The 114198-nt window shown below is 72.4% G+C and carries 104 protein-coding genes; 70 read left to right on the forward strand and 34 right to left on the reverse strand.

Going from position 1 to position 114198, the window contains the following annotated elements; translation table 11 throughout:
- On the reverse strand, positions 1-1720 hold a 1720-nt coding region (locus ACZ6YG_RS40100), incomplete at its 3' end, for a 2-oxoacid:acceptor oxidoreductase subunit alpha (RefSeq protein WP_466020843.1).
- The gene (locus ACZ6YG_RS40105) at positions 1717-5121 is read right to left on the reverse strand and encodes an indolepyruvate ferredoxin oxidoreductase family protein (protein ID WP_466020844.1); all 3405 of its coding nucleotides are present in this window, start codon (positions 5119-5121) and stop codon (positions 1717-1719) included. The genes ACZ6YG_RS40105 and ACZ6YG_RS40100, both read right to left, overlap by 4 nt.
- Positions 5122-5353: 232 nt before the next feature.
- Between ACZ6YG_RS40105 and ACZ6YG_RS40110 the strand changes: the two genes are divergently transcribed.
- Positions 5354-6118, forward strand: a complete 765-nt coding sequence (locus tag ACZ6YG_RS40110; RefSeq protein ID WP_261808493.1) for an SDR family NAD(P)-dependent oxidoreductase — start codon at positions 5354-5356, stop codon at positions 6116-6118.
- 87 nt (positions 6119-6205) lie between these two features.
- On the opposite strand, the gene ACZ6YG_RS40115 is transcribed toward ACZ6YG_RS40110, so the two are convergent.
- The 6 genes from ACZ6YG_RS40115 to ACZ6YG_RS40140 form a co-directional block, all read right to left on the reverse strand.
- Entirely contained in the window at positions 6206-7426 is a 1221-nt protein-coding gene (locus ACZ6YG_RS40115; RefSeq protein ID WP_466020845.1) for an ABC transporter substrate-binding protein, read from the reverse strand.
- A 31-nt stretch (positions 7427-7457) separates the two neighbouring features.
- Positions 7458-8165, reverse strand: a complete 708-nt coding sequence (locus ACZ6YG_RS40120) for an ABC transporter ATP-binding protein (protein ID WP_219549569.1) — start codon at positions 8163-8165, stop codon at positions 7458-7460.
- A complete protein-coding gene (locus ACZ6YG_RS40125) occupies positions 8146-8916 on the reverse strand; it encodes an ABC transporter ATP-binding protein (protein ID WP_148031123.1) in 771 nt (256 codons plus the stop codon). Before ACZ6YG_RS40125 ends, ACZ6YG_RS40120 begins: the two co-directional genes overlap by 20 nt.
- The gene (locus ACZ6YG_RS40130) at positions 8913-9929 is read right to left on the reverse strand and encodes a branched-chain amino acid ABC transporter permease (RefSeq protein WP_466020846.1); all 1017 of its coding nucleotides are present in this window, start codon (positions 9927-9929) and stop codon (positions 8913-8915) included. Before ACZ6YG_RS40130 ends, ACZ6YG_RS40125 begins: the two co-directional genes overlap by 4 nt.
- Entirely contained in the window at positions 9929-10789 is an 861-nt protein-coding gene (locus ACZ6YG_RS40135) for a branched-chain amino acid ABC transporter permease (RefSeq protein WP_148031125.1), read from the reverse strand. Before ACZ6YG_RS40135 ends, ACZ6YG_RS40130 begins: the two co-directional genes overlap by 1 nt.
- A gap of 249 nt (positions 10790-11038) precedes the next feature.
- Positions 11039-11935 (reverse strand): TrmB family transcriptional regulator, encoded by an 897-nt coding sequence (locus tag ACZ6YG_RS40140; RefSeq protein WP_261808494.1) that lies wholly within the window; start codon positions 11933-11935, stop codon positions 11039-11041.
- Positions 11936-12055: 120 nt separating this feature from the next.
- On the opposite strand from ACZ6YG_RS40140, the gene ACZ6YG_RS40145 reads away from it, so the two are divergent.
- The 4 genes from ACZ6YG_RS40145 (at position 12056) to ACZ6YG_RS40160 (ending at position 16259) form a co-directional block, all read left to right on the forward strand.
- Positions 12056-13417: a metal-dependent hydrolase family protein gene (locus ACZ6YG_RS40145; protein WP_397199294.1), complete on the forward strand. Its 1362-nt coding sequence runs from the start codon at positions 12056-12058 to the stop codon at positions 13415-13417.
- A complete protein-coding gene (locus tag ACZ6YG_RS40150; RefSeq protein ID WP_271280112.1) occupies positions 13410-14441 on the forward strand; it encodes an amidohydrolase family protein in 1032 nt (343 codons plus the stop codon). The genes ACZ6YG_RS40145 and ACZ6YG_RS40150 overlap by 8 nt, the downstream gene beginning before the upstream one ends.
- A 186-nt stretch (positions 14442-14627) precedes the next feature.
- A complete protein-coding gene (locus ACZ6YG_RS40155; RefSeq protein WP_466020847.1) occupies positions 14628-15332 on the forward strand; it encodes an SDR family NAD(P)-dependent oxidoreductase in 705 nt (234 codons plus the stop codon).
- Between the two features lie 231 nt (positions 15333-15563).
- Positions 15564-16259: a ThuA domain-containing protein gene (locus tag ACZ6YG_RS40160; protein WP_466020848.1), complete on the forward strand. Its 696-nt coding sequence runs from the start codon at positions 15564-15566 to the stop codon at positions 16257-16259.
- A gap of 258 nt (positions 16260-16517) precedes the next feature.
- On the opposite strand, the gene ACZ6YG_RS40165 is transcribed toward ACZ6YG_RS40160, so the two are convergent.
- From ACZ6YG_RS40165 to ACZ6YG_RS40180, 4 genes are all read right to left on the reverse strand, one after another.
- Entirely contained in the window at positions 16518-17297 is a 780-nt protein-coding gene (locus ACZ6YG_RS40165; RefSeq protein WP_345483102.1) for an SDR family NAD(P)-dependent oxidoreductase, read from the reverse strand.
- 105 nt (positions 17298-17402) lie between these two features.
- A complete protein-coding gene (locus tag ACZ6YG_RS40170) occupies positions 17403-18143 on the reverse strand; it encodes an SDR family oxidoreductase (RefSeq protein WP_466020849.1) in 741 nt (246 codons plus the stop codon).
- A gap of 87 nt (positions 18144-18230) precedes the next feature.
- Positions 18231-18449, reverse strand: a complete 219-nt coding sequence (locus ACZ6YG_RS40175) for a ferredoxin (RefSeq protein ID WP_148031131.1) — start codon at positions 18447-18449, stop codon at positions 18231-18233.
- On the reverse strand, positions 18446-19666 hold the full coding sequence (locus ACZ6YG_RS40180; protein WP_466020850.1) for a cytochrome P450: 1221 nt from the start codon (positions 19664-19666) through the stop codon (positions 18446-18448). Before ACZ6YG_RS40180 ends, ACZ6YG_RS40175 begins: the two co-directional genes overlap by 4 nt.
- 199 nt (positions 19667-19865) lie before the next feature.
- On the opposite strand from ACZ6YG_RS40180, the gene ACZ6YG_RS40185 reads away from it, so the two are divergent.
- From ACZ6YG_RS40185 to ACZ6YG_RS40195, 3 genes are all read left to right on the forward strand, one after another.
- Positions 19866-21053, forward strand: coding sequence for a cytochrome P450 (locus ACZ6YG_RS40185; RefSeq protein WP_219549588.1), 1188 nt, complete (start codon positions 19866-19868; stop codon positions 21051-21053).
- A gap of 67 nt (positions 21054-21120) precedes the next feature.
- Positions 21121-21510: a nuclear transport factor 2 family protein gene (locus ACZ6YG_RS40190; protein WP_148031134.1), complete on the forward strand. Its 390-nt coding sequence runs from the start codon at positions 21121-21123 to the stop codon at positions 21508-21510.
- A gap of 7 nt (positions 21511-21517) precedes the next feature.
- On the forward strand, positions 21518-21988 hold the full coding sequence (locus ACZ6YG_RS40195) for an Lrp/AsnC family transcriptional regulator (RefSeq protein WP_345483103.1): 471 nt from the start codon (positions 21518-21520) through the stop codon (positions 21986-21988).
- Between the two features lie 44 nt (positions 21989-22032).
- Here the strand turns inward: ACZ6YG_RS40195 and ACZ6YG_RS40200 are convergent, their stop codons facing one another.
- The 4 genes from ACZ6YG_RS40200 to ACZ6YG_RS40215 all read right to left on the reverse strand — a co-directional run bounded on the left by ACZ6YG_RS40200 (position 22033) and on the right by ACZ6YG_RS40215 (position 26284).
- Positions 22033-22854 carry an FAD binding domain-containing protein gene (locus ACZ6YG_RS40200; RefSeq protein ID WP_466020851.1) on the reverse strand — a complete coding sequence of 274 codons (822 nt, stop codon included), beginning with the start codon at positions 22852-22854 and terminating at the stop codon, positions 22033-22035.
- On the reverse strand, positions 22851-23318 hold the full coding sequence (locus ACZ6YG_RS40205) for a (2Fe-2S)-binding protein (protein WP_148031137.1): 468 nt from the start codon (positions 23316-23318) through the stop codon (positions 22851-22853). Before ACZ6YG_RS40205 ends, ACZ6YG_RS40200 begins: the two co-directional genes overlap by 4 nt.
- A complete protein-coding gene (locus ACZ6YG_RS40210; RefSeq protein ID WP_466020852.1) occupies positions 23308-25611 on the reverse strand; it encodes a xanthine dehydrogenase family protein molybdopterin-binding subunit in 2304 nt (767 codons plus the stop codon). The genes ACZ6YG_RS40205 and ACZ6YG_RS40210 overlap by 11 nt, the downstream gene beginning before the upstream one ends.
- A gap of 106 nt (positions 25612-25717) precedes the next feature.
- A complete protein-coding gene (locus ACZ6YG_RS40215; RefSeq protein ID WP_271278194.1) occupies positions 25718-26284 on the reverse strand; it encodes a VOC family protein in 567 nt (188 codons plus the stop codon).
- 35 nt (positions 26285-26319) lie between these two features.
- Between ACZ6YG_RS40215 and ACZ6YG_RS40220 the strand changes: the two genes are divergently transcribed.
- The 5 genes from ACZ6YG_RS40220 (at position 26320) to ACZ6YG_RS40240 (ending at position 30716) form a co-directional block, all read left to right on the forward strand.
- Positions 26320-27066 (forward strand): FadR/GntR family transcriptional regulator, encoded by a 747-nt coding sequence (locus tag ACZ6YG_RS40220; RefSeq protein WP_148031140.1) that lies wholly within the window; start codon positions 26320-26322, stop codon positions 27064-27066.
- A gap of 173 nt (positions 27067-27239) precedes the next feature.
- Positions 27240-27485: a hypothetical protein gene (locus ACZ6YG_RS40225; RefSeq protein WP_148031141.1), complete on the forward strand. Its 246-nt coding sequence runs from the start codon at positions 27240-27242 to the stop codon at positions 27483-27485.
- Positions 27482-29194: a UGSC family (seleno)protein gene (locus ACZ6YG_RS40230; RefSeq protein WP_466020853.1), complete on the forward strand. Its 1713-nt coding sequence runs from the start codon at positions 27482-27484 to the stop codon at positions 29192-29194. The genes ACZ6YG_RS40225 and ACZ6YG_RS40230 overlap by 4 nt, the downstream gene beginning before the upstream one ends.
- The gene (locus ACZ6YG_RS40235; protein ID WP_466020854.1) at positions 29191-29961 is read left to right on the forward strand and encodes an acyl-CoA thioesterase domain-containing protein; all 771 of its coding nucleotides are present in this window, start codon (positions 29191-29193) and stop codon (positions 29959-29961) included. Before ACZ6YG_RS40230 ends, ACZ6YG_RS40235 begins: the two co-directional genes overlap by 4 nt.
- Before the next feature lie 17 nt (positions 29962-29978).
- Complete coding sequence (locus ACZ6YG_RS40240) at positions 29979-30716, forward strand: NIPSNAP family protein (RefSeq protein WP_466020855.1); 738 nt, start codon at positions 29979-29981, stop codon at positions 30714-30716.
- Between the two features lie 82 nt (positions 30717-30798).
- On the opposite strand, the gene ACZ6YG_RS40245 is transcribed toward ACZ6YG_RS40240, so the two are convergent.
- Positions 30799-32916 (reverse strand): acetate--CoA ligase family protein, encoded by a 2118-nt coding sequence (locus ACZ6YG_RS40245; protein ID WP_397199284.1) that lies wholly within the window; start codon positions 32914-32916, stop codon positions 30799-30801.
- Between the two features lie 71 nt (positions 32917-32987).
- On the opposite strand from ACZ6YG_RS40245, the gene ACZ6YG_RS40250 reads away from it, so the two are divergent.
- From ACZ6YG_RS40250 to ACZ6YG_RS40260, 3 genes are read left to right on the forward strand one after another with little or no spacing between them, the layout of a single operon-like run.
- Entirely contained in the window at positions 32988-33821 is an 834-nt protein-coding gene (locus ACZ6YG_RS40250) for an SDR family NAD(P)-dependent oxidoreductase (protein ID WP_271278199.1), read from the forward strand.
- Complete coding sequence (locus tag ACZ6YG_RS40255; protein WP_466020856.1) at positions 33818-35914, forward strand: hydantoinase/oxoprolinase family protein; 2097 nt, start codon at positions 33818-33820, stop codon at positions 35912-35914. Before ACZ6YG_RS40250 ends, ACZ6YG_RS40255 begins: the two co-directional genes overlap by 4 nt.
- Before the next feature lie 24 nt (positions 35915-35938).
- Positions 35939-38113: a hydantoinase B/oxoprolinase family protein gene (locus ACZ6YG_RS40260; protein ID WP_466020857.1), complete on the forward strand. Its 2175-nt coding sequence runs from the start codon at positions 35939-35941 to the stop codon at positions 38111-38113.
- 141 nt (positions 38114-38254) lie between these two features.
- Here ACZ6YG_RS40260 and ACZ6YG_RS40265 read toward each other — a convergent pair whose 3' ends face one another.
- Positions 38255-39481 carry a CaiB/BaiF CoA transferase family protein gene (locus ACZ6YG_RS40265; protein ID WP_466020858.1) on the reverse strand — a complete coding sequence of 409 codons (1227 nt, stop codon included), beginning with the start codon at positions 39479-39481 and terminating at the stop codon, positions 38255-38257.
- 96 nt (positions 39482-39577) lie between these two features.
- On the opposite strand from ACZ6YG_RS40265, the gene ACZ6YG_RS40270 reads away from it, so the two are divergent.
- The 4 genes from ACZ6YG_RS40270 (at position 39578) to ACZ6YG_RS40285 (ending at position 43331) form a co-directional block, all read left to right on the forward strand.
- Positions 39578-40378, forward strand: coding sequence for an ABC transporter ATP-binding protein (locus ACZ6YG_RS40270; RefSeq protein ID WP_148031149.1), 801 nt, complete (start codon positions 39578-39580; stop codon positions 40376-40378).
- Positions 40375-41214 (forward strand): ABC transporter permease, encoded by an 840-nt coding sequence (locus ACZ6YG_RS40275; protein WP_148031150.1) that lies wholly within the window; start codon positions 40375-40377, stop codon positions 41212-41214. Before ACZ6YG_RS40270 ends, ACZ6YG_RS40275 begins: the two co-directional genes overlap by 4 nt.
- A gap of 34 nt (positions 41215-41248) precedes the next feature.
- Positions 41249-42409: an ABC transporter substrate-binding protein gene (locus ACZ6YG_RS40280; protein ID WP_466020859.1), complete on the forward strand. Its 1161-nt coding sequence runs from the start codon at positions 41249-41251 to the stop codon at positions 42407-42409.
- Between the two features lie 106 nt (positions 42410-42515).
- A complete protein-coding gene (locus tag ACZ6YG_RS40285) occupies positions 42516-43331 on the forward strand; it encodes an IclR family transcriptional regulator (RefSeq protein ID WP_466020860.1) in 816 nt (271 codons plus the stop codon).
- Positions 43332-43412: 81 nt separating this feature from the next.
- Here the strand turns inward: ACZ6YG_RS40285 and ACZ6YG_RS40290 are convergent, their stop codons facing one another.
- The gene (locus ACZ6YG_RS40290; protein ID WP_271278204.1) at positions 43413-43970 is read right to left on the reverse strand and encodes a flavin reductase family protein; all 558 of its coding nucleotides are present in this window, start codon (positions 43968-43970) and stop codon (positions 43413-43415) included.
- Between the two features lie 152 nt (positions 43971-44122).
- Here ACZ6YG_RS40290 and ACZ6YG_RS40295 point away from each other — a divergent pair, with 152 nt between their 5' ends.
- From ACZ6YG_RS40295 to ACZ6YG_RS40315, 5 genes are all read left to right on the forward strand, one after another.
- On the forward strand, positions 44123-44731 hold the full coding sequence (locus ACZ6YG_RS40295) for a TetR/AcrR family transcriptional regulator (protein ID WP_364234361.1): 609 nt from the start codon (positions 44123-44125) through the stop codon (positions 44729-44731).
- A gap of 93 nt (positions 44732-44824) precedes the next feature.
- Positions 44825-45781, forward strand: coding sequence for a bifunctional MaoC family dehydratase N-terminal/OB-fold nucleic acid binding domain-containing protein (locus tag ACZ6YG_RS40300; protein WP_466020861.1), 957 nt, complete (start codon positions 44825-44827; stop codon positions 45779-45781).
- The gene (locus ACZ6YG_RS40305; protein ID WP_148031154.1) at positions 45778-46203 is read left to right on the forward strand and encodes a MaoC family dehydratase; all 426 of its coding nucleotides are present in this window, start codon (positions 45778-45780) and stop codon (positions 46201-46203) included. The genes ACZ6YG_RS40300 and ACZ6YG_RS40305 overlap by 4 nt, the downstream gene beginning before the upstream one ends.
- Entirely contained in the window at positions 46200-47375 is a 1176-nt protein-coding gene (locus ACZ6YG_RS40310; protein ID WP_466020862.1) for a lipid-transfer protein, read from the forward strand. Before ACZ6YG_RS40305 ends, ACZ6YG_RS40310 begins: the two co-directional genes overlap by 4 nt.
- Entirely contained in the window at positions 47372-48946 is a 1575-nt protein-coding gene (locus tag ACZ6YG_RS40315) for a FadD3 family acyl-CoA ligase (protein ID WP_466020863.1), read from the forward strand. The genes ACZ6YG_RS40310 and ACZ6YG_RS40315 overlap by 4 nt, the downstream gene beginning before the upstream one ends.
- A gap of 5 nt (positions 48947-48951) precedes the next feature.
- On the opposite strand, the gene ACZ6YG_RS40320 is transcribed toward ACZ6YG_RS40315, so the two are convergent.
- A complete protein-coding gene (locus ACZ6YG_RS40320) occupies positions 48952-49587 on the reverse strand; it encodes a hypothetical protein (protein WP_466020864.1) in 636 nt (211 codons plus the stop codon).
- Positions 49588-49743: 156 nt separating this feature from the next.
- Here ACZ6YG_RS40320 and ACZ6YG_RS40325 point away from each other — a divergent pair, with 156 nt between their 5' ends.
- From ACZ6YG_RS40325 to ACZ6YG_RS40335, 3 genes are read left to right on the forward strand one after another with little or no spacing between them, the layout of a single operon-like run.
- Positions 49744-50931: a thiolase family protein gene (locus ACZ6YG_RS40325; protein WP_466020896.1), complete on the forward strand. Its 1188-nt coding sequence runs from the start codon at positions 49744-49746 to the stop codon at positions 50929-50931.
- Entirely contained in the window at positions 50928-51602 is a 675-nt protein-coding gene (locus ACZ6YG_RS40330; protein WP_466020865.1) for a 3-oxoacid CoA-transferase subunit A, read from the forward strand. Before ACZ6YG_RS40325 ends, ACZ6YG_RS40330 begins: the two co-directional genes overlap by 4 nt.
- On the forward strand, positions 51599-52258 hold the full coding sequence (locus tag ACZ6YG_RS40335) for a 3-oxoacid CoA-transferase subunit B (RefSeq protein ID WP_364234375.1): 660 nt from the start codon (positions 51599-51601) through the stop codon (positions 52256-52258). Before ACZ6YG_RS40330 ends, ACZ6YG_RS40335 begins: the two co-directional genes overlap by 4 nt.
- Before the next feature lie 22 nt (positions 52259-52280).
- On the opposite strand, the gene ACZ6YG_RS40340 is transcribed toward ACZ6YG_RS40335, so the two are convergent.
- A complete protein-coding gene (locus ACZ6YG_RS40340; RefSeq protein WP_466020866.1) occupies positions 52281-53708 on the reverse strand; it encodes a PepSY-associated TM helix domain-containing protein in 1428 nt (475 codons plus the stop codon).
- A 223-nt stretch (positions 53709-53931) separates the two neighbouring features.
- Positions 53932-54528: a hypothetical protein gene (locus ACZ6YG_RS40345; protein ID WP_466020867.1), complete on the reverse strand. Its 597-nt coding sequence runs from the start codon at positions 54526-54528 to the stop codon at positions 53932-53934.
- Between the two features lie 90 nt (positions 54529-54618).
- Here ACZ6YG_RS40345 and ACZ6YG_RS40350 point away from each other — a divergent pair, with 90 nt between their 5' ends.
- Positions 54619-54792 carry a hypothetical protein gene (locus ACZ6YG_RS40350; protein WP_187281127.1) on the forward strand — a complete coding sequence of 58 codons (174 nt, stop codon included), beginning with the start codon at positions 54619-54621 and terminating at the stop codon, positions 54790-54792.
- A gap of 11 nt (positions 54793-54803) precedes the next feature.
- Here the strand turns inward: ACZ6YG_RS40350 and ACZ6YG_RS40355 are convergent, their stop codons facing one another.
- Positions 54804-55955: an alpha-hydroxy acid oxidase gene (locus tag ACZ6YG_RS40355; RefSeq protein ID WP_466020868.1), complete on the reverse strand. Its 1152-nt coding sequence runs from the start codon at positions 55953-55955 to the stop codon at positions 54804-54806.
- Between the two features lie 133 nt (positions 55956-56088).
- Here ACZ6YG_RS40355 and ACZ6YG_RS40360 point away from each other — a divergent pair, with 133 nt between their 5' ends.
- Both ACZ6YG_RS40360 and ACZ6YG_RS40365 read left to right on the forward strand, forming a co-directional pair.
- The gene (locus tag ACZ6YG_RS40360) at positions 56089-56694 is read left to right on the forward strand and encodes an HD domain-containing protein (protein ID WP_219543338.1); all 606 of its coding nucleotides are present in this window, start codon (positions 56089-56091) and stop codon (positions 56692-56694) included.
- 70 nt (positions 56695-56764) lie between these two features.
- The gene (locus ACZ6YG_RS40365) at positions 56765-58270 is read left to right on the forward strand and encodes an AAA family ATPase (RefSeq protein ID WP_466020869.1); all 1506 of its coding nucleotides are present in this window, start codon (positions 56765-56767) and stop codon (positions 58268-58270) included.
- On the opposite strand, the gene ACZ6YG_RS40370 is transcribed toward ACZ6YG_RS40365, so the two are convergent.
- From ACZ6YG_RS40370 to ACZ6YG_RS40380, 3 genes are read right to left on the reverse strand one after another with little or no spacing between them, the layout of a single operon-like run.
- Complete coding sequence (locus tag ACZ6YG_RS40370) at positions 58202-58483, reverse strand: DUF4031 domain-containing protein (RefSeq protein ID WP_148031165.1); 282 nt, start codon at positions 58481-58483, stop codon at positions 58202-58204. The genes ACZ6YG_RS40365 and ACZ6YG_RS40370 overlap by 69 nt on opposite strands.
- Positions 58480-59220 (reverse strand): HAD family hydrolase, encoded by a 741-nt coding sequence (locus tag ACZ6YG_RS40375; protein ID WP_148031166.1) that lies wholly within the window; start codon positions 59218-59220, stop codon positions 58480-58482. Before ACZ6YG_RS40375 ends, ACZ6YG_RS40370 begins: the two co-directional genes overlap by 4 nt.
- 18 nt (positions 59221-59238) lie before the next feature.
- Positions 59239-60411 (reverse strand): cytochrome P450, encoded by a 1173-nt coding sequence (locus tag ACZ6YG_RS40380; RefSeq protein WP_148031167.1) that lies wholly within the window; start codon positions 60409-60411, stop codon positions 59239-59241.
- Positions 60412-60857: 446 nt separating this feature from the next.
- Here ACZ6YG_RS40380 and ACZ6YG_RS40385 point away from each other — a divergent pair, with 446 nt between their 5' ends.
- Positions 60858-62099 (forward strand): hypothetical protein, encoded by a 1242-nt coding sequence (locus tag ACZ6YG_RS40385; RefSeq protein ID WP_148031168.1) that lies wholly within the window; start codon positions 60858-60860, stop codon positions 62097-62099.
- Between the two features lie 10 nt (positions 62100-62109).
- On the opposite strand, the gene pgm is transcribed toward ACZ6YG_RS40385, so the two are convergent.
- Positions 62110-63741 (reverse strand): phosphoglucomutase (alpha-D-glucose-1,6-bisphosphate-dependent), encoded by a 1632-nt coding sequence (pgm, locus tag ACZ6YG_RS40390; RefSeq protein ID WP_466020870.1) that lies wholly within the window; start codon positions 63739-63741, stop codon positions 62110-62112.
- A gap of 98 nt (positions 63742-63839) precedes the next feature.
- On the opposite strand from pgm, the gene ACZ6YG_RS40395 reads away from it, so the two are divergent.
- Genes ACZ6YG_RS40395 through thrS form a run of 3 tightly spaced genes read left to right on the forward strand, consistent with a single transcriptional unit; the run spans position 63840 to position 67410 of the window.
- Positions 63840-64751: an LLM class F420-dependent oxidoreductase gene (locus ACZ6YG_RS40395; RefSeq protein ID WP_148031170.1), complete on the forward strand. Its 912-nt coding sequence runs from the start codon at positions 63840-63842 to the stop codon at positions 64749-64751.
- A 42-nt stretch (positions 64752-64793) separates the two neighbouring features.
- Positions 64794-65402, forward strand: a complete 609-nt coding sequence (locus ACZ6YG_RS40400) for a glycoside hydrolase family 25 protein (protein ID WP_466020871.1) — start codon at positions 64794-64796, stop codon at positions 65400-65402.
- A 43-nt stretch (positions 65403-65445) separates the two neighbouring features.
- Positions 65446-67410, forward strand: coding sequence for a threonine--tRNA ligase (thrS, locus tag ACZ6YG_RS40405; protein WP_466020872.1), 1965 nt, complete (start codon positions 65446-65448; stop codon positions 67408-67410).
- A gap of 812 nt (positions 67411-68222) precedes the next feature.
- Here the strand turns inward: thrS and ACZ6YG_RS40410 are convergent.
- Complete coding sequence (locus tag ACZ6YG_RS40410; RefSeq protein WP_148031173.1) at positions 68223-68945, reverse strand: PIG-L deacetylase family protein; 723 nt, start codon at positions 68943-68945, stop codon at positions 68223-68225.
- A gap of 78 nt (positions 68946-69023) precedes the next feature.
- Between ACZ6YG_RS40410 and ACZ6YG_RS40415 the strand changes: the two genes are divergently transcribed.
- The 4 genes from ACZ6YG_RS40415 to ACZ6YG_RS40430 all read left to right on the forward strand — a co-directional run bounded on the left by ACZ6YG_RS40415 (position 69024) and on the right by ACZ6YG_RS40430 (position 71954).
- Positions 69024-70031, forward strand: a complete 1008-nt coding sequence (locus ACZ6YG_RS40415; RefSeq protein WP_466020873.1) for an RNA polymerase subunit sigma-70 — start codon at positions 69024-69026, stop codon at positions 70029-70031.
- 74 nt (positions 70032-70105) lie between these two features.
- Positions 70106-70519, forward strand: coding sequence for a hypothetical protein (locus ACZ6YG_RS40420; RefSeq protein WP_271278459.1), 414 nt, complete (start codon positions 70106-70108; stop codon positions 70517-70519).
- A 27-nt stretch (positions 70520-70546) separates the two neighbouring features.
- Positions 70547-71356 carry an alpha/beta hydrolase gene (locus ACZ6YG_RS40425; RefSeq protein WP_466020874.1) on the forward strand — a complete coding sequence of 270 codons (810 nt, stop codon included), beginning with the start codon at positions 70547-70549 and terminating at the stop codon, positions 71354-71356.
- A 67-nt stretch (positions 71357-71423) separates the two neighbouring features.
- Positions 71424-71954 carry an HIT family protein gene (locus ACZ6YG_RS40430; RefSeq protein ID WP_308248775.1) on the forward strand — a complete coding sequence of 177 codons (531 nt, stop codon included), beginning with the start codon at positions 71424-71426 and terminating at the stop codon, positions 71952-71954.
- On the opposite strand, the gene ACZ6YG_RS40435 is transcribed toward ACZ6YG_RS40430, so the two are convergent.
- Both ACZ6YG_RS40435 and ACZ6YG_RS40440 read right to left on the reverse strand, forming a co-directional pair.
- On the reverse strand, positions 71951-73519 hold the full coding sequence (locus ACZ6YG_RS40435; protein WP_466020875.1) for a glycoside hydrolase family 10-like protein: 1569 nt from the start codon (positions 73517-73519) through the stop codon (positions 71951-71953). The genes ACZ6YG_RS40430 and ACZ6YG_RS40435 overlap by 4 nt on opposite strands.
- Before the next feature lie 120 nt (positions 73520-73639).
- Complete coding sequence (locus ACZ6YG_RS40440; RefSeq protein ID WP_466020876.1) at positions 73640-75781, reverse strand: elongation factor G-like protein EF-G2; 2142 nt, start codon at positions 75779-75781, stop codon at positions 73640-73642.
- A 166-nt stretch (positions 75782-75947) separates the two neighbouring features.
- On the opposite strand from ACZ6YG_RS40440, the gene pgsA reads away from it, so the two are divergent.
- From pgsA to ACZ6YG_RS40545, 21 genes are all read left to right on the forward strand, one after another.
- Positions 75948-76550 carry a phosphatidylinositol phosphate synthase gene (gene pgsA, locus ACZ6YG_RS40445; RefSeq protein WP_466020877.1) on the forward strand — a complete coding sequence of 201 codons (603 nt, stop codon included), beginning with the start codon at positions 75948-75950 and terminating at the stop codon, positions 76548-76550.
- Complete coding sequence (locus ACZ6YG_RS40450) at positions 76547-77452, forward strand: phosphatidylinositol mannoside acyltransferase (RefSeq protein WP_148031179.1); 906 nt, start codon at positions 76547-76549, stop codon at positions 77450-77452. The genes pgsA and ACZ6YG_RS40450 overlap by 4 nt, the downstream gene beginning before the upstream one ends.
- Positions 77449-78576, forward strand: a complete 1128-nt coding sequence (locus tag ACZ6YG_RS40455) for a glycosyltransferase family 4 protein (protein ID WP_148031180.1) — start codon at positions 77449-77451, stop codon at positions 78574-78576. Before ACZ6YG_RS40450 ends, ACZ6YG_RS40455 begins: the two co-directional genes overlap by 4 nt.
- 8 nt (positions 78577-78584) lie before the next feature.
- Positions 78585-79115: a LemA family protein gene (locus ACZ6YG_RS40460; protein ID WP_222709133.1), complete on the forward strand. Its 531-nt coding sequence runs from the start codon at positions 78585-78587 to the stop codon at positions 79113-79115.
- Positions 79116-79177: 62 nt separating this feature from the next.
- Positions 79178-80194, forward strand: coding sequence for a DUF3048 domain-containing protein (locus ACZ6YG_RS40465; RefSeq protein ID WP_261808499.1), 1017 nt, complete (start codon positions 79178-79180; stop codon positions 80192-80194).
- 112 nt (positions 80195-80306) lie between these two features.
- On the forward strand, positions 80307-81221 hold the full coding sequence (pdxS, locus tag ACZ6YG_RS40470; protein ID WP_148031182.1) for a pyridoxal 5'-phosphate synthase lyase subunit PdxS: 915 nt from the start codon (positions 80307-80309) through the stop codon (positions 81219-81221).
- A gap of 209 nt (positions 81222-81430) precedes the next feature.
- Positions 81431-83098 carry an alkaline phosphatase D family protein gene (locus tag ACZ6YG_RS40475; RefSeq protein ID WP_466020878.1) on the forward strand — a complete coding sequence of 556 codons (1668 nt, stop codon included), beginning with the start codon at positions 81431-81433 and terminating at the stop codon, positions 83096-83098.
- A 119-nt stretch (positions 83099-83217) separates the two neighbouring features.
- Positions 83218-83376: a hypothetical protein gene (locus ACZ6YG_RS40480; RefSeq protein WP_466020879.1), complete on the forward strand. Its 159-nt coding sequence runs from the start codon at positions 83218-83220 to the stop codon at positions 83374-83376.
- A gap of 787 nt (positions 83377-84163) precedes the next feature.
- The gene (locus ACZ6YG_RS40485; RefSeq protein ID WP_466020880.1) at positions 84164-85036 is read left to right on the forward strand and encodes an endonuclease/exonuclease/phosphatase family protein; all 873 of its coding nucleotides are present in this window, start codon (positions 84164-84166) and stop codon (positions 85034-85036) included.
- A gap of 62 nt (positions 85037-85098) precedes the next feature.
- Positions 85099-85677, forward strand: a complete 579-nt coding sequence (gene pdxT, locus ACZ6YG_RS40490; RefSeq protein ID WP_148031185.1) for a pyridoxal 5'-phosphate synthase glutaminase subunit PdxT — start codon at positions 85099-85101, stop codon at positions 85675-85677.
- A gap of 3 nt (positions 85678-85680) precedes the next feature.
- Complete coding sequence (locus ACZ6YG_RS40495) at positions 85681-86433, forward strand: YebC/PmpR family DNA-binding transcriptional regulator (protein ID WP_148031186.1); 753 nt, start codon at positions 85681-85683, stop codon at positions 86431-86433.
- Positions 86434-86639: 206 nt separating this feature from the next.
- Positions 86640-88445, forward strand: a complete 1806-nt coding sequence (locus ACZ6YG_RS40500) for a hypothetical protein (protein ID WP_466020881.1) — start codon at positions 86640-86642, stop codon at positions 88443-88445.
- A gap of 11 nt (positions 88446-88456) precedes the next feature.
- Positions 88457-89623 (forward strand): GNAT family N-acetyltransferase, encoded by a 1167-nt coding sequence (locus ACZ6YG_RS40505; RefSeq protein WP_364234424.1) that lies wholly within the window; start codon positions 88457-88459, stop codon positions 89621-89623.
- Between the two features lie 84 nt (positions 89624-89707).
- Positions 89708-90238, forward strand: a complete 531-nt coding sequence (gene ruvC / locus ACZ6YG_RS40510) for a crossover junction endodeoxyribonuclease RuvC (protein ID WP_148034510.1) — start codon at positions 89708-89710, stop codon at positions 90236-90238.
- Complete coding sequence (gene ruvA / locus ACZ6YG_RS40515) at positions 90235-90855, forward strand: Holliday junction branch migration protein RuvA (protein WP_219543323.1); 621 nt, start codon at positions 90235-90237, stop codon at positions 90853-90855. Before ruvC ends, ruvA begins: the two co-directional genes overlap by 4 nt.
- A gap of 52 nt (positions 90856-90907) precedes the next feature.
- The gene (gene ruvB / locus ACZ6YG_RS40520) at positions 90908-91939 is read left to right on the forward strand and encodes a Holliday junction branch migration DNA helicase RuvB (protein ID WP_271279058.1); all 1032 of its coding nucleotides are present in this window, start codon (positions 90908-90910) and stop codon (positions 91937-91939) included.
- Between the two features lie 219 nt (positions 91940-92158).
- A complete protein-coding gene (yajC, locus tag ACZ6YG_RS40525; RefSeq protein ID WP_246639244.1) occupies positions 92159-92503 on the forward strand; it encodes a preprotein translocase subunit YajC in 345 nt (114 codons plus the stop codon).
- A 34-nt stretch (positions 92504-92537) separates the two neighbouring features.
- The gene (gene secD, locus ACZ6YG_RS40530) at positions 92538-94331 is read left to right on the forward strand and encodes a protein translocase subunit SecD (protein WP_466020882.1); all 1794 of its coding nucleotides are present in this window, start codon (positions 92538-92540) and stop codon (positions 94329-94331) included.
- Between the two features lies 1 nt (position 94332).
- Positions 94333-95319, forward strand: a complete 987-nt coding sequence (gene secF / locus ACZ6YG_RS40535; protein ID WP_466020883.1) for a protein translocase subunit SecF — start codon at positions 94333-94335, stop codon at positions 95317-95319.
- Between the two features lie 141 nt (positions 95320-95460).
- Positions 95461-95979, forward strand: coding sequence for an adenine phosphoribosyltransferase (locus ACZ6YG_RS40540; RefSeq protein ID WP_148031192.1), 519 nt, complete (start codon positions 95461-95463; stop codon positions 95977-95979).
- Between the two features lie 188 nt (positions 95980-96167).
- Positions 96168-98360 carry a RelA/SpoT family protein gene (locus tag ACZ6YG_RS40545; protein WP_148031193.1) on the forward strand — a complete coding sequence of 731 codons (2193 nt, stop codon included), beginning with the start codon at positions 96168-96170 and terminating at the stop codon, positions 98358-98360.
- Positions 98361-98370: 10 nt separating this feature from the next.
- Here ACZ6YG_RS40545 and ACZ6YG_RS40550 read toward each other — a convergent pair whose 3' ends face one another.
- From ACZ6YG_RS40550 to ACZ6YG_RS40560, 3 genes are all read right to left on the reverse strand, one after another.
- Positions 98371-99462 carry a cupin domain-containing protein gene (locus tag ACZ6YG_RS40550; protein ID WP_466020884.1) on the reverse strand — a complete coding sequence of 364 codons (1092 nt, stop codon included), beginning with the start codon at positions 99460-99462 and terminating at the stop codon, positions 98371-98373.
- 93 nt (positions 99463-99555) lie between these two features.
- On the reverse strand, positions 99556-100785 hold the full coding sequence (locus ACZ6YG_RS40555; protein WP_148031194.1) for a DUF349 domain-containing protein: 1230 nt from the start codon (positions 100783-100785) through the stop codon (positions 99556-99558).
- 61 nt (positions 100786-100846) lie between these two features.
- The gene (locus tag ACZ6YG_RS40560; protein ID WP_148031195.1) at positions 100847-101713 is read right to left on the reverse strand and encodes a peptidylprolyl isomerase; all 867 of its coding nucleotides are present in this window, start codon (positions 101711-101713) and stop codon (positions 100847-100849) included.
- Between the two features lie 139 nt (positions 101714-101852).
- Between ACZ6YG_RS40560 and ACZ6YG_RS40565 the strand changes: the two genes are divergently transcribed.
- From ACZ6YG_RS40565 to aspS, 3 genes are read left to right on the forward strand one after another with little or no spacing between them, the layout of a single operon-like run.
- Positions 101853-102536 (forward strand): MBL fold metallo-hydrolase, encoded by a 684-nt coding sequence (locus ACZ6YG_RS40565; protein ID WP_148031196.1) that lies wholly within the window; start codon positions 101853-101855, stop codon positions 102534-102536.
- The gene (hisS, locus tag ACZ6YG_RS40570) at positions 102536-103795 is read left to right on the forward strand and encodes a histidine--tRNA ligase (RefSeq protein ID WP_271279056.1); all 1260 of its coding nucleotides are present in this window, start codon (positions 102536-102538) and stop codon (positions 103793-103795) included. The genes ACZ6YG_RS40565 and hisS overlap by 1 nt, the downstream gene beginning before the upstream one ends.
- Complete coding sequence (gene aspS / locus ACZ6YG_RS40575) at positions 103792-105528, forward strand: aspartate--tRNA ligase (RefSeq protein ID WP_148031198.1); 1737 nt, start codon at positions 103792-103794, stop codon at positions 105526-105528. The genes hisS and aspS overlap by 4 nt, the downstream gene beginning before the upstream one ends.
- Positions 105529-105583: 55 nt before the next feature.
- On the opposite strand, the gene ACZ6YG_RS40580 is transcribed toward aspS, so the two are convergent.
- Positions 105584-106474, reverse strand: a complete 891-nt coding sequence (locus tag ACZ6YG_RS40580) for a peptidylprolyl isomerase (protein ID WP_148031199.1) — start codon at positions 106472-106474, stop codon at positions 105584-105586.
- 166 nt (positions 106475-106640) lie between these two features.
- Between ACZ6YG_RS40580 and ACZ6YG_RS40585 the strand changes: the two genes are divergently transcribed.
- From ACZ6YG_RS40585 to ruvX, 7 genes are all read left to right on the forward strand, one after another.
- Positions 106641-107102 carry a DUF2231 domain-containing protein gene (locus ACZ6YG_RS40585; protein WP_219543316.1) on the forward strand — a complete coding sequence of 154 codons (462 nt, stop codon included), beginning with the start codon at positions 106641-106643 and terminating at the stop codon, positions 107100-107102.
- 10 nt (positions 107103-107112) lie between these two features.
- Positions 107113-108417 (forward strand): replication-associated recombination protein A, encoded by a 1305-nt coding sequence (locus ACZ6YG_RS40590; protein ID WP_148031201.1) that lies wholly within the window; start codon positions 107113-107115, stop codon positions 108415-108417.
- Between the two features lie 76 nt (positions 108418-108493).
- A complete protein-coding gene (locus ACZ6YG_RS40595) occupies positions 108494-109693 on the forward strand; it encodes a hypothetical protein (protein ID WP_466020885.1) in 1200 nt (399 codons plus the stop codon).
- Positions 109694-110146: 453 nt separating this feature from the next.
- A complete protein-coding gene (locus tag ACZ6YG_RS40600; protein WP_219543314.1) occupies positions 110147-110521 on the forward strand; it encodes a DUF948 domain-containing protein in 375 nt (124 codons plus the stop codon).
- Positions 110518-110748 carry a hypothetical protein gene (locus ACZ6YG_RS40605; protein ID WP_148031203.1) on the forward strand — a complete coding sequence of 77 codons (231 nt, stop codon included), beginning with the start codon at positions 110518-110520 and terminating at the stop codon, positions 110746-110748. Before ACZ6YG_RS40600 ends, ACZ6YG_RS40605 begins: the two co-directional genes overlap by 4 nt.
- Before the next feature lie 17 nt (positions 110749-110765).
- Positions 110766-113438 (forward strand): alanine--tRNA ligase, encoded by a 2673-nt coding sequence (gene alaS / locus ACZ6YG_RS40610; protein WP_364234441.1) that lies wholly within the window; start codon positions 110766-110768, stop codon positions 113436-113438.
- A 1-nt stretch (position 113439) separates the two neighbouring features.
- Entirely contained in the window at positions 113440-113910 is a 471-nt protein-coding gene (gene ruvX, locus ACZ6YG_RS40615) for a Holliday junction resolvase RuvX (RefSeq protein WP_466020886.1), read from the forward strand.
- Positions 113911-114198: the final 288 nt, after the last annotated feature.

Here is a 114198-nt window from a genome sequence, read left to right on the forward strand (position 1 = left end):
CCACCTTCCCGCCCGCCGCCCGCACCCGCCGCACCCCAGCGGCGATCGCGCCGTAGGTGGAACCCCACCCGAGCACCAGCACCCGCGCACCACCAGACCTCCCGCCAGACCCGGCGTGAGCGCGGGACTCGCCGGGCCCGCCAGGACCGCCGGGCCCGCCAGGACCGCCAGGACCGCCTGGGACATCGGGGTCGTGGGGGTCGTCGACCTGGAGATCCGGCACGTCGATGCCGGCCACCTTGGCCGCGCGCAACCGCACCATCCGGTCATGATTGTCCGGATCGTAGGAGATGTTCCCGGTGCCATCCGCCTTCTCGATACCACCGATACGGTGCTCCAACCCCGGCGTGCCCGGGATCGCCCACGGCCGGGCCAGAGTCTCCGGATCCCGCTGGAACGGCAAGAACACGCCGTCCTCGCCGTTCGGCTCGGTGGTGAACGGCACGCTGATGTCCGGCAGCGCGGCAACCTCCGGCAGCCGCCACGGCTCCGAACCGTTGGCCAGATACCCATCCGACAACAACATCACCGGCGTCCGATAGGCCACCGCGATGCGGGCGGCTTCCACCGCCGCGTCGAAACAATCCGAAGGCGACATCGGCGCGATCACCGGCACCGGCGACTCGCCGTTGCGGCCGAACAACGCCATCAGCAGGTCGGTCTGCTCGGTCTTGGTCGGCATCCCCGTCGACGGACCCGCCCGCTGCACATCCACCACGATCAACGGCAACTCCGTGGTGACGGCCAGCCCGACCGTCTCGGCCTTCAACGCCACGCCCGGCCCGGACGTCGTGGTCACCCCGAGCGCGCCGCCGAACGCCGCCCCCAGCGCCGCACCGACACCGGCGATCTCGTCCTCGGCCTGGAAGGTGCGGATGCCGAACTGCTTGTGCTTCGACAGCTCGTGCAGGATGTCCGAGGCCGGAGTGATCGGATACGACCCCAGGAACAGGGGCAGCCGGGCCTGGACGGCGGCGGCGATCAATCCGTAGGCCAAAGCTTGGTTGCCGGAGATGTTGCGGTACACGCCCGGCGCCAGCCGGGCCGGCTTCACCTCATAAGAGACCGAGAACGACTCGGTGGTCTCACCGAAGTTCCAGCCAGCCTGGAAGGCGGCGATGTTGGCCTTGGCGATCTCCGGCTTCCGCGCGAACTTGGTCTCCAGGAAGCTGATCGTCTGCTCGGTCGGGCGGTGGTAGAGCCAGGACAGCAGCCCGAGCGCGAACATGTTCTTGGCGCGTTCGGCGTCCTTCTTGCTGATGTCGAAGTCTTCCAGCGCCTTGACCGTCAACGACGTCAAAGGCACGGCGTGCACCCGCCACTCGGCCAGCGACCCGTCCTCCAGCGGGCTGGCCGGATAGCCGACCTTGGCCAGGTTGCGTTTGGTGAACTCGTCGGTGTTGGCGATGATGTCGGCGCCGCGCGGCAGATCCGAAAGGTTGGCCTTGAGCGCGGCGGGGTTCATCGCCACCAGCACGTTGGGGGCGTCGCCGGGGGTGAGGATGTCGTGGTCGGCGAAGTGCAGCTGGAAGCTGGACACGCCGGGCAGGGTGCCGGCCGGGGCGCGGATCTCGGCGGGGAAGTTGGGCAGCGTGGACAGGTCGTTGCCGAACTCGGCGGTGCCCGCGGTGAACCGGTCACCGGTGAGTTGCATGCCGTCACCGGAGTCACCGGCGAACCGGATGATCACCCGATCGAGCTGCCGAACCTGCGTGATCACAGCTCCTGAACTCCGTTCTCGAACCGGGCGAGCAGTCTCGCCAGCTCCTCGTGGTATCTCTCGACGTTGCGCAGCTTCACGTCCTCGTACCCGCGCACCAGGTCAGGCAGCTCCGCCAGCTGGACCGCGAGCGCGAGGTTGTCCGGGGAGAGGCGGCCGGCGAGGCGCTCCACCAGGCCGGCGTACTCCCGCACCAGCTCACGCTCGACCCGGCGCACCCTCGTACGGCCGAACGGGTCGAAGGCGGTCCCGCGCAGGCGGCGCAGGCCGCGCAGGGCCACCAGCGCCGGCCGGAACCACGGGCCCAGCGTGAGCTTCCGCCGCACGCCCATCGCCCGCAGCAGCGGAGGGTGGAGCTTCCACGACGCCTTGGCGCCGGGTCCGAACCGCTCCGCCAGCGCCGACCGGACGTCGTCGCCGAGGCTGAGGCGGGCGACCTCGTACTCGTCCTTGTAGGCCATCAGCTTGAACAGGTGGCGCGCGACCGACTCGGCGAAGGCGGCCGAGCCGGGCACCCGCGACGCCTCCAGGGCGCGCACCCGTTCCACCAGGCGCGTGTAGCGGCGGGCGTAGCCGAGGTCCTGATAGGCCAGCAGCTCCTGGGACCGGAGCCCCACCAGCCGGGCCAGTTCCGACCCCGGAGGCGCCTGCACGATCCCCGTCACGTCCTCCTGCGGAGCGGGCCCGGGCGCGTCCCGCACGGCGGGGTCGCTGACGAACCTGCGGCCGTGCCGGAACGCCCGCAGGTTGACCTCCACCGCGACGCCGTTGAGCCGGACGGCCTCCTCGATCGCCTCGGCCGGCAGCGGGATCGCGCCCTGCTGGAAGGCGACGCCCACCAGCAGCATGTTGGCCGTCTGGTCGTCCCCGAACAGGTCGGAGGCCAGCGCGCGGGCGTCGAGCAGCCGGGCCAGGCCCGGACGGACCCGGTCGAGTATCGGGCCGGTCACCTCGTCCGGCTCGGGAAAACCCACCGCCGGGTCGGCGACCATCCGGCCGGTGGGCACCTCGGAGGTGGACAGCACCGCGACGGTCCGCTCGGGCGAGGCGACCGTCAGGTTCCCGGGGTCGGCGGCGACCAGGAGGTCGCAACCGAGGTAGAGATCGCACTCGCCCTCGGCGAGCCGGTTGGAGGTCAGCCTGCGGTCGCGGGAGAACTTCACGTCCGACACCACCGCCCCGCCCTTCTGCGCGAGCCCCGTCTGGTCGAGCGACCGCGCGTTCCATCCGGCGATCAGCCCGGCGGTGGCGAGGATCTGGGAGACGGTGACGACGCCGGTCCCGCCGATGCCGAGCACCCGGACGCCGAAGGCGTCACCGCCCACCACGGACTCCGGCTCCGGCAGGTCCGCCTCGACCGCGCCGCCCTCGCGGGTCACCGGGGCGGCGGAGACCGTCATGAAGGCGGGGCAGTCGCCGTCCAGGCAACGGGTGTCGAGATTGCACGAGGCCTGGTGGATGCGCGTCTTGCGGCCGTACTCCGTCGGGACCGGCTGCACCGACAGGCAGTTGGACTTGCGGCCGCAGTCGCCGCAGCCCTCGCAGACCCGCTCGTTGATGAAGACCCGCGTCGCCGGTCGCGGGAGCAGGCCCCGCTTGCGCTTGCGGCGGGTCTCGGTCGCGCACTCCTGGTCGTGCAGGAGCACGGTGACGCCCGGGGTGCCGGCCAGGACCCGCTGCGCCTCCTCGACGCGCGACCGGTCCCAGACCTCGACGCCGCGCGGCAGCCGGATCCGGCGGTACCTGCGGCGGTCCTCGGTGGTGACGATGATCTTCGAGACGCCCTCGGCCAGCAGCACGCCGACGATCCGGGCCGCGTCCATCCCGCCGACCGTCCGCTGCCCCCCGGTCATGGCCACGGCGGAGTTGTAGAGCAGCTTGTAGGTGATGTCGACGCCCGCCGCCACCGCCGCCCGGATCGCCAGGGAGCCGGAGTGGTCGAAGGTGCCGTCCCCCAGGTTCTGTACGTAGTGGTCACGTTCGACGAAGGGCGCCATCCCCACCCATTGCAGGCCCTCCCCGCCCATCTGGGAGAGCCCGGTGACGGAGCCGACCTGGGCCTCGTCCATGAGCACCACCATGGCGTGACACCCGATGCCGCCGCCGACCAGGCTGCCTTCGAGCGTCTTGGTGGAGGTGTTGTGCGGGCAGCCCGAGCAGAAGTACGGCGCGCGCCGCAGGAGCGGCAGCGGACGGCGCGGGTCGGGGCGCGGTCCCGGCGTCACCGGGATGCCGTTGGCGAGCAGCCGCCGGCGCAGCCGGGGGACGATCGCGTCCACGTCCAGCTCCCCGTACGCGGGAACCAGCTCGTCGCCGTCCTGGTCACGCTTCCCGGTGACCAGCGGGACGGCCGGGCCGCCGTAGAGGATGTCGCGGACGGCCGTCTCCAGGAAGGACCGCTTCTCCTCGACGACCACGATCTCGGCCAGGCCGTCCGCGAACTCCCTGACGGTCTCCGGCTCCAGCGGGAACGGCATGCCCACCCGGAGCAGCCGGAGCCCGCTCGCGCGCAGGTCCGGCTCGTCGACGCCGAGCCGGCGCAGCGACTCGACCACGTCCAGGAAGGTGCGGCCCGCGGCGATCACGCCGACCCGGTCGCCCGGCGCCGCCCCCACGACGCGGTTCAGGCGGTTGAGCCGGGAGTACTCGACGGCCAGCCGCAGCCGGTTGGTCACCAGGTCGCGTTCGAGCGGCCCCAGCGTGGGCTGCAGCAGCCGCGCGGTGGGCCGGTGGCGCCCGGCGCCCGGCGGGAGCACCGGCTCGGGCCGCTCGTCGTCGAGGAAGACCGTCGAGGAGCCGTCGGCCACGGCGGTGACGATCTTCAGTCCCACCCACAGCCCGGTGGCCCGGGACAGCTCCACGGCGTGCGCTCCCAGGTCCAGCACGTCCTGGGAGTCGGCCGGATACAGGAACGGCATGGCCAGATCGGCCAGCGCCGCTTCCGACGAGCAGGGGACGCTGGAGGACTTGGCGGCCGGGTCGTCGCCCACCAGCACGATCGCGCCGCCGTCCGGGTGGGCGCCCTGGTTCCCGTGCCGCAGGGCGTCCGTGGCCCGGTCCAGCCCGGGGGCCTTGCCGTACCAGATGCCGAGCACGCCGTCGTAACGGGCGCCGTCGAGGGTGTTGGCCAGCTGGCTGCCCTGCACCGCGGTCGCCGCGCTCTCCTCGTTCAACCCTGGCCGGAAGACGACGTCGTTGGCGTCGAGGAGGCGGCGCTGGCGGTGCAGCTCCAGGTCGTAGCCGCCGAGCGGCGAGCCCTCGTAGCCGGAGACGAAGGTGGCGACCCGGCGGCCGCGAGCCAGGTCCCGGCGGTGCTGGTCGATGGGCAGCCGGGCCAGCGCCTGCACGCCGGTCAGCTGGACCCGTCCAGTGGTCGCCTCGTAGCGATCTTCCAGCCGCATCCGGTCCGTCCCCCTTCCATGGGTGGCTGGGCGAGATTCAGCCAGGCGGGCGCGGCGGGCTCAAGAGGGTCTGGGCCACTGGCACAGAAGAGGCCGGTCGGCCGGCGGGCCCACTGGACACTTGGCTAGTCGCTAACCCGTTAACGGCTAAAAAGTCAGCGGATACGGCTTCCTGGAGCGGTGTAGTCGTCGTTAGCATCCCGTCCAAAGACAGTGAGGTCGGGAGGCTTCCGTGGGGCGTTCGCTCGAAGGGATGCCGGTGCTCGTCACCGGGGGCGGTTCTGGGATCGGCGAGGCGGTGGTCCACCGGCTGGTCAAGGCCGGTGCCAAGGTGACACTCGCGGGCCGGCGCGCGGACAGGGTCGAGGCGGTCGCCAGGCAGGCGGGCTCCGGCGCGTGCGGCGTCGTCGCCGACGTCACCGTGGCCGCCGACCGCGAGCGCATGGTCGCACGGGCGGTCGAGCACGGCGGCGGGCTGGAAGCCGTGGTGCACGCCGCGGGCAACATGTACCGAGGCGCGCTCGAAGACCTCGACGAGCAGGCGCTGCACGACGTGTTCGCCTCCAACACGATCGGCCCCATGATGCTGACCGCGCTCGCCCTGCCGCACCTGCGGGAGCGCTCCGGCGCCGTGGTCTTCTTCGGTTCCGTGCACACCCAGCGCGCCTTTCCCGGCGCGTCCCCGTACGCCGCCACGAAGGGCGCGCTGGAGACGCTGACCGGGGTGCTGGCCGCGGAGCTGGGGCCTCAGGGCGTGCGGGTCGGCTGCGTGCGGCCCGGCGGCGTGCTGACCGAGATCAACCAGCGGGCCGGGCTCATGGACGACGCCACCGCCGCCGAGCGTATGCGCTCGCTCGGCCCCGCCCACGCGCTCGGCCGGGCGGGCACCGCGGCCGAGGTCGCCGAGGCCGTCGAGTACCTGATCACGGCCGAGTGGGCGACCGGCGGCGTGCTCACCATCGACGGCGGCCTCGGCCTCGGCGTCACCAACGCCTGACGACACGGACGGGCCTGTGCGCGGCGCGGTCCTGGCCTATACCGGCGAAGGGCGCGTGGTGGGACACCACGCGCCCTTCGGGTCGTGTCAGGACGCGGACTTGCCGGGCTCCAGCCAGTCCTCGCTGACGAGCTTCCACGCGGAGCCGTCCCACTCCGCGACCTTCGCGCCGGTCGTCCCGACGTGCCCGCCGCCGGCGGCCGGGCCGAAGGTGATCGGCGGGTAGATGCCGGACGCGTGCTCCTTGAGCGACTCGGCGGTCTTCTGGAAGCTCGCCCAGCTCAGGTCGTCGCCCATCCGGTTCACGATCTCGAAGAAGATCTTCGTGTTGGCGTACGCCTGCAGGGCGTAGGCGCTGCCGGCCTGGTCCGGGGCGACGGCCTGCTGGGCGGTCCGCCACGCCGCGGCCTCCGGGGCGTCCGACGTCGGCAGCTCGGAGATGAACGTGCCGTAGATGCCCTTCGCCGCGGGCCCCGCCGGTCCCACCGTGCCCGCGCTGCCCGTGGTCACGGTCGAGGAGGTGCCCATGATCGTGGGCTTCCAGCCCAGCTCGCCGACCGCCTTCATGATCAGCGCCGACTGCGTGTTGTCCGTCCCGAGCACGATGGCGTCCGGCTTCGCCTCCCGCACCTTCAGTACGGCGGAGCTCACCTCGGTCGAGTTGGGCTCGGTCGTCTCGTTCGCGACGACCTCGACCCCAATGGCCGCGGCCTCCTCCTTGACCCCGTCCCGGATCGCGTGTCCGAGCTCGTTGTCCTGCCCGATGACGGCGACCTTCTTGACGTCCTTGCCCGCCAGGAAGTCCACGATCACCCTGGCCTGGTCACGCTGGCTGGTGCCGAGCAGGAACACCGAGTCCTGCTCCGGGTCGGGCGGCAGCACCGGCGCGAACAGCGGCATCCCCTTCTGCGCCAGGTAGGGATAGCTGCCCGGGATGTTGGCCGACCCGGCGGGGGAGACGACCGCGTACACCTTCTCCTGGTCGCCCAGGCGGCGGATGTTGGCGACGCTGCGCGCCGCCTCGAACCCGTCGTCGAGCACGACGAGCTTCACCTGACGCCCCAGGACGCCGCCCTTGTCGTTGATCTCCTTGACCGCCGCGTTCAGCCCGGCTTCGAAGCCCTTCCCCGAGGTGGCGGCGCCGCCGGAGAGCGGCAGGGTGGTGCCGATGGTGATGGTGTCGTCCGTGACACCCTGGACCGTCCCTCCCGCGTCCGACGGCGCGGCCGCCTGGGACGAGCAGCCCGCGACGGCGAGCGCGGTCAGCAGGACGGGCAGGGCGGTGAGCGGGAACCGTCGTGGCCTCATGGGACCCTCCAGTCAGAATGGTGCTAGTGGTTCAGCCGAGGTAGGCGCGGACGAGGTTCTCCGAGTCCGCGAGCTCGTGGGCGGGGCCCGAGGTGTGCACGGCTCCGCCGGCGAGCACGTACGCGCGGTCCGCGATGTCGAGCACGGCCGAGTTCTGCTCGACGAGCAGGAACGCGGTGCCCGACTCCGCCCGCAACCGGGCGACCAGCCCGAGCAGCTGGGTGACCAGGATCGGCGCGAGGCCGAAGGACATCTCGTCCACCATCACCAGGCGCGGCCGGCCGAGCAGCGCCCTGGCGACGGCCAGCATCTGCTGCTGGCCGCCGGACAGCGAACCGGCGGGCGCGGCCAGCTTGTCGCGGAGCGCGTCGAACACCTCCAGCAGCCGCTCCTCGTCCTGGGCGACGTCCCGGGCGCCGCGCCCGCGGGCGGTGGCGCCCAGGCGCAGGTTCTGCCGCACGGTGAGGGACGAGAGGATGCCGCGGCCCTCGGGGACGTGGCCGAGGCCGAGCCTGGCCCTGGCCTCCGGCGGCCGCCCGCCGAGCGTGGCGCCGTCGAAGCTCACCGAGCCCGACCAGGTGGGCAGCACGCCGGAGACGGCGCGCAGCGTCGTGGTCTTGCCCGCGCCGTTGACCCCGAGCAGCGCGACGATCTCGCCCTCCGCCACGTCGAGGTCGACCCCGCGCAGCACCGGGACCCGGCCGTAGCCGGAGGTCAGCTCACGAATCGACAGTAGCAACGCCGGCTCCCAGGTAGGCCTTGACGACATCGGGATGGGCGACGACCTCGGCCGGAGTGCCGTCCGCCAGGATGCGCCCGAAGTGCAGCGCCGCGACCCGCGGGCACAGCCGCGAGACGAGCTCCAGGTCGTGCTCGATGATCAGGATCGACAGCTCGTCCCGCTCGCCGATCTCGGCCAGCGGCGCCACCATTCGGTCGACGTCGGCCGCCGACAGTCCGGCGGCGGGCTCGTCCAGCAGCACGATGCGCGGCCGCGGAGCCAGCGCGCGGACGACCTCGACGATCTTCTGGCTGCCCAGCGGCAGGTTGCCGGCGGGCTCACCGGCGCGTGCGGCCAGCCCGAAGGCGTCGAGCAGCTCGCGCGCCCGCTCCCTGGCGGCGCGCGCCCCGCGCGAGACCCCGAGGAAGTCGGCCAGCCCGCCGCCCGGGGGCAGCCCGGCGTCCAGCCCGGCCAGCACGTTCGCCTCGACCGACAGCTCGGCCACCAGCCGGGGAGTCTGGAACGTCCGGCGCACGCCCCTGCGGGCCACGACGGCCGGGCGTCCGGCGCGTACGGGCTCGCCCGCGATCCGCACCGACCCCGCGACCGGCCGCACATAGCCGGTCACCACGTTGAACACCGTCGTCTTGCCCGCGCCGTTCGGGCCGATCAGCCCGGTGAACCCCGGGCCGACGGCGAGGTCGACGCCCTTCAGCACCTCGTTGCCGCCGAAGCGCACGGCGATCCCGGACAGTTCGAGCGCGTTCATCGGGCGGCTCCCGTCAGGTCGGCCTGCCCGGACACGGGCGGCGGTTCGGGCGCAGGCGGGGCCGGGCGCCTGGCCCGCAGCCGGGCGGGCAGCGAGGCCAGCCCGCGCGGCAGGAACGCGATCGCCAGCGCGAGGATCAGCCCGTACACCAGCCGCTGCCAGCTCCCCAGGTCCTGCAGCAGGTCACGCAGCACCACCACGACGACCGCGCCGAGGAACGGCCCGGCGACGTAACCCACGCCGCCGAGGAACGCGACGACCAGGAACTCGATGAGCAGCCCCATGTCGAAGATCTCCGGCGTCAGGTACGACAGGCACTGCGCGTACAGCGCCCCGGCGACGCCCCCGATGAACGCCGACAGCGCGAAGGCCAGCAGCTTCGTCCGCATCGGGCCCACCCCCAGCGACGGCGCGGCGATCTCCGCGTCCCGCACGACCCGCAGGCGCCTGCCGAGCCCGACACGGCCGATGCGCATGACGACGGCGGTGGTGACGGCCGCCACGGCGAGGCACAGGTACCAGCGGCTGCCGTCGACGTCGATCCCGGGCAGCACCACGGCCTGCACGGCGGTGCCGGCGATGCCGCCGGTGACCGGCGTGGCCTCCACGAACACGCGGATCATCAGCTCGGCGAACGCGAGCGTGGCGATCGCCAGGTAGAAGCCGCGCAGCCGGGTGGCCGGCAGCCCGATCAGCACCCCGAACAGCGCGGCGACCAGGCCCGCGGTGACCGCCGCGAGCGGCCAGGCCCAGCCCTGCGCGACCAGGTACGTGGTCGCGTACGCCCCGACGCCGAGGAAACCGGCCTGGGACAGCGCGATCTGCCCCGACCATCCCATGATCAGGACCAGCCCCAGCCCGGCCGTCGCCGTCACCAGGACCAGGCACGCCTGGAACAGCAGGTACGGGTTGACCAGGCCGGGCAGCGCGAGCAGGACGAGCGCCGCCGCCACGGCGCCGGCCACGCCGGCGACCCGCCGGGGCGAGCCGGAGAGCAGCGCGAGCGGTGTCATCAGACCTCCCGGACCTGGTGACGGCCGAACAGCCCCTGCGGCTTGATCGACAGCACCACGACGATGGCCAGCAGCGCGATCGCGGTCTTGCTCGACGTCGAGATGTACGCGCCCGCCAGGTTCTCCGCCACGCCGAGCGCGAGCCCGCCGACGAACGCCCCGGTGATGCTGGAGAACCCGCCGAGCGTCGCCGCGACGAAGCCCTTGATGAGCAGCCCGGAGCCGTTCTGGTCGGTGAGCAGCGAAGCCTGCCCCTGCAGCAGCAGCGCGATCGTGGCGATCGCCCCCGCCAGGGCCCACGAGGTGCGGAACACCGTCGTGACCGAGACGCCGAGCAGCCTCGGCGTCACGCGGTCCTCCGCGATCGCCTGCATCCGCACGCCGAGCGGCGTGCGGAAGAAGAGGATGAGCCCGGCCATCACCGCCAGCCCGGCCGCGATGCTGAGCAGCTGCTCGTACGCCACGACCTGCCCGGCCACGGTGAACGAGCCCGCGAACGGGGAGTCGATCTTGCGGGGTTCGGATCCCCATACGAGCTGGACGACCGCGTTGATCACGACGAAGACCGCGATCGTCATCAGGACCGTGGCGAAATGGTTCTCCGCCAGGATCGGACGGATAGCCGTTCGTTCCACCACTACGGACAGCGCGACGCCGATGAGCAACCCGATCGGTACCGCGAGCCACCATGACAGGTGCGCGCCGTCGATGAGCGCCCAGGTGCAGAAAGCCGGAAACAATCCCAGCTCAGCCATGGCGAAGTTGGGTACGTCGGTCGCCTTCAGCACGAGGACGATGGCCAGTGCCATGAGGGAGTACCAGCTCCCCGCCTGCAAGCCGCTGATGATCTGTTGCCACACGGTTACGCCTCCAGCCGCTAGTCGTCAGGATGCTAACGTCCAATGGGAAGACGCGACAGTCCCGATTTGGCAACGACGCGGCGAGACGGGAGCGACCGGAGCGCGATCAGGCGGCCCGGCCTGCGGGCACGCGAAAACGGCGCCCATCGTCAGATGGACGCCGTCGCGATCCTGATGCGGCCGGATCGGCGGGCGGGGCCGTCCGGCGGATCCGGGGGTTCGTCCGCCGGACGCCCCCGCGTCAGCGGATCAGCGGGACGTGTCGTTCCCGCGTCGCCGGCCGGGGGCGGGCGGGGGCGCGCCGGCGCCCCTTCTGAGCAGCGTGGCGGGGGCGCCGTGGTCGGCGCGCAGCCGCAGCAGCGCCGGATCGGACTTCCAGAAGGTCTCGAAGTCCTCGGCCGCGAACTTCTCCACGATGAGGTGCATGGCGATGTCGTGGCGCACGTACTCGACCGCGACCAGGACCACCGCCGGGTCGTCGGTGTAGACGCCCCAGGCGTCGTCGTTGATCACGCCGCCGATGACCGCCTGCTCGCGGTCGGCCACCACGACCAGCAGCCGGCAGCCCAGGTTCTCAAGCGCCACCTTGGGGCTGGAGAAGCGGTGCTGGGTGGTGTGGCCCACCGGGTCGGGGTCGTCGCCGAAGACGACCGTGGAGACGTCGACGCCGTCGGACTCGGCCCTGCGGGCCAGCGGCTTGAGCGGCTCCAGCTCCGCCGGCCAGCCGGACAGGAACAGGTCTCTGCGCGCCGCCGAGACCACGTCCTCGGCCCGGGTGATCAGCGACGACCGGTCGGTCAGATTGTGGATCAGCCGGACCTGGGTGGGCGAGGCCACCTCGGGCAGCGACTCGCGCAGCGTGCTGATCGACTGGTCGAACTCGCGCCGCATCCGGTCGAGCAGCGACATCGGGGGCAGCGAGATGTAGCCCACGCCCGCGTCGCCGAGCCGCACCTCGTAGGCGGCTCCCCGGCCCACGAGCTTGCCCAGCGTCTCGTAGACCGTGCTGCGCGGCACTCCGGATCGTTTGGCCACCTCGTAGCCGTTGAGCGGGGCGCCGGCCGCCACGAGCGCGACGTAGGCCTTGGCCTCGTAACCGGACATGCCGAGGCGCTGGAGCTCTTCGATCACTCTCTGCTGAGACACGTTGCCATCGTCGCATCACCTCGGGCTCCGGGACGAATTCCGATCACCGCCAGGCCAGTCTGGCCAGGACGCTTCATAGTAGTTAACCTTCTGACGCATAACGAGGTCCGAGGAGAGCCGATGGCCGACAGCATCTTGATCACCGGAGGCGCCGTCATCGACGGCACCGGCGCCGCGCCGCGAGCCGACGAGGCGGTGCTGGTGCGCGGCGACCGGATCGCCGCCCTGGGCGCCGAGGCGCTGGCCCAGGCCGAGTCGGGCGGCGTGGACGAGCGGATCGACGCGAGCGGGCGCACGGTCATGCCCGGCCTGATCGACGCCCACACCCACCTCAGCTTCGGCGAACCGACCGGCAACGACGAGCTGCTCAACCACCGCACGCAGGGCTACAGCTCGATGCTGTCGGCCTACCACGCCCGCAAGGTGCTCCGCGCCGGGGTGACCGGCGTGCTCGACGCCGACTGCCTGTGGTCCATCGGCGTCGAGCTGCGGGACGCCATCGACACCGGCATCGTCGAAGGCCCCCGCATGCGCGCCGGGGGACAGGCCCTGATGACCATGCTCGGCGGCACCGCCGGCCGGATGATCCGCGACGAGGGCACCACCGGCTACGCGACCGTCGTCCACAACCGCGACATGATGGTCAAAGAGGTACGACGCCAGATCAAGTACGGGGTCGACTGGATCAAGATCATGGTCACCGGCCTGATCCCGTCCATGAAGGGCCCCGAGGTCAAGGTCTGGAGCTTCGACGAGCTCCGTACCGTCTGCGACGCCGCGCACGAGCTCAACACCAAGGTCGTCGCCCACTGCCGCAACTCCGAGAGCACCCGCGACGCCGCCAGGGCGGGCGTCGACCTGATCTACCACGCCTCCTACATGGACGACGAGGCGCTCGAAGCCGTCGTCGAGTCCGGCAGCGCGCTGTGCCCGACGTTCACGCTCCTCGGCAACCTCGCCGACTACGGCCAGAAGATCGGCAGCGCGCCCGAGCTGCTCGACGTGTTCCGCGCCGAGATCGAGGTCACCGCCGCGCAGATGGCCAAGGCGCACGCCGCCGGCGTGCCGTTCCTCACCGGCTCGGAGACCGGCTTCGCCGTCACCCCCGTCGGCGAGTGGCACGCCCGCGAGCTGGAGATGTTCGTCCAGTACATGGGCATGACGCCGATGGAGGCGATCGTCGCCGCCACCCGCAACGGCGCCTTCGCGCTGCGCATGGAAGGCGAGGTCGGCACCCTGGAGACCGGCCGGCTCGCCGACGTCCTCATCGTCGACGGCGACCCGCTGAAGGACGTCACGATCCTCCAGGACCGCACCCGGATCGCCGAGGTGATCAAGGGCGGGCGCCGGATCGACCTCACCACCCCGATCCCCGAGCGCCGCATGCGCTCCACCGACCAGGTGAGGTTCCTCGCCTCCTGCCCCCTCACCCGCGGGCTGGCCCTGACCGAGGATCAACTGGAGAAGCTGGCCCGTGTCTGACCACCCCGAGCTTCCTTCCCGGCGTTCCCCGGTGATCGACGTGCACGCGCACGCCGTACTGGAGGTCAGCCTCGGGGCGGCCGGCGCGGCGGGGCCCGAGCTGGGCGTCTCGCCCGACGGCACGCCCTTCTACCGCGTCGGCGGGTACGTGCTGAACGGCGTGCGCTACGCCGGAAGCCCCTTCATGGACGTGGACGTCCGCATCGCCGCCATGGACGAGGCCGGCGTCGACGTGCAGCTGCTGTCGCCCAACCCGCTGACCTACTTCGACCGGCTGGACCCCGGCGCGGCGGTGGCCTACGCGCGCACCCACAACGACGCGCTGGCCGAGACGGTGGGCAAGCACCCGGCGCGCCTGCTCGGCGCCGCCCAGCTGCCGGTGCAGGACGTCCCCGCGTCGATCGCCGAGGCCCGGCGCGCCGTGCGCGAGCTGGGGATGGCGGCCGTGTACATCGGCACCGACCCCGCCGGGCGCACCCTCGACGATCCCGGGCTCGACCCGCTCTACGAGGCGCTCGCCGACCTGGACGTGCCGCTGTTCGTGCACCCGTCGCCGCTCGGCCCGGACGGGCCGCCGCAGGACCCCCGGCTGCGCCGCTTCGACCTCGACCTGCTCTTCGGATTCGCCCGCGACGAGACGCTGGCCGTGGCCGCGCTGGTCTTCGGCGGCGTGCTCGACCGGCACCCCGGCCTGGACGTGTGCGTCTCCCACGGCGGCGGCGCCGCGGCGTTCGTCGCCGGTCGGTTCGCCCGCGCCGTGGAGAAGCGCCCGTGGGCCGGCGCGAAACTGCGGGAGAACGGGTTCGAGCACTACTACCGCCGCCTGTGGTTCGACACCCACGTGCACGACGACCTGTCGCTTCACCTGCTCGCCGAGCACGCGGGGACCGAGCGGCTGGTGTTCGGCACCAACTTCGCCGGCTGGGACTCCGGCGCCCACGAGGGGCCGGGGCTCGACCCCGCGGTCCTGGCCGCCAACGCCGCCAGACTCCTGCGCCGCCCTGACCTGCTGGAGGTCCGATGACGGCGTTCGGCCGTGTGGGAGGTCCGATGACGGCGCCTGGCCGTGAGGGAAGTCTGCTGGAGGTTCGATGACGGTGCTCGGCCGCGTGGGAGGTCCGATGACGCTGCCCGGCCCCAAGGGAAGTCTGCTGGAGGTCCGATGACGGCGCCTGGCCACGTGGGAAGTCCGGCGAGGACCCTCGGCCAAGTGGGAGATTCGGCCAGCGCATTCTGCCGCGTCCTCGTCACCGGTGGCGCCTCCGGCATCGGCCTCGCGTGCGCGCAGCTCCTCGCCGTCCAGGGCTGGGAGGTCGAGGTCGCCGACCTGCGCCCCGGGCCGGGGCGGCACGAGCTCGACGTGGCCGACCGGGAGTCCTGGGAGCGCGTGCTCGACGCGGCCTGGCCGCTCGACGCCCTGGTGAACTGCGCCGGCCACCGCAGCCGCGGCGCGATCACCGAGCTCGACGTCGCCGAGTTCGAACGCATGCTCTCCGTGCACGTCACCGGGACATTCCTGGGCATCCAGGGCTGTGCCCGGCGCTGGCTGGCGGCCGGCGTCGGCGGCGCCGTCGTCACCATCAGCTCGGTGACCGGCACCCACGCCGTCGCCGGACAGCCGCACTACGTGGCCGCCAAGGCCGGGGTCGCCGGGCTGGTCCGCGCGGCGGCGGCCGAGCTGGCCACCGCCGGGATCCGGGTCAACGCCATCGCGCCCGGCGTCATCCGTACCCCCATGACAGCGGACCGGCTCGGCGCACCCGAGCAGGCGGCGTGGCTGATGAACCGCGTCCCGATGGCGCGCGTGGGCGAGCCGGAAGAGATCGCGGCGGCCGTGGCGTTCCTCCTCTCCGGCGGCGCCTCCTACCTCACGGGCGCGGTGATCCCGGTCGACGGCGCCTGGACAGCCACCTGACGACCCCATGCCCTCCACAGCCTCTTCGTGCAGCGTTTCGTACGGCGACGGAGCTTTCGTGTGGCGACGAAGCTTCCGCGCGGAGACAGAGCTTTCGTGCGGCGACGGAGCGCCCGTGCGGCGACGGAGCTTTCGTACGGATAAAGCCTTCGTGCGGATAACCAGCCTGCCCCGGCGGCTGCCGCAGGGGCGTTCAGGCTGATCTGACACCTAACTGCGAAGGGACACCCCATGCGTGCCGTTGTGCTGTCCGGAGGGCTCACTCACGACTTCCCCGCCACCACCGCCTGCCTGGTGGAGCTCCTGTCGGGGCAAGGGATCCGGGCGGAGGTCCATACCGACGTCGACGCCGCCCTGCGGGCCCTGCCCGGTGCAGGGCTGCTGGTGGTGAACGCGCTGCGCTGGACGATGACCGGGCCAGGCACCCCCGACCGCTATCGGGAACTGGCCGGAACGGAGGGCGCGAGCCCGTCCCTGAGCGCCAGGGCCAGGCTGGCGGCCCACCTCGAAGCGGGCGGCGGCGTGCTCGGCATGCACACGGCGAGCATCTGCTTCGACGACTGGCCGGAGTGGGGGCGGGCGCTCGGCGCCGCCTGGGTGTGGGGCCGCTCGCACCACCCGCCCATCGGCCCCGCGGTCGAGGTGCGGCCGGAGGGCGGGCACGAACTGGTCGACGGCCTTGCCCCGTTCACGGTCGTCGACGAGGTCTACGGGAACCTGGAACGGGCGCCCGGGACCGTCCCGCTCCTGACCGCCGCCCAGCCCACCGGCCCGGACACCCACAGCCGCCACCCCCTGCTGTGGGCCCGCGAACACGCCGGCGGCCGCATCGTCTACGACGCCCTCGGCCACCACCCGCCGTCGTACGAGGTCCCCGAACACCGCGAAATCCTCCGCCGCGCCATCCACTGGACCACCCACGGCTGACCCACACACCCCAAACCGCACCCGCACGTGTGAAGACAACCCTCACCGCCGTACCGACCAGCGCGTATGAAACGGCCGGCCGCACGCGAGACGGCCCGTCACACGGGAGACGGCACGCACAGGGAGACGGCACGCACACGCGAGACGCCCCGCACACGCGACGGCTCGCACATGCGAGACGATCCCGCCGGCGCGCGAACAGCCCGTGCACAAGACGGCGGGGGGCGCGTCACGTACGACGTGACGCGCCCCCAGTCGTCAGGCCTCGGCGAAGCCGACGGAGTCCACTGAGGCCGGGCGTGGGAGGGAGGCGAGGGTGCTCTTGATGAGGCCGCCGTCGACGGCGAGGGTCTGGCCGCTGACGTAGGCGGACTTCTCGGAGCCGAGGAAGAGGACGGCGGCGGCGATGTCCTCGGCCGAGCCGAGCCGGGCCAGGGGCACCGCGCCCTCGCGGACGCGCCGGACCTCGGGGTCGGCGTAGATGGCGTCGGACATGCCCGCGTGGATGAGCCCGGGAGCCACGCAGTTGACGCGGATGCCGTGCCTGGCCCACTCCATCGCCATGTGCTCGGTCAGCCGGACGACGCCGGCCTTGCTGGCCGAGTAGGCGCCCGCGTTCGGGGCGGCCGCGATGCCGTTGATCGAGGCCAGGTTGACGATCGCGCCTCCGCCGGCGTCGGCCATCGCCCTGGCGAGCGTCCTGGCGACGATGAAGGTGCCCGTCAGGTTGACCCGCAGCGCGGCCTCCCACTCGGCCACCGGGAGGTCGAGCAGCGGCCCGAACCGGACGATGCCGGCGTTGTTCACCACCAGCTGCGGCGGCTCCGGCAGCAGCGCCGCCGCGGCGCGCACCGATTCCTCGTCGGCGACGTCGACGGCCGTGCCCGCGCACGCGTCGCCGATGTCGCGGGCCGTCTGCTCGACGGCCGGGCCGTCGACGTCCCATGCGGCGACCCGGTAGCCCTCTTTCACCGCGTACTCGGCGATGACGGCTCCGATGCCGTGCGCCGCCCCGGTGACCACGGCCCATTTCGTCATGCTGTTCTCTCCCCTTGTCGGCCTGTCCCAAGCGTCGTCATAAGGTTAACTACGCTAGTGGACGCGGCGGCGTGCCTTGCTCACAACGTTCGACGGGTCACCCGGTCACAGCAGCGCCTGGTAGGCCCCTCCGTCCACGGGCACCGCCGCGCCGGTGAGGTAACCGGCCTGCGCCGAGCACAGGAACGCGACGACCGCGCCGAGGTCGGCCGGCTCGCCCAGCCGTCCCGCCGGCACGTCGCCGACCGGCGGGCTGTCGCCGTACACCTGCGTGACCCGTTCCGTACGGTGCAGGCCGGGTTGCACGGAGTTCACCGTGATCCCGTCCGCGGCCACCTCGCGGGCCAGCGTGCGCAGGAAACCCGTGGCGCCCGCGCGTGCGGTGTTGGACAGCGCGAGGTTCGGGTACGGCTGGCGCACGCCGAGCGAGGTGATCGCGACGATCCGGCCCCAGCCACCCTCCCGCATGAACGGCAGCGCGGCCAGCGACATCCGCACGACGGCGAGCAGGCTGCGTTCCAGCGCTGGTTGGTAAGCGTCCAGCGGGGTCTGCGCGATCGTGCCGGGCGGCGGGCCCGGCCCGTTCACCACCAGGATGTCGAGCCCGCCCATCAGCGCCGCGGCCTCCTCCACGAACGCCGCGGCGCCGTCCGGCCCTGAGACGTCGGCGCGCAGCCACCGCACGCCTGGCCCCAGGCGCTCCGCCGCGGCGCGCGCCCGCTCCTCGTCGGAGCCGCAGATCGTGACCCGCGCCCCCTCCGCGACCAGCGCGGCCGCGCTCGCGTGACCGAGCCCCGCGCTCGCCGCCGCCACGGCCGCGCGCCGGCCCCGGATTCCCAGCTCCACGACTACGGCTCGCGCCGCGCGGCGAACCGCCCGAGCGGCCCGCCCAAGGTGTTCACGGCGCTGACCGTGCCGAACGGGATCAGGCCCTCAGTAGACATCGATCTCCTCGTCCCCGTCGAAGACGCGGATGGCGCCGGAGGGACAGTCGCGGGCGAGGTCGAAGATGTGCTCGTCCGTCAGCCGCGGCCCGCCAGGGACCAGCGCGACGATCTCGTCGTCGTCGAAGCGGAACGACTCCGGCGCCTCCGCGACGCACCTGCCGGAGCTGATGCACACGTCCCGGTCGAGCTCGATCCGGTACGTCACTCGTCGCCTCCGAACAGGACCGGGTAGGAGCCCCAGTAGGGCCGCTGGGTGTTGGCGTCCCGCTGCGGCGGGTTGTCCGGGTCGAGCCGCACCCGCGCCGCGAACATCCGCTGGACCACGCCGGTGACCAGGCCGAAAAGGTGGTCGTCCGGATCCGAGCCGGCCCGTTGCACGACCCCGGCGGCGAGGTCCTGGCCGATGCACACGTGCATCCCCGCGGCGAAGCTCAGCCCGAACGGGGCCACGTTCGGGGGGAACGTGCGGTGCGGGTCGAACGCGGCGGCGTCCGCGCCGAAGACCTCCGGGTCGCGGTTGACCGACTGCAGGTCGATCACCACGGTCGCGCCCTCCGGGATCTCGATGCCGGAACGCAGCGAGACCGGAGCCAGCGCACGCCTCCGGCCGATCGGGCTGGACGGGTTGAGCCGTAGGGTCTCGTGCACGGAGCGCTGGACGAACAGCGGGTCGGCGGCGGCGAGCCCGGCGTCCTCGGGGTGCGCCTCGATCCAGCCCAGGATGTGATCGACCGAGCGGACGAACGCGGTGGCGCTGGTGTGCGCGCCGGCCAGCAGGAAGAACGCGACCTCCCTGCGGATCACCTCGTGCGGCAGGCGCAGCTCCCCGGTGTGGCGCAGCAGCGTGGTCAGCACGTCGCTGGGCACGTCCACGTCCTCGCCGGCCGCCTCCCGCTCCAGCAGGTCGCGGCGGCGGGCGATGGACGGGGCCAGGAACTCCGCGTCCCAGTCTTCGAGGGCCCGCGCGATCACGCGCCGCTGCTCGTCCTTGTCCTTCGTCGAGTGCGCGAGCGTGGCGCCCTCGATGAAGCTCATCATGTACGCGTAGAGCCGGCCGGTCTCCTCGGCGGTGCCCGCGGGGCGGTCGACGCCCGCGGTCAGGGCGGCGAGGTTGAGCATCAGCTCGTGCCCCAGGTGCACCAGGTCGACCCGGCCCTCCGCCTGGTACGGGGCCAGGGTCTGCTCGATCACCCGCGGGAACAGCTCGCGTTCGTAGCGTTCGAACACCTCGCGGCGGAACATCCGGTTCTCCACCCGGCGCCGGGACCGGTGCTCGTCGCCGTGCAGGTTCACCAGCACGTCCGCCATCACGACCTCGCCCTCGTCGTAGAGCGACTGGCGCAGGTCCTTGCTGCGATAGGCGTCCTTGGCGTCCGCGAACGTGGTGAGGACGATCGTTGTCTCTTCGGCGACGGCTGTCATCTGGACTTGCTCCTCCGTTGCGCACGACCGGATCGGGGGGTTGCCGGTCCCTGCTGAGGGTCTCGTGGCGCACCAAGCGGCGTCAAGACCCTAACGACGAATGACAGGGCGGTACGCAGGGTCACATCTTCCGCAGGGCGGTGTCCGCTGGTAGCGTCGTTAGTGTTCTAACCCCGTGTCAATCAGGGAGCGCGTGGCGATGACGACGATCACTCTTGACGGCTACGCCGACGTACGCGAGGCCTTCCGGCTGCGCGACCTCAAGCAGGCGCTCTACGACGAGGGCGGGGTCGTCATGGCCGACTGCCTGCTGGTGCTGCACGGGGAGGACCACCGCGTGCGGCGCAGGGTGGAGAACCGGCTGTTCCGCCGGGGCACGTTCCGGCACTGGGAGCGCGAGTTCCTGCACGACGTCGTACGCGACACGCTGGCGCCGTTCGCCGCCGACGGCCGCGCGGACCTGGTCGAGCTCGGCTACCGCACGATCATGAGCTTGACCGCGCTGGTCGCCGGCATCGACCGGCCCACCGGCTCCGCGGCCGAGGCGGACGCGCTCTACCGGTACGCGAAGAAATTCTCCGAAGGCGCCACCCTGGTGCACACCACCCGGGACCCGGACGTCGTCCGGGCCGAGGTGCGGGCGGCGCTGGACGAGTTCGACGCCACGTTCATGCGGCCGTCGCTGGAGCGCCGCAGGGCGTTGCTTGCCCGGCACGCGGCCGGCGAGCTGGGTGAGCAGGACCTGCCCCGCGATGTGCTCACCGGCCTGCTGCGCCACTGGGACGAGCTCGGCATCGACCAGGAGATCCTGCTCCGCGAATGCGCCTTCTACCTCCAGGCCGGCTCGCACAGCACCGCCGACGCGTTCACGCACTCGGCCGACGAGTTCTTCGCCTGGGTCCGCCGCGACCCGGCCGCCGCCGAGAAGGCCCTCGACGACCCGGCCCTGCTCCAGCGCTGCGTGCACGAGACCCTGCGGCTGCACCCGGCCAGCCCTGTCGCGCAGCGGCGCGCGCTGGCCCCCGCCGTGCTGCGCGGCGGCACCGAGATCCCCGAGGGCGCGTTCGTCGTGCTGGACATCGCGGCGGCCAACCGCGACCCCCGGGTGTTCGAGCGCCCGGACGAGTTCGACCCCCTGCGCGAGGTCCCGGCCGGCGTCCCCCGCTGGGGCCACGCCTTCGGCGGCGGCACCCACGCGTGCATCGGGACCGAACTCGCCGGCGGTGTCCCGGCGGCGGACGACGCCGAGCAGGTTCTCGGCACCGTCACCCTCATGCTGTCGGCCCTGCTCACCGCCGGCGCCCGCCCCGACCCCCACCATCCGCCCAGGCGCGACCCCAACTCCTCCCGCGACCACTTCGCCTCCTATCCAGTGCTGTTCCGATGACATCCACCCACGCGATGACGACCGGCTGTGGGGTGTTGGGCGCTCACGGGAGGGTGGGTGGGGACGGGTGACGGCCGGGTATCGGGTGACGGAGCGGTTTCTGGCGGCGGTGCACGCCAGGGATGCGGACGCGGCGGCCGGATGTTTCGCGGAGGACGGCACGTACGCGAACGTCCCGCATGCGCCCGTGGCCGGGCGGGCCGGCGTAGCGGCGTTGCTCCGGCCGATTCTGGGCCGCGCCGAGCGGGTGCGGTGGGAGCTGGTGACCGCGAGCTACACGGACGAGCGCGCGTGGCTCGAACGGGTCGACCGGTTCTGGATCGACGGCCGGGAGTACAGCGTCGCCTGCAACGGCGTCGCGGAGGTGGATCCCGCCCGCGAGCTGATCACCGGCTTCCGCGACTACACCGATCTGGCCCCCTGGCGGGCCCTGATCGCCCCCGTGCTGGCGGGCTGACAGTCTCGTGGACCTCGACGACCTGGACCTGGCCCTCCTGCGCCTGCTCCTGGAGGAGCCGCGCGCGGGCTACCGCGAGTACGCGCGGGTGCTCGGCGTCGCCAGGGGCACGGTGCAGGCCCGCATCGCGCGGCTGGAGCGGCGCGGGGCGATCACCGGCTACGCCGCGCACGTGTCGCCGGCCGCCCTCGGCTACACGGTCCAGGCGTTCGTGCACCTGCACCTCGCGCAGGGCAGGCTGGACGACGTGACCGAGCGGCTCGGCCAACTCCCGGAAGTGCTGGAGGCACACTCGACCACCGGAGAGGGCGACCTGCTGTGCCGGATCGCCGCCCTGGACAACGGTCACCTGGAGCAGATCGTGCAGGCCCTGCTCGCGCTTCCCGGCGTGGTCCGGACCCGTACCGAGGTAGCCCTGCGCGGTCGCGTCCCGTACCGCGTGCTCCCGCTCCTCCAGCAGGTCAAGCCGACGTCCTGAACGAGCGGGGCCCGGCCGCGAGGTCGCGGCCGGGCCCCGGGCTTCTACAGCGCGGCCAGGGCGCGGGTCACCAGCACCTCGGCGAGGTGGACGCGGTAGGACGCGCTCGCCACCGCGTCGTCCGGCGGCTCGCAGCCCCACGCGGCCAGCCGGGCAGCCTCGGCGGCCGGTTCGCCCGCCGCCAGGGCCTCCTCCACCGCCGTCGCCCGCACCGGCGTCGGCCCCATGCCGATCAGCGCGATCGCCACGCCCCCGCCGGGCCGGGCCTGGGCCGCGACCCCGACCACGGCCCAGTCCAGGGCGCGGCGGCTGAACTTCTCGAACGCGTACGACCGGCCGGGCGCGGCCGGCAGCCGGATCTCGGTGAGCAGCTCGCCCGCCGCCAGCGCGTTACGGCGCCGGCCGGTGAAGAACTCCCGCGCCGGGATCTCCCGCACGCCCGCAGGGCCGCGCGCCACCAGCACCCCGTCCAGCGCGAGCACCGCGCCGGCCAGGTCGGCCGCCGGATCGGCGTGCGCCAGCGAGCCGCCGATCGTGCCCCGGTTGCGCACCTGCGGGTCGCCGATCCGGCGCGCGGCGGCGGCCAGCAGCGGCACCTGCGCGGCCACCACCGGGTCGCGCTCCAGGGTCCGGTGGCTGGTGAGCGCGCCGACCGCGATCCGGTCGCCGTCCGCCCTGACGTACGACAGCTCGCGGAGCCGGCCGATGTCGACCAGGACGCCCGGCTCGGCCCGCCGCAGCTTCATCGCGGGCAGCAGCGAGTGACCGCCCGCCAGCGGCCTGGCGGCGTCGCCGTGCCGGGAGAGCTCGTCGAGCGCCTCCTCGACGGAGCCGGCGCGCACGTAGGAGAAGCCGGCCGGGATCACTTCGCGCCTCCGTTCGCGGCCGCCCACTGGACCGACTCGACGATCATCTGGTAGCCGGTGCACCGGCACATGTTGCCCTTGAGCCCGCCGCGGATCTCCTGCTCCGTCGGGTCGGGGTTCTCGGCGAGCAGCGCGGTGGCCGCCATCACCATGCCCGGCGTGCAGAACCCGCACTGCAGCCCGTGACACTGCCGGAAGCCCTCCTGCACGGGCGACAGCCCGTCCTCACCGGCCAGCCCCTCGACCGTGGTGACCGCGAGGCCGTCGGCCTGCGCCGCCAGGACGGTGCAGGACTTCACGGCCTCGCCGTCGAGCAGGACCGTGCAGGCGCCGCAGCTGGAGGTGTCGCAGCCGACGTGCGTGCCCGTCAGGGACAGCGTGTCGCGCAGGAAGTGGACGAGCAGCAGCCGGGGCTCGATCTCCCGGCTGTGCGCCTGCCCGTTGACGGTGATCTCAACTCGCATCGTGCATGACCTTCCAGACTCGTTCCGGCGTGCAGGGCATCTCCACGTCGCGCACGCCGAGATGGGCCAGCGCGTCCACCACGGCGTTCACCACGGCCTGCGGCGCCGCCGTCGCGCCCGCCTCGCCGAGCCCCTTGGCGCCGAGCGGGTTGAAGCTGGACCTCGTCTCGATGTGGTGGGTCTCGTACGGGGGCAGGTCCAGCGCGCCCGGCACCATGTAGTCCTCCAGGGACGCGGTGAGCGGCCGGCCGCCGGCGTCGAAGGCGACCTTCTCGAACAGCGCCTGCGCGATACCCTGGGCGACCCCGCCGTGGATCTGCCCGCGGGCCGTCATCGGGTTGATGACGGTGCCGCAGTCGTCCACGCAGACATACCGCAGGATCGACACCCGCCCGGTGTCGCGGTCGATCTCCACCACGCACCCGTGCGCCCCGCTCGGGTAGCTGAGGTTCTTCGGCTCGAAGTACGAGGTGTTCTCTAGGCCGAGCGCGGTGCCCTCGGGCAGCAGGTGCGGCTTGAAGGCGCGCTCCGCCACCTCCGCCAGCGTCACCGTCGCGTCGGGCACGCCCTTGACCTGGAACCCGTCGCCGATCCGCACCAGGTCGTCCGCGTCGGCCTCCAGCATGTGGGCCGCGACGCGCCTGGCCTTGTCCGCCACCTCCACCGCGGCCATCCGCACGGCGTTGCCCGCGACCGGCATGCCGCGGCTGCCCATGGTGCCGGTGCCCTCCTGCACGACCGCGGTGTCCCCGTACAGCACGCTGATGGCGTCGAAGGGCACGCCCAGCTGGTCGGCGGCGATCTGGGCCAGCGCGGTCTGGTGGCCCTGCCCGTGCGGGGCGGTGCCGACCAGGACGATCACCGATCCGTCCGGCTGCATCCGGACGTTCGCCGACTCCCAGCCGCCGAGGTAGCCGAACTGCTCGAACAGCGGCGTGGGCCCGAACCCGCCCATCTCCACGAACGTGGACAGCCCGACACCGAGCAGCGGCGCGCGCGGGTCGGCGAGCCGCCGCGCCTGCTCCTCGCGCAACCCGGCGTAGCCGAGCCGGTCCAGCAGCAGGTCCAGCGCGGCCGGGTAGTCGGCCTCGTCGTACACGATCCCCTCGAACGGGGTCTGGTACGGCATCTCGCCCGGCTGGATCAGGTTCGCCTTCCGGACGTCGGCGGGGTCCCTGCCGAGCTCGCGGGCGACCAGGTCGACCACCCGCTCGATCAGGAAGCTCGCCTCGGGCCGTCCCGCCCCCCGGTAGGACGCGGTAGGCGTGGTATTGGTAACGACGCTCCGGTAGCGCGCGGCGATCTTCGGGATCTTGTAACAGCCGCCCAGCATGTACGAGGTGAGCGTGGCGAGACCGATGCCCACCGGGTCGGGCACGCCGCCGATGTTGACCGTGAGCGTCACGTCCAGGGCGAGGATGCGGCCCTCGTCGTCGAAGCCCACCTCGACGTCCTGCAGCTGGTCGCGGCCGTGGTAGGTGTGCACCATGTGCTCGCCGCGGGTCTCGACGTACTTGACCGGCCGGCCGAGCCGGCGCGACAGCTCGGGCGCGAGGAACAGCTCGGGCATGAACGACGACTTCACCCCGAAGGCGCCGCCGACGTCGGGCGCGACCACCCGGACCAGGTGCCTGGCGAGCCCGAACCGCTCGGCGATCTCCGCCCGGACCCGGTGCGGCGCCTGCACCGTGGCCCACACGGTCGGCCCGGCCCCGGTCCAGTCGGCGAGCACCCCGTACGGCTCCATCGGCGCTCCGGCGCAGCGCTGGTTGACCAGGCGGGCGCGCAGCCGGTGCGGGGCGGCCTCCAGATCGGCCGTCACGTCGTCCGGCGTCACCTGCTGTTCCAGGGCGAGGTTGCCGGGCAGCGGGGCGAAGATGGGCACCGCGTCCGGCGCGAGCGCGTCGGCCACCGTGGCCATCACCGGCAGCGGCTCGTACGCCACGCGCACGGCGCGCGCCGCGTCCGCGGCGGCGTACCGGTCGGCGGCGACGACGACGGCCACCGGCTCGCCGACGTAGTGCACCTTGCCGGCGGCCAGGTAGCCGCGTTCCAGGCCGGGCACGGACGGGCGGGGCGGCAGGCCGGCGAAGTCCCGCGCGGTCCAGACGCCGACCACGCCGGGCAGCGAGCGGGCCTCCTCGGCGTCGACGCCGGTGATGAGCGCGTGGGCCTCCGTGCTGTGCACGTAGACCATGTGGAGCAGCCCGGGACGATGGATGTCGTCCACGAACGTGCCGCGCCCGGTGAGCAACGCGGCGTCCTCCTTGCGTGGTACTGCCGAGCCGATCATCGTCACAGGCCACCTCCGTTGGTGCCAGGGGCGCGTCGTTAGACGTATAGCGACTTATATTGTCGCCTACGTCACACCTCCGGCAAGACCTTGGTGCGGCCGATCATCAAGAGGGGTACACGACGTGGTCGCCGAAGGCGGCGCGCACCACGTCCGCCCGGCGCGCGTCCAGGAGTTCCAGGCACCAGGGCACCTGGGCGTCACGCGACTCCGAGTACAGCCAGAACCCCGGATCGACGGGAAGCGGGCCGCTGCCGCGGGCCACCGCGGACACCGGCGCCCCGGCGGGCCCGGGCCGGAGGCGGGCGGCGGGGGAGTAGGTGACGTCGGCGTGATCGGCGAGCGCGGCCACGGCGTGGTCCAGGTCGCGTACCCAGAAGGCCAGGTGGTGGATGCCGGGGCCGCGGGTCTCCAGCCAGGCCGAGGTGCGGGTGCGGCCCTCCAGCGGCTCGACCAGCTCGATCGCCGTGTCCGCCAGGCGGGCCATGGCGATCCTGGAGCGGGACGGGCCCTGCCGCTCGCCGTGCAGCTGGAGGAGTCCGGCCGGCTGGTCGATCTCGGTGACCAGCCAGTCGGAGACGCCCAGCAGCGTGCCCCAGGTGCGGGTGAACTCCGCCACGCTGGGCACGGCGATGCCCACGTGGCACAGTCCGAGCAGGCCGAGATCGGTCATCGGGTCCTCCTGTGCGTGCTGCGTACAATCTGCGGGTGCGAGTTGATCCCGGTGAGCGCCGCCCGAAGCTGTCTCTCGAGGTCGCCAGGCAGATCGTGGAGACGATGCGCGACAGCGGCATGGGCCCGGGCGACCGCTACCTGCCGGAGGCCGAGGCGATGCGGCGGCACGGCGTGGGGCGGGGCACCTACCGGGAGGCGCTCCGGTTCCTGGAACACCAGGGGCTGATCGTGATGCGGCCGGGGCCGAACGGCGGGCCGGAGATCGTGCAGCCCGGCTGGCCCAACCTCGCCTCCACCGTCGCCCTGCTGCTGCAGTTCGCCGGGGCGCCGCTGAGCTCGGTGCTGGACGCCCGGGTGATGATCGAGCCCGGCCTGGCGGAGCTGGCCGCGCGCAACGCCACCGACGAGGAGCTGGCCGCGATGGCGGGCGACCTCGACGCGATCGAGCGCGGGCTCGGCTCCTACCGGGCCTTCTCCGCGGCTTACGAGTCCTACTGGCGCCACCTGGCCGAGAGCTGCCACAACGAGCTGTTCGCCTTCCTCAGCCCGGCCCTGCGGGCGATCGTGAACAGCGCCGGGTTCGTGCCGGACGAGCGCTACCGCGCGCAGGTGCTGGGCCGGCTGCGCACGGTGCACGCGGCGGTGGCGGCGCGTGACGCGCAGGCGGCCCGCGACGCGATGCGCGAGCTGGAGGAGGAGTTCGGCCGGCGGCTGCGCGAGGGCTACCCCCGGCAGATCGCCCAGGTGATCGACTGGTCGGACGTGCGCGAGCCGTCCTGACTTTCCCGCGCGCACCCGCTTGAGGGTTGCCACCGTTTCACTTTATCGTAGCAATGATAGAAAACATAGCTGAGAAAAACTAGGTACCTGAATTCGCCTCAGGTCTCTTGTCGGCCGCTCGCACGGGCTGTAAAACTAGGTACCTGGTTATGGAAGCAAGGGTGGTGATGGCCGTGACGTCGACCGGAGCGCGGCTGGTGGCGGAGTTCGAGCGGATGGTCAGCCGTGACGGCGGCGAGCTCGTGCTGCTGGCGGAGGACGCCGGCACGATCCGGGTCGGCTACCGGCCCGGCAGCGCGGGTCCCGACTGCGCGGACGACGTGTGCGTCCTGCCGCAGCACGAGCTGAGCCAGCTCATGGCGGAGACACTGCGCCGCCGCAGCCCAGGAACGGAGATCGTGGTGGAGGTCCTTACATGAGTGCCCGGCTGAGCATCGTCAACCCGGTGGCCACGCCACGCTCCCACGCCGACGGCGACCGGTTCCCGCCCGCGCCGCGGCCGGAGACGCTCGACGGCGCCACGGTGGCGCTCTACTGGAACGGCAAGCAGAACGGCCTCGACGCGCTGGTCAAGGCCCGCGAGCTGATCGAGGCCGCGTACGAGGACGTCAGGTTCGTCGAGATGACCGGCGCGCTCGGCGGCACGACCCGCTATCTGTCGGAGGAGCAGCTCACGCTCATCGAGGAGAAGGTCGACGCCCTGGTGGGCACCTCCGCCGACTGCGGCAGCTGCACCTCCTGGCTGATCCGCGACCTGTGCGAGGTGGAGCGGCGCGGCGTGCCGGCGATCGGCTACACCGCGGCGATCTTCGACGAGGACGCCCGGTTCAGCGCCAAGACCTTCGGGGTGCCCGAGGCCTGCCCGGTCATCGTGCCCGAGTGCTTCTCCAACAAGGACACCGCCGAGATCCACCGCATGGTCGAGGAGTCGTTCGCCGAGGTGGTCGAGTGCCTGACCAAGCCGCGGCCGGTCTTCGACGTGCTGCCCGAGTTCGCCTCGATGGTCCTGGAGAGCGCCCCCGAGCTGCACTACGGAGGCGGCGACCTGCTGGAGGCGTTCGACGAGATGCAGCGCCGGTTCGTGGCCAACGGCTGGAGCGACGGCATGCCGCTGGTGCCGCCCACCCGGGCCAAGGTCGACGCCATGGTCGCGGCGTCCGGGCTGGACGGCGGCCACGTCGTGGGCGACTTCGCGCCGGGCTTCGGCATCGGCACGGTCGAGAAGATCGCGGCCAACGCGGTCATGGCCGGCTGCCGGCCCGAGACCATGCCGGTGATCATGGCCATGATGGAGTGCGTGCTGGACCCGTCCATCGGGCTGCGCACCTGGGCCATGTCCACCGGCCCGCAGGCGCCCGTGGTGCTGGTGTCCGGCCCGATCGCCGACGAGATCGGCATGAACCGCGGCATGTGCGCCCTCGGCCCCGGCTCCGTCTCCGAGGTCAACGTCGCCATCGGCCGCGCCCTGCGGCTGATCATGATGAACGTCGGCCTGTCCTACCCCGGCATCACCGACATGGACACCATCGGCACGCCGATGAAGTTCTCCGCCTGCGTGGCGGAGAACGAGGAGCGCACCCCGTGGGCGCCGTGGCGGGTGCAGCAGGGCCACTCCCTCGAAGACTCCACGGTCACCGTGAACGTGCCGTACGGGATGACCGAGTTCTTCGACTTCCAGAACTCCGACCCGGAGAAGCTCATCGAGAGCTGGTCCACGCTCACCTCTCACGCGGTCGGCACCCCGTCCGCCGGGGCGTGGCTGATCAAGAAGGACGCGCCGCTGGAGGCCGGCTACCCGTTCCACGGCACGTTCTCCAACCTGCTGCTGATGGCGCCCGACCACGCCGCCGCGTTCGCCGCCGCCGGGTGGACGCCCGCCGACATCAAGGAGGCCATCCACCGGCGCACCAAGCTGCCCTTCCGCCAGCTCATGCTCAACCAGTCGATGCCGGCCTTCGAGACCTCGCACCCCGAGCTGCGCTGGCTGCTCGACGCCCCCGAGACGCCGGTCACCGTCAACCCGTCGGCCGACTGCTTCGAGCTGTTCGTGGTCGGGGCCAAGGCGGGGCGCAGCCAGTTCTGCTTCGGCGGCACCAACTCGGTGACCAAACCCGTGATCAGGCGATGACCTGGCCGCTCGGCGGCCCGCCGTCCGACGTGCCCGTGTCCCGCGAGATCTGCTCCGGGACCGGCGCGCTCTTCGGCGGCTGGGGGCTCGGGCTGCTCGCCGACGCCGCCCAGCGCGCTACCGGGCGGCGGTTGCGCGACCTGTCCGCGGCCTTCCTGCGGCCCGTCGCGCGTGGCGCCCGGCTCTCCGTACGGTGCGACGTGCTCACCGAGGGCCGGGCCCTGTCCCACTGCCGCCTCGACGCCACCGACGGCGACCGACCGGCCCTCACCGGCACCGCCGTCGTCGAGGCGGCCCCCGCCGCTGAGGCGGTGGCGCCGGGCGGCGTCGTCGCTCGCCCTGGGACGGTGACCTCGGGCGGCGTCGCGAGCCCGCCGCGGGTTCCCGGGCCGTTGGAGTGTCCGGAGCGCTCGTACGAGTCGGGGTCAGGCGGCGCGATGATGCTCGACGTCCGGGTGGCCGGTGGGTCGCCCGGGTCGGTGCTGTTGTGGGCGCGGGTGCTCTGCGACGTGCCGGACGAGGTGCGGCTCGCGGTGGTCAGCGACCACGTCCCCTACCTGCTGCGCCGGACCCTGCCGGGACGGCCCCGGGTGACCACCGTCAGCGCGTCGCTCCGGCTGTTCGGCGGTCCCGTCGCCGAGTGGGTCCTGCTCGACGTGAGCCTGGTGGCCCGCGCCGGCCGCACCGCCGCCGGCCGGGTGGCGCTGTGGCAGGACGGCGCCTCCCTGGCCGGGGTCGCCGAGCAGACCATGCGCCTCAGCGCCTGAACCTCCGGAGGGTCCCCGTGAACGACAAGATGTACATCCACGAGTTCATCGACGTCACCGGCCACAACCGCGCCCGCTACATGCACCACATGACCGCCAACTTCAGCCCCATCGCCCAGGAGGAGCGCGACCAGCTCTGCTACGGGGTGTGGGGCGTCGTCGGCTCGACCGCCTGGTGGCCGGGCGTGGTCAACATCTGGGAGGAGGACGGGTGGGACGGCCTGGCGTCGTCGTTCCGGCACGAGCTGGGCCACCCGTCGCTGCAGGACCCGAAGCTGGCCGCCTGGTGGGCGGCCGCCGCCGAGATGCGCTCCGGCGGCGTCGACCGCCTGCTCCTGCCCGCGCCGTGGACGCGCACCATCGAGGAGCTGTGCGCCGACGGGGTGCGCGGCGAGGTGTACGCGCACGAGCGGATCACGGTGCCGCCGGGGGACGCGGCCGACTTTCTGGAACGGGTCCGCGACCAGGCCGTCCCGCACTACGGGCGCTTCGGCTGGGACCTGGCCGGCGCCTGGCGCACCGCGCTCGGCGACGACTCCGAGTGCTTCCTGCTCTGGGCCGTGCCGGACTACGAGCGGTGGGCCGCCTTCGAGGCCGCGAACGACGCCGACCGGGCCGCCGGCGGCTGGAAGACCCGGCTCCGCGACACGGCCCGGTCCTTCCAGCGCATCCTGCTGGTCGACGCCCCGCTGTCCCCCATGCGCATCGGCCGCCAACCGTCCCGCTCCGACCGCACCGAGGACTGGGCAGAGTAACCGGACCAGCCCGCCGCACCGTGCGCGGGGCCGGGCCGGGTGTGGGAGCCCGGCCCGGCCCCGCGTCGTGCGAGGGTTCACATCAGGACGTGATCACCAGGGCGTCGACGGCCACCGCTCCGAGGCCGCTCGGCCGTACCAGCAGGGGGTTGACGTCCAGTTCGCGTATGGAGTCGCCGAGCTCCAGCGCGAGGGTCTGCAGGCGCATGACCGCGTCGGCGACCGCGTCCAGGTCGCCGGCGGGCCGGCCGCGGACGCCGGCGAGCAGCGCCGGCGCGCGGGTCTCGCCGATCATCCGCAGCGCCTCCTCCCGGGAGAACGGCGGCACCCGGAACGACACGTCCCGCACCACCTCGGTGAACACCCCGCCCAGCCCGAACGTGATCGTCGGCCCGAACGGCGCCTGGTGGCTGACCCCCAGGATGAGCTCGGCCACCGCGTCGGTCACCTGCGGCTGGACCACCACCCCCGTCAGCCGCAGCCCCGAGGCCCCGGCCACGATCTCCGCGTACGCGTCCCGTACCCCGTCCGCGTCGCGGAGCCCCACCCGGACCAGCCCGAGGTCGGACTTGTGGGCCAGGCCGTCGGCGAGCGCCTTGAGCACCACGGGATACCCGAAGCGGGCCGCCGCCGCCACCGCCTCGTCCGGCGACGCGGCGACCGCCTCCTCCACCACCGGGATCCCGTACGCGCGCAGCACGTCCTTCGCGGCCACCTCGTCCAGCGTCGAGCCGGGCACGAGCCGTCCACGGACGGCGGCCAAGGCGGCGGACGGCTCGCGCGGCGCGTCCGCGAACGGGCCCCGGTAGCCGCGGTGCAGCGCCCAGAAGTCCGCCATCGCCCGGATGCCGCGGACCGCCGTGCGGAAGGAGTGGAACACCGGGATGCCCGCCTCGCACAGCGCCCGATGGTCGGCGTCCCTGATCGGCGACGTCCAGGCGACCACGATCGGCTTGCCGCCCCGCTCGTGCAGCGCGATCAGGTCGCGGGTGATGGCGTCGCTCATGCCGGGGAACACGCCGGTGATCGGCGCGAGCAGGACGTCGGTGTTGGCGTCCTCGATCAGCGCCTCCAGCACCTTTCGGCCCTCGGGCCGGGCGGTCGCGACGCCGCCCGTGTCGACCGGGTTGCCGAGGTGCAGGTAGCCGGGCAGCAGCTCGCGCAGCCGGGCGATCGTACGCTCCTCCAGCCGGGGCAGCGGCACCCCGGCCAGGCCGCACAGGTCGGCCACGTGCGAGCCGGTGCCGCCTGACATGACGCACAGCGCCACCCGGTCCCCGGCCAGCGGCGGCGTGTGGCAGAACGCGCCGGAGACCTCGATCGCCTCGTCGATGTCGTCCACCCGGATCACCCCGGACTGGCGGAACACGGCGTCGTGCACCGCGTCGGGGCCGGTCAGGTGCCCGGTGTGCGCCTTGGCCATGGCCTGGCCCTGGTCGCTGCGGCCGACCTTGATGCAGACGATGGGCACGCCCGCGCGCACCGCCTCGTCGGCGGCCAGCCGCATGGTGCGGCCGTCGACGAAGCCCTCGACGTACGCGGCGATGGCGCCGACGCCCGGCGTCCTGGCGAAGTGCGCGGCGAAGTCGGCGAACTCCAGGTCCACCTCGTTGCCGACGGTCGCCCAGGCGTGGACGCCGATGCCCAGCTCCTGCCCCTGCACGACGGGCCGTCCCTGGTTGCCCGACTGGGTCACCACGGCGAGCTTGCGGCCGGGCAGGCCTTCGCGCCACGGCTCGATGAGGTTGAGGTTCGTGTTGGGGCCGATGATCCGCATCGGGCCGCGGGCGAGCTCCTCCAGCCGCCGCTGCGCCGCGTGCCCCTCCTCGGTGCCCAGCTCGGCGAAGCCGGCGGCGAACACGTACGCGAACCGCACGCCCTTGGCCAGGCAGTCCTCCAGCACCGGCAGCGGGTCGCGGACGAGCACGATCGCCACGTCGACGTCGCCGGGGACGTCCAGGACGTTGCGGTACGCGGGGACGCCGTCGATGGCGGGCTTGACCGGGTGGACCGGGTGGACGGCGCGGGCCCCCCGCGCGAGCAGTCGTTCCCTGGCCTGGCGCCACTGGGCCCGCTGCGGGCTGCCCTCGGTGTCGGTGGCCCCGATCACCGCGACCGAGCGCGGGGCGAACAGGGGGTCCCAGTCGATGGCCCGCAGGGCGAGCGGGCGGCCGCTGACGTCGAGTGGGGGTGAAGTCATGTGATCAAGCCTAGCTCAAAGAGAGCAATCATGGTTAAGATTGATAAGACAATAATATCAGTGGAGGTGGCATGGACCTCAGCGCGAAGGCGATCCTGGTGGTGGGAGCGGCGCGCCCGCCCGGCATCGGCCGGGCCACGGCGCTACGGCTGGCCAGGGCCGGCGCGCGGCTGGTCCTCGCCGACGCCGTGGACGTGTCCCAAGGAGACGCGGGCACCGGCAGGGTGGCGGCGGCGAAGCTGGCGGAGGTCGCGGCCGAGGTGTCCGAGGCCGCCGGGCGGCCGGTGGCCGCGTTCCCGGTCGACCCCACCGACCCGGCCTCGGTCGAGGAGCTCGTGGCCCGTGCCGTCGGGGAGCTGGGCCGCCTCGACGCCTGCTGCAACCTGGTCGGCGCCACCGGCCCGGCGCTCGGCGACGGTCCTCTCGCGGCCACCGGCCCGGACGCCTGGCAGCGCGGCCTGGACTGGAACCTCACCGCCGCCTGGCTCATCGCCCGCGCCTGCGTGCCCCCGCTCACCGCGGCCGGCGGCGGCGCCATCGTCACCCTCTCCTCGTACGCCGGCCTGACCCCGGTCGCCGACGCCGGCGTGGTCGGCGTGGCCCGCGCCGCGGTCAACCACCTCACCGCGGCGCTCGCCGGCGAGCTCGGCCCGCTCGGCATCCGGGTCAACACGGTCTGCCCGCTCGGCGTCCACCCGGGCGACCCCCGGTTCCCCAACCCCGGCCTGGTCAGGCTCGCCGAACGCGAAGGGCTCCCGCTGGCCGACTGGCTCGCCCGCACCATCCCGCTCGGCCGCGGCCAGTCGGCGGACGAGGTGGCCGCCGCCGTCGAGTTCCTCGTCTCCGACGCCGCCTCGTTCGTCAGCGGAGTGAACCTCCCGGTCGCGGGCGGGGCCGCCGCATGATCCAGACGGAGACGAGCGGCGTCAAGGCGTTCATCGGCGTCGACACCGGCGGCACCTTCACCGACACCGTGGTCACCCTCTCCGACGGCCGCCTGGGCGTCGGCAAGGCGCTCAGCACCCCCGGCCGGGTCGAGCAGGGCGTGCTCGACTCCATCGGGCAGGCCGCCGCCGCGCTCGGCCTCACCCTGTCCGAGCTGCTGTCCCGTACGGTGATCCTCACCCACGGCACCACGGTCGGGCTCAACGCGCTCCTCACCGGCGGCGGCGCCCGCGTCGGCCTGCTCACCACCGCCGGGTTCGAGTCCACGCTGCCCATCGCCAAGGCCAACAAGCTGCACGGCCTGGACGAGCTGGACGTCACCATGCCGGTCCGCTGGCGCAAGCCGGACCAGCTCGTCGCCCGCTCCCGCATCGCCGGCGTCAGCGAGCGCGTCGACGTGTCCGGCGCCGTCGTGCGGCCGCTCGACGAGGAGCAGGCCCGGGCCGCCATCCGGCGCCTCGCCGAGCGCGGCGCCGACTCGGTCGCCGTCTGCCTGCTGTGGTCGCCGGTCAACGACGGGCACGAGCGGCGGCTGGCCGCCCTGGTCGCCGAGGAACTGCCCGGCGTGCACGTCTCCTGCTCCTCCGCCATCGCCCCGGTGGTGGGCGAGTACGAGCGCACGTCCACCGCCGTGCTGGACGCGTACGTGGCCCCGGTCGTCGCCACCTACCTGCGCGCGCTGCAGGAACGGCTGCGCGAGGACGGCTTCGGCGGGGTGCTGATGATCCTGCGCACCGGCGGCGGCGCCGAACCCGTCGAGCACACCCTGCGCGCCCCGGTGAACACCCTGCGCTCCGGCCCCGTCGCCGGGCTCGCCGCCACCGCCGCGCTCGCCGCCGAGCTGGGGCACGCCAACGTCGTCGCCACCGACGTCGGCGGCACCAGCTTCGACGTCGGGCTCGTCATCGGCGGCGCCATGCAGCGGGCGAGCACCCCGATGGTGCACCGGCACGCGCTGGCCATCCCGGTGGTCGAGGTCGAGTCCATCGGCACCGGCGGCGGCAGCCTCGCCTGGCTCGACCGGGGCCTGGGCGCGCTGCGGGTCGGCCCGCGCAGCGCGGGCGCCGACCCCGGACCGGCCTGCTACGGCCGGGGCGGCACCCGTCCGACGCTCACCGACGCCTCCGCCGTCCTCGGCTACCTGAGCAGGCTCGGCGAGTCGATGCCGCTCGACGTGGCGGCCGCCCGCGAGGCGATCCGCGCGCACATCGCCGAGCCGCTCGGCATCGGCGTCGTGGCCGCCGCCGAGGGGATCGTCCGCATCGCCGCCGACCAGATGCGCGACCTGATCCGCCGCACCACGATCCAGCGCGGGCACGACCCGTCCGCGTTCGCGCTGGTCGCCTTCGGCGGCGCGGGACCGCAGTACGCGAGCTGGTACGCCGACGGGCTCGGCGCGACGGACGTGATCATCCCGAACCTGGCCGCCGAGCTGTCCGCGTACGGGGCGGTGTCCAGCGACCTGAGCATCGGCGTCGAGCGCGGCCTCGTCCCCGGGCCCGTCGCCGAGGCCGGCCCGGCCGTCGCGGCCGCGCTGGCGGAGCTGGCCGGCGGCATCGAGGCGGACCTGCCCGGCGCGGTGGACAGCGTCACGGCGGTGTCCGGCCGCGCCCCCGTCCTGCGCCACACCGTGGCCCTGCGCTTCTACCGCCAGCAGCGCCGCATCGAGCTGCCGGTCGCCGTGCCGGTGGACGCCGCCGAGCTGGCGCGGCTGGAGTCGGAGTTCCGCAAGCGGTACGAGGAGATCGTCGGCGCCGGCACCGCCGCCGACGGCACCCCGGTCGAGGCGGTCGGCGTCCGGGTCGAGCTGGTGGCCCCGGTGCCGGTGCCGCCCCCGGTCACGCGGCCGGGCGGCGCGGCCGAGCCGGTGGACGAGCGGGCCGCCTGGTTCGCCGGAGCCGAGCACCGCTGCGCCGTCTACGACTGGCGCCGCCTGAGCGCCGGCTGCGAGATCACCGGGCCCGCCTTCGTCGAGTCCGGCCAGACCACCGTCGTGCTCCCCCCGGGGCGCCGGGCGCGCATGGACGCCGGCGGCCACCTCCACCTGACCTGATCCCCGAGCTGACAAGGAACAGCGATGATCGACGAGATCACGTTCGAGGTGCTCAGGCACCGGCTCGACACGATCAACGACGACGCGGCCGCGGTGCTGGCCCGGCTGTCCGGCTCGCACCTGGCCGCCGAGGCCAGGGACCTCAACACCGCGATCATGGCGCCGGACGGGCGGGTCGTCTGCTGCGGCCGGTACGTGCTCGCCCAGGTCGTCTCGATGCACCTGGTCGTACGGGACATCCTGGAGAACTACGCGGACAACCCCGGCTTCGGCCCCGGCGACCAGTTCGTCACCAACGACCCCTACATCGGCACCCTGCACCAGCCCGACGTGGTCGTGGTCGCGCCCATCTTCGTGGACGGCGAGCTGGTCGGCTGGTGCGGCTCCACCGCCCACCAGGCGGACGTGGGCGGCCCCAACCCGGGCGGCATCACCTACGACGCCCGCTCCATCTTCGACGAGGCCGTGCCCATGCCTCCGGTGCGGATCGTCGAGGCCGGCCGGCTGCGCCGCGACCTCGAACGCGAATATCTCGTACGCTCCCGTACGGCCGAACTGAACCGGCTGGACCTGGTCGGCCAGGTGGCCGCCAACCGGAGCGTCACCGCCGAGGTGGGCCGGCTGTGCGGGCAGTACGGCGCGGACGCGGTGGCGGCCGTCATGGACCGGCTGCTGGAGCGTACCGAGGCGCTGCTGCGCGAGCGGCTGCGCGCGCTGCCGGACGGCCGCTGGCGGCACGTCGCGTACGTCGAGTACCGCCCGCACGGCGGCACCACCGAGGCCGTGTACGCGGTGCGGCTGACCATGACCAAGCGCGGCGACGACCTGGAGCTGGACTTCACCGGAAGCGACCCGCAGGCGCCCGGCACCATCAACGCCGCCTACCCCGCGCTGGCCGGGTTCGCGATCGGCGGCGTGCTCATCTACCTGTGCGGCGGCCTGCCCTGGGTGCCCGGCGGGGTGTGGCCGGTCGTGCGGATCCGCAGCCGCGAGGGCACCGTCGTGCACGCCCGCTGGCCCGCCGGGGTGGCCATGAGCACCGCCGCCACCTGTCAGGCGGTCCGGGTCTCCGTCAACGCGTGCCTCGCCAGGATGCTGGAGGCGTCGCGGGACCTGGCGCACCTGGTGATGGCGAGCTGCCAGGCCGCGGGCGGCGGGGGCGGGACGGTGCACGGGGAGCGCGGCGACGGCACCTCGTACGCCACCATGACGCTCGACGAGATCACCGGCGGCGGCGGCGCCACCTGGTCCGGCGACGGCGCGGACTCCTCCGGCTACACCACCTCGCCCGGCGCGTCGTGCGCGAACGTCGAGGTCAACGAGGCGTACCTGCCGCTGCTGTACGAGCGGCGCGCCGAACTGGCCGACACCGGCGGACCCGGACGGCACCGCGGCGGCGTCGGCACCCTGCACGCGCTGACCCCGCACGGGGACGGGGCCTCGATGACCATGATGTCGTTCGGCCAGGGGTTGCAGCATCCGCTGGCGGCGGGGGTGTGCGGGGGCGAGTACGGCGGGCAGAGCGTCGTGGCCGTCGTGCCCGATCTCGCGGGGCTGGCGGACGAGGGGGAGCGGCGGCTGCCCATGCCGTCGGCGACCGTGCCGATCCGGACGGGCGAGCTGCTGGTCTCCGTCTCCCAGGGCGGCGGCGGGCTGGGCGACCCGCTGGACCGCGACCCGGCCGCCGTGCTGGACGACGTCCTGGACGGCCTGGTGTCGGTACGCGGCGCGCTGCGCGACTACGGCGTCGTCGTCACCGGCGACCCGCGGCGGCCGGACGGGCTGCGCGTCGACGATCCCGCCACGTCCCGGTGCCGCGACGACCGCAGGCACGCCAGGATCGGCCGACCGCCCGCGCCCCCTGCCCCCTCCCGCCAGGGCCGCCCTCTCTCGGCCGTCCTCGACCTCCTCCCACCGGCCGGCGACGGGGAGCACCGGGAACCCAGATCGCCGGATCGTGAGGGTGTCGTGGCGTGCGGGCGGTGCGGCACCGTGCTGGGCGGCGCGGCCGGGAACGTGTACGAGCACCTCGTCGTGTCCGACGCGTCCCCGGCCGAGCGCAGCCCGCTCGGCGCCGTGTACGAGGGCGCTGACCGTTTCGTCCTGCGGCGCCTCTACTGCCCGGCCTGCGCCGTCCAGATCGACGTCCAGGTCTGCCGCACGGGCGACCCGGTCCTGGCGGCCATCGAGGTGCTCTGAGCTCGCCGAGCAAGGGCGTCCAGATCAGGCGGGCTCCGTCACCGCCGGCCACGACGCCCCGACCTCACGGCGCGGTCCGCCGCCCTGAATAGACCCAGGGTGGCGGTTTCGCGGTGCGTCGTCTTCAGGGACCGCTGGAGGTCAGCCCAGAACGCCGGATTCGCGTAGTTCGGCCAGTTCGGATGCCGGGACGCCCAGAGAGGTCAGGATCTCGTCCGTGTGCTGACCCGGGGTGGCGGCGGGGGAGGGGCGGGCGAGTTCCTCGTCCTCCAGGTGGACGGGGAGCGGCAGCAGGTCGGCGCCGTACTCGGCGGCGGGCAGCCACGGGGTACGGGCGGCGAAGTGCGGATCGGCGGGAAGGGTCGCGGGCGAGTTCACCGGCGCGATCGGCACGTCGGCGGTCAGCCCGAGCCGGATCCAGCCGGCCGTGTCACGGGTGCGGAAGATCTCGGTCAGCTCGGCGCGCAGCCGGTGGTCGCCGAGCGCGTGGTCGGCGACCTCTCCGCCAGGGGTGTCGCCGAGCAGGTCGGGCCGCTCGATCGCGTGGCAGAACCGCTCCCAGAACTTCCGCTCCGTCGCCATGATCAGGACGTGCCCGTCGGCGCTCGGGTACACCTGGTAGCGCACGCTGTCACCCATCCCCGCCGTGCCCGGCTCGCGGCGCACCCCGCCGTCGGACGGGTTGCCGGTCACCTCGGTCGCCGGCCGCAGATGCGCCCGGTGCCCCTCGATCGTCAGCCAGTCCACCGACGCGGCCGCCTCGGCCTGGGCGATGTCGATCGCGCACCCCCGCCCGGTGCGCGCCGCCCGCAGCACCGCGGCCAGGATGGCGCTCGCCGCCAGCAGGGGCGCCACCCGGGTCCCGAGCGGCACGTTCAGCTCGGCCGAGGCGAACCCCCGCTCGTCGGTCCCCAGCCGCAGCCCGCCCGCCCAGGCGTCGAACGCCACCCCGTGCGCGGCCAGCCCGGCGTACGGGCCGGTGGTGCCGTACCCGGAGACCGTGCACCACACCAGCGCGGGGTGGCGCTCGCGCAGCTCGGCCGAGCCGAGCCCGCGCCGGGCGAGCACGCCCGGCCGCATGCCCTCGATGACGACGTCGCTCGCCTCGACGAGGCGGGCGGCCAGCCGGGCGCCCTCCGGCCGCTGGATGTCGAGGGCGAGGCTGCGCTTGCCCCGGCCGAGGTGGTGGTGCATGAGGGACACGCCGTTCACGAACGGCCACCCGACCTGGCGGATGTAGTCGCCCCCGCCGGGACGCTCCACCTTCACCACGTCGGCGCCGAGGTCGGCGAGGACGGTGCCGACACCCCCCGCTTCGAGGAGAGCGAACTCCACCACGCGGACACCTTCGAGCAGCCGGACCGCCACGTTGCCTCCTGATCGTTGACTTGTCTCTATTCTCATTACTATCTTGTAAATAATAGCAATGCTAAATCTAATATCCCCTCGCCGACAGGGAGACCCATGGATCACGTTGGCCGGCGCATCGCCGCCCGCGACGTCACCCGCTCCTTCGTCACGACCGGCCGCTCGACCGTGCACGCCCTGGGACCAGTCGACCTGTCGATCGGCGATGACGAGTTCCTCTGCGTGGTGGGGCCGTCAGGTTGCGGCAAGTCGACCCTGCTCAAGATCATCGCGGGCCTGCTGGCGCCGTCCTCGGGAGAGGTCGCGGTCGAGATCTCCGGAGACAACCGCATCCCCATCGCGATGGTCTTCCAGGACTACGGCATCTACCCGTGGAAGACCGTCCGCGCCAACGTCGAGCTCGGGCTCCGGCTCAGCGGCCGGCCTCCCGCCGAACGGCGTGAGACGGTGGACGACTGGCTCGGCCGCCTCGGGCTGACCGACTTCGCCGACGTCTACCCCAGCGCGCTGTCCGGCGGCATGCGCCAGCGCGTCTCCATCGCCCGCGCGCTGGCCATCGACCCCGAGGTCCTGCTCATGGACGAGCCGTTCGCGGCGCTCGACGCCCAGCTCCGCGAGGTGCTGCAGGACGAGCTGCTGGCCATCTGGCAGGCCAGGCGGCGCACGGTCGTGTTCGTCACCCACAGCCTGGAGGAGGCGCTGCTGCTCGGTGACCGGGTGGTCGTGATGAGCGCGCGGCCCGGCCGCGTCATCGCCGACATCGACGTCCCGTTCGAGCGCCCCCGCTCCAGCGCCATCCGCACCGATCCCCTGTTCGCCAAGTTGCGCGGCGAGCTCTGGTCGAGCCTGCACTCCGAGGTCGTCGCCCAGTTCGACGCCGGGAAGGACCCGCGATGAGCACGACGTTGTACCGCCGTCCCGGGGTGGCCGAACTGCATCCCGTACGGACCCGCCGCCGCTGGAACGCGACCAAGGTCGTGCTCGGCGTCTCGGTGCCCGTGGGGTTCGTGGTGCTGTGGCAGCTCAGCGCCGTGCTCGAATGGGTGGACCCGTTCCTCTACCCGCCGCCGAGCCGGTTGATCCCGGGCCTCGTCGCGCTGTGGGAGGACGGCAAGCTGGTCGAGGCCACCGTCACCAGCGTCCGCCGGGTCATACTCGGCTACCTGCTGGGGGCCGCGGGCGGGCTGGTGGTCGGCCTGCTCATGGGCATGTCGCGGGTGTTGCGCGCGGCGCTCGAACCCTTCTCCTGGGCCTGGTACACCGTGCCCAAGCTGGCTCTGCTGCCGATCTTCCTGACCATCTTCGGCTTCGGTGACACCTCGGTCGTGGTCCTGATCGCGGCGACCGTCTACTTCTTCGTCTGGATCTCGGTCATGTCGGCCGTCATGGCGGTGCCCACCGGCTACCGCGAGGCCGCGCTGATGCTGCGCGCCAACCGGTGGGAGATGTTCCGCCACGTGCTGCTCCCCGCCGCGCTCCCGGAGATCTTCGTCGGCCTGCGGATCTCCGCCGGCGTCTCTGTCCTGATGCTCGTCGGCATCGAGTTCGTGATCAGCGACCAGGGTCTCGGCTATCTCATCGAGCAGGGCCGCACCCTGCTGCTGCTGGAGCAGAGCTACGTCGGCATCGTGCTCGTCGCCCTCATCGGCTATCTGTTCGCGCTCCTGGTGAAGGCCATCGGCCGGCTGTTCATCCGGTGGACGTCCGACGACAACGCGATCATCCCGACCTGACCCCCCCTTCCGCATGTTCATCCTGGAGGAACCCATGTCCAGATTCCGCGTCCTGGGCGCCGCGCTGCTGTTACTGTCCGCCGCGGCGTGCGGCGGTGGCGGCGGGGAGCCGTCGGCCGCGCCCGCCACCGACCTCGGCGCGGTCGTGCCCGTCGAGGGCTGCGGGCCGGACTCGTACGTCGACCCCGCCGACCTGAGCCCGGACCGCAAGATCGCCCGGTGCGAGGCGGGCACGCCCGCGGCGCAGCCGCTCAAGGAGCCCGCGACCATCCGCATGACCTCCGCGTCCCGCTCCAGCAGCCTCGCGCCGATCTTCGTCGGGATGGCGCAGGGCGAGTTCGAGAAGGAGAACCTGAAGATCGAGTTCTCCGTCCTGCCGTTCGCCGACGCGATGCCGCAGCTCGCCGCGGGCCGGGTGGACGTCTCGTACGGCGGCACCGAGGCGGGCCTGTTCAACGCGGTCAGCCAGGGGCTGGACATCAAGTGGGTGCTGGGCAACTTCGTGGAGCCGAAGGCGGCCGACCTGTCCCAGCCGCAGACCGGGCTGTGGGCCCGCCGCGACATCTTCTCCGATCCGGCCGATCCGGACCTGAAGGAGCTGAAGGGCAAGACCCTCGGCTCCACCGTGGGCGCCGCCTCCGCGATCGCCTACCCGATGGACAAGGCCCTGCGCGAGCACGGCATCACGCTGGGGGACATGGAGATCAAGCAGCTCCCGGCCGCCGACCTGATGACCGCGCTGTCCAACAAGGCCATCGACACCGCCTGGCTGCTGGACCCGTACTGGCTGACCGCGGCCGACCAGCCGGACAGCTACGTGCTCGTCGGCGGGCAGCCGGCGGGTGAGCCGCTCGGCGGCTTCTATGCGGGCAAGTCGATGATCGAGGAGCGGCCCGAGGTGCTCCAGGCGTTCGTCCGCGCGTACATCCGCACGGTCAACACCTACCTGGACGGCGACTACATCAAGGACGACAAGGTGCTGGACGCCATGGCGGAGGGCACCCAGCAGCCGCGCGACTCGCTGACCCGCACGCCGTCGCTCACCTTCGACTGGGAGATCCGCCAGGGGACCGGCGAGTCGGAGCAGAAGGTGTTCATCGCCTTCAAGACCGTGAAGTACGCGGACGTCATCGCGGAGGACCGGTACGTGGACCGCTCGTTCTACGCGAGGGCGGTGGGCCACAGCGCCTCCTGACCCCACGGGTGTCCCGGGCCCGGCGCGTGACGGCGCCGGGCCTTCCCACGGGTACGTCCCGTTGTTAGGGTCCACGCAAGAATTCATTTCAGATTTGGGAGGTGTGATGACCCCTCTCAACGCGGGCGCGGAGCCGCCGCCGTCCATGGTCGAGCGGATGACGCTCATCATGGACGCGTTCGCCGGCCGCGCCGCCCTGCTCACCCTGGAGGACGTCGCCCGCCGCACCCGGCTGCCGCGCTCCACCGCGCACCGCATCCTCGACCAGCTCGTCAGGCTCGACTGGCTGGAGCACACCTCGTCCGGCTACCGCCTGGGCCGGCGCGCGCTCGGGCTCGGCGGCGACGGCGGCCACGGCCGGATCCGCGAGGCCGCCGCGCCGCTGCTGCACGAGCTCCAGCTGAGCACCGGCCTGGTCGTCCACCTCGCGGTCCTCGACGGCGCCGACGTGCGCTTCCTGGACAAGGCCGGCGGCCCGTTCGCACGGTCGGTGCCGTCCAGGGTCGGCGGCCGGGCGCCCGCCCGCGCCACCGCGCTCGGCCGGGCGATCCTCGCCTGGCTGGAGCCGGAACGGGTGGAGGCGCTCATCGGCGACCCCGGCTCGCTGCACCAGGAGCTGCACCGCGTCCGGCAGCGCCGCGGGCTGGCCTTCGAACGCGGCGACTGCTTCCCCGGCATCACGTCGGTCGCGGCGGCGATCCGCGGGCCCGAGGGCCCGGTCGCGGGCATCTCGCTGGCGGGCGACTCCCGCGCGCCGCTGGAGCGGGTGGCGCCGCTGGTGCGCGACGCCGCGCGTCAGGCGTCGCGCGCGCTGTTCCCCGAGCCGGAGCCGCTCCGGCACGCCGCCCGCGTGCCGCACCGGGGACGGCTCCCCGGACCGATCGACCGGCTGCTCACCGCCGGACGAGGCGACCGGTCCTGATCCCCGCGGCAGCCCACGCTCCTGCCCGGACGATCGTCGTGCGCCGGTCCTTGCTCCTGTCCAGGGGATCGCGGGCCGGACTCAGTAGTCGCCCCAGCTCCACAGGTTGGCGCCGGGCTCGCCGGGCCGCCGCTCGCCGAGACCGAACCGGCCGCGGTAGAACAGCATCGGCTGCTGCTCGGTGACCGGTTCGAGCTCCCGTACCAGACCGATGACCACGTCGTGGTCGCCCGCGACGTGCACGTCGCGCACCTCGCCGTGCACCCGCAGCAGCACGTCGCGCAGCGCGGGGACGCCCCAGCGGGACAGATCCCACCCGAGGCCGTCGAACTTCCGGCCGGTGCTGGACCCGAACCGGCCGCAGAGCTCGACCTGGTCCTCGCCCAGCACGTTCACGCAGAAGCGGCCGCTCTTCCTGATGCGCGGCCAGGCGCGCCCCCGGTGATCGGCGCAGAACAGGATCAGCGGCGGCTCCAGCGACACCGACGCGAACGACTGGCAGGTGAACCCGACCGGCTCGCCGTCGTCGAGGCCGGTGACCACGGTCACCCCGCTGGCGAACATGCCCATCGCCCTGCGGAACTCGGCCGTGGTAGGTGGGTCGATCAGGGGTTCGGCGTCGGCGAACTCGGCTGTCATCGCTTCCCCTCAACGTGCGCTTGACGACTCGAACCTACAAACCCCCCTCCGGCATTCCACCCCCGGGATCCCGTTGAGTGGAAGACTCCCAGGTCCACGGGCGCGCGGGTGTGTAGGGTCGTGCCATCCCACAGACCGGTCGGGGGGAGAAGGTGCCGAGGATCGCCGAGGTCAGGACACCGGCCGAGCCCAGCTCGCCGGAGCAGCGGGCCCGCCACCTGCGCATCCTCGGGGCGGCGGCGCGGATCGGCGCCGACAGGGGCCTGGAGCGCGTGCAGATGCACGAGGTGGCCAAGGAGGCGGGGGTCGCCATCGCCACCCTCTACCGCTACTTCCCGTCCAAGACCCACCTGTTCACCGCGGTGCTGGCCGAGCAGATCGACCGGTTCAGCGAGAGCCTCCGCCGCCCGGAGCCCGCCGCCTGCCCCGAGGACGCGGTCGCCGACGTGCTCGTCCAGGCCAGCCGCCAGCTCCTGCGCCGGCCCGCGCTGGCCGCCGCGATGCTCCAGTCGGCCAGCACCGCCAACCCGTCCGTGGTCGCCGACGCCGCGCGCGTCGAGGACACCTCCCGCGACATCATCCTGCGGACGCTGGCCGTCGACGAGCCCACCCCGATGGACGTCACGCTGGTGCGGCTGCTCGTCCAGTGCTGGTACGGGGTGCTGCAGTCCGGGCTCAACGGGCGGCTGCCGATTCCTCAGATGGAGAGCGACCTGCGCATCGCCTGCCGCCTCCTGCTCGCCGGTCGCTCGAACGCCTGACGTCGCTCCCGTTCAGCGGGATTCGCCCTCCTGCCGGGGCTCCCGGATGGTTAACGTCGGAGGCCGGCAGGCGTTGCTCAGGGAGGGACCCCGTTGGCCCAGACAGAGCAGGACGGTTACGAGAAACGGCTGGGGGAGTTCGCCGGCCGGGAGGCGGCGCCGCTGAGGCCCGGACCCGACCCGGTCAACGTGCCGATGATCCGCCACTGGGTGGAGGCGATGGGCGACCGCAACCCCGTCTACCTCGACGAGGAGGCCGCCCGCCGGACCGGCCGCGCCGGGATCGTCGCCCCCGCCTCGATGATGCAGGCCTGGACCATGCGCGGGTACGCCGCCGCGACCGCCGGGCAGGACGACGGGTCCGGCCTGGGCGAGCTGATCGCGCTGCTGGCCGAGGGCGGCTACACCTCGGTGGTGGCGACGGACTCGGAGTTCGCCTTCCACCGCGAGCTGACCGTGGGCGACCACGTCGGGGTGCGCGAGATCATCGAGTCGATCTCGCCCGAGAAGAAGACCGCGCTCGGCGCCGGGCGCTTCGTGACCACCGAGCGCACGTACCTGGACCAGCACGGCGAGACCGTGGCCGTCCAGCGCTGGCGGATGCTGTGGTTCCGCCCCGCTCGGACGCCGCCCGGAGGCCGGGAGCCGGCGGCCCCGCGGCCGCGGCCCGCCGTCAACCGGGACAACGCGTTCTGGTTCGAGGCCGCGCGGGAGCACCGCCTGGTCATCCAGCGCTGCGACGCCTGCGGCGCCCTGCGCCACCCGCCCGGCCCCTGCTGCCCGCGGTGCGGCTCGTACGGATGGGACACCGCCGAGGCGTCCGGCCGGGGACGCGTCTACAGCTACGTGGTCAGCCACCACCCGCGCCACCCGGCCTTCGAGCCCCCGTACGTGGTCGCGCTCGTGGAGCTGGAGGAAGGCACCAGGCTCGTCACCAACCTGGTCGGCGTCGCCCCCGAGGAGGTCGAGATCGACATGCCGGTCGCCCTCGAATGGCTCGACCCGGACCCGGAGCTGTCGCTCCCGGTGTTCCGGCCGGTGACGGCATGAGGAGCCGCGCGTACGACGAGGTGACGGTCGGCGAGACGCTGCCCGAGCTGCCCGTCCCGCTGACCCGCACGCTGATCGTGGCGACGGCGATCGCCAGTCGCGACTACCAGGACGTGCACCACGACCCCGGCCTGGCCGCCGAGCGCGGCTCCCCGGACGTGTTCATGAACATCCTGACCACCAACGGCCTCATCGACCGGTACGTCACGGAATGGGCGGGACCGGCCGCCGAGGTCAAGGCCATCAAGATCAGGCTCGGCGCGCCCAACTACCCCGGTGACACCATGGTGCTGACCGGGACCGTCACCGCCAAGCACGACGAGGACCGCCGGGTCGAGATCGCCGTACGCGGCGCCAACCGCCTCGGCGCGCACGTCACCGGCACCGTCGCGGTGCGGCTGCCGGGCGGGGCGGAGTCGTGAGCGGGCTGTCCGGGCGGGCGGCGATCGCCGGGATCGGCGCCACCGAGTTCTCCAAGGACTCCGGCCGCAGCGAGCTCCGGCTGGCCTGCGAGGCCGTGCTCGCCGCCGTCGCCGACGCCGGGCTGCGGCCGTCCGACGTGGACGGGATGGTGACGTTCACCGCCGACTCCAGCTCCGAGATCCACATCGCCCGCAGCACCGGCATGGGCGAGCTGAGGTTCTTCTCCCGCGTCCCGCACGGCGGGGGCGCGGCCTGCGGCACCGTCCAGCAGGCCGCGATGGCGGTGGCGACCGGCGTCGCCGAGGTGGTCGTCTGCTACCGGGCCTTCAACGAACGGTCCGGGCAGCGCTTCGGACTCGGCAGGGCCGACGCGCCCTCCGGCGCCGGGGCCGACGACGCCGCCTTCGCCTGGGTCAGCCCGTTCGGGCTGTTCACCCCGGCCCAGTGGGTGGCCATGTTCGCCCGCCGTTACATGCACGAGTACAAGGCCACCGGCGAGGACTTCGGCCGGGTCGCCGTGGTCGACCGCAAGCACGCCGCGACCAACCCGGCGGCCTGGTTCTACGGGCGGCCGATCACCCTCGCCGACCACCAGGCCTCGCGCTGGATCGCCGAGCCGCTGCGCCTGCTCGACTGCTGCCAGGAGAGCGACGGCGGCCAGGCCCTGGTCGTGGTCTCCGCCGAACGGGCCCGCGACCTGCCGCACCCGCCCGCGCTGATCCTCGCCGCCGGTCAGGGCTCCGGCGACGACCAGCACATGATGACCAGCTACTACCGTCCCGAGATCACCGGCATCCCGGAGATGGGCCTGGTCGGACGGCAGCTCTACGGGCAGAGCGGGCTCGGCCCCGCCGACGTCGACGCGGCCGTCCTGTACGACCACTTCACGCCGCTGGTGCTGCCGCAGATGGAGGAGCTCGGCTTCTGCGGCAGGGGCGAGGCCCGGGACTTCATCGCCGACGGCCACCTGGAGGTCGGCGGCAGGCTGCCGGTCAACACCCACGGCGGCCAGCTCGGCGAGGCGTACATCCACGGCATGAACGGCATCGCCGAGGGCGTGCGGCTGGTCCGCGGCACCTCCGTGAACCAGCCCCCGTCCGTACGGCACGTCCTCGTCACGGCCGGGACCGGCGTGCCGACCAGCGGCCTGATGCTGGGAGCGGACCGATGAACGAGGACCTGACGATCCCCGGCGTCCTGGCCCGGGCGGTCCGCGAGCACCCGGACGCCGAGGCCGTCGTCGACGGCCCGGTCCGGCTCACCTACGCCCGGCTCGGCGCCCTCGTGCGGGAGGCGGCCAAAGCGTTCATCGCGGCCGGCGTCCGGCACGGCGACCGGATCGGCATCTGGGCGCCCAACAGCCACCGCTGGGTGGTGACCGCGCTCGGCGCGCTGACCGCCGGCGCCGTCGTCGTGCCCGTCAACACCCGCTACAAGGGCGACGAGGCCCGCTGGATGCTCGGCCGCGGCGGCGTGCGGCTGCTCTTCACCGAGGACGGCTTCCTCGGCAACGGCTATCTCGCCATGCTCGGCCTCACGCCCGGCGCGGGCGTCCCGGCCCCGCCCGGCCTGACCGCCGTCACGTACGACGCCGGACCCCGTCCGGGCGCCACCACCTGGGAGGACTTCCTCGCCGCCGGCGCCTCGGTCGGCGACGAGGAGCTGGACGCCCGCACCGCCGCCGTCCGGCCCGGCGACGTGGCCGACATCCTGTTCACCTCGGGCACCACCGGCCGCTCCAAGGGCGCCATGTGCACCCACGCCCAGGACGTCAGGACCAACCGCGCCTGGGCCGACAGGACAGGGCTGCGCCACGGCGACCGCTACCTGATCGTCAACCCGCTCTTCCACTCCTTCGGCTACAAGGCCGGCGTCTTCGCCTGCCTGATCAGGGCCGCCACCATGGTGCTGCAGCCGGTCTTCGAGGCGGGCGAGACGATGAGGCTGATCGAGGCCGAGCGGATCACCGTCCTGCCCGGCGCGCCGACCATCTACATCACCATGCTGGACGCCCCGGAACGCGCGCGGCACGACCTGTCGTCGCTGCGCCTCGCGGTCACCGGCGCGTCGGTGGTGCCGGTCGCGCTGGTCCGCCGGATGCGGGCCGAGCTGTTCCCCGAGGTCGTCACCGCGTACGGGCTCACCGAGTCGTGCGGCACGGTCACCGCCTGCTCCGTGGACGACGACGACCGGACCGTGGCCACCACCTCGGGCAGGCCCATCGAGGGCGTCGAGGTGCGGGTGACCGGCGCCGACGGCGAGCCGGTGCCCGCCGGGGAGGACGGCGAGATCCTCGTGCGCGGCCACAACGTGATGCTCGGCTACCTCGGCGACGAGGCCGCCACGGCGGACGCCGTGCGGGACGGCTGGCTGGTCACCGGCGACCGCGGCCGGCTCGACGGGCGCGGCTACCTCACCATCACCGGCCGCTCCAAGGACATGTACGTGACCGGCGGCTTCAACGTCTACCCGGCCGAGGTCGAACAGGCGCTGGCCGGGCACGACGCGGTCGCCGAAGCCGTGGTGACCGGCGTGCCGGACGCGCGGATGGGTGAGGTGGGGCGGGCCTACGTGGTGCCCCGCCCGGGCCTGGCCGTCACGCCGGAGGACCTGATCGGCCACTGCCGGGAGCGGCTGGCCGGCTTCAAGGTGCCCCGCGAGATCGTCCTGGTCGGCGCCCTGCCCCGCAACGCCACCGGCAAGGTCGACAAAGCGGCCCTGGCGGGCTCGGCGAAGCCCTGACCGCCTCAGACGAAGCCCTCGTCGAGGAGCCGTACGCCGCCCTCGTCTATCGCGTGCCTCTGCCCCGACCCGCCCACCACGCGACACCAGCTCTCCACGACGAGCCCGGGCGGCTCCAGGCGGTAGCCGAACCCGCCGTACATGCCGGGCACGGGGAACCAGCAGGACGGGTCCGCCTGCTCGGTGAGCGGCTCCAGCTCGGGCAGCCGGAGCCGGTGGAGGGTGACCAGGTCCTCGGCGCGCTGGCGGATGAGGCCGTGGAAGTGGCGCTGGATCGTCGCCAGCGTGCCCTCCGGCACCGGGTGGAGGATCGCGGGCGTGAGCGGTTCGACCAGGTGCCGATGCCCCTTACGGTGGGCGACGTCCACGGCACGCTCCCCGCTGGCGGTGCGCAGCGTACGCCAGGCGCCGAGCGCGACCAGCCGCCGCACGGCTTCCGGCGCGGCCCCTCGCCAGGCCGCCTGGTGCAACGGGGCGTACCAAGTCGCGCCGCCGAGTCTGCCGCTGTTCACCCAGCCGGGGTGCTCGCCGAGCAGGGCGAAGACCGCGTCCCAGTCGCCGTGCCGCGCGGCGTCGGCGAGCGCGTCGCGCTCCCCGGCCTCGTGGTGGCCCGGCCGGAGGGTGATGCCGTCCCAGATCACTGTGTCGCGCTCCCTCTGGTGCCGCGATGGGAAGTGCGGACACCCTGACAAAGGCAACATCTCATGCCTCTTCGGTAGGTGCGGGTGCTGCGCTAAGCTACACACTGTTCGCATAAGGAACGTGTGTTCGTATAGCGAACAGAAGGGGAGGACGTGATGGGTTCGGCCTTCGTCTACGCCGCCGCGCGCACGCCGTTCGGCAAGTTCAACGGCGCGCTCGCCGGTGTCCGACCGGACGACCTGGCGGCCGCCGCGCTGCGCGGCGTACTGGCCAGGGTGCCCGAGCTGGATCCGGCCGGCATCGGCGACGTGGTGTGGGGCAACGCCAACGGCGCCGGGGAGGACAACCGCAACGTGGGCCGGATGGCCGTGCTGCTGGCGGGGCTGCCGGTGACGGTCCCGGCGACCACCGTCAACCGGCTGTGCGGGTCGAGCCTCGACGCCGCCATGATGGCCTCGCGCACGATCGAGAGCGGCGACGCCGACGTCGTGGTGGCCGGCGGGGTGGAGTCGATGACGCGGGCGCCGTGGGTGCTGCCCAAGCCGTCGCGGGCCTTCCCCGCCGGCGACGTCACCGCCGTGTCGACCACGCTCGGCTGGCGCCTGGTCAACCCGCGCATGCCCAAGGAGTGGACGGTCTCGCTCGGCGAGGCCAACGAGCAGCTGCAGGAGAAGTTCTCCATCTCCAGGGAGCGGCAGGACGCGTTCGCGGCCCGCTCGCACGCGCTGGCCGACGCCGCCTGGAGCGCCGGGTTCTACGACGACCTGGCGGTCCCGGTCGAGGGCACGGAGCTCGCGCGCGACGAGGGCATCAGGCCCGGCTCCACGCCCGAGGTGCTGGCCGGGCTCAAGCCCGCCTTCCGGCCCGGCGGCACGATCACCGCAGGGAACGCCTCGCCGCTCAGCGACGGCGCGTCGGCGCTGGTCCTCGGTTCCGAGACGGCCGCCCGGCGGCTGGGCGCCGAGCCGATCGCGCGCGTCGCCGGCCGCGGCGCCGCCGCCCTCGAACCCCAGGCGTTCGGGTACGCCCCGGTCCAGGCCGCCGACCAGGCCCTGAGGCGGGCCGGCATCGGCTGGGACGATGTCAGCGCGGTCGAGCTGAACGAGGCCTTCGCCGTGCAGTCCCTGGCCTGCGTCGACGCCTGGGGGATCGACCCGGAGATCGTCAACGTCAAGGGCGGCGCCATCGCCATCGGCCACCCGCTGGGCGCCTCCGGCGGCCGCGTCCTCGGCACCCTCGCCCACGTGCTGCGCGAGCGGCGCGAGCGGTGGGGCGTCGCCGCCATCTGCATCGGCGTCGGCCAGGGCCTGGCGGTCGTCCTGGAGAACGTGAGCGCCGCATGACCGCGATACTCACCGACCCGGACGAGGCGCTCGCGGGCGTCGAGGACGGCTCGACCGTCCTGATCGGCGGCTTCGGCATGGCCGGCATGCCGGTCACGCTCATCGACGCGCTGATCCGGCAGGGCGCCAAGGACCTGACCGTGGTCAGCAACAACGCGGGCAACGGCGACACCGGCCTGGCGGCGCTGCTCGCCGCCGGCCGGGTACGCAAGATGATCTGCTCGTTCCCGAGGCAGAGCGACTCGTGGGTGTTCGACGGACTCTACCGCGCGGGCGAGATCGAGCTGGAGGTGGTGCCGCAGGGCACGCTCGCCGAGCGGATGCGCGCCGCCGGGGCCGGCATCGGCGCGTTCTACTGCCCCACCGGCGCCGGCACGCCGCTGGCCGAGGGCAAGGAGACGCGCACCATCGACGGCCGGGACCACGTGCTGGAGTACCCGATCAAGGGCGACGTGGCGCTCATCGCCGCGCACGCCGGCGACCGGCTCGGCAACCTCGTCTACCGCAAGACCGCGCGCAACTTCGGCCCGGTCATGGCGACCGCGGCCGCCCTGACGATCGCGCAGGTGAGCCACGTGGTCGAGGTCGGCGACCTGGACCCCGAGACCGTCGTCACCCCCTGCGTCTACGTCGACCGGATCCTGGACACGAAGGCGGGGGAGGCAACATGAGCACCGTCGAGCATCCGGGCCGTGGGCCGCTCGGCCGCGAGGAGCTGGCCGCCGTGGTCGCCCGCGACATCCCGCGCGGCGCGTTCGTCAACCTCGGCATCGGCCAGCCCACCACGGTCGCCGACCACCTGCCGGCCGACTCGGGCGTCATCCTGCACACCGAGAACGGCATGCTCGGCATGGGCCCCGCCGCCAAGGGCGACGAGGTGGACCCGGACCTCATCAACGCCGGCAAGCTGCCCGTCACCGAGCTGCCGGGGGCGTCCTACTTCCACCACGCCGACTCCTTCGCCATGATGCGCGGCGGTCACCTCGACGTGTGCGTGCTCGGCGCCTACCAGGTGTCGCGGCGCGGCGACCTGGCCAACTGGCACACCGGCGCCCCCGACGCCATCCCGGCCGTCGGCGGCGCCATGGACCTGGCCATCGGGGCGAAGCAGGTGTTCGTCATGATGACGCTGTTCGCCAAGGACGGCACGGCCAAGCTCGTCCCGGAGTGCACGTACCCGCTGACGGGCCTGGCCTGCGTGAGCCGCCTCTACACCGACCAGGCGATCTTCCACCTCGGCCCGGACGGCGTCACGGTGGCGGAGACGTACGGCATCGGCTTCGACGAGCTGGCCGCGCGGCTGGAAGTCCCCGTCCGCCGCGGCTGAGCGCCCGGACGGGCCCGCGCCGTCAGCCGGTGATCTCGGCCAGGCGCGGGATCCGGCGCAGCACCAGCCGGTCCAGCAGCAGCACCGCCAGCATCGTCACGCCCGCCAGCGGGAACAGCACCCCCAGCACCACCATGATCGCCGTCACCCCGTACGCGGCGCGCCTGTCCATCGGCCGGGCGGGCGCGCCCATCCGGCCCTTCGGACGGCGCTTCCACCACATCCACGCCCCCGAGACGACCAGCGTGATCAGCGCCAGGCAGGCGCCCAGCATCACCAGCAGGTTGACCGTGCCGTAGCGGCGGCCCTCGTGCAGCGCCACGCCCTGCTCCACCGCCTTGGCCAGCACCCCGTACTCGTCCCACCCGTACGAGACGAGCACGCGGCCGCTGTACTGGTCCACGTGCAGGGTCTGGGCGGCCGACGGGTCGCGGCGCGGGGCGGTGACGACCGTGTAGACGCCCTCGCGGTCCTTCGGCAGGAGGATCTTCAGGTCGCACTCGGCCGGCGAGCAGTCCCGGATGGCGGGCCGGGCGGCGGCCAGCGCCTGCTCCAGGGGGAGCGCGCCCGGGTGCAAGGCGCTTCCGCCTCCCGCGTCGTGGCCCGCGTGCCCGCCGTCCTGGGAGGTCGGCACCGGCAGCCGTTCCGCGGCCCACGGCACCTTGGCGTCGGGGTTGTCCGACAGGTCCGCCGAACGGTTCGGGTAGTCGCCGGCGTCGGGGTAGGTGGAGCCGGTCCGCTCCTGGATCCGCTGCAGCGCGTCACCCCACACGCCCGACCAGGGCAGGCCCGAGATCACCAGGAACACGATGACGACGCCGGCGCCCGCCCCGGTCAGCGCGTGCACGCGGCGCAGCCTGGCCCTCGGCGAGCGGGCCGGGCGCCTGCCGCGGCTGGTCCACCACAGGTACGTGCCGGTCGCGACCAGGATCAGCGACCAGCACGCCGCGGTCTCCACCACCCGGTCGCCGGCGGTGCCCGCCATCAGCTCGCCGTGGATGGTGCGCACCACCCGCATGAACGTGGCCGCGTCGTCGATCGTGCCGACGACCGTGGCCGACCCCGGATCGACGTACACCGAGACGCCCTCCGCCCACGGGCCGGCGTCCTCGCCCTGGAAGATGATCCGGGTCGTGCGGTCGGGAGCGGCCGGCGGGATCACCGACATGACGGGCGCGCCGGGCATGCTCCGCTGCGCGGCCGTGATCTGCTCCGACAGCGGGCGGGCGGTGGTGACGGGCTCGGCGAGCGTGCGCACGTCCTGGTAGCGCCACTCCTCGAACGGTTCCTTGAACAGGTAGACGGACCCCGTGACGGCCAGGACGAGCAGGACGGGGGCGACGAACAGGCCCGCGTAGAAGTGCCAGCGCCAGAAGGCGCGGTACCGCCGCGAGGAGGACGGGGCGGGCCGGACGGTGACGGTCTCCGGGCGCGCGTGGACAGTGGTCATGGTCAACTCCGGAAGAACGAGAGCGAGGGGGGCCACCACGGCCGGCATCCGGCCATGACGATCAGGCCGCGCGACGGCGACCGGTCACAGCGGCGGGCATCCCGCGGCACGATCGGACCGACGGCGGTTCCGGCGCCGTGATCACGGCGCGACGGACCGACGGCGGGTTTCCGGCGCCGTGGTCAGGGCGCGGCTCCGTCGGCGGACGGCGTCTTTCCCTGCTCTAGTGGGGCGGTCCCCGATGGCTCACGGCCCACGCGAGCACCTGTGGCCCGCGTACCGGTGGCTCTCCGGCGGCGGGCACGATCCGGAGAGGCGCAGGAGTCACCCGGCCGCGCGGCGACGGCCGCGACAGCCCGGCCAGCGAGCAGCCCAGCAGGACGAGCACGGTCACCAGCGCCGTCTCGCCCCGCTCCAGCCACCAGGCGCACAGCACGGCGACCAGCACGTGCGCGAGCGGCATCGCCATCCCGGGCAGCGGGCCCCCGCCATGGTGGCCCGCGTCGTGGCCCAGGACGTGCGCCGCACCGGGGAGGTCCGCGCTGAACACCTGGTGCATGCCGTACTGGGCAGAGAACGAGGCCGCCACCAGCACACCCCTGCCCCGGCGGCGCCGGCCCAGCAGGTAAGCGCCCGCCCCGGCGGCCACGGTCGTCGCGGCCACCACCCCCAGGGAGGCCCCGGAACCACCGGCCAGCACGTGCGTCCCGAGCGCCGCGTACACGCAGACCGTCGCGAACACGGCGGCGCCCAGGAGCCGCACGGCGGACCGGCCGGTCGCCTGCGCCTCCCGGGCGCCGCGTGCGCGAACACCACTCACACGCGGGGATACGCGCAGCGCACGGCCCGGGTTCAACAGCCCCGCGCAGGGGCCCTGTTCGGGCAGGTATGTCCGGCGTACCGTCGGGTCATGAATGACACGTTCATCGCCACCACGCTCCGCCGGGTCCGGGAGGCGGCCGCGGAGGTCGAGCGGAGCGGCACCGGCGTCGAGGAGGCGCTGCGGGCGGTCCGCAAGCTGCGGACCGCCGCCGAGCAGGCCGAGGACGAGCTGATGGAGCACCGGCTGTCCCGGCTCAGGTAGTCCGCCCAGGCTCAGCGCAGCCGCACCACGTCCGCGTCCAGACCGTCCACCCCGGACGCGCCCAGCAGCGCGAGCGTGCGCACCAGCTCGCCGCGGAGCATCGCGAGCACCCGGTCCACGCCCGCCTCCCCGCCCGCCATCAGGCCGTACAGGTAGGCGCGGCCGACGAGGCAGGCCCGCGCGCCCAGCGCCACCGCCGCCGCGACGTCCGCGCCGCTGCGCACGCCGCCGTCGAGGAACACCTCGGTCCTGTCGCCCACCGCCGCCGCCACCTCCGGCAGCAGCTCCAGCGGCGTGGGGGAGCGGTCGAGCTGCCGGCCGCCGTGGTTCGACACCACCAGGCCGTCCACCCCCGCCGCCACCAGCTCCTCGGCGTCGTCGACCCGCTGCACGCCCTTCACCAGCAGCCGTCCGCCCCACTCGGCGCGGATCCACTCCAGGTCGCGGAGGGTCACCGCCGGGTCGAACATCAGGTTCGTGATCCCCGCCAGGTCGTCCGGCGCCCCCTCCACCGTCGCGAACCGCAACGGCTCGCCGGTCAGGAAGCCGAACCACCAGGCCGGCCGGGTCATCGCCTGCGCCAGCCCGCCCCAGCGCAGCGACGGCGGCATGGTCATGCCGTTGCGCACGTCACGCAGCCGCCCGCCGGCCACCGGCACGTCCACAGTGACGACCAGCACGTCCATGCCCGCCTCACGGGCCTGCCGCAGCCAGTCCCTGACCCGCCCCCGGTCACGCACCACGTACAGCTGGAACCAGTTCCACCCGCCGGGCGCCGCCGCGGCCACGTCCCGGGCGCTCGTGGTGCCCATCGTGGAGAGTGCGTACGGGACCCCGGCGCGGGCGGCGGCCCTGGCCACGGCCCGCTCACCGGCCCGGTGCATCATCCGGGTGAACCCCGTGGGCCCGAGCACCACCGGCATCGCCACCCGCCGCCCCAGGATCTCGGTCCCGGTGTCGACGCGGGCCACGTCCCGCAGCACGTGCGGCCGGAACTCCACCCGCGCGAACGCCTCCGCCGCCCTGGCCGTCGACAGCTCGCCCTCGGCCGCGCCGTCGACGTAGTCGAACACCACCCGGGGCGCCCGCCGCCGCGCCAGCCGGCGCACGTCGGCCACGTCAGCCGCCCCGGCCAGCCCGCCCCGCGCCCGCCTCCGGGGCACGAACGCGCGCGGCTCCCGCCACCGCGGCAGCCGCCGGCCCGCACCCTGACCCTGCTCGATGCCGCCACGCTAACAAGCGGGCGGCGACCCGTGAACCTTCCCGGCGGTCACGGCGCGCGGCTAGGGTGGCCGGGTGCTGGAGGAGTGGCGTGCGCTGGTGGGCGGGTCCCGGGCCGGGGACGCGGTGGGAGCCGAGCTGGTCGCCAGGTGGTCCGAGCCGCACCGGCGCTACCACGACCTCGACCACCTGCGGGCAGTCCTGCGCGCCGTCGGCCTGATCCAGGAGTGGGCCGCGGACCCCGTGGCCGTGCGCCTGGCCGCCTGGTTCCACGACGCCGTCTACGACGGCAGGCCCGGGTGGGACGAGGAGCGCAGCGCGCAGCTCGCCCGGTCCCGCCTGCCCCGCTGCGGCGTGCCGGCGCGGCGGGTGGCCGAGGTGGCCAGGCTGGTACGGCTGACCGCGGCGCACGACACGCTGGCCGAAGGAGACCGCGACGGGGCCGTGCTCTGCGACGCCGACCTGGCGGTTTTGGGCGGCGACGGGTACGCGGACTACGCGGCCAAGATCAGGCAGGAGTACGCGCACGTCCCCGGCGAGTTGTTCAGGCGGGGCCGGGCCCAGGTGCTCCGCCGTCTGCTGGCCGTACCCCGCCTCTACAGGACACCGCCGGCGCGCGAGCTGTGGGAGGCGCGCGCCCGGGAGGCCGTGAGCGCGGAGCTGGCCGAGCTGGAGCGCTGACGAGCGGCATGACCGCGCTTGACGGACAAGGAGCGGCGCGCGGCCCGGCGATCTGTCAGTGTGGGCGGTCATGGACACCGACGACGCCCGGTCACTGGCCCGGTCGCTGAGAGAGCTGATCCAGGACGCCCACCACACCCTCGCCCTCGACACGCCACCCGAGCTGGTGACCCGCGTGACCGGCCACCTCGGCTGCGAGCTGAGACACGTGGTCAACGTGGTGGCCGCGTTCCCCGGCTGGGAGCACGCCAACCTGCAGCGCGGCGTCGACGCCTACCTCGCCGCGCACACCCCCGGCGCCGAGTGGTTCGGCATCGCCGGTCAGGGCCGCGAGCACGACGACATCGTCAACATGCTGGCCCGCGCCGCCCAGGGCTGGGAGCGGTACGAGCCGGGCGCGGTCGACTACGAGGCCGTGGCGATCGGCCCCGACGAGACGACCGAGGTGATCTCGCTGGGGATGGTGCTCACCCGGGCCCCCGGCGGGACGCCCGTGGTGCTGGCGCTGCGCGGCGCCCAGGAGCACATGTCGACCGACTGCCAGGTGGTCGTGCTGGCGCCGGACAGGGCCGCCGCCAAGGAGTCGCGCGACGAGATCGAGCGCCTGATGCGCGAGCACGACGTCTACCGAGGGCAGATCCTGTCGTTCGCGTGGAGCGAGTACCGCGGCAACGACCTGGTGACCTTCCTGCCCCGCCCCGACCTGAGGCCCGGCCAGGTGGTGCTGCCCGACGGCGTGCTGGAGACGATCGAACGGCACATCGTCGGAGTCGCCGAGCAGGCGCCGCGGCTTCGCGCGCACGGCCAGCACCTCAAGCGCGGCCTGCTGCTGCACGGTCCGCCCGGCACCGGCAAGACCCACACCGTCCGCTACCTCATGGCCAGGATGACCGGCTGCACGGTGATCGTGATGACCGGCGGGGCGATCCGGTTCGTGTCGCAGGCGGCCGGGCTCGCCAGGCGGCTGCAGCCGGCGATCGTGGTGCTGGAGGACGTCGACCTGGTGGCGCGCGACCGGTCGTTCAGCGACGACGGCAACCCGCTGCTGTTCGCGCTCCTCGACGCCATGGACGGGGTCGGCGCCGACGCCGACGTGACGTTCGTGCTCACCACCAACCGGGCCGACGTGCTCGAACGCGCGCTGGCCGACCGTCCCGGCCGGGTCGACCTGGCCGTGGAGATCCCCAGGCCCGACGCCGCCGGGCGGGCGGCGCTGCTCCGCCTCTACGCCCGCGACCTGCCCCTGCGGGCCGACCTGGAGCCGATCGTGGCGCGTACCGAGGGCGCGACCGCCTCGTTCTTCAAGGAGCTGCTGCGCCGGGCCGTGCTGGACGCGCTCGCGCACGACGGCGGGACGCCCGCGATCACCGGCGACCTGCTGAACCGGGCGCTCGACGGGATGCTGCACGAGCGCGCGGCGCTGACCCGCACCCTGCTCGGGTCGGGCGAGCCGGGCGAGGAAGAGGAGCCGGTGCCCGAGGACGCGTACGCCTCTCTGGGCGGGGCGTCATTCCCCGGCGCGTACGGCGTGCACCTTCCGGCGGCGGAGCCCGGCCGCGACCAGCCGCTGCAGTAGCTCGCGGGAGGTGACCGCCTGCGCGCCCAGCGACACGGCGAACGCGTGCACGGTCTCGGGCACGTCGTAGTGGTCGCGGTCGAACGCGCGCACGGGCACGCTCAGCCGGGCGGCGAAAACGTGGAGTTCGTCCAGGGACGTGTCGCTGACCAGATGTGACCACATCAGGCCGCGCGGCCCCGGCCACTGCGGGGGATCGATGAGCACCGTCACGAGGTCAAGGGTAGAACGCGGCCGCGCACGACCGGCTCACCGAGGTCCTTCACCACCAGGTCGGCGCCCTCCCCGGCCGGCGCCAGGGCGATCACCAGGGCGAAGCCGCCCTTCCTGCCCGCCTCGACGCCCGCCGGCGCCGACTCCACCACGGCGGTCCTGCCGGGCGGCACGCCGAGACGGCGGGCCGCCTCCAGCGGCAGCGCCGGATCGGGCTTGCCCGGCAGGTTCATCAGCGCCGCGTCGCCGCCGTCGACCAGCGTGTCGAACAGGTGCAGCACGCCCGCCGCGGCCACCAGCGTGCGCCCGTGCAGGCTGGCGGACACCCCGGCGGTGCGGGCGCCCCGGTTGCGCAGCTCGTGCAGCAGCGCCACGGCCGCGGGGAACGCGGCCACCCCGTGCAGCCTCACCTGCTCCATGAACAGCTGCTCCTTGGCCCGGCCGAGACCGTGCACGGTCGGCGCGCCAGGCTCGTCGTCCGGCGCGCCCTCCGGCGCGGTGAGGCCACGTGAGGCCAGGAAGGCGCGGACGCCGTCGAGTCGCGGCCGTCCGTCGACGTACCGCAGGTAGTCCTCCCGGACGTCGAACGGCTCGAACGGCGCGGAGCGGCCGCGCAGGAACCCGTCGAACACGTGCTTCCACGCGGCCGCGTGCCCGCGGGCGGTGTCGGTGACCGTGCCGTCGGTGTCGAACACCACGGCGCCGATCGCGCTCAGGTCGATGACAAGCTCGTTCACCCTGCGAACGTAACCGCTTCACCACGCCACGGGTAGCTTCTCCACGCCGTAGACGATGGCCAGCTTGCGCCACGGGACCTCCCCGTCCAGGCGCAGCGTCGGGAAGCGGCGCAGCAGCATCGGGTAGGCGATGCGCAGCTCCATCTGCGCCAGCGGCGCGCCGATGCAGCGGTGGATGCCGTGACCGAACGCCAGGTGGGAGCCGGCGGTGTGGCGGCCCGGCTTGACCTGGTTCATGTCCTCGCCCAGGTTCGGGTCGCGGTTGGCGGCGGCGAGCGAGCAGAGCACCAGCTCGCCCTTCTTGATCTGCTGCCCGTGCAGCTCCAGATCGTCGCGGGCGAAGCGGGGGAAGGCCACCTGCACCACGGTCATGTAGCGCAGCAGCTCCTCGATCACCTCGTCGATGTAGCCGTCGACCTCGCGCACCTTGGCGGCCTGGTCGGGGTTCTCCAGCAGCCAGAGGGAGCCGAGCGCGAGCATGCTCGTGCTGGTGTCGTGACCGCCGGTGAGCATGCCGTCGGCCATGCTGGCCAGGGTGCGGTCGTCCAGCGCGTCGCCGTGGTCGCGCAGCAGCTGGCCGAGCAGGCCGTCGCCGGGGTCGCGCCGCTCGCGGGCGACCAGGTCCGTGAGGTACGTCATCGCGTCGTTGATCGCCTGCAGCGACGCCTCGGGCCCGGCGGTGAAGTCGAACCGGTTCGTGCTCACCTTGACGAAGTCGGCCTGCTCGTCGTACGGGACCCCGAGCAGCTCGGAGATCACCAGGGACGGGATGGGGAGCGCGAAGTCCTCCATCAGGTCCGCGGGGGAGCCCTTGGCCTCGATCCGGTCCAGGCACTCGGTGACCAGCGCCTCGATGCGCGGCTCCAGCCGCCGCAGCCGGCGCATGGTGAACTCCGGCGTCAGGAACTTGCGCAGCCGGGTGTGCTCGGGCGGGTCGCGGAAGCCCAGGCCGCCCGGGTCCTCCTGGTTCGAGCCGAGGCCGATGACGCCGGCGAAGTCGTTGCTGAACCGCTCGTGGTCGCCGAGCACGCCGCGGACGTCGTCCCAGCGGGTGACCAGGTAGACCGTCTGCCCGCCGGGGATCTCCATCGGGTAGACGGGGTGATCCGCCTGGATGCGGAGCAGTTCATCCGCTGGATCGAACCGTTCCCGCATGAACTGGACGAGAGGAAACTCTTCTGACTCTGACATGGATTCCGTCCTGCTGGGATACATCGCACGATGCTGGGATAAATCCCTCGCTAGATGGTCCCATCCTGGAAGCCGTGCTGGTGACCTCCCGAAGGACGAGATTTCATCTCAGCCTCAGGTAAGAGCCCTGGTCACCTCGCCCCCAGGGCGGAACCGTCCGGTGATGAGCGTAGACGGGCGGGTTCGCGGACGGAGCCCCGACCGCCGGGTAAGCGGGTGGCGAGCCGGGTGCGCTCCGTGAGGATCGGGGAGACGCCGTGGCGTCCACGGGACTGGCCACTCCGGGTCCGTTTGGCGCGTTCCCCCACGGCTCCGGTGCTGGTGGGACGTATGGGGAAATCAGTGCAAACTGGGCAGCAGCCGGAGTTTGGCGTACAAGGTGGCTACAGTCTGCAATGATCTCGTCATCGAGCCCCCCGAGACTGAGCCTCAACGGATAGTGACTGATGCCCACATTTGAGGAAATCACTACCTTCATCACCGAGAAGCCGCTCGCGACCGCCGTGATCGCGCTGCTGAGCCTGGCCGGGCTCATCCTGGCCTTCCTGGTGCTTCGCGTCGCCTGGCGGGTCACCGCCTGGCTGTTCGCCCGCTACGTCGCCAACCGTCCCATCGAGGACGTGCTGACCATCGTGGCCGCCTCCATCGCGACGGGCGTGTCCGCCCAGGGCATGTGGCGCTTCTCCGGTGACGTGCTGGGCCTGGACGGCCCGCTGAGGCTGCTGCTGTTCGCCTTCATCGAAGTGGCCATCATCACCTCCGCCGTGCGCGCCCGCCGCAACATGCGGGAGAACTTCTCCGCGGGCATCGACGGCATCGCCGTGTGGGCGCTGACCTGCCTGACCGCGGTGCTGTCCAGCATGGACGCCAGCAGCTTCCCCGAGGCGGTTTTCCGGCTCGCCGCCCCGCTGGTGGCCGCCTGGCTCTGGGAGCGCGGCATGGCCATCGAGCGCCACCGCATCCGCGGCACCGGCCGCATCAACTGGCGGCTCACCCCCGAGCGGCTGCTCGTCCGGCTCGGCCTGGCCGAGGTCAGCGACCGCACCGCCAGCGAGGTCGACGCGCACCGTAGGCTCACCCGGGTCGCGCTGGCCGCCAAGCGCGCCAAGGCGCTGCGCGAGGCCGGCGCCCCCGACCGCAAGATGCGCGCCGCCCTGGCCAAGCTCGACAAGGCCATGGACCAGGCCGTCGAGCACACCGGCCTGGCCGTCGACCAGGGCCGCCAGGAGGCGCTGCTCGCCCAGATCGCCGCCCTCTACAACACCACCGCGCTCATCGACGCCGACCCGCGGGTGCCCTGGGAGCCCGAGCGCGACCACCGGCCGGTGCCCGCCAGGCCCGAGCTGCCGCCCGCGCTCGCCGAGCTGGTGCGGGAGGAGGACGACGAGGAGATCGCGGTCATCGACGCGGCCCCCCAGATCGTCGACACCGCCCAGCGCGCGGTGCTCATGCGCCAGGCCCGCGCCTACTGGAACCGGCAGATCGCCAAGGGGATCGTGCCGCGCACCGTGGACATCGCCCAGGAGATCGGCATCCCGGTGCCCGTCGCCCGCGAGTGGCGCGCGCTGTGGAAGCTGGAGCCCGCGGCCCACGCCCTCATCGAGCAGCTCTACCACCAGCACGGCATCGTCGACACCGGCGCGTTCCCGGCCATCGACGACGACGGCCGGGTGCTCGCGAAGTCCTGAAGGGTCCTGATCAGCCCAGCGCCGCGGAGACCAGCGACCGGGCCTCCTCCTGCACCTTGGCGAGGTGGTCCGGGCCGCGGAACGACTCGGCGTAGATCTTGTAGACGTCCTCCGTGCCCGACGGCCGGGCGGCGAACCAGGCGCTCTCCGTGGAGACCTTGACGCCGCCCAGGGACGCCCCGTTGCCCGGCGCGGCCGTGAGCACCGACGTGATCGGCTCGCCGGCCAGGCTGGAGGCCGTCACCTGGTCGGCCGACAGCTTGCCGAGCACCGCCTTCTCCTCGCGGGTGGCCGGCGCGTCCACCCGCGCGTAGGCGGGCTCGCCGAACCGCTCGGTCAGGACCCGGTAGTGCTCGCTCGGCGACCTGCCCGTGACCGCCTGGATCTCGGCCGCCAGCAGGGCCAGGATCAGGCCGTCCTTGTCGGTGGTCCACACCGAGCCGTCGCGGCGCAGGAACGACGCGCCCGCGCTCTCCTCGCCGCCGAACCCGAGCGAGCCGTCGAGCAGCCCCGGCACGAACCACTTGAAACCCACCGGCACCTCGTACAGCCGCCGCCCCAGCGAGGCGGCCACCCGGTCGATGACGCCGCTGCTGACCATCGTCTTGCCGACCCCGGCGTCTCGCGGCCACCCGTCGCGGTGCTCGTACAGGTAGGAGATCGCCACCGCCAGGTAGTGGTTCGGGTTGACCAGCCCGCCGTCGGGGGTGACGATGCCGTGCCGGTCGGCGTCGGCGTCGTTGCCGGTGGCGATCTGGAAGCGGTCGCGGCCGTCGATGAGCGAGGCCATCGCGTACGGCGACGAGCAGTCCATGCGGATCTTGCCGTCCCAGTCGAGCGTCATGAACCGCCACGTCGGGTCGACCAGCGGGTTGACCACGGTCAGGTCGAGGCGGTGGCGCTCGGCGATCTCGCCCCAGTAGGCCACACTGGCGCCGCCGAGCGGGTCGGCGCCGATCCGCACCCCGGCCGCCCTGATCGCGTCCAGGTCCACGACCGAGGGCAGGTCGTCCACGTACGAGCCGAGGAAGTCGTAGCGGCCCGCCGCCTCCAGCGCCCTGGCGTAGGGCACCCGGCGCACCCCGGCGAGGTCCTGGGCCAGCAGCCGGTTGGCGCGGTCCTGGATCCACGAGGTGGCCTCGGTGTCGGCCGGGCCGCCGTTCGGCGGGTTGTACTTGAAGCCGCCGTCGGACGGCGGGTTGTGCGACGGCGTGATGACCACCCCGTCGGCGAGCCCCGATTTCCTGCCGCGGTTGTACGTGAGGATCGCGTGGGAGACGGCCGGCGTCGGCGTGTAGCCGTCGCGGGAGTCGATCAGCACCCGCACGTCGTTGGCCGCGAGCACCTCCAGCGCCGACACCCGCGCGGGCTCCGACAGCGCGTGCGTGTCGATGCCCAGGTAGAGCGGGCCGTCGGTGCCCTGCGTCAGCCGGTATTCGCAGATGGCCTGGGTGGTGGCCAGGATGTGGGCCTCGTTGAAGGCCGAGGCCCGCGACGACCCGCGATGGCCCGAGGTGCCGAACGTCACCCGCTGCCCCGGGTCGCCCGGGTCGGGCCGCAACGCGTAGTAGGCGGTCACCAGCCGGGCCACGTCCACCAGATCCGCGGGCTGAGCGGGCTGTCCCGCACGTTCGTGGGTCATGAAGCCACTTTACAAAGGGGGTACGGCCCGGCCTCGGCACCACCCGGCGCGACCGGGGTTACACTCGCCCCAGCCGACTAGAATGGAGTTCTGTCAGCATGCGATTCGGACTTCTGATCAATGAGCCCAACGGCCAGGATCCGTTCCCCGACCTGCGCGACCGGATCGCCCGCGCGGCCGACGACGGTTTCGACTCGGTCTGGATGTCCCAGATCTTCGGGCTGGACGCGCTCACCTCGCTCGCCGTGGCCGGCAGCGCCGCCCTGGCCGGGGGCCGCGACATCGAGTTCGGCACCGGCGTCGTGCCGACCTACCCCCGCCATCCCGTCGTGCTCGCCCAGCAGGCCATGACCGTCAACGCCGCGCTCGGCGGCCGGCTGGCCCTCGGCATCGGCCTCTCCCACCAGGTCGTCATCGAGGGCATGTACGGCTACAGCTTCGACCGGCCCGCCCGGCACATGAAGGAGTATCTCGACGTCCTGCTGCCCGTCACCCGCGGCGAGCAGGTCGACTACACCGGCGAGACGCTCAAGGCCAACGTGCGGCTCAGCACGCCGGGGGCCGGCCTGCCGGTGCTGGTCGCCGCACTCGGCCCGCGCATGCTCAAGCTGGCGGGCACCGTCGCCGACGGCACCGTCCTCTGGATGACCGGCCGCAAGACCGTCGCCGAGCACATCGTGCCCACCATCACCGCCGCCGCGAAGGAGGCGGGCCGGCCCGCGCCGCGCGTCGTCTGCACCCTGCCCGTCTGCGTCACCGACGACCCGGAGGCCGCCAGGGCCAAGGCCGACGAGATCTTCGTCATGTACGGGCAGCTCCCGTCCTACCGGGCCATGCTCGACAGGGAGGGCGTCGAGAACCCCGGCGGCGTCGCCGTGGTCGGCGACGAGGACGCGGTGCGCGCCCAGATCGACGCCCTGGCCCAGGCCGGGGTCACCGACTTCGTGGCCGCGGTCTATGGCGACCGCGAGCGCGCGCACAAGCTGCTCATCGGCGCGTCGAAGGGCTGATCAGCCGGAGTCGCCATAAACTCCGGCAGGGTGTACTCCGACATGGACAAGCGCTTGCTGCACGGCATCGACGTGTCCAACTGGCAGAAATCCGTCGACTGGGCCGAGCACGCGCGCAGTGGAGTGGCGTTCGCCTTCGCCAAGGCCACCGAGGGCGGCGACTGGACCGATCACTGGTTCTCCCGCAACTGGGACCGCATGCGGGAGAACTGGATCGTCTGCGGCGCCTACCACTTCGCGCGACCCAAGGGTGATCCCGTGCAGCAGGCGCGCCACTTCCTGCGCACGATCAACCAGGCGGGCGGGCTGCGCCGGGGCGACCTGATCGCGCTCGACCTCGAGACCGACGACGGGATCAAGCCCGAGCGGGTCTCCGGCTTCGCCCGCCGCTGGTGCCAGTACGTGGAAGCGCGCACCGGCACGCGGCCGTTCGTCTACACCTTCCAGTCCTTCGCCGAGGAGGGCAACTGCGCGGGCCTGGGCGAGTACCCGCTGTGGATCGCCAGCCCGCACCGCCCGCGCGGCCGGCCGGCGGTGCCGGGACCGTGGCGGGACTGGTCGATCCACCAGCACGCCAACAGCCCGATCGACCGGAACGTGTTCCTGGGCAGCCGCAGAAGGCTGACCAGGATGGGGTTCGACCCGCGATAGCATCGTTTTCCGTCACCGACGAGCGCTATCCAAGGGAGCCATCGTGTCAGCCGAGCTACGCATCACCCTCGCCGGAGCCGAGCGTGTGGTCGCGGCCGGCACGACGGCCGGCCAGGCGCTCGACGCCGACGGCCGCACCGTGATCGCCGCCCGGGTCAACGGCGAGGCGCGCGACCTGGCCCACCCGCTCGCCGACGGCGACGTGGTCGAGCCGATCGAGATCTCCAGCGAGGAGGGCCGGGCGATCGTCCGCCACTCCACCGCCCACGTCATGGCCCAGGCCGTCCAGGAGCTGTTCCCCGAGGCCAAGCTCGGCATCGGCCCGCCGGTCGACAACGGCTTCTACTACGACTTCGACGTGGCCGAGGCCTTCCACCCCGACGACCTCAAGCGCATCGAGAAGCGCATGCGCGAGATCGTCAAGCAGGGGCAGCTGTTCTCCCGCCGTCCCGTCGGCGACGACGAGGCCCGCGAGGAGCTGGCCGACGAGCCCTACAAGCTGGAGCTCATCGGCCTGAAGGGCGGCGCTGACGCCGAGGAGTCGGTCGAGGTCGGCGCCGGCCAGCTCACCATCTACGACAACCTCGACGCCAAGACCGGCGAGCTGCACTGGAAGGACCTGTGCCGCGGCCCGCACGTCCCGTCCACCCGGTCCATCCCCGCGTTCAAGCTCATGCGCTCCGGCGGCGCCTACTGGCGTGGCAGCGAGAAGAACCCGCAGCTCCAGCGCATCTACGGCACCGCCTGGGAGTCCCGCGACAAGCAGGACGAATACCTCAAGCTGCTGGAGGAGGCCGAGAAGCGCGACCACCGCAAGCTCGGCGCCGAGCTCGACCTGTTCAGCTTCCCGCCCGAGCTGGGCAGCGGCCTTCCCGTCTTCCACCCCAAGGGCGGCATCATCCGCAAGGAGATGGAAGACTACATGCGCCGCCGCCAGGCGGAGGCGGGCTACGAGTTCGTCAACACCCCCCACATCACCAAGTCGACGCTGTTCGAGACCTCCGGCCACCTGCCGTGGTACGCCGACGACATGTTCCCGCCCTTCGAGCTGGAGGGCGTCGAATACCGCGTCAAGCCGATGAACTGCCCGATGCACAACCTGATCTTCCGGGCCCGCGGACGCTCCTACCGCGAGCTGCCGCTGCGGCTGTGCGAGTTCGGCAGCGTCTACCGCTACGAGAAGTCGGGCGTGGTCCACGGCCTGACCCGGGTGCGCGGCATGACGCAGGACGACTCCCACATCTACTGCACCCGTGAGCAGATGGTCGGCGAGATCAAGAGCCTGCTCACCTTCGTGCTCAGCGTGCTGCGCGACTTCGGCCTGTCGGAGTTCTACCTGGAGCTGTCCACCCGCGACGACTCCGAGAAGTTCATCGGCGACCCCGCCCACTGGGACGAGGCCACCGAGGCGCTGCGCGAGACGGCCGTGGAGTCCGGCCTGGAGCTGGTCGACGACCCGGGCGGCGCGGCCTTCTACGGCCCCAAGATCTCCGTGCAGGCCAAGGACGCGATCGGCCGCACCTGGCAGCTGTCGACCATCCAGCTCGACCTCAACCAGCCCCAGCGGTTCGGGCTCGAATACCAGGCCGCCGACGGCAGCCGCCAGACCCCGGTCATGATCCACCGGGCGCTGTTCGGCTCCATCGAGCGCTTCCTCGGCGTGCTGACCGAGCACTACGCGGGCGCCTTCCCGCCCTGGCTCGCGCCCGTCCAGGTGGTCGGCATCCCGATCGCCGACACGCACGTGCCCTACCTGCAGGACGTCGCCAAGAAGCTGCGCGAGCGCGGCATCCGGGTCGAGGTCGACGCCTCCGACGACCGCATGCAGAAGAAGATCCGCAACGCCCAGAAGGCCAAGGTGCCCTACATGCTCCTGGCCGGCGACGACGACGTCGCGGGCGGCGCGGTGTCCTTCCGCTACCGCAGCGGCGAGCAGAACAACGGCGTCCCGGTCGACCGAGCGGTCGCCGAGATCGCCGACGCCATCGAACGCCGCATCCAGGTCTGACACCCAACCCCCGGACGCGCCGGACGCGCCGGCCGCATCCGGGGTAAGCCGCACCCGGGACGCACCGCGCTGGACGCGACACCCACTTCACGCGGGCGCCTGCGCATCCGCGAGACGCCCCCGCTGCCCGTCCGCGGGCAGCCGTCCTTCCCGAACGTGTCCGGGGCGGGCCGCGCGCGGGACGCACCGCGGCCGTGGCGCGCTCGGCGCGTCGGGGGTCGGACCGCGTTGAACGCATCGCGACCGTGGCCGTTCAGGGGTCGGACCTCGTGGGATCCGTCGGGACCGTGCCGCGCTAGTGGTACCCCGACCGCGCCGCGCTCGACGCGTCGGGGGTCGGACCGCGTTGAACGCATCGCGACCGTGGCCGTTCAGGGGTCGGACCTCGTGGGACCCGTCGGGACCCGTGCGCGTTGGTGGTACCTCGACCGTGCCGCGCTTGACGCGTCTTAGGGTCTGGCCGCGCGGGACGCGTCGTGATCGTGCTGTGCTGGACGCCTCGGGGGTCGGACCGCGCTGGACGCATCGCGATCGTGTCCGTTCGGGGGCTGGACCGCGCGGACGCGTCGCGACCGTGCCGCTGGTGGTGCCGCGACCGCGCCGTGCTCGACGCGTCAGGGGTCGGACCGCGTTGAACGCATCGCGACGGTGTCCGTTCGGGGGCGGACCTCGTGGGACCCGTCGGGACCCGTGCCGCGCTGGTGGTACCGCGACCGTGCCGCGTTGGACGCGTCCTAGGGTCTGGCCGCGCGGGGCGCATCGCGCGTGCCGTGCTGGACGTGTCCGGATGGGCGGGCGTTGGAGTGTCCGGGTCAGCGGTTGAACAGTCTGAAGGGGATCGCGGGGCGGCCGGCGAAGCGGGTGGCGCTTTCGCGGGCGAAGCCTTCGACGAGTTCGCGCGCGTACTTCTCCGGGTCGTCGCCGGTGAGCGCCTCGATGTAGGCGCGGTGCGCCACCAGTGAGCGCACGCCGGCCTCCAGCCCGTCCGTGACGTCGACGGCGTGGGTGGGGGAGTCGCTGCCCGCGACCGCCACCCAGCGCACGCCGCCCCACGGCTCGCCCGCGTCGGGGAAGATCCACCGGTTGCCGGCGTCGGCGACGGCGTCCATCACGGCCCGGCCGACCGCCCTGTGGTCGGGGGTGTTCCAGTAGGCGCCGCCGGCCCAGGTGTCGTCGAAGTTGAGGGTCACCACCAGCTCGGGACGGTGACGGCGGATCGCCGCCGCGATGTCGCGGCGCAGCGCCGGACCGTACTCGATCACCCCGTCGGCGTGGTCGAGGAACTCCACCGTGGTCACGCCCACGACGGCGGCGCCGGCCCGTTCCTCCCGCTCGCGCACCGGACCCGCCTCGGCCGGGGCGAGCGTGTCGATGCCCGCCTCACCGCGGGTGGCCATCAGGTAGGCGACCTCGCGGCCCGCCGCGGTCCAGGTCGCGACGGCGGCCGCGCAGCCGTACTCCAGGTCGTCGGGATGGGCCACCACGGCGAGCGCCCGCTGCCAGTCGGTGGGCATGGGTTCGAGTTGATCGGCCATGCCCGCCACCCTAGACGCCGGGCGCCCGGATTGTCGGCGGCGGCGCGTACGATGACCCGCGCGACGAGGGGAGGAGCGGTGAGCGAGACCGGCGAGGTGACCGAGGCGATCCGGGCGGGCGACCAGGAGCGGTTCGCCGCGCTGGCCCAGCGCCACCGGCACGAGCTGGAGGTCCACTGCTACCGCATGCTCGGGTCCTACAGCGACGCCGAGGACATGGTGCAGGAGACGCTGCTGCGGGCGTGGCGGCGGCGCGAGACGTTCGAGGGCCGCGCCACGCCGCGCGCCTGGCTCTACCGGATCGCCACCAACGCCTGCCTCGACGCGCTGTCCGGCCCGGCCCGCTCGCGCGAGGTGGTCATGGCGATGGCGGGCGGCGAGCGGTCGGCGCAGGCCGAGGTGCCGTGGCTGCGGCCGATCCCCGACCGGGTGCTCGACCTGGCCGCCCCCGGGGAGGGCGAGCCGCACGCGGTGGCGGCCGCGCGGGAGACGATCGAGCTCGCCTACCTCGCGGCGATCCAGCATCTGCCGCCGCGCCAGCGGGCGGTGCTGATCCTGCGTGACGTGGCCGGATGGCGGGCCGAGGAGACCGCGGACGCGCTGGAGCTGAGCGTGCCGGCGGTCAAGAGCGCGCTCCAGCGGGCCCGCGCCACCCTCCGCGTCCACCTGCCCGAACGCCGCGCCGACTGGAAGCCTGCCACCGCACCGAGCGCGGAGGAGCGGCAGGTGCTGCGCCGCTACCTCAAGGCCTCCCAGGCGGGCGACCTGGACACGCTGGCCGCGCTGCTGCGCGAGGACGCCCGCCAGGCCATGCCGCCCGCGACCCTGCTGTACGCGGGCCGCGCCGCGATCCTCGAGATGTGGCGCCCGGTCATGGAGGGCCCCGAGGCGTGGGGCGAGTGGCGGCTGATCGAGACCGGGGCCAACCGGCAGCCCGCCGTGGCGAGCTACGTGCGCCGCCCCGGCGAGACGTCGTTCACCGCGGTCAACCTCGACGTGCTGCGGATCGAGGACGGCCTGATCGCCGAGATCACCACGTTCGGGCCCGAGGTGCTCGCCGCCTTCGGGCTTCCGGAGAAAATCTGAGTCCCGCCGATTCCTTTTCCCCGCCACCGCCGTCATACGGGCACAACCGACGACGACCTGTGAAGGACGGCGACATGAACACCGGCGACAAGCAGCTTGAGGCCCTGGACCGGCTGGTCGGCACCTGGCGGGTGACGGGCGGCAGCGAGGGCACCGTCACGTACCGCTGGCTCGACGGCGGCTTCTTCCTCATCCAGGAGATCGACCTCGTCCAGGACGGCCACGCGGTCAAGGGCGTGGAGATGATCGGCAGGGAGCGGCCCTTCGGCGGCGAGCCGGGCGAGGACGTCAAGTCCCGCTACTACGGCAGCCAGGGCGAGACCTTCGACTACGTCTACGAGATGGCGGGCGACACGCTCACCATCTGGGGCGGCGAGAAGGGCTCGCCCGCCTACTACCGGGGCACGTTCGACGGCGACTCCGTCACCGGCGCCTGGGTCTACCCGGGCGGAGGCGGCTACGAGTCCAACATGACCCGGGTGAGGTGACCGCTTCACCTGTGGTGGACTGGCCCCGTGAACCTGCCCGGCGCGCTGCGCCCCGCCCTCGTGGTCCTCGCGGTGGCGGTGCTGCTGCTCGGGCTGCTGTGGGTCTTCCAGCGGCGGCTGATCTACCTGCCCGACCCGGCCCCGGTGCCGCCGGCCGGGCAGGTCGTGCCGGGGGCGCGCGAGGTGACGCTGACGACCGCTGACGGGCTGCGGCTCGGCGCCTGGTACGTGCCGGGCGACCACCCGGTGACCGTGCTGGTGGCAGGCGGGAACGCCGGCAACCGGCTGCACCGGGCGCCGCTGGCCCGCGCGCTCGCCGCCCGCGGGCTGCCGGTGCTGCTCGTCGACTACCGGGGCTACGGCGGCAACCCCGGCAGCCCCACCGAGGAAGGGCTGCGCCTGGACGTCCTGGCGGCGCGCGACTTCCTCGGCGACGTGCCGGTGATCTACTTCGGCGAGAGCCTCGGCGCGGCCGTGCTGACCGGGCTCGCCGCCGAGCGCCCGGCGGACGGGCTGGTGCTCCGCTCGCCGTTCACCGACCTGGCCGCGGCGGGGCAGGCCAACTACCCCTTCCTGCCCGTACGGGCCATGCTCCGCGACCGCTTCCCGGTCGCGGAGCGGGTCGCGGCCATCAGGGCGCCGATCGTCGTGGTGTACGGGACCGCCGACACGATCGTGCCGGCCGGCCAGAGCCGCGCGGTCGCCGCGGCGGCCGCGGGCCCGGTCACGGTCGTCGAGATCGCCGGGGCCGGGCACAACGACCCGGTGTTCCTGTCCGGGCCCCGGATGATCGGCGCCGTCACGGACCTCGCCGACCGGATCCGCGACACCCGCTAGAAGGGCGTGGAACCGGCCTGATGAGCACCTCGTCGGTCCGTTGCACGGGGGCCCTATGCTGCTAGATATGCACGATCAGGCAGGGGCAGGGGAGCCCGACAACTTCGAGCGTCTGTGGACCCCGCATCGCATGGCCTACATCAAGGGCGAGAACAAGCCGATCGACACCAGCCCCGACGGGTGCCCGTTCGACGCCATCCCCGAGATGAGCGACGAGGACGGCTTGGTCGTCGCCAGGGGCGAGGTCGTGTACGCGGTGCTCAACCTCTACCCCTACAACTCCGGCCACCTGATGGTCGTGCCCTACCGTCACGTCTCCGACTACGATCAGCTGACCGCCGCCGAGATCGTCGAGCTGGGCGAGTTCACCCAGCGGGCGCTGCGCGCGCTGCGCGAGGCCAGCGGCGCCCAGGGCTTCAACGTCGGCATGAACCTCGGCCACGTCGCGGGCGCGGGCATCGCCGCCCACCTGCACCAGCACGTGGTGCCAAGGTGGGGCGGCGACACCAACTTCATGCCCGTGGTGGCGCGCACGAAGGTGCTCCCGCAGCTGCTCCGCGACACTCGCCGGCTTCTCGCCGACGCGTGGCGCGACTAGCCGGCTTCGACCTTCACCCTGGCCGCGCCGCTCTCGTTGTGGAGCCGGTCGAGCGCCGTCACCAGGTAAGTGCCGGCCGACTTCGCGGTGAACGCCGGGTCCGACACCACGGCCACGAGGTTGCGGGCGTCGGTCGTGTGGCAGTCGTCGCCCGACTTCGGCACCCGGTAGACCGCGTACGCGCGGGCCCCCTTCACCGGCGCCCACGACACGGCGGACCCGGCCGCCTTGACGCCCGACGGCTTCGCCGGGGCGGCGCCGCCGCGCTCCTCCATCAGCGGCAGCAGCGCCGGGCGGGCGTAGTGGGCCTTGGCGACCCGGTCGATGGCGCCCAGCGGGTTGGTCAGCAGCTGCTTGGCGCTGAAGTACACGTCACCGCTGATCCGGTCGAGCTTGCGGTTGAGCGTGAGGTGGGCCGGCAGCTCGCCCGGCTTGGTCCAGGCGGCCTCGTCCTTCGCGCCGACCCGGTAGAGCGCCTGGCCGATGTAGAGGTGGACGTCGGTGCCCTCGACCGCGTCGGCCCACCACGGCGCCAGCTTGCCGTAGCCGGCCAGCTTGTGCGAGCGCGACCAGTAGAGCTGGGGCATCACGTAGTCGACGGTGCCCGCCTCGATCCACGCCTTGGCGTCGGCGTAGATCGAGTCGTAGGCGGACATGCCGGAGGTGTCGGAGCCGGACGGGTCCTGCGCCTTGTTGCGCCAGATGCCGAACGGGCTGATGCCGAACTTGACGTGTCCCTTGGCGGCGTGGACGGCCTCGTCGACCTCGGCCACGAGCTTGTCGACGTTCTGCCGCCGCCAGTCGGCCAGCTTCATGCCCTTGCCGTGCTTCTTGAAGGCCGCGCGGTCGTCGAACGTGCTGCCGGGCGTGGGATAGGGGTAGAAGTAGTCGTCGAAGTGGACGCCGTCGACGTCGTAGCGCTCGACCACGTCGGTGACGACCTTGACCACGTGGCGGCGCACCTGGGGCAGGCCCGGGTTGTAGTAGAGGCGGTCGCCGTACTTGACGGTCCAGCCGGGGTTCTTGCGCGCCGGGTGGGAGGCGGGCAGCTCGGCGACGCTCGCGTCGTAGGCGGCGCGGTACGGGTTGAACCAGGCGTGGAACTCCAGGCCCCGCTTGTGCGCCTCCTTGATGAGGAACGGCAGCGGGTCCCAGCCGGGGTCCTTGCCCGGGGTGCCGGTGAGGAACTGCGACCACGGCTCGATCGACGACTTGTAGAGGGCGTCGGACGCCGGCCTGACCTGGACGAAGACGGCGTTGAAGTTGCGCTTGGCGGCGGCGTCGAGCAGCCTCGTGTATTCGGCCCGCTGCCGGTCGGCCGACAGGCCCTTGCGCGAGGGCCAGTCGATGTTGTTGACCGTGGCGATCCACACCCCGCGCAGCTGGCGTTTCGGGTGGCGCGGGTCGGGGGTGCACGCCGCGGTGACCACCGCGCTCTCGGTCGACTTCTTCTTGGCCGCCTCCGCCTTGCGCTGGCCGGCCTCGGCGGGCCCGAAGGTGTAGGCAGCGCCGACGGCCACGGCGGCGAGGGCGGTGGCGGCGAGGAGTGGGCGTCCGGTTCGCATAGTGCCAACCAGTCTCGCATCGGAGTCGGCATGCTCCGTACGGAAAAAAGAAATCGACTCGTGACACCATTGTGACCGGTGGGCCGGGAGGGGCTGCCCTCCCGGCGACCCGGCGGGATCCTAGCCCGACTCCGCGGCCAGTTTGTCGGCGAGATGCGGCGGCAGCGGCTCGTAGCGCAGGAACGCGCGCTGGAAGGTGCCGGTGCCGTGGGACATGGAGCGCAGGTCGATCGCGTACCGGGTGACCTCCAGCTGTGGCACCTCCGCCTTGACCAGGGTGCGGCCGCGGCCCACCGGCTCGGTGCCGAGCACCCGCCCGCGCCGCGACGACAGGTCGGACATCACGGCGCCCACGTGCTCGTCGGAAACCAGCACCGACAGTTCGTCGACCGGCTCCAGCAGCAGCGTCGGCACCTTCGACGCCGCCTCCTTCAACGCCAGCTGGCCGGCGATCTGGAACGCCATGTCGGAGGAGTCGACGGAATGGGCCTTGCCGTCGTACAGCGTGACCCGGACGTCCACGACCGGATAGCCGGCGCGCACCCCCCGGTCCATCTGCGCCCGCACGCCCTTCTCGACCGACGGGATGAACTGGCGCGGCACGACACCGCCGACGATCTTGTCGACGAACTCGAACCCGCCGCCCGACGGCAGCGGCTCCACCTCCAGATGGCAGATGGCGTACTGGCCGTGGCCGCCGGTCTGCTTGACGTTGCGGCCCATCGCCTGCGTCCGGCCGCCGAACGTCTCCCGCAGCGGCACCCGCAGGCCGATCCGCTCCACCTCGACCCCGTGGCGCTTGGCCAGCCGGTCCAGCAGCACGTCGGTGTGCGCCTCGCCCATGCACCACAGCACGAGTTGCCGGGTTTCGGCGTTGTTCTCCAGGCGCAGCGTCGGGTCCTCGGCCACCAGGCGGCCCAGCGCCTGCCCCAGCTTGTCCTCGTCGGCCTTCGACTTGGCGCGGATCGCCACCGGCAGCAGCGGCTCGGGCATGTCCCAGGCCGTCATCAGCAGCGGCCGCTCGACCTCCGACAGCGTGTCGCCGGTCTCGGCCCGCGACAGCTTGGCCACGGCCACGATGTCGCCCGCCACGCCCTTGGCGATCTGGCGCTGCTGCTTGCCGAGCGGGCAGCTCAGGGCGCCGACGCGCTCGTCGACGTCGTGGTCCTCGTGGCCGCGCTCGGCCAGGCCGTGGCCGGAGACGTGCACGGTCATGTCGGGCCGCAGCGTGCCGGAGAAGACGCGCACCAGGCTGATGCGGCCCACGTACGGGTCGCTGGTCGTCTTGACGACCTCGGCCACCAGCGGGCCGTCGGGGTCGCAGGCGATGTTCGCCACCGGCTTGCCGTCGAGGGTGGTGATCTCGGGCATCGGGTGCTCGTGGGGCGCGGGGAAGCCCTGGGTGACGAGCTCCAGCAGCTCGATCGCGCCCACGCCGAGCCCGGTGCAGAGCACCGGGTGGAAGTCGCCCTCGCAGACCGCCTTCTCCAGGTCCTGGACGAGCACCTTGATGTCGATGGGCTCGCCCTCGAGGTAGCGCTCCATGAGCGACTCGTCCTCGCTCTCCTGGATGATGCCCTCGATCAGGACGCCGCGATGCTCCTCGATGCGGGCCTCGTACTCCGCTCCCGGCTCCTTCTCCGTACGGGTGCCGCCGGCGTAGTTGTAGAACTTCTGCGTCAGCAGCCCGATCAGGCCGTTCACGTTCCCGTTCGTGATGACCGGCAGGTACAGCGGAGCGACCCCGTCGCCGAAGACCTCCTGGCAGGTGGCGAGCACCCCGTCGAAGTCGGCCCGCTGGTGGTCGAGCTTGGTGATGACCACGGCCCTGGGCATGCGGACCTGGGCGCACTCCTCCCACAGCATCTGGGTGAGCCCGTCGATCCCGTCGGTGGCCGACACCACGAACAGCGCCGCGTCGGCGGCGCGCAGCCCGGCCCGCAGGTCGCCGACGAAGTCCGCGTAACCGGGGGTGTCGAGAAGGTTGATCTTGATGCCGTTGAAGGTCAGCGGCGCCGGTGTCAGGTTGACCGAGCGTTGCTGGCGCACCTCCACCTCGTCGAAGTCGCTGACCGTGTTGCCGTCTTCCACCCGGCCTGCCCGCTGGATGGTGCCGGTCGCCGCCAGCAGTTGCTCGACCAGGGTCGTCTTGCCCGCTCCCGAGTGGCCGACCAGGACGACATTGCGTATCGCATCCGCCTTGTCGGCCGCTGGTGCCCTGCCCGCGGCTCCCATGGCCCCGCCCGCGTTCTTGTCCGCCACTACGCCTCCCGCGTCGTCGGTTTGCGTGCCAACGCCGCGCCCGCGCGGGGAGTGAGAAAACCGCATGGACGCGGTGTGTTCACCAAATACCCATGTGGCGGATATCACAAGGGGGCCGGGGCAAAGAAAGTGGCCGGTGCCGGGATGGCCTACGATCGACATCGCGATGCTGAAACTCCTGCGCCCGGCCGTGACCCGGATACTCACCCCGTTGGGCAGGGCACTGGTCCGCCGCGGGATCGGCCCGGACGCCGTCACGGCGATCGGCACTCTCGGCACGGTGGTCTCCGCCCTGTTCTTCTTCCCCATGGGCCTGCTCACCGCCGGCGCCCTGGTGATCACCGTGTTCGTGCTGTTCGATCTGCTCGACGGCGTGGTGGCGCGGCTCGGCGGGGGAGGGGGCAGCACGTGGGGGGCGTTCCTCGACTCCACGCTCGACCGGGTCGCCGACGCGGCCATCTTCTCCGGGCTGATCCTCTACTTCATCGCCGACGGTGACGCCCTGCTGGCGGGCGTGACGCTGTTCGCCCTGGTGGCGGGCCTGCTGGTGTCCTACGCGAAGGCGCGGGCCGAAGGGCTCGGGCTGACCTGCGACGTGGGGCTGGCCGAGCGTCCCGAGCGGCTGGTGGTGGTCCTGGTCGCCGCCTGCTTCTCCGGGCTGGGGGTGCCCTACCTGCTGGCGGCCGGCATGTGGTTGCTCGCGGCGGCCGGAGCCGTCACCGTTGTACAGCGCGTGGTCCATGTCTACCGGCAGACGAGGGAGCGATGAGCGGCAAGCCGTCAGTCACCGATCGCGTCGTCGCCGCGGGGTTCGCGGCGGGCTGGACGCTGGTCCCCTACCTGCCCGAACGCCCGACGGCCGCGGCGTTCGGGTTCCTGGCCGACCGGGTGTGGCGGCGGCGCGGCAGGTCGGTGCGCCGCCTGGAGGCCAACCTGGCCAGGGTGACCGGGCTGCGGCCCGGCAGCAGCGAGCTCGGCGAGCTCACCAGGGCCGGCATGCGGTCCTACTTCCGCTACTTCCACGAGATCTTCCGGCTGCCCTCCATCGACCGCGCGGAGATCGTCCGGCGCACCCACGTGGTCGGCGCCGAACACGTCCACGGCAACGTCGCCGCGGGCCGCGGCGTGGTGCTGGCGCTGCCCCACATGGGCAACTGGGACGCCGCGGGCGCCTGGCTGGTCGGCGTCGGCCATCCGTTCACCACCGTGGCGGAGCGGCTGCGGCCCGAGTCGCTGTTCCGCCGCTACGTGCGCTTCCGCGAAGGGCTGGGCATGGAGGTGCTGCCGCTGACCGGCGGCGACGGCCACAACTTCGGCACCCTCGCCTCGCGGGTGCGAAAGGGCGGCGTGGTGTGCCTGCCGGCCGAGCGTGACCTCACCAAGAGCGGCGTCGAGGTGCAGTTCTTCGGCGCGGCCACCAAGGTGCCGGCCGGCCCGCCGCTGCTGGCCGTGCAGACCGGCGCCGCGCTGCTGCCCGCCGTCGTCTACTTCGACGGCGCCGACTGGGGCATCCACATCCACGAGGAGGTGCCGGTGCCCGAGGAGGGCACTCGCCAGGAGAAGGTCGCGGCCGTGGCGCAGGGCCTGGCCGACGTCTTCGAGAAGGGCATCGCCGAACACCCCGAAGACTGGCACATGCTGCAGCGCCTGTGGCTGGACGACCCGCGGTGAGGATCGGCATCGTCTGCCCCTACTCGTGGGACGTGCCCGGCGGTGTCAAGCAGCACGTCGACGACCTGGCCCAGGCGCTCATGGCGCAGGACCACGAGGTCTCCGTCATCGCGCCGGCCAGTGACGACGACGAGCTTCCCGGCTATGTGACGGGCGCCGGCCGCGCGGTGCCGGTGCCCTACAACGGGTCGGTGGCCCGGATGTCGTTCGGCTTCCTGTCGGCCGCCCGGGTGCGCCGCTGGGTGCGCAACGGCCGTTTCGACGTGCTCCACATCCACGAGCCGCTGATCCCCAGCCTGGGCGTGCTGGCCTGCTGGGCGGCGAAGGGGCCGATCGTGGCCACCTTCCACGCCTCCTTCACCCGCTCCCGGGCGATCGCGATGGCCGAGCCGCTGCTGCAGAGCGCGCTGGAGAAGCTGAGCGGCCGCATCGCGGTCTCCGACGCCGCCCGCAAGAGCCTGGTCGAGCAGTTCGGCGGCGACACCGTGGTGATCCCCAACGGCGTGACCGTCAGCCGCTACACCGACGCCGAGCCGCTCGACGGCTGGGGGCCCGGCGGCGCCACGATCGGCTTCCTCGGCCGCATGGACGAGGAGCGCAAGGGCCTGCCGATCCTGCTCGACGCCTTCAACCTGCTGGCCGCCGAGCGGCCTGACGTCAAGCTGCTGATCGCCGGGCCCGGCGACACCGGCGACGTCTACGACCGGGTGCGCAAGGAGTTCCGCGACCGGGTGACCGTGCTCGGCATGGTGAGCGAGGCCGACAAGATCCGTGCCTACCACTCGGTCGACGTGTTCTGCGCGCCCAACACCCGCGGCGAGAGCTTCGGCATCGTCCTCGCCGAGGCCATGGCCTCCGGCGCGACGGTGCTGGCCAGCGACATCCCGGCGTTCCGCAAGGTGCTCGGCGAGGGGCAGGCGGGCGCGCTGTTCGCCAACGGCGACCCGGCCTCGCTGGCGCGCGAGGCGGGCGCGCTGCTCGACGCGCCGGACCGGCGGGCCAAGCTCGCCGAGGAGGCCCTGGTCGCGGTCATGAAGTACGACTGGTCGACGGTCGCGCGTGACGTGGTGCGCGTCTACGAGACGGTGACGGCGGCCGGCGCCGGCGTGGAGGAAGACCTGTGACACCCACGATGATCGTCCTGGTCGTGGGCATCGTCGTGGTGCTCACGGCCGTCTACATCTCCTGGCGGGCGGGCCGCCTGGACCGGCTGCACATCCGGCTGGAGCTGGCCCGCGAGGCGCTGGAGGCGGCGCTGGTGCGGCGGCGGGCCGTGGTGCTGGAGCTGGCCGGCTCCCGGCTGCTCGACCCGGCGACCTCGCTGGTGCTGGCGGCGGCCGCGCACGAGGCCAGGATGGCCGGTCCCGAGGAGCGCGAGCACGCCGAGAGCGACCTGTCGGGGGCGCTGCGCGCGGTGGCGGACCAGGAGCGGTTCAGGGAGAGGCTGGGCGAGTCGCCCGGCGGCCAGGACCTGCTGGAGGAGCTGGACGCCGCGGTGGCCAAGGTGGTCTACTCGCGCCGCTTCTACAACAACGCGGTCGCGGTCACGCGGGCGGCGCAGCGGCGGTGGCTGGCGCGCACGCTGCGCCTGGCGGGTCATACGGAGTATCCGCAATTCTTCGAGATCGATGACAATCCGCCCGCGACGATGGCAACTGAATGACCCGGTTTGAGGGAGACCGGTAAGCTTCCATCCGTTCTGGGCAAAAGCGGAGGAGTGTACAGGTGCGGCTACCCCGGATGATCACCGTGACGCTGGCCGGGCTGGCTGTTCTGCTCCCCGTCACGGCCTGCTCGTCGGACGAGCCCGCGGGGGGCGCCGCCCCGCAGGCCAGCGAGTCGGCCACGCCGACCGAGGAGCCGACGCCGGAGAACCTGCATCCCTTCACCGGGCAGCCCGCCGACAAGATGAAGCCGGTGCTCGCCGTCAAGATCGAGAACACCGCGGCGGGCAAGCCGCAGATGGGTCTCAAGAGCGCCGACATCGTGTACGTCACGCAGGTCGAGGCCGGCCTGACCCGCCTGATCGCGGTCTTCTCCTCGAAGATCCCGGCCAAGATCGGGCCGGTCCGCAGCGCCCGCATCACCGACCTGCACGTGGCGCCCATGTTCGGCGAGCCCGCGTTCGCGTACTCGGGCGCGCAGACCAAGATGCTGCCGTTCATCGCCGAGGCGTCGCTGCACGACGTCTCCGACAGCCGGGTGCCCGGCGCCTACTACCGCGAGCCCGGCCGCTACGCCCCCTACAACCTGTTCGCCAGGCCCAAGAAGCTCCTGGCCGCCGCCCGCCAGGCGAGCAAGGCCGGCGACATCGGCTTCACCTTCGGCGATCCGCCCGCGGAGGGCGGTGTCGACCGCACGTCGTACACCGTCAAGTGGCCCGCCGCGCGCTTCACCTTCCGCTGGTCGGAGGACGAGAAGCAGTGGCTGATCTGGCAGGACGGCAAGAAGGACGTGGCGGCGGAGGGCGGCCAGCTCGGCGCGTCCACGGTCGTCATCCAGTACACCAAGACCGAGCGCTCCGAGTTCCACGACTCCAACCAGAGCTACACGCCGCTGGTGAAGACGGTCGGCAAGGGCTCGGCCATCGTGCTGCGCGACGGCAAGGCGTACAAGGCGAGGTGGGAGCGGGAATCCGAAGAGGGCGGCACGACGTTCACCACACAGAGCGGCGAGCCGATGAACTTCGCGCCCGGTCAGGTCTGGGTGGCGCTCGCCAGCCGCAAGCCCGTGACGCCGTGACGTACAAAACTCCGCGCCATTCGTGACATGGTGGCATGCGGGGGAGAAGTGCCTCAGGACCTACGATGGGTTTGAAAACTTACCGTTCCCCCCTAGCTCGTGAGGAAGACCGTTGTCCACCAGCACGCCCGAAACCCCGTCGACCACCGGCACCGGCACCGCCCGCGTCAAGCGAGGCATGGCGGAGATGCTCAAGGGTGGCGTCATCATGGACGTCGTCACCCCCGAGCAGGCGAAGATAGCCGAGGACGCCGGTGCGGTCGCCGTCATGGCCCTGGAGCGCGTGCCCGCCGACATCCGCGCGCAGGGCGGCGTCTCCAGGATGAGCGACCCCGACATGATCGACGGGATCGTCAACGCCGTCTCGATCCCCGTCATGGCCAAGGCCCGCATCGGCCACTTCCTCGAGGCGCGGGTGCTGCAGTCGCTCGGCGTCGACTACGTCGACGAGTCCGAGGTGCTCACCCCGGCCGACTATGCCAACCACATCGACAAGTGGCAGTTCACGGTGCCCTTCGTGTGCGGCGCCACCAACCTGGGCGAGGCCCTGCGCCGCATCACCGAGGGCGCGGCCATGATCCGCTCCAAGGGCGAGGCCGGCACCGGCGACGTCTCCAACGCCGTCACCCACATGCGCACCATCCGCGGCGAGCTCAAGCGCCTCGCCTCGCTGCCCGAGGACGAGCTGTACGTCGCCGCCAAGGAGCTGCAGGCCCCGTACGAGCTGGTCGCCGAGGTGGCCAAGGCCGGCAAGCTGCCGGTCGTGCTGTTCACCGCGGGCGGCATCGCCACCCCGGCCGACGCCGCGATGATGATGCAGCTCGGCGCCGAGGGCGTGTTCGTCGGCTCCGGCATCTTCAAGTCGGGCGACCCGGCCAAGCGGGCCGCCGCGATCGTCAAGGCCACCACCTTCCACGACGACCCCGACGTCATCGCCAAGGTCTCGCGCGGCCTGGGCGAGGCCATGGTCGGCATCAACGTCGACGAGATCCCGCAGCCGCACCGCCTGGCCGAGCGCGGCTGGTAACCGGCGCGTCGCACCCCGTGTCCGGGCCCGCCGGATGAGACGATCTTGTCCGGCGGGTGACCCGTACAGTGGGTGCTTATTTCCGAAAATGGCGACATCCGCGAAGGATGTCGCCATTTTTGTGTTGATCGGCGTTCACTCGGGAGTCAGGATCACCAGTCAGGATACGGACGTCCCCCTGGCCATGATCGCCTCCTCAGGAGCCTCCCATGCCCGAGCTCAACCGCCGGCACTTCCTCGTCACCGGTCTGGCGGCCGGCGCGGCCGCCGCCGTCCCCGCCGCCGCGCACGCGGACCCAGGGACCGCGCAGGCCCTCGCCTCACGCGATCCGCGCACCGATCCCTTCACCCTCGGCGTCGCCTGCGGCGACCCCGGCAGCGACGGCTTCGTGCTGTGGACCAGGCTCGCCCCGCAACCGCTGGCCGAGGACGGACTCGGCGGCATGCCGGCCCGGCCCGTCCAGGTGCGCTGGCAGGTGTACGCCGACGAGCGCTGCCGCCGCCTGGTCCGCTCCGGCGTCGCCGTCGCCGCGCCGGAATGGGGCCACAGCGTGCACGTCGAGTTGGACGGCCTCAGCGCCGGGCGCGACTACTGGTACCGCTTCCGCGCCGGCCCGTACGTCTCGCCTGTCGGGCGCGCCCGCACCGCGCCGCACCCGCACTCCTACGGCGGCCCGCTGGCGATGGCCTTCGTCTCCTGCAGCCAGTACGAGCACGGCTACTTCACCGCCTACCGCAGGCTCGCCGAGGAGCACCCCGACCTCATCCTGCACCTGGGCGACTACCAGTACGAGTACGCCAGGAACAGCTACGAGGCCCCCGGCGGCAACGTCCGCGACCATGAGGGCCCGGAGACCGAGACCCTCGCCGACTACCGGCTCCGGCACGCCCAGTACAAGACCGACCCCGACCTGCGGGCCGCGCACGCCGCCGCGCCGTGGCTGGTCGTCTGGGACGACCACGAGGTGGACAACAACTGGGCCGGCGAGATCCCCGAGCGCCCCGACCGGCCGCAGCCGGACTTCCTCGCCCGGCGCGAGGCCGCCTTCCGCGCCTACTACGAGAACATGCCGCTGCGCCATGACTCCATCCCGCGCGGCGTCGACATGCAGCTGTTCCGGCGGGTGCGGTGGGGCCGGATGGCCACCTTCCACATGCTCGACACCCGCCAGTACCGCGACGACCAGGGCTGCGGCGACGGCTACCGCGACTGCCCCGACGCCGCCGACCCCGCCAGGTCCATCACCGGCGCCCGGCAGGAGGAGTGGCTGCTCGACGGCTTCCGCCGCTCCGGCGCCCGGTGGGACGTCCTGGGCCAGCAGGTGTTCTTCGCCCAGCGCGACAACAACGCCGGCCCCGCCAAGGTCACCAGCCAGGACGCCTGGGACGGCTACGTCGCCTCCCGGCGGCGCATCACCCAGGGCTGGATCGACGCCGGCGTGCGCAACCCGGTCGTGCTCACCGGCGACGTGCACGCCCACTGGGCCGCCGACCTCAAGCTCGACTACGACGACCCGACCGGGCCCTCGGTCGGCTCCGAACTCGTCGCCACCTCCATCACCAGCGGCGGCGACGGCGCCGACTCCGACCCCGCCACGCATCCCTTCCTGGGCATCAACCCCCACCTGCGCTTCTACAACAACCAGCGCGGCTACGTGATCACCCGGGTCGAGCGCGAGCGGCTCACCGCCGACTTCAAGGTGGTGCCGACCGTACGCGAACCCGGCGCGGAGGCGCACACCAAGGCCACCTTCGTGATCGAGGACCGGGTCCCGGGCGTCCAGCAGACCTACCTGCGCCCGCTCGACCCGTCGGCCCGCTCCAGCGGCCAGATGACGGCCGAGGACACCGTCCGCTGGGAAACCGAACGCCCGTGATCTTCTGGGGGCGGAACCCCGCCTCCAGCCCTCCCCTCCCGGAGACGGCTATCCGCGTGGCGATCCCAGACCCTCGCCTCTGAGGTCCTCCCAGGAGCTGGGATGCCGCACTCCGCAAGGTGGCGCCGACCGTACGCGAGCCCCGTGCGGAGGCGTACACCAAGGCCACCTTCGTGATGACCGGATCCCGGGCGTTGCGCCGATTCGACCCGTCGGCCCGTGTCAGCGGCCAGATGACGGCCGAGGACACCGTTCGCTGGGCGATCGAATGCCCGTGACCCCTCTGAGGGCGGAACCCCGCCCCAGGAGACGGCTACCCACAGATCCTGAACGTGGCGTTCTCTCCGGCGCGGATCCCGGACGCTCGCCCGTGCGGCCCGGGGGCCGGCCGCTACCACTGCGCGACCATCCACCCCGAGCTCACGCTTGCCCGTGGGGCCGGGGGACGGCCCCCACGGGTCCTGAGCGCGGCGTTCCCTCCAACGCGGATTCCCAACGCCGGCCCGTGAGGCCCGAGGGCTGTTACCCGCAGATCCTGAGCGCGGCGTTCTCCGCCGACGCGGATCCCAGAGCCTCGCCCGTGAGGACCTCGAGGAGGTGGGATCGCCCCATGACGCTCGCGCGCGAGGTGGGGGTTTTCGGGTCCTGGCGCGTCACGCTCGCGCGGGGAGGCTTCTCGGACGCGGACGGTTGTGATGCCCGCGTGAGGTGGAGTTTTGGGGCGCGTTGTGAAGGTGCGCGCGGGAGGTGGGCTGGGACCGCGGTTTGATGTCCGCGCGGGAGGTGAGCTGGGACCGCAATTGTGACGTCCGTGCCAAGGCGGGGTTTTCGGGCCTTGGCTGGTGACACTCGCGCGAGACCAGGTTTTCCCGACTCTGGTTCGTGACGTTCGTGTCGGGGGCCGCGGACTCTCGCTTGTGGCGTCGTCCCGGAAGCGGGAGTTGCGGGTCTCGCCCGGTGATGGGGCCGGTGGGGTTCCCAGGCTCCGTTTCGCCGGGGTGGGGCTGGGTTGCTGTCTGCTCGTACGGGATCCGCGGGAGTCTGGCCATCTGGTTGGATGCGTTCGTGGTCGCACGGCTGATCCTCACGCTGGCCCTGACCGTCACGGGCGTCGCGGCGGACGGGCGGGTCCGGTTGTCGGTGCTCAGTTGGAACGTGTGCGCGGGCACGAACGCGGCGTGCGCCCTCTACCGGGCCGGAGCCCAGGAGCTGGCCTGGAACATCAGCGGGCACGCGATCGGCGCCCCCGTCCGCCCGGACGTGATCTTCCTGCAGGAGTTCTGCTCCGGCGCGACCCACACCCTCGAACGCACGCTGGAGATCCGCACCGGCCGCGCCTGGACGGTCGGCTCCTGGAGCCTGCTGGACTCCGCCGGCGTCCCGTACCCGTGCCATCCCGACCGCCTCGGCCGCCCGCGCGGCGCGCAGAGCGTCGCCGTCGCCGTCGCCCGCCACGAGGCCGACTTCCGCGTCCACCCGCTGCCCTCCCCGCCCTGGTACGTACGCCGCGCCGTCCTCTGCGCCACCGTTCGGGCCATCCGCGTGCACGCCTGCAACACCCACCTGTCGGCCGGCACCTCTTACGACGACAGGCAGCCGGGCGCCCCCTACCGCACCAAACAGATCAGAAGGCTGCTCGACGTCGCCGACAAGGAGGGCCACCGGGCCGTCTTCGGCGGCGACCTGAACGCCGCGCCGCCGGACAGCCGCACCGGCGCCGCCGCCGGCCGCCGCGCGGTCGCCCCCGCCTACCGGCGTCACCAGGAGTGCGACCAGCGCGGCGGCGACCGCACCGGACGATGGACGCACCTGGGCAGCGGCAGGCGCAAGAAACTCGACTACGTGTTCGCGCCGCCCGGCGCCGTCCGCCGCTGCCACGTCGGCCACGGCGTCACGCTCTCCGATCACCGGCCGCTCTACGCCGAACTGGCTCTGTAGGAAGATGTCAGGTATGTGCGGTGTTGAACGGACGACACCCTGAAGCTGACGGAAGGACGACCGTGCCCGAAATCGGGGTACTCGCTCTGCAAGGCGACGTGCGTGAGCATGTGCGCATGCTCCAGGAGGCGGGCGCCGAGGCCCGCCCCGTGCGCCGGCCGGCCGAGCTCGACGCCGTCGACGCCCTGGTCATCCCCGGCGGCGAGTCGACCACCATGTGGAAGCTCGCCGAGACCTTCGACATGCTCGAACCGCTGCGGATGCGGGTCAAGGAAGGCATGCCCGCCTACGGCTCGTGCGCCGGCATGATCATGCTGGCCGACCGCATCGAGGACGGCGTCGCCGGCCAGCAGACGATCGGCGGCATCGACATGGTGGTCAGGCGCAATGCCTTCGGCCGCCAGGTCGACTCCTTCGAGGCCGGCCTCGACTTCGCCGGCGCCCCCGTGCACGCCGTCTTCATCCGCGCCCCCTGGGTCGAATCGGTCGGGCCGGGAGTCGACGTGCTGGGGCGGGCCGAGCCTGGGGATAGGATCGTCGCGGTCCGACAGGGGCCGTTGCTCGCGACGTCGTTCCATCCCGAGCTGACGGGAGACACGCGCGTGCACCGATACTTCGTAGACATGGTGAGGGAGCTATAGGCGATGTCCGGCCACTCCAAATGGGCGACGACGAAGCACAAGAAGGCCGCGCTCGACGCCAAGCGCGGCAAGCTGTTCGCGAAGCTCATCAAGAACATCGAGGTGGCGGCCAGGACTGGCGGGCCTGACCCGGATGCCAACCCCACGCTGTTCGACGCGATCTTCAAGGCGAAGAAGAACTCGGTCCCCAACGACAACATCGAGCGGGCCCGCAAGCGTGGCGGCGGCCTGGAGGCCGGCGGCGCCGACTACCAGGTCATCATGTACGAGGGCTACGCCCCCGGCGGCGTCGCGGTGCTCATCGAGTGTCTGACCGACAACCGCAACCGCGCCGCCTCGGAGGTCCGGGTCGCGCTGACCCGCAACGGCGGCTCGCTGGCCGACCCCGGCTCGGTGTCCTACATGTTCAACCGCAAGGGCGTCGTGATCGTGCCCGGCGACGGGCTCGACGAGGACACCGTGCTCATGGCCGTCCTCGACGCGGGCGCCGAGGAGGTCAACGACCTGGGCGAGTCGTTCGAGGTGGTGTGCGAGGCGGGCGACCTGGTGCCGGTGCGCAAGGCGCTGCAGGACGCCGGCATCGACTACGACTCGGCCGACTCCAGCTTCCTGCCGACGATGAGCGTGCCCCTCGACGAGGAGGCCGCCAAGAAGGTGTTCCGGCTCATCGACGCGCTCGAGGACAGCGACGACGTGCAGAACGTCTACGCCAACTTCGACGTCTCCGACGAGGTCATGGAGAAGCTCGACGCCTGACGGGCCGCCGTCGCGAGCCTGCTCCTCGCGGGCGCTCAGCGCGCCGTCGCGCGGAGGCGGGCGCGTCGTCCGGCCTGGGTAGCCGAGGGCTCACGGCGTGCCGTCAGCGACCTCCTGGGGGCCGTCCCAGGGGGGCCGTCGTTCCCGCTCGGCACGTTCCCGGACGCGTAGCAGGGCGGGCCGGAATCGGCATAGGGTCGGGCGTCGTGACCTCCCGCACTCCTGACTCCCCGGCCCCGGTGCTGGGCTGGCTGCTCCTCATGCCGGCCGTGCTGGGCATGCTGATCACCTTGCTCCTGCCCACGGTCCTGACGATCGGCTTCAGCCTGCGCTCGGGCGGGCTCGTGGGGCCGAGCGCGTTCGCCGGGCTCGGCAACTACGGCCGGCTGTTCGGCGACGACTCGTTCCGGCCGGCGCTCGGCTTCACCCTGTCGGTGACGATCATGCCGCTGCTCGTCGCCCTGGTGGTCGCGCCGCTGCTGGCGCTCGCCCTCGACCGGGGCGGCGCCTGGGTAAGGCGGGCCGGGCGCATCCTGCTGTCGCTGTCCCTGGTGACCTTCTCGCCGGCCGCCGTCGCCGTCTCCTGGCTGCGCGGGCTCCGGCCGGACGCCGAGGGCCTGACGGCCATGGCACGCTCACTCGCCGAACCGGCGACCGCCCCGGGAACGCTCCGGCTCATCGTCGCCGCGGCCACCTTCGGCGTGGTGTGCGCGCTGGCCGTCCTGGCGTTCCTGCCCGCCCTGCGCGGCGGCACCGTCACCCCGGCCATGCTCGCGGTCGCCGGGATCGTCGCGCTCGCCACCGTCGCGGCGGGGCTGCAGCTGTTCACGCTCGGGCTGGTGCTGACCGGGGGCGGGCCGCGCGACTCCACCCAGACGCTCGCGCTCCTGCAGTACACGTTCACCTGGCGGGCGGCCAGGCTGGGCATGGGAGCCGCGATCGCCACCCTGACGGGCGTGATCCTCGGCGTGCTCGGCATCGCCGCCACCATCCTCGCGATCGCCACCCGCATGCGCCTCACCGTGACCCCCGCCACCGCTCCGGACGAGGATCACTCCGCGCGGGCTTCCGCGGCGGGCCCAGGCAGTCCGTACTTCCAGGCCCGGCCGCAGGACGCCGGGCTCGCGACCGGGCTGTCCGGCCAGCCGCCGGGCGCGGCCGTCCCGTACGGCGCCGCGCCCCCTCCGGGCAACCCGTACGCGCCGGGCACCCCGTACGAGACCGGGGCCGGGAAGCCGGACACCGCCCGGAAGCCCTCGGCGGCGGGCATGGCCGTCGGGGTGGCCGCGCTGCTCGTGGCGACGGTTCTCGTCTTCCTGTGGAGCCGGCCCTGGCTGTCGGCCCTTCTCCAGCCGGCGGAGGCGGGCGCGCCCCACGGGCGGAACGTGCACCTGAACACCTGGCTGCCCGCCTTCGCCGGCGCGCTGGTCTCCGTCGGCGTCGCCTATCTCGGCGCGCTCGGCATCGGCGGCCTGCGCCCGCTGGGCAGGCGCAGCGAGTGGCTCCTGCTGCCGTTCGCCCCCTGGCTGTTCGTCGGCGCGGGCCCGCTCAGCATCGCCAACTGGAACACCCTGCGCGGCCTCGGTCTCGTCGACACCGTCGCCGCCCTCGTGCCACCGCTGCTCGTCAGCGTGCCCGCCCTGGTCATCCTCACCCTGCTCTGCAAGGGCCTGGCCGAGCGCAACACCGGCGACCTGCTCTCAGGCGTCGTCAGACCCTCGTTCCCGATGGCCTGCGTCCTGGTCGTCGCCGTCACGCTGGTGAACGCCCAGGACCTGCTCTGGCCGCTCCTGGTCACCCAGCAGCCGGACCTGGCCACCGCGCCGCTCGCCCAGTTCATGGCGTCGAGCCAGTTCCCCGGCGGCGGCGCCGACGTGGGTCTCGCCACACCGCTGATCGCGATCGTGCTCGCGCTCGCCGCCGCCGTCGCGGCGCAACTGCTGTACTTGGACCGGCTCGCCCTCACCGTCGGGCGCGATATCGGGTCGCGGGAGCACGGGCCGGATGCTTAGGTTGGACGGTTGTGGACATTCGTGACCTGACGGCCGACGACCTCGACGCCGTGCTCGACCTTCGCAAGCGCGCCTTCGGCCCCATCCCCGCCGGACACGTGGAGACCTTCCGCAAGCTGGTGCACCCGACCCTGGCCGCGGGCCGCTACCTGGGCGCCTTCGACGGCGGCCGGATGGCGGCCGCCGCCCGGCTGCGGCCCTTCACCCAGTGGTGGCACGGCAGGCCGCAGCCCATGTCCGGCGTCGCCGGCGTGACCGTCAGCCCGGAAGACCGCGGGCGCGGCGTCGGCAGCCTCATCATGCGCGCCGTGATCGAGCGGGCCGCCGCGCTCGGCGACGCCGTGTCGGCGCTCTATCCCGCCACCACCCCCATCTACCGGTCGCTCGGCTACGAGCACGCGGGCGCCCAGAACCTGATGACCCTGCCCGCCGAGGCGCTGCGCACGATCCCGCCAGGCAAGGACGTCAAGCTCCGCCGGATGGGGCCCGACGACGCCGCCGAGGTCATCGCCCTGCTGCACCGGCTGCACGGCGCCGCCCGCGCCAGCGGCCCCATCACGTACGGGGAGGACATCTGGCGGCTGTGGCTGTCCGAGGAGGACGACTTCCTCTACCTGGCCGACGACGGGTTCGTCGTCTACCGGTGGGACGGCCAGGACATCGAGGTCGACGGCGTGGTCGCCGGCTCGGCCGACACCGCCAGGGCGCTGTGGTCGCTGGTCGGCACGTCCTCGTCGGTCGCCAAGCAGGTCAAGGCCGTGGTCGCGCCCGACGACCCGGTGCTGTGGCTGCTGCGCGAGCGGTCGAAGGAGAAGACCGAGCAGGTGCGGTGGATGTTCCGGGTCATCGACCTGGTGGAAGCGGTGGCGCGCAGGGGCTATCCGGCCGCGGTCGGAGCCGCCGTCGTCGTGCGGGTGGATGACCCGCTGCGGGCGGGCAACGCGGGCCTGTGGCGCCTGGAGTTCGCGGGCGGCTCCGGCGCCGCCACCCGGCTCGGCCAGGCGGACGCCGCCGGGGAAGACGCGCCCGTGCTGAGCGTGAACGCCTTCTCGGCCCTGTACGCGGGCATCCCGACCGCCACGCTGCGGCGCGGCGGGCTCATGACCGGCGACGAGCGGCACGACGAGGTGCTCGACGCCGCGTTCGCCGCTCGCCCGTACATGCTCGACTACTTCTGACAGGCGTTTCCCGGTGCGCGGGCAGGCCGGGCGGGGTAGAGTCTCGTGCCGAACTAGTGTTCGGCGGGGCGGGGAGGCATGCCGGTGCGGGTGATGGGCGTCGATCCGGGGCTGACCCGGTGCGGCCTGGGAGCCGTCGAGGGGCGCCCGGGCGCGCCGCTCAGCCTGGTGGCCGTCGGGGTGGTCCGCACCGCCGCCGGCGACGAGCTGGGCGCCCGGCTCGTCGGCATCGAGGCCGGCATCGAGCAGTGGCTCGACGACGTGCGCCCCGACGCCGTCGCGGTCGAGCGGGTCTTCGCCCAGCACAATGTCCGCACCGTCATGGGCACCGCCCAGGCCGCCGGCATCGCCGTGCTGTGCGCCGCCCGCCGCGGCCTGCCGGTCGCGCTCCACACGCCGTCCGAGGTCAAGGCCGCCATCACCGGCAGCGGCACCGCCGACAAGAAGCAGATCGGCGCCATGGTCACCCGGCTGCTGCGGCTGAGCGAGATGCCCAGGCCGGCCGACGCCGCCGACGCGCTGGCGCTGGCCATCTGCCATGTGTGGCGCGGCGGCGCCCAGCACCGCCTGGCCGAGGCCGTCGCCCGCGCCTCGCGGAAGGGCGTGCGGCCGTGATCGCCTCCGTGACCGGCCGGGTGGCCGCCGTCGCCCCCGACGCGGCCGTCGTCGAGGTCGGCGGCGTCGGCGTCCTCGTCCACTGCACGCCCGGCACCCTCGCCACGCTCAGGACCGGGCAGGAGGCGCGCCTGGCCACCTCGCTCGTGGTGCGCGAGGAGTCGCTCACCCTGTACGGTTTCGCGACCGACGACGAGCGGGCCGTCTTCGAGCTGCTCCAGACGGCCAGCGGCGTCGGCCCCAAGCTCGCCCTGGCCATGCTCGCCGTCCACTCCCCGCAGGCCCTGCGCGTGGCCGTGGCCGGAGCCGACCTCAAGGCGCTCACCCAGGTGCCGGGCATCGGCCAGAAGGGCGCCCAGCGCATCGTCCTGGAGCTGAAAGACCGCCTGGGCGCCTCCCCGGAGGCGGTCGACGCCGCGCTCAACGGCTCACGCAAGGACACCCTGTGGCGCGAGCAGGTCCACTCGGGGCTGGTCGGGCTGGGCTACTCCGGCAAGGACGCCGACGAGGCCGTCGCCGCCGTCGAGCCCCAGGCGGAGGCCGACCTGGCCGCCGGCCGCGCGCCGCAGATCGCCGCCCTCTTGAAGGCCGCGCTCCGGGCGCTGAGCGTCCGATGACCCGCCACCCTGGAGGCGTGGGCCCGTCCCGATCCCCGGCGGAGGTGGTGTCGTGACGTTCGAGCGGGAGCTCGTGTCGCCCGACGCCGACGGCGAGGAGCGGCAGATCGAGGCGGCGCTGCGGCCCAAGCGGCTGGCGGAGTTCATCGGCCAGGCCCGGGTGCGCGAACAGCTGTCACTGGTGCTGGAAAGCGCGCTGCGGCGGCAAAGGCCGCCCGACCACGTGCTGATGAACGGGTCGCCGGGGCTCGGCAAGACGACCCTCGCCATGATCATCGCGGCGGAGCTGAGCGCGCCGCTGCGCATCACGTCCGGCCCCGCGCTGGAGCGCGCCGGCGACCTGGCGGCCATCCTGTCGACGCTGGGCGACGGCGAGGTGCTGTTCATCGACGAGATCCACCGGATGGCCCGCCCCGCCGAGGAGATGCTCTACATGGCGATGGAGGACTTCCGCGTCGACATCGTCGTCGGCAAGGGTCCCGGCGCCACCGCCATCCCGCTCGACATCGCCCCGTTCACGCTCGTCGGCGCCACCACCCGGGCCGGCCTGCTGCCGGCGCCGCTGCGCGACCGGTTCGGGTTCACCGCCCACATGGACTTCTACGAGACCGGCGAGCTGGAGCAGGTGCTGCGCCGCTCGGCCGCGCTGCTCGCCGTCGAGCTGCCCGACGACGCCGCCAACGAGATCGCCAGGCGCTCGCGCGGCACCCCCCGCATCGCCAACCGGCTGCTGCGCCGCGTGCGCGACTACGCCGACGTGCGCGCCGGCGGCGTGGTCGACCGCGCGGTGGCGGCCAGGGCGCTGGAGCTGTACGAGGTCGACGGCGAGGGGCTCGACCGGCTCGACCGGGCGGTGCTCGGCGCGCTGCTGCGCAAGTTCGGCGGCGGCCCCGTCGGCCTGTCCACCCTCGCCGTGTCCGTGGGGGAGGAGCCGGAGACCGTCGAGGTGGTGGCCGAGCCGTTCCTGGTGCGGCAGGGCCTGATCGCGCGCACCCCGCGCGGCCGGGTCGCCACCGCCGCCGCCTGGACGCACCTCGGCATGACGCCACCGCCCGACGCGTTCGGTGCCGGACCCTCCACCTGATCACGAATCGGTTGCAACCAATGCGAATCGGGAACTTCCCCGCGCGCCGAAACGCTGCCTCGTTGCCGCGTTTCGCAACAAGCGCCTACACTCCGTGGCTTGGCTGGCTGTGTAGGCTGATGCGCTGAGCGGCGCCGCCCGCAACCGCGGAATTTCCGGCGGGAAGCCGGTGTCAACTCACTGTACGACGATGGAAGGTCGCCCCTGATGGACCAACTCATGAGCATCGCGCCGCTGATCCTTCTGGTGGTGGTGTTCTACTTCCTGCTGATTCGCCCGCAGCGCAAGCGCCAGCAGGAGGCGATCCAGATGCAGAACTCGTTGACGCCGGGCACTCGTGTCATGACGACGACAGGCCTGTTCGGCACCGTCGTCGCGGTGGACAATGAAGATGTCGTCCTCGAGATCGCGCCCAACATCGAGACGCGCTGGGTCAAGGCCGCCATCGGCCGTATCGTCACGCCGGGTGACCCGGTGGCCGACGAGCCCATCGCCGACGAGCCGGCCGACGGTGACACGAGCGCGGAGCACAACGACGACCAGGACTCCCGCAAGAAGTCCTGAACCCATGACCCCAATCCGAAAGAACTGACGACCAGTGGCCCGACCGACCAGCAGCCACAGCAAGCCGGGGCGAACGCTCCTGCTGCTCCTGGCGCTCATCCTCGCCCTGGGCGGGACGATGTTCTTGCAGAAGGCGTTCACGCCGAAACTAGGACTCGATCTCGCCGGCGGTACGACGGTGACACTGTCACCGGTCACCCAGGACGGTGCCTCTCCTCCTGAGGAGATCCTCGACCGCGCGGTCAACATCATCCGCGACCGGGTCAACGGCACCGGCATCTCCGACGCCGAGGTCGCCAAGTCAGGCGACAACATCATCATCTCCATCCCGGGCGTCGGGCAGAGCGAGGCCATCAAGCTGGTCGCCACCACTGCGGAGCTCCGCTTCCGGCAGGTCCTGGCGATGGAGATGACTCCGATCGCGCAGGAACAGCTCGCCACCGAGGCGCCCAGTCCGGACGTCTCCCCGACGGCGTCGACGGCCCCGTCGTCGTCGACGCCGTCGGTCGCGCCGAGCCAGTCGGCCAGGCCGCAGCCTTCGGGGTCACCGTCAGTCTCTCCGACCGGGAAGGCGCTCTCGTCGGCGCTGACCGACCCGGCGCCGTCGACTTCCCCGACTCCCTCTCAGGGCGACAGGGGCAACAGGGACAAGAAGTCGACACCGTCGCCGTCAGCGACCGACGAGCCCGCACCAGATCCCAACGCTCAGACCCCCAACCCGCAGATCGACACCAAGGGCATCGACCCGGCCGTGCTCAAGCAGTACGCCGCGCTCGACTGCACCGACCCGAAGAACCGAGGCCAGGGAGTCCAGGACGACCCCGGCAAGCAGTACGCCGCGTGTGAGTCCAACGGCAGCTTCAAGTACGTCCTCGACGTAGCGAAGGTCGTCGGCACCGACATCAGCACCGCCACAGCCGGAGTCCAGCAGGGCACCACCGAATGGGTGGTCCAGCTCGACTTCAAGAGCGCCGGCGCCCAGGAGTGGAGCAAGCTCACCTCCACCGCCTACAACTCGCAGGAACCGCGCAACAAGGTCGCGGTGGTCCTCGACGGCGTCGTCATCACCGCTCCCAACATCATCAGCCCGATTCCCGGCGGCCGCGCCGAGATCACCGGCCAGTTCGACCAGCAGTCCGCCACCGAACTCGCCGAGCAGCTCAAGTACGGCGCGCTTCCGCTGAAGTTCGAGCGCAGCTCCATCGACACGGTCTCCTCGACGCTCGGCCAGGACCAGCTCCAGGGCGGCCTCATCTCCGGCGTCATCGGCCTGGCCCTCGTGGTCGTCTACTGCCTGCTCTACTACCGCGGCCTCGGCATCGTGGCCGTGCTGAGCCTCGTGGTCGCCTCGATCCTGACCTACACCGCGGTGGTCGTGCTGGGGCAGAACGCCGGTTTCCGGCTCTCCCTGCCGCACATCATCGGCCTGGTGGTCTCCATCGGCATCACCGCCGACTCCTTCATCGTGTACTTCGAACGCATACGCGACGAGATGAAGGAGGGCCGGCGGACTCTCCGCGCGGCCGTCGAAGTGGCCTGGGTCCGCGCCCGGCGCACGATCCTGATCGCCGACGCCGTCATGTTCATCGCCGCGATCGTGCTCTACCTGCTGTCGGTGGGCGGCGTCGCCGGCTTCGCCTTCGCGATGGGTCTGACCACGCTGATCGACGTCGTCGTGGTGTTCATGTTCACCAAGCCCTTCATCGCGCTGCTGGCCAGACTGAAGTTCTTCGCCAAGGGTCATCCGCTGTCCGGCCTGGACGCCGAGCGCATGAGCGTGGCCGACACCAGCGGATCCGTCCGCAAGACCACCCCGCGGGAGGCCTGAGATGGGACTGGGGCGACGCCTCTACCGGGGCGAGATCGACGTCGACTTCGTCGGGAAGTGGCGGCTGTGGTACAGCCTGTCCGCCATCCTGCTGGTGATCTCCTTCGCCGGCCTGCTCTGGAACGGGCTCAACCTGGGCGTCGAGTTCAAGGGCGGCTCGGTCTTCTCCTTCCAGCCGACGCAGACCGTCAGCGTCCAGGAGGTGCGCGAGACGTTCAGCGAGCAGGGCATCCACCAGCCGATCGTGCAGACCGCCGGCGACCGCTACCGCGTCACGACCGAGACGCTCGTCGAGGCCCAGAGCCTGCGGATGCAGGACGTGATCTCCAAGGAGTTCGGCACCCCGGTCGAGCAGGTCAACGTGCAGTCGATCGGCGCCTCGTGGGGCGGTGAGGTCTCCACCAAGGCGCTGTGGGGCCTGGTCGCGTTCATGGTGGCGATCATCGCCTACCTGTCGATGGCGTTCGAGCCGAAGATGGCGCTCGCCGCGATCGTCGCGCTGCTGCACGACCTCGTCATCACGGCCGGCGTCTACGCCTGGTCCGGGTTCGAGGTCACCCCGGCGACGCTGCTGGGCTTCCTGACCATCCTGGGTTACTCGCTCTACGACGCGGTCGTGGTGTTCGACATGATCAAGGAGGTCACGGCCAAGCTCGGCACCACGTCGAAGCAGACCTACTCGATGGCCGCCAACGACGCGCTCAACCACACGCTGATCCGCTCGCTGAACACGTCGCTGGTCGCGATCCTGCCGGTGGCGGCGATCCTGTTCATCGGCACCACCGTGCTCGGCGCCGGCACGCTGAAGGACCTCGCGCTGGCCCTGTTCGTCGGCATGGTGGTCGGCACCTACTCGTCGATCTGCGTGGCCACGCCGCTGCTGGTGACGCTCAAGGAGCGGGAGCCGAAGTACCAGGCCATCGCCAGGAGGCTCGCCTCCACCGGCGGCGGCAAGGGCGCCAGGCGCGCCGCCGCGGCCAAGGGCTGACCTGTCCGCACGCGCCCCCGTCCCTCCCGGGCGGGGGCGCAGCCGTGGGGACGTCAGGGGCGGGAATGCGCCATCATGAAGCCCGGCGGACGCGGACCCCTCCACGTCGCCACCCACCTTGACCCCTCCGAGGAGCACCTCATGAGCGACCTGACCGCGCTGATCCTGGACCGCATCCGGGACGTGCCCGACTACCCCAAGCCCGGCGTGGTGTTCAAGGACATCACCCCGCTGCTCGCCGACCACGCCGTGTTCTGCGCCGTGGTGGACGCCCTGGCCGACGGGTTCGAGGCCGACAAGATCGTGGGCATCGAGGCGCGCGGCTTCATCCTGGCCGCGCCGGTGGCCTACCAGGAGGGTGCCGGCTTCGTACCTGTGCGTAAGAAGGGCAAACTGCCTGCCGCCGTGCTCGAAGAGTCCTACGATCTGGAATACGGTTCGGCGACCATCGAGGTGCACGACGACGCTTTCTCGCCCGGCGACCGGGTGCTCATCGTCGACGACGTGCTGGCCACGGGCGGCACGGCGGCGGCGGCGGTGGAGCTCGTGCGCAGGACGGGAGCCGAGGTGGTGGGCGTCTCCGTGCTGATGGAGCTCGCCTTCCTGAAGGGGCGCGAGCGCCTCACGGGAGTGGAGACCCGCTCCCTGCTGATCGTCTGAGGAGAGGACCCGAGGCGGTCCGGGTGCGTCGCCTGGATACACTGGGGATCTGGACTCGAACGTAAGGAGTCTGAGTGCCCCGTGATGTGGTCGTGCCCGACGTAACGGACGCGAGTGGTGCCGCCGCGCAAGCCGATGCCGCGCCGGCCGCACCCGCGGCGCGCCGTCGGCGGTTTGGGGGTGGGGCCATGAATCCGGTGCTGGAGCCGCTCTTCCGCACTGTCCGGGCCACCCACCCCAAGGCCGACTTGCGTGTCATCGAGCGTGCCTACGAGGTGGCGGCTCACCACCACCGTGACCAGAAGCGCAAGAGCGGCGACCCGTACATCACCCACCCGCTGGCGGTGGCGACGATCCTGGCCGAGCTCGGCACCGACGACGAGACGCTCTGCGCGGCCCTGCTGCACGACACCGTCGAAGACACCGCCTACGGCCTCGACGAGTTGCGCGGTGACTTCGGCGACACGATCGCCTCGCTGGTCGATGGCGTCACCAAGCTCGACAAGGTCAAGTTCGGCGACGCGGCCCAGGCCGAGACCGTGCGCAAGATGGTCGTGGCCATGTCCCGCGACATCCGGGTGCTGATCATCAAGCTGGCCGACCGGCTCCACAACATGCGCACGATGCGCTACCTGCCTGAGCACAAGCGCCACCAGAAGTCCCGCGAGACGCTGGAGATCTTCGCCCCGCTGGCCCACCGCCTGGGCATGAACACGATCAAGTGGGAGCTAGAAGATCTCGCCTTCGCCATGCTCTACCCCAAGCGCTACGACGAGATCGCGCGCATGGTGTCGGAGCGGGCGCCGCGGCGCGACCTGTTCCTGCAGGAGGTCATCGAGAAGGTCTCCGGCGACCTGCGCGAGGCCCGCATCCGGGCCGTGGTCAAGGGCAGGCCGAAGCACTACTACTCGGTCTACCAGAAGATGATCGCCCGCGACGTCGCCTTCGACGACATCTACGACCTGGTGGGCATCCGGGTCCTGGTCGACTCCGTACGCGACTGCTATGCGGCGCTCGGAACGATCCACGCGCGCTGGAACCCGGTCCCCGGCCGGTTCAAGGACTACATCGCGATGCCCAAGTTCAACATGTACCAATCGCTGCACACCACGGTGATCGGTCCCGAGGGCAAGCCGGTGGAGCTGCAGATCCGCACCCACGCCATGCACCACAGGGCCGAGTACGGCGTGGCCGCGCACTGGAAGTACAAGGAGGAGGTCGGCGGGCCCGGCCCCGTCGGCAAGGTCAAGCCCGGCAGCGACATGGCCTGGCTGCGCCAGCTCCTCGACTGGCAGAAGGAGACGGCCGACCCGGGCGAGTTCCTGGAGTCGCTCCGGTTCGACCTGTCGGTGTCGGAGGTCTACGTCTTCACCCCGAAGGGCCAGGTCATCGCCCTGCCCGAGGGCGGCACCCCCGTCGACTTCGCCTACGCGGTCCACACCGAGGTGGGCCACCGCTGCATCGGCGCCCGGGTCAACGGCCGGCTGGTGCCCCTGGAGTCGCGGCTGGGCAACGGCGACACGGTCGAGATCTTCACCTCCAAGTCGCCCGACGCCGGGCCCTCGCGCGACTGGCTGAAGTTCGTCAAGTCGGGCCGCGCCCGTAACAAGATCCGCCAGTGGTTCTCCAAGGAGCGCCGCGAGACCGCGATCGAGGCGGGCAAGGAGGCCATCGGCCGGGCGATGCGCAAGCAGGGCCTGCCGCTGCAGCGCCTGATGTCCGGCGAGGCGCTGCTGGCGCTCGCCCGTGACCTGCGCTACCCCGACGTGTCGGCGCTGTACGCGGCCGTCGGAGAGGGCCACACGGCCGCCCAGACGGTCGTGCAGAAGCTGGTGGCGTCCATCGGCGGCGTGGAGAGCGCCGAGGAGGACATCGCCGAGACCTCGCTGCCGACCCGGCTGCGCGGCCGCCCCCGGGGCGGAGGCGGCGCGGGCGTGGTGGTGGCGGGCGACGCCGACGTGTGGGTGCGGTTGTCGAAGTGCTGCACCCCCGTGCCCGGCGACGAGATCGTCGGCTTCGTCACCCGCGGCCACGGCGTCTCGGTCCACCGCTCCGACTGCACCAACATCCAGCAGCTCAGGTCGCAGCCCGACCGGCTGGTGGAGGTCAGCTGGTCGCCCGGCGACGACAGCGTGTTCCTGGTGGCCATCCAGGTGGAGGCGCTCGACCGGCCCAGGCTGCTGTCCGACGTCACCCGTACGCTTTCCGACCAGCACGTCAACATCCTGAGCGCCTCCGTGACCACCTCGCGCGACCGGGTGGCCGTCAGCAAGTTCACCTTCGAGATGGGCGACCCCAAGCACCTGGGCCACGTCCTGAAGGCCGTGCGCGGCATCCAGGGCGTCTACGACGTCTACCGCGTCAGCGGCGCGGGCGGCTGAGGGGCCGCCGTCACCGCATCCGCAGGTCCGGCAGGTCGACCACGATCGCCTCCTGGGTGCTGCGGGCGATGACCACCACCGCCTCCTGCTCCGGGTCCGGGTTCTCCTCGCGGTGCGGGACGAACGGCGGCACGAACACGTAGTCGCCCGGCCCGGTCTCGATGCGCCGCTCCCCGCCGTCCTCCAGGAACACGAACACCGGCCTGCCGCTCACCACGTAGATGGCGGTCTCCGACTCGCCGTGATGGTGGTCGGCCGAGCGGGTCGCGGGCGCCACGTGCGTCTGGCCCATCCAGAGCCGCCGCGAGCCGGTGGTGGCGTCGCTGACCGCCGCCAGCCGGCGCATGCCCGCGCTCTGCGCCGTCGCCCCGGACAGGTCCTCAGGAGTGACGTGCCGCAGCGGACGGTGGAAGACGTCGCCGTCGGCCCGGTATCCCTCCCACAGGCGTCCACCGGCCCGCTCCAGCACCCCTCCGGCCACCGCCGCCAGCTCGCCGGGCGTCTCCCGCGCCTTCAGCAGCGCCTGGGCCAGCTCGGGGTCGTGCGCGCGCAGCTCACGCAGCAGCCACTTGCCGCCGCCCTGCCAGCGCCCGCCCAGCGACAGCGCCAGCCGCGCGGCCTCCTCGACCACGTTCCACTCGATGAACGCCCGCTCGCCTGGGTCGGTCACCCCGGCCAGATCGTCCAGCAGATCGGACAGCACGTAGCGGGCCCTGCCGAGCGCGGCGTCGTGCGGAGCCCCGGGGCCGCGCTCCAGCCGCCCTCTCAGGTCCTCCCTGAGCGCCTCCAGCCGCCCGCCACTCCGGTCGGCCAGCACGATCCCCTCGGCGCAGAGGCGGGCCAGCACGGGCTGCCGGTTGCCGAAGTCACGCTCCAGCCAGGCCCCGAAACTGGTCTGGCTGTGCACGAGCAGCTCGACCGGCCAGTCGTGCCGGCGCAGGGACTCCCGGTACGGTGCCGCGAGCCCGTCGACGACGACCAGGATGTCGAGGTCGGAGGTGGGGGTCCGGCGCCCGGCCGCCACGCTGCCGCCGAGCAGGGCGTACAGCGCCTCCGGGAACAGCTCGTCGACCAGGGCACGGGCCTCGCTCACAGGATCCATGGCGGCCACGATAGCCAACCGGGCACACCATGATCGAGACCTCCGGCTCGCCGGCCCCGCCTCCGCTGGGCAGGGACCGCGAGCCGGGCTCGGTCAGCTGAACTCGGCGAGCGTGCGCTCGGCCTCCTCCAGCCAGGCGCGGCGGGCCGTGATGGCCTCCTCCGCCTCCTTGACGTCCTTGGCCCGTCCGGCCGCCTGCGCCTTGGCCAGGCGCTTCTCCAACTGCTCGATGGAGGTGCGCAGCTGGTCGACGGTGCTCTGGGCGCGGGCGCGGGCCTCGGGGTTGGAGCGCTTCCACTCGGCGTCCTCGGCCTTGCGCACGGCCTCGTCGACCTTGCGCAGCCCGCCTTCCAGGCGGTCGCGGTGCTCGCGGGGCACCGGGCCGGCCGCCTCCCAGCGCTCCAGGATGTGGCGGAGCTGGCCCCTGGCGGTGCGCACGTCGGTGACCGGGAGCAGCTTCTCGGCCTCGATCAGCAGCTCCTCCTTCACCTGCGCGTTGGCGGCGAGCGAGGCGTCACGCTCGGCGAACACCGCCGAGCGGGCCTGGAAGAACTGGTCCTGGGCGGCCTTGAAGCGACCCCACAGCTCGTCCTCGACCTCCCTGGAGGCCCGGCCGGCGCTCTTCCAGCGTTGCATCAGATCCCGGTAGACGGCCGCGGTCTGCCCCCAGTCGGTGGAGTCGGCGATCGCCTCGGCCTCGGCGACGATGGCCTCCTTGGTGGCACGCACGCCCTCGCGCTGCTCGTCGAGGGTGGCGAAGTAGGCCTTGCGCCGCTTGGCGAAGGCGGTGCGGGCGGTCGACAGGCGCTTCCACAGCTGCGCCTCCGTCACCCTGTCGATCCGGTCGGCGGCCTTCCACTCCTCGACGAGCTGGCGCAGCCGCTCACCGCCGGACTTCCAGTGGGTGGTCTCCTCGGCGATGCGCTCGGCCTCGGCGACGATCCGCTCCTTGACGGCCCTGGCCTCGGCGCGGGCGACCTCGCGCGCCGCCTTCAGCTCCTCGCGGCGCTGCGCGACCAGTGCGGTCAGCCCGTCGAGCCGGGCCGTCAGCGCGCCGAGGTCACCGACGGCGTGCGCGTCGGCCACGGCCTCGCGCAGCTTGACGATGCTCGCCTCGGCCTGCGCGGGCGCCAGGTCGGTGCCCCGCACCCGCTGCTCCAGCAGCTGGACCTGGCCCGCCAGCTCGTCGTACTTGCGATGGAAGTAGGCCAGCGCCTCTTCGGGTTCGCCGGCCTGCCAGGACCCGACGGCCCGCTCTCCCTCAGCCGTTCGCACGTAGACGGTGCCGTCGTCGTCTACCCGGCCCCACGGGTCGGTGCTCACCGTGTCCTCCCGCACTTTCCATCAGACCCTTCGGGACTGTTCGTCCCTAGTTTGTATTACGTCAGCTCTTGCCAGCGATTGTCACGTCTTTGATTTCCACGGTTTCCTTCGGCGCTCCGGTGCCGTCAGCCGTACCTGCCAGGACACCCGCCTTGTTCACCTTGTCCAGGATGTCGAGCCCCTTCGTGATCGTACCCACCGGTGTGTAAAGCGGGTCGAGCTGGATATCGCCGTACACCAGGAAGAACTGGCTGCCCGTGCTGCCCGGGGCCTGCGTCTTGGCCATCGCCATCACGCCCCGCTTGTACTTGGCGTCCTTGGTGTTCTCCTCCACCAGCACGTAGCCGGGGCCGCCCGAGCCGTCGGTCTGGCTCTTGCCGTCGGCCTTGGCCGTCGGGTCGCCGCACTGCAGCATCGGGAACTGCTCGTTGCCCAGCCGGTGGCACTTGCTGCCGTCGTAATAGTCCTTCTCCGCCAGGAACTGCAGCGAGTTGACGGTGCACGGCGCCTTGGCGTTGTCGAGCTCGACCACGATGTCGCCGAGGCCGGTCTTCATCGTCATCGTCTTCTTGGCCGGCTTCAGGTCCACCTTCTCCGGCGGCATGCCGACGTCCTTGACCTGACCGCCGCCGGTGTCGGCGACGTAGCCGCAGGTGCCGGTCTTCTCGTCGTAGGGCTTCGGCTGAGCGACCGCCGGGGCGGACGTGCTCGCCTGCGCCGACGGCTCGGCGGCCGCCTCTGTGGGCTCGTCGCCGCCGCCCAGCAGGGCGACCGAGGCCACGATGCCGCCGACCACGACGACGACGCCCACGGTGGAGCCGATGATCGCCATGCGCTTGTTGCGCTGCTCGCGCTCGAGCCGGCGCTGCTGTTGGCGCTCGTAGTGCTCGCGTGCCAGCTGCTTCTGCCGGTCCTTGCCCGTGGCCACCGCTTTGCCTCCCGTAGTCAATCAACTGAGGTGGGCGAATCGTATCGGCCAAAGGCCGATGATTCGCAGCCCGGCGACCCGCACCGGTACCCTTCGGTTACATTCCCATTGGCTTTTTTGACGAGATCAGCTGAGGCAGATGCTCATCGCCGGCTTCCCCGCAGGGGCCTTCCAGACCAATTGTTACGTCATCGCGCCCGCGGAAGGCGAGGAGTGCGTGATCATAGACCCCGGTCAGGACGCTGTCGAGGGGGTCGACGAACTGCTGCGTGAGCATCGTCTCAAGCCGGTCGCGGTCCTGCTCACCCACGGCCACCTCGACCACGTCTGGTCGGTCGCCCCGGTGTGCGGCGCGCGCGGCGTACCGGCCTGGATCCACCCCGACGACCGCCACCTGCTGAGCGACCCGGCGGCGGGCTGGTCTTCCACGAGTTCCTCCCTCTTCGGCGACCTCACCCTCAGCGAGCCCGACGACGTGCGCGAGCTGTCCGACGGCGCCACGCTGGAGCTCGCGGGCATGGAGCTGGTCGTCGACCACACGCCCGGCCATACCAGGGGGTCGGTGAGCTTCAGGGGAGACGCGGGCCGCGGCGTGATGTTCTCCGGTGACCTGCTGTTCGCCGGCTCCATCGGCCGCACCGACCTGCCGGGCGGCGACTATCCGACGATCCTGCGCAGCCTCGCCGCCAAGTGCCTGCCGCTGCCTGACGATACGGTCGTCCTGCCGGGCCACGGACCACAGACCACGATCGGCCGCGAGCGCGCCACCAATCCTTATCTCAAGGAGGCCGCGCCGCACGCCGGTCCCACAAGAGGAATCTGATGACCTTCCAAGCACCCAAAGGCACCTTCGACTGGCTGCCTCCCCGCTCCGAGCAGGTGCTCGCCGTCCGCGAGGCGCTCGTCGCCCCGGCCAGGCGCGCGGGATACGGCTACGTCGAGACGCCGGTCTTCGAAGACACCCAGCTGTTCGCCAGGGGAGTGGGCGAGTCGACCGACATCGTCTCCAAGGAGATGTACACCTTCCCCGACAAGAAGGGCCGTTCGCTGACGTTGCGCCCGGAGGGCACGGCGTCGGTGGTCCGCGCCGTGCTCCAGCACGGCCTGCACAACGGCCAGCTGCCGGTGAAGCTGTGGTACTCGGGCAGCCAGTTCCGCTACGAGCGCGCCCAGAAGGGCCGCTACCGCCACTTCTGGCAGGTCGGCGCGGAGGCGCTGGGCGCCGAGGACCCGGCGCTCGACGCCGAGCTGATCGTGCTCGCCGCCCGCGCCTTCGCCTCGCTGGGCCTGCGTCAGTTCACGCTGCTGCTCAACTCGCTCGGCGACAAGACCTGCCGCCCCGCCTACCGCGCCGCGCTGCAGGAGTTCCTGCGCGGGCTCGACCTGGACGAGGAGACGCGGGCCCGCATCGAGATCAACCCGCTGCGGGTGCTCGACGACAAGCGCCCCGAGGTGCAGGCCCAGCTCGGCGGCGCGCCGCTGGTCGTCGACCACCTGTGCGCCGCCTGCAAGGCCTACCACGAGGAGGTCCGCGCCCTGCTGAAGGCCTCCGGCGTCGCGTACGAGGACGACCCGAGGCTGGTGCGCGGGCTCGACTACTACACCCGCACCACGTTCGAGTTCGTCCACGGCGGGCTCGGCTCGCAGTCGGCGATCGGCGGCGGCGGCCGCTACGACGGGCTCAGCGAGATGCTCGGCGGCCCGCCGCTGCCCAGCGTCGGCTGGGCGCTCGGCGTCGACCGCACGGTCCTGGCCATGGAGTCCGAGGGGCTGCTCGGCGATGCCACGCCCGGCGGCGTCCAGGTGTACGGTGTCGCGCTGGGCGACGACGCCCGCCGCCGGATGTTCCTGCTCGTGGCCGAGCTGCGTGAGGCCGGCGTCAGCGCCGACATGGCCTTCGGCGGCAAGGGGCTCAAGGGAGCGATGAAGGGCGCCGACCGCTCGGGGGCCCGTTACGCGCTGATCCTGGGCGAGCGTGACCTGGCGGCGCAAGCCGTGCAAGTGAAAGACCTGACCACCGCTGAGCAGACCGAGGTGCCGCTGGCCCGGGTCGTGGAAGTCTTGAAGGGGAAAGTGCAGTGATCCGCACGCATACGGCCGGGTCGCTCCGCAAGGAGCACGCCGGGCAGCAGGTGACGCTCGCCGGATGGGTGGCCCGCCGCCGTGACCACGGCGGGGTGGTCTTCATCGATCTGCGCGACGCCTCCGGCTCGGCGCAGGTGGTCTTCCGGGAGGAGGACCACGCCCACGACCTGCGCGCCGAATACTGCGTGAAGGTGGTCGGCCAGGTCCGCGTGCGCCCCGAGGGCAACGAGAACCCCGACCTGCCCACCGGCGAGGTCGAGGTGGTGGCCGACGCGGTCGAGGTGCTCAGCGAGTCCGCGCCGCTGCCGTTCCCCATCGAGGGCGGCACGGGCGTCTCCGAGGAGGCCCGGCTGAAGTACCGCTACCTCGACATCCGCCGCCCGCAGGTGGCCGAGGCGATGCGGGTGCGCTCCAAGGCGACCTACCTCGCCAACGAGGTGATGAACGAGCTCGGCTTCGTCTACGTCGAGACGCCGACGCTGACCCGCTCCACCCCCGAGGGCGCCCGCGACTTCCTGGTGCCGGTCCGGCTCCAGCCGGGCAGCTGGTACGCCCTGCCGCAGTCGCCGCAGCTGTTCAAGCAGCTGCTGCAGGTGGCCGGCCTGGAGCGCTACTACCAGCTCGCCAAGTGCTACCGCGACGAGGACCTGCGCGCCGACCGGCAGCCGGAGTTCACCCAGATCGACATCGAGATGTCCTTCGTCGACCAGGAGGACGTCATCGCGGTCGGCGAGAAGCTGATCGGCCGGCTGTGGCGCGAGATCCTCGGCTACGAGATCCCCCTGCCGCTGCCCCGCATGACCTACGCCGACGCGATGGCCCGCTACGGCTCCGACAAGCCCGACCTGCGCTTCGGCCAGGAGCTCGTCGACATGACCGACTACTTCTCCGGCACCTCCTTCCGCGTCTTCCAGGCCGAGTACGTCGGCGCGGTGGTCATGCCGGGCGGCGCCTCCCAGACCCGCAAGGAGCTCGACGGCTGGCAGGAGTGGGCGCGCAGCCGCGGGGCCAAGGGCCTGGCCTACGTGCTCGTCCAGGAAGACGGCACGCTCGGCGGCCCGGTCGCCAAGAACCTGTCCGAGCAGGAGATCTCCGGCCTGGCGGGCAAGGTCGGCGCCGCGCCCGGCGACGCGGTGTTCTTCGCCGCGGGCGCCCGCGGCGCGGCCCGCGACCTGCTCGGCGCCGCCCGCCTGGAGATCGGCCGCCGCTGCGGGCTCATCGACGAGTCGCTCTGGTCGTTCCTGTGGGTCGTGGACGCGCCCATGTTCGAGGAGGACGGCGAGGGCGGCTGGACCGCCGTGCACCACCCGTTCACCGGCCCCAAGCCGGAGTGGTCCGACAACTTCCAGGACCATCCGGGCGAGGCGCTCGCCTACGCCTACGACATGGTCTGCAACGGCATGGAGATCGGCGGCGGCTCGATCCGCATCCACCGCGCCGAGATGCAGCAGCGCGTCTTCGACGTGCTCGGCATCTCCAAGGAGGAGGCGGAGAGCAAGTTCGGCTTCCTGCTGGAGGCGTTCAAGTACGGCCCGCCGCCGCACGGCGGCATCGCCTACGGCTGGGACCGCATCTGCATGCTGCTGTCGGACGGCGAGTCGATCCGCGACGTGATCGCGTTCCCGAAGACGGCCTCCGGCTTCGACCCGCTCACCGGCGCGCCCACGCCCATCACGGCAGGCCAGCGCAAGGAGGCGGGCGTCGACGCCCGGCCCAAGGCCGACGCCTGACATGCGAAACGGCAGGCGCCCACCGCGGCGCCTGCCGTATCTTTCGCGGCTCTTCTCAGGAGAGCTTGACCTTCTTGATGATGATCGGCGTCTTGGGCGCCGTGGAGCCGCCGTCTCCGGTGATGTCGTCGTCGTTGACGATCACGCCGTCCTTGGCCACCTTGTCGATGATCTCCAGGCCGGAGGTCACCATGCCGAGCACCGAGTAGACCGGGTCGATCTGGGTGTTCTCGTCCGACAGCGAGATGGCGAACTGGCTGCTGTTCTGGCCCGCCGCGTCGGCCGGCTGCGTCAGGAACACCACGCCCCTGCCGTACGGGATCGCGCCCGCGGCCTCGTCGAGGAACGTGTAGCCCGCCGTGCCCTGGCCGTCGGTCGGGTTCTCGCCGTCGGCCTTGGCCTTCGGGTCGCCGCACTGCAGCAGGTAGAGTCCCGACACCTCGGGCGTCACCAGCCGGTGACACTTGGTGTTGTCGTAGAAGCCCTTCTTGGCCAGGAACGCCATCGAGTTCACCGAGCAGGGCGTGAGCTGCGGGTCGACCTCGATGACGATGTCACCGTGGTTGGTCGTGACCGTCATCTTCGACAGCTTCAGGTTCGGCTTCTTGCCCGGCATGCCCACGTACTTCATCGGCACGTCCGAGGTGTCCCGCTTGTATTGGCAGGTCACCGGGCCGGTCTTGGTCGGCGTCGGAAGCGCCGTGATGGGCTCCTCCGTGGGACTGGCGGACGCCGAGGACTCGGCCGCCGCCGGCGTGCCTGGCGCGTTGTTGTTGACCAGGGTCGTCACGGCGAAGATGCCACCGGCCACCACAGCGACGGCCACGCCCGCGCCGATGAAGGTGTTGCGCCTCGCCTTGGACGACTGCTCGGCGGCGCGTTGCCGCTGCCGCTCCTTGTGCTGACGCGCCAATTCGCTCTGGCGGTCGTCGTCGTCGCCGCTCACCGGTATGTCCTCCATCTTTGCCTACACATGACCAAACAACTTGGGGAATGCTACCGGCCCTAGATATGTGCTGGACGTAAGTGACCAGAAGCCACCTGTGTGGCCGGAAGGGTGGAACCATATCGATCCGGGATTCGTAGTTGAAAACGAAACTAAGGAGCCCCGGATGTTCGATCAGGTTCTCGGCCTGCCCGCGCACCCCCTCGTGGTGCACTTCGCGGTGGTGCTGACGCCCATGCTCGTGGCGGTCGCCGTAGCCTACGCCCTCGTGCCCCGCTGGCGGGCCGCGACGGCGTGGGCGGTGACGCTGCTCTCGATCGCCGCCCCCGTGGCTGTCTTCGCCGCCTGGCAGAGCGGGCAGAGCCTCAAGGCCGCCCGCTTCGCCACCGCCGGGGGCGAGCTCGGCCAGCGGATCAGCGCCCACGAGGCGCACGCCGTCCCCCTGCTGCTGTCGGCCGCGGGTCTCGGTTCGGTGTCGCTCGTCCTGGTCTACGCCTCCCGCGGCGACCGGTTCGGCAGGCCCGGCACGGCGGTGCTGTCCGCCCTGACCGTGGTGCTGGCCGCGGTGACGGCGTACTACGTCTTCCTGGCGGGGGACTCGGGCGCGAGAGCCGTGTGGGAGCTGTAACCTCGCGGATGTGGAGAGCTTGTTCGATTCGGCGGCCGAGGAGGCCACACCTCAGCCCCTGGCCGTGCGCATGCGTCCCCGCAGCCTCGACGAGGTGATCGGCCAGCGCCACCTGCTCGGCCCCGGCACGCCGCTGCGCCGGCTGGTCGAGAGCGAGGCGCCGATGTCGCTGTTCCTGTGGGGGCCGCCGGGCACCGGCAAGACCACCCTCGCCTACGTCGTGTCCAACGTCACCAAGCGCCGCTTCGTGGAGATCTCCGCCGTCTCCGCCGGCGTCAAGGACGTCCGCGCCGCCATCGACGCCGCCCGCCGCGAGCTCGGCATGAGCGGCCGCCAGACCGTGCTCTTCGTCGACGAGGTGCACCGCTTCAACAAGGCCCAGCAGGACGCCCTGCTGCCCGCCGTCGAGAACCGCTGGGTCACCTTCATCGGCGCCACCACCGAGAACCCGTTCTTCTCCGTCATCTCGCCGCTGCTGTCGCGCTCGCTGCTGCTCACCCTCGAATCTCTCGGCGACGACGACGTCCGCGCGGTGCTGGAACGGGCGGTGTCCGACGAGCGCGGGCTCGGCGGACGCGCCACGCTCGCCCCGGAGGCCCTGGACCAGCTCGTCCGCCTCGCCGGCGGCGACGCCCGCAGATCGCTGACCTACCTCGAAGCGGCGGCCCTGCTGTCCGACGACATCACGATCGAGGTGGTGGAGAAGGCCGTCGACAAGGCGGCCGTCCGCTACGACCGGCAGGGTGACCAGCACTACGACGTCATCAGCGCGTTCATCAAGTCGATGCGCGGCTCCGACGCCGACGCCGCGCTCCACTACCTGGCCCGCATGATCGAGGCGGGGGAGGACCCGCGCTTCATCGCCCGCCGCATCGTCATCTTCGCCTCCGAGGACGTCGGCATGGCCGACCCCGCCTGCCTGCAGACCGCGGTCGCCGCCGCCCAGGCGGTGCAGCTCATCGGCCTGCCCGAAGGCCAGATCAACCTCGCCCACGCGGTCATCCACTGCGCGCTGGCCCCCAAGTCCAACGCCGTGGTGAAGGCCATCGGCGCCGCCGTCGGCGACGTCCGGCGCGGCCTCATCGGCCAGGTGCCCGGCCACCTGCGCGACGCCCACTACCCCGGCGCGGCCAAGCTCGGCCACGGCGAGGCCTACAAGTACCCCCACGACTTCGAGCACGGCCTCGTCCGCCAGGACTACGCGCCCGAGCAGATCCGCGACCGGCGCTACTACGAGCCCACCCGCCACGGCGCCGAGGCGCCGGTCGCCGAACGCTGGGCGCGCATCCGCGACTTCCTGCGCGGATCCCCATGACCGCGCCCATCCATGAGCTCGTGGCTCCCCGGGGCATGACCGACCACGACATTCCCGACCTCATGGACACCCGGCGATGACCGACCACCGCGCAGCCTTCGACGCGTCCATCACCTTCGGCAACGGCGGCGATCTGACCGTCCACGACTTCCGCGTCGACGTGCCCTCGCCCGGCGTCACCGAGGACGAGATCGCCGCCCTGTTCGTGGCCTCACTCGGGCTGTTGATGACCGACGCGGTCGAGCTCTCCAACGTGCGCGTCTTCCCCGAACCGCACAAAGGCACCCGAGGCGGCCCGAGCGACCGCACCGCCCCCGCGGCCTTCCACGGCCGCATCCTCCCTCTCGACACCCCCGCCACCCGCCTGGAACTCCCTGCTGGCGTAGCCGCTCCAGCGGCGCTCACGGGTACCGCAGCCGGCGTAGTCGGTCCTGCCGCAGCCTGCGGGGAGGGTTCGACTGATGTCGAGCGCGTCGCAGTCCGTGGGGAGGCTGCGGTCGGCCCGCTTGGACCGGCCACAGGCCGAGGGGAGGCTGCGGCGGGTGTGGTCGGGCTTGCCGCAGTCTGCGGGGAGCGTTCGGCTGGTGTCGAGCACGCTGCGGTCCGTGAGGAGGTCGCGGTCGGCATGCTCGGGCCGGTCGCAGGCCGAGGAGAGGCCGCGGCGGCTGTGGCCGGGCCCGCCGCGGCCTGCGGGGAGACCGGAGCTGGTGGGATTGGACCTGCCGTAGTCGGCGGGGAGGGCTCGGGTGGTGTCGAGCGCGCTGCAGCTCTTGCGGAGCCCTCGGCCGGGTCGGACACGGGCCGAGGGGAGGCTCCCGCTGGTGAGGGGGAGGCTGCCGGAATCGGCCCGGAGACGGTGGTTGGTGGCGATGGGCCGTCAGTGACCCGCGAGGAGGCTATTGACGTTCTTGCACGTACGGTCGAGCTTCCCGCGGTGGTGGTGCGTGCCTCTGGGGCGGGCTGGGAGACGATCGGCGTCGGTGCTCTGGCGCCCTTCGCCGTCCGCGGTCACGCGGTCCTCCTGCAGACCCAGGCCGGCGAGTGTCTGAGCGAGGCAGCCGCTCGCTGGCTCGTCTCACAGGCTGTCGCTCTGGTCGCCACCGATGCGCGCACGCTCGGCGCATCGCGGAGCCTCCTCCTGGAGGCAGGCATACCCGTCGCCGAGTCCCTCACCGGCCTGGAAGCGCTGCCGCCCACGGGCGCCTGCTTCACCGCTGTCCCGCCTCACGCCGCGTCGGGCGCCACCCCGGCCCGCGCGTACGCCCGCGTCCCGTAGCGGTCCCTCCCGGCGCGATACCACCCGCGAAGGCCGCCACGGGGTCCTGCACCGGCCTCGGCCGCCAAGGGCGCGTCCTCGCCCGCGATCTTCAGCCGGAAGTCTGGCCGGGCGACGATGGTGTCCTGCTCCGGGAGGCGGCAGCTCGCGTACCGGGCTGCGTCTCAAAGGCATCCGCACTCGTGCGGGGCCGCGTTGCGAAGGCATGCGCACTCGTACGGATCCGAACGGAATTCCCTCAGGGAACTTGGACGGGACCCCAGCCGCCACACCCGCACGGCGAGGAGGCCCGTTTCGCGTACCGGAGGAGGGCCGCCGGGACGGGATGACCGAGGTCAGGACCGGAACGGGCCTGGCACGGCACGTGATCAAGGACTCGGTCATCGCCGACCTCGTCCGCCGGACACGATAGGGTCTTGACGTTCCGGCCCAGCGTACGAGGGAGATGCGCGGATGCTTACCGCTGGAGAGGTCGCCGGGCTGATCGCGGCCACGGGATGGGTGGTCCTGGTCTGCGTTCTCACGATGGCGCTCCTCAAGCTCGCCAGGCTGCTCACCGAGACGACCAAGGCGGTCTCCGAGCTGAACGCCCGCCTGACGCCGCTGCTCGACGACATGAGCCTCACGGTCAACGAGACGAACCGGCAGCTCGTCGCCGTCGAGTCCATCGCCAGGGACGTCAAGCAGGTGACCGGCCACGCCGCCCGGCTCAGCGCCGTCACCCAGACCGTCTTCACCGGTCCGCTGATCAAGGTGTCGTCCCTCAGCTACGGCGTGCGCCGGGCCATCGAGGCCCGCAAGCCGCGCAGGACGGGGCGTCGGCGATGATCAGGCGGCTGTTCTACCTGTCGCTCGGCGCGTTCCTCTCCCTGTGGGTGATGCGCAAGCTGCAGGCGCTCCACCCCAACCACGTCGCCCGCAGGACCGCCCACGGTGCCGCGGGCATGCTCGAACAGGTGAGAGACTTTACTTCTGACGCGCTCGGCGAGGCCGCCGGCCGCGAAATCGAGTTGCGGGCCCGTTTCGGCCTCGACAACCCTGAACACAACGACTAACGCAAAGGACGGCCGCCATGGAGTCGGCAGAGATCGCCCGCCGCTTCCTGCGCTTCTTCGAGGAGCGTGGGCACAAAGTAGTGCCCTCGGCCAGCCTGATCGCTGAGGACCCGACGCTCCTCCTGGTTCCCGCCGGTATGGTGCCCTTCAAGCCGTACTTCCTGGGGCAGCGCAAGCCTCCGGCGTCCCGGCTGGCCACCGCGCAGAAATGCGTGCGCACCCCCGACATCGACGAGGTCGGCAGGACGACCCGCCACGCCACGTTCTTCCAGATGCTCGGCAACTTCTCCATCGGCGACTACTTCAAGGCCGAGGTGATCCCGTACGCCTGGGAGTTGCTCACCAAGCCCGAGTCCGAGGGCGGCTTCGGCTTCCCCGAGGACCGGCTGTGGGCGACGGTCTACCAGGACGACGACGAGGCGTTCGAGATCTGGCACAAGACGGTCGGCCTGCCCGCCGACCGCATCCAGCGGCGCGGCCTGGCCGACAACTACTGGCACATGGGCGTGCCCGGCCCCGGCGGCCCCTGCTCGGAGATCTACTACGACCGAGGCCCCGAGTACGGGCGCGAGGGCGGCCCCGTGGCCGACGAGGACCGCTACCTCGAGGTGTGGAACCTCGTGTTCATGCAGTACCAGCTCAGCGAGGTCCGCTCCAAGGTCGACTTCGACGTGGCCGGCGAGCTGCCCAGCAAGAACATCGACACCGGCATGGGCCTGGAGCGCATGGCGGCGATCCTGCAGGGCGTCGACAACATCTACGAGATCGACACCACCTACAAGATCCTCGACAAGGCGGCGGAGCTGACCGGCACCGCCTACGGCCGTGACCCGCGCACCGACGTGAGCCTGCGGGTCATCGCCGACCACGTGCGCGCCGGCACCATGCTGGTGGCCGACGGCGTCATGCCCGGCAACGAGGGCCGCGGCTACGTCCTGCGCCGCCTGCTCCGCCGCACCGTGCGCAACCTGCGCCTGCTCGGCTCCGGCGACCGGCGGCTCATGCACACCCTGACCGACGTGGCGATCAACGTCATGGGGGAGCAGTACGACGAGCTCAAGACCGACGCGCCGCAGATCCACGCGGTCATCGACGCCGAGGAGGCGTCGTTCCTCGGCACGCTCCGCACCGGCACCGCGATCTTCGACGTGGCCGTCGAGGAGACCAAGCGCAAGAAGGCGGCCACGCTTTCCGGCGAGCAGGCCTTCCAGCTCCACGACACCTACGGCTTCCCGATCGACCTCACCCTTGAGATGGCGGCCGAGCAGGGGCTCAAGGTCGACGAAGAGGGCTTCCGCCGCCTGATGAAGGAGCAGCGCGAGCGCGCCAAGGCCGACGCGGCGGCGAAGAAGATCGGCAACGCCGACGTCTCCATCTTCGGCCGGCTCCTGGAGGAGGCGGGCAAGGTCGAGTTCCTCGGCTACGACGAGACCGCGGCCGACACCACGATCGTCGGCATCCTCGTCGACGGCGCGCCGGTGCCGGCGGCGGGCGCGGGCACCGAGGTCGAGGTCGTGCTCGGCCGCACCCCGTTCTACGCCGAGGGCGGCGGCCAGCTCGCCGACCAGGGCGTCATCCGCACCGGCGGCGCCGAGGTCGAGATCCTCGACGTGCAGTCGCCGATCGGGGGCCTCGTCGTCCACCGCGGCAGGATCCGCAGCGGCGAGCTCAAGACCGGCGACGAGGCGCACGCCGAGATCGACCTGGAGAGGCGGCGGGCGATCTCGCGCAGCCACAGCGCCACCCACATGGTCCACCGCGGCTTCAAGAACGCGCTCGGCGAGACGGCGGCCCAGGCGGGCTCCGAGAACTCGCCCGGCCGCTTCCGCTTCGACTTCACCGCCGCGGGCGCGGTCCCGCAGAGCGTGCTGCGCGACGTCGAGGACGAGGTCAACGCCGTCCTCGTCAACGACCTCAAGGTCAACGCCTTCTACACCTCGCAGGCCGAGGCCAGGGCGATGGGCGCGCTGGCGATGTTCGGCGAGAAGTACGGCGACGAGGTCCGCGTGGTCGAGATCGGCGACTACTCCCGCGAGCTCTGCGGCGGCACCCACGTCCACAGCTCCGGCCAGCTCGGCCTGGTCAAGGTGCTGGCCGAGCAGTCGGTGGGCGCGGGCGTGCGCCGCGTCGAGGCGCTGGTCGGCATCGACGCCTTCCGCTACCTGGCGCGGGAGAGCGTGCTGGTCTCGCAGCTCACCGAGCAGCTCAAGGCGCGCCGCGAGGAGCTGCCCGAGCGCGTCGAGGGCATCGTCACCCGGCTCCGCGCGGCGGAGAAGGAGCTGGAGAAGGTCCGCTCCGCCCAGGTGCTGCAGGTGGCCGGCGAACTCGCGGGCAAGGCCACCGACCTGCACGGAGTGTCCGTCGTGACACACCGCGCGCCTGATGGCACGAACGCCGACGATCTGCGTAAGCTCGCGCTGGACGTACGCGGCAGGTTCCCGTCCGACCGGCCGGCGGTGATCGTTGTCGCCGGCGTCCCCTCCGACCGGCCCGTGGTGGTCGCCGCGGTCAACGAGGCGGGACGCGAGCGCGGGCTCAAGGCCGGACGACTGGTCGGCGTCGCCGCCAAGGCGCTTGGAGGTGGCGGTGGCGGCAAGGACGACGTCGCACAGGGCGGCGGCAGCCGTCCCGAGGCGATCGGCGACGCGCTGCGGCTCGTCGAACAGGCCATCACGGAGCAGCTCGGCTGACATGAGGTTCGGCACACGGCTCGGCGTCGACGTCGGGTCGGTTCGCATCGGCGTGGCGCGCAGCGACCCATCGGGGATGCTCGCCACGCCGGTGGAGACCGTCAAGCGCGGCAAGGGCGACCTCGACCGCATCGCCGCGATCGCCGCCGAGCACGAGGCGATCGAAGTGGTGGTGGGGCTGCCCACGTCGCTCTCGGGGCGCCAGGGCGCCGCCGCGGCGCTCGCCCGCGAGTTCGCGGGCCTGCTCGCGGCCCGGCTGGCCCCGACGCCGGTCCGGCTCTTCGACGAGCGGCTCACCACGGTCGCCGCGCAGCACGGGCTGCGCGCCAGCGGCGTGCGGGCCAAGAAGCAGCGCGGAGTCATCGACCAGGCGGCGGCGGTGGTGCTGCTGCAGGACGCCCTCGACTCCGAACGCGGCACCGACAGGCCGCCGGGTCACCCCGTCACCCCGCCCGGCGACCCCGCCTCATGACGGGCCGCCGGCCACCCCCGCACATCTCACCCACCCATCCGCGCGCCTTCGCGCTCCGGCCTGCCCGGACGGCTTCCCGCGTGCCGGTTCCGCGCGAGGTCCCCGCTGGTCGCGCGGGGGTACGGAGGAGGGCGCGCGCAGATGCTTCGTCCGATTCGCCTGGAAACACGGGTGGTTGTGAACGGGTTCGTGTGTGTGCCGTTTTCGGGGGAATACTCGCATTTGTGAGCAGGACGCCCCTGCCGTTGAAGATCGCTAAAGTGGGCGGGCGCGCTCATGCCGGAACGG

The sequence above is a fragment of the Nonomuraea sp. NPDC054003 genome, from assembly GCF_055585125.1.

Bases quoted from the DNA above. Each gene is read 5' to 3' on its own strand.
- ACZ6YG_RS40290 (WP_271278204.1), bottom strand. From the start codon at position 43,970: ATGACAGCCGAGTTCGCCGACGCCGAACCCCTGATCGACCCACCTACC.
- ACZ6YG_RS40565 (WP_148031196.1), top strand. From the start codon at position 101,853: ATGCTCATCGCCGGCTTCCCCGCAGGGGCCTTCCAGACCAATTGTTAC.
- ACZ6YG_RS40380 (WP_148031167.1), bottom strand. From the start codon at position 60,411: ATGTCAGAGTCAGAAGAGTTTCCTCTCGTCCAGTTCATGCGGGAACGG.
- ACZ6YG_RS40385 (WP_148031168.1), top strand. From the start codon at position 60,858: ATGCCCACATTTGAGGAAATCACTACCTTCATCACCGAGAAGCCGCTC.
- ACZ6YG_RS40285 (WP_466020860.1), top strand. From the start codon at position 42,516: ATGACCCCTCTCAACGCGGGCGCGGAGCCGCCGCCGTCCATGGTCGAG.
- yajC (WP_246639244.1), top strand. From the start codon at position 92,159: ATGAGCATCGCGCCGCTGATCCTTCTGGTGGTGGTGTTCTACTTCCTG.
- ACZ6YG_RS40325 (WP_466020896.1), top strand. From the start codon at position 49,744: ATGGGTTCGGCCTTCGTCTACGCCGCCGCGCGCACGCCGTTCGGCAAG.
- ACZ6YG_RS40210 (WP_466020852.1), bottom strand. From the start codon at position 25,611: ATGATCGGCTCGGCAGTACCACGCAAGGAGGACGCCGCGTTGCTCACC.
- ACZ6YG_RS40245 (WP_397199284.1), bottom strand. From the start codon at position 32,916: ATGACTTCACCCCCACTCGACGTCAGCGGCCGCCCGCTCGCCCTGCGG.
- ACZ6YG_RS40185 (WP_219549588.1), top strand. From the start codon at position 19,866: ATGACGACGATCACTCTTGACGGCTACGCCGACGTACGCGAGGCCTTC.
- ACZ6YG_RS40250 (WP_271278199.1), top strand. From the start codon at position 32,988: ATGGACCTCAGCGCGAAGGCGATCCTGGTGGTGGGAGCGGCGCGCCCG.
- ACZ6YG_RS40115 (WP_466020845.1), bottom strand. From the start codon at position 7,426: ATGAGGCCACGACGGTTCCCGCTCACCGCCCTGCCCGTCCTGCTGACC.
- ACZ6YG_RS40125 (WP_148031123.1), bottom strand. From the start codon at position 8,916: ATGAACGCGCTCGAACTGTCCGGGATCGCCGTGCGCTTCGGCGGCAAC.
- ACZ6YG_RS40335 (WP_364234375.1), top strand. From the start codon at position 51,599: ATGAGCACCGTCGAGCATCCGGGCCGTGGGCCGCTCGGCCGCGAGGAG.
- ACZ6YG_RS40550 (WP_466020884.1), bottom strand. From the start codon at position 99,462: ATGGATCCTGTGAGCGAGGCCCGTGCCCTGGTCGACGAGCTGTTCCCG.
- ACZ6YG_RS40350 (WP_187281127.1), top strand. From the start codon at position 54,619: ATGAATGACACGTTCATCGCCACCACGCTCCGCCGGGTCCGGGAGGCG.
- ACZ6YG_RS40230 (WP_466020853.1), top strand. From the start codon at position 27,482: ATGAGTGCCCGGCTGAGCATCGTCAACCCGGTGGCCACGCCACGCTCC.
- ACZ6YG_RS40605 (WP_148031203.1), top strand. From the start codon at position 110,518: ATGATCAGGCGGCTGTTCTACCTGTCGCTCGGCGCGTTCCTCTCCCTG.
- ACZ6YG_RS40205 (WP_148031137.1), bottom strand. From the start codon at position 23,318: ATGCGAGTTGAGATCACCGTCAACGGGCAGGCGCACAGCCGGGAGATC.
- pgm (WP_466020870.1), bottom strand. From the start codon at position 63,741: ATGACCCACGAACGTGCGGGACAGCCCGCTCAGCCCGCGGATCTGGTG.
- ruvX (WP_466020886.1), top strand. From the start codon at position 113,440: ATGAGGTTCGGCACACGGCTCGGCGTCGACGTCGGGTCGGTTCGCATC.
- ACZ6YG_RS40215 (WP_271278194.1), bottom strand. From the start codon at position 26,284: ATGACCGATCTCGGCCTGCTCGGACTGTGCCACGTGGGCATCGCCGTG.
- ACZ6YG_RS40585 (WP_219543316.1), top strand. From the start codon at position 106,641: ATGTTCGATCAGGTTCTCGGCCTGCCCGCGCACCCCCTCGTGGTGCAC.
- ACZ6YG_RS40270 (WP_148031149.1), top strand. From the start codon at position 39,578: ATGGATCACGTTGGCCGGCGCATCGCCGCCCGCGACGTCACCCGCTCC.
- ACZ6YG_RS40255 (WP_466020856.1), top strand. From the start codon at position 33,818: ATGATCCAGACGGAGACGAGCGGCGTCAAGGCGTTCATCGGCGTCGAC.
- ACZ6YG_RS40180 (WP_466020850.1), bottom strand. From the start codon at position 19,666: ATGACAGCCGTCGCCGAAGAGACAACGATCGTCCTCACCACGTTCGCG.
- ACZ6YG_RS40305 (WP_148031154.1), top strand. From the start codon at position 45,778: ATGAGGAGCCGCGCGTACGACGAGGTGACGGTCGGCGAGACGCTGCCC.
- ACZ6YG_RS40145 (WP_397199294.1), top strand. From the start codon at position 12,056: ATGGCCGACAGCATCTTGATCACCGGAGGCGCCGTCATCGACGGCACC.
- alaS (WP_364234441.1), top strand. From the start codon at position 110,766: ATGGAGTCGGCAGAGATCGCCCGCCGCTTCCTGCGCTTCTTCGAGGAG.
- ACZ6YG_RS40275 (WP_148031150.1), top strand. From the start codon at position 40,375: ATGAGCACGACGTTGTACCGCCGTCCCGGGGTGGCCGAACTGCATCCC.
- hisS (WP_271279056.1), top strand. From the start codon at position 102,536: ATGACCTTCCAAGCACCCAAAGGCACCTTCGACTGGCTGCCTCCCCGC.
- ACZ6YG_RS40400 (WP_466020871.1), top strand. From the start codon at position 64,794: ATGGACAAGCGCTTGCTGCACGGCATCGACGTGTCCAACTGGCAGAAA.
- pgsA (WP_466020877.1), top strand. From the start codon at position 75,948: ATGCTGAAACTCCTGCGCCCGGCCGTGACCCGGATACTCACCCCGTTG.
- ACZ6YG_RS40260 (WP_466020857.1), top strand. From the start codon at position 35,939: ATGATCGACGAGATCACGTTCGAGGTGCTCAGGCACCGGCTCGACACG.
- ACZ6YG_RS40460 (WP_222709133.1), top strand. From the start codon at position 78,585: ATGATCGTCCTGGTCGTGGGCATCGTCGTGGTGCTCACGGCCGTCTAC.
- ACZ6YG_RS40545 (WP_148031193.1), top strand. From the start codon at position 96,168: ATGAATCCGGTGCTGGAGCCGCTCTTCCGCACTGTCCGGGCCACCCAC.
- ACZ6YG_RS40340 (WP_466020866.1), bottom strand. From the start codon at position 53,708: ATGACCACTGTCCACGCGCGCCCGGAGACCGTCACCGTCCGGCCCGCC.
- ACZ6YG_RS40315 (WP_466020863.1), top strand. From the start codon at position 47,372: ATGAACGAGGACCTGACGATCCCCGGCGTCCTGGCCCGGGCGGTCCGC.
- ACZ6YG_RS40495 (WP_148031186.1), top strand. From the start codon at position 85,681: ATGTCCGGCCACTCCAAATGGGCGACGACGAAGCACAAGAAGGCCGCG.
- ACZ6YG_RS40450 (WP_148031179.1), top strand. From the start codon at position 76,547: ATGAGCGGCAAGCCGTCAGTCACCGATCGCGTCGTCGCCGCGGGGTTC.
- ACZ6YG_RS40430 (WP_308248775.1), top strand. From the start codon at position 71,424: ATGCACGATCAGGCAGGGGCAGGGGAGCCCGACAACTTCGAGCGTCTG.
- ACZ6YG_RS40435 (WP_466020875.1), bottom strand. From the start codon at position 73,519: ATGCGAACCGGACGCCCACTCCTCGCCGCCACCGCCCTCGCCGCCGTG.
- ACZ6YG_RS40365 (WP_466020869.1), top strand. From the start codon at position 56,765: ATGGACACCGACGACGCCCGGTCACTGGCCCGGTCGCTGAGAGAGCTG.
- ACZ6YG_RS40130 (WP_466020846.1), bottom strand. From the start codon at position 9,929: ATGACACCGCTCGCGCTGCTCTCCGGCTCGCCCCGGCGGGTCGCCGGC.
- ACZ6YG_RS40235 (WP_466020854.1), top strand. From the start codon at position 29,191: ATGACCTGGCCGCTCGGCGGCCCGCCGTCCGACGTGCCCGTGTCCCGC.
- secF (WP_466020883.1), top strand. From the start codon at position 94,333: ATGGGACTGGGGCGACGCCTCTACCGGGGCGAGATCGACGTCGACTTC.
- ACZ6YG_RS40600 (WP_219543314.1), top strand. From the start codon at position 110,147: ATGCTTACCGCTGGAGAGGTCGCCGGGCTGATCGCGGCCACGGGATGG.
- ACZ6YG_RS40165 (WP_345483102.1), bottom strand. From the start codon at position 17,297: ATGACGAAATGGGCCGTGGTCACCGGGGCGGCGCACGGCATCGGAGCC.
- ACZ6YG_RS40280 (WP_466020859.1), top strand. From the start codon at position 41,249: ATGTCCAGATTCCGCGTCCTGGGCGCCGCGCTGCTGTTACTGTCCGCC.
- ACZ6YG_RS40160 (WP_466020848.1), top strand. From the start codon at position 15,564: ATGCGTGCCGTTGTGCTGTCCGGAGGGCTCACTCACGACTTCCCCGCC.
- ACZ6YG_RS40105 (WP_466020844.1), bottom strand. From the start codon at position 5,121: ATGCGGCTGGAAGATCGCTACGAGGCGACCACTGGACGGGTCCAGCTG.
- ACZ6YG_RS40395 (WP_148031170.1), top strand. From the start codon at position 63,840: ATGCGATTCGGACTTCTGATCAATGAGCCCAACGGCCAGGATCCGTTC.
- ACZ6YG_RS40410 (WP_148031173.1), bottom strand. From the start codon at position 68,945: ATGGCCGATCAACTCGAACCCATGCCCACCGACTGGCAGCGGGCGCTC.
- ACZ6YG_RS40475 (WP_466020878.1), top strand. From the start codon at position 81,431: ATGCCCGAGCTCAACCGCCGGCACTTCCTCGTCACCGGTCTGGCGGCC.
- ACZ6YG_RS40595 (WP_466020885.1), top strand. From the start codon at position 108,494: ATGACCGACCACCGCGCAGCCTTCGACGCGTCCATCACCTTCGGCAAC.
- ACZ6YG_RS40420 (WP_271278459.1), top strand. From the start codon at position 70,106: ATGAACACCGGCGACAAGCAGCTTGAGGCCCTGGACCGGCTGGTCGGC.
- ACZ6YG_RS40330 (WP_466020865.1), top strand. From the start codon at position 50,928: ATGACCGCGATACTCACCGACCCGGACGAGGCGCTCGCGGGCGTCGAG.
- ACZ6YG_RS40540 (WP_148031192.1), top strand. From the start codon at position 95,461: ATGAGCGACCTGACCGCGCTGATCCTGGACCGCATCCGGGACGTGCCC.